This window comes from Brevundimonas sp. NIBR10, from assembly GCF_027912515.1.
In the GTDB taxonomy this organism is placed as follows: domain Bacteria; phylum Pseudomonadota; class Alphaproteobacteria; order Caulobacterales; family Caulobacteraceae; genus Brevundimonas.
This window is the reverse complement of sequence record NZ_CP115464.1, coordinates 3,189,925-3,304,269: the sequence shown is the minus strand read 5'-3', so window position 1 is coordinate 3,304,269 and position 114,345 is coordinate 3,189,925. Positions and strand designations below refer to the sequence as shown.

Here is a 114,345-nt window from a genome sequence, read left to right as displayed (position 1 = left end):
TTCGGTCCAGACGAGCCACCCGGGGTCGCGGGCCACCTCCTATGTCGCCAAGGGTGACGTCGCGGGAGCCGCCGATCTGCCCGACGCCCTGCGTGTCGATCACTGGTACAATCTGTCGGGTGTGGATGTGCTGGGCGGCGGCGATCGGGTGGCGATCGCGGTCATCGGGGATTCGATCACCGACGGCTATGGCGTGGCGGCGAACAGCAATACGCGGTGGACGGACGGTTTCGCTCAGCGGCTTCAGGCCTCGCCCGCGACCGCGCGATTCTCGGTCCTGAATCACGGGCTCGGGGGCAACCGGGTGCTGCTGGATGGGCTGGGGCCGAACGCCCTGGCACGGTTCGAGCGCGATGTTCTGGGCCAGACGGGCGTCGGCTGGTTCATCATCATGGAGGGGGTGAATGACCTCGGCGGCCTGACCCGCGAAAGATCGGCCAGCCCCCAGCAGCACGCCGACCTCGTGCATTCGGTCACCGCCGCCTATGCCCAGATGGTCGAGCGGGCCCGGGCACGGGGCATCGTGGCGATCGGGGCGACGATCACGCCGTTCAGCGGCTCGGACTATTATCGTCCGCCGGCGGAGACCGAGGCCAGCCGGAATGCGCTCAATGCCTGGATACGGACGCCGGGCCATTTCGACGCCGTCATCGATTTCGACGCCGTGATGCGCGATCCGGCCGATCCGAGCCGGTTGCGGCCCGAGGTCGACAACGACGGTCTGCACCCGTCGATCGCCGGGTATCGCGCGATGGCGGACGCGGCCGCCGAAGTCATGTCCAGGATCCAGCAGCCATGAAACGACCGATCGCCCGCTTCATCACGGCCATGGCCGCCCTTGTCGCCGGGGCGGCGCCTCTGACGGCGGCCGCGCAGCAGATCGCCCTGACCTTCGACGATCTGCCGTCACACAGCGCGCTGCCGAAGGGTGAGACGCGGGTGGGTGTGGCCGCTCGGGTGATCGCAGCGCTCGACGAGGCGGACGCTCCGCCGAGCTATGGGTTCATCAACGGGGGATCGGTGGTCGCCGATCCTGAAAGCGGACGCGTGCTGGCGCTGTGGCGGGCGGCGGGGCATCCGCTGGGAAACCACACCTGGACCCATATGCGGCTCGATGATGAGGATCGCGCGCCCTTCAAGGCCGAGGTCGAACTGAACGAGCCCCTTCTGGCGGCTGTGATGGGCGAGGCGGACTGGCGCTGGTTCCGCTATCCGTACCTGTATGAGGGCGGGACGGCTGAGGCGCGTTCGGACGTCAGGCGCTTTCTATCCGGGCGAGGTTATCGCGTGGCCAGCGTCACGCTGAGCTTCGACGACTATGCCTGGAACGAGCCCTATGCCCGTTGTGCCGACAAGGGAGACGCCGAGGCCATCGAGCGGCTGGAGGCCAGCTTTCTGGCGTCCGCGCGCGCCAGCCTGATCCAGGCCCGTGCCCGGTCGAAGGCGGCCCTGGGGCGCGACATCCCCTATGTGCTGCTGATGCATATCGGGGCGTTCGACGCCCGTATGCTGCCGAAGCTGCTCGACCAGTACCGCCGCGACGGGGCGACCTTCGTGACGCTTGAACAGGCGCAGGCCGACCCCTTCTACGCCGGTGACGCGCAGGTGCCGCTTGGGACGGTTCAGCTCGGCTTGCCGTCCTTTGCCGGTGAACCGCGGGGCTCCGTGATTCCGGCCGACCTTGATCGGCTTTGCAGGACGGGTTGAGCCTCAGGCTTCGCCGGCCTTCGCCGCCTTCGATTTCGCAGGCTTTGACCCCAGGCGGGCAGGGGGGGCGTCGGATTGGCGAAGGATCAGGTGATAGGGCATGATCTCGTCGACGGGCTTGGCGGCCTGGCCCGAGCCCTTGCGCCGGATCGCCTCGGCCAGCAGCAGGACCGCGTTTCGCGACATTTCCGAGACCGGCTGGCGGATCGTCGTCAGCTCGGGCCAGACGGTCGTGGCCAGGGCGGTGTCGTCGAAGCCGCACACCGTCAGGTCGCGCGGCACGTCCATCCCGAGACGATGGGCGACCGCGATGGTCGCGGCGGCCATGTCGTCGTTGCTCGCGAAAATGGCCGTCGGGGCGACCGGGAGCGACAACAGGCGATCGGCCGCATCACGACCGGAGTGATAGGTGAAGAACCCCTGGGCCACGAGCTCGGGATCGATGGCGATTCCCTCAGCCGCCAGGGCCGCGACATAGCCCTCGTAGCGCTGGGCGCTGGCCGTCTGGTTGGGATGTCCCCGGATGAACCCGATCCGGCGATGGCCGCGCTCGATGAGGTGGCGGGTCATGGCCTCTGCGGCATGGAAGTCGTCGATACGGACGGCGGACGCGGACACGGGAGGCTCGCCGGTGGCAACCACGACCGTCGGCAATCCCGCCAGTCTCAGACCCTCGACGATGGCGACGGCGTCGCACAGGGGGGGCGGCAGGATCACGCCGTCGACGCCGGCGGCGACCAGCCGGTCGACGGCCCGCAGCTCGGCCTCTTCGGTATCGCATTTCTGGACGACGAGCTGGAAGCCGCTGCGGCTGCACTGATCCAGGCTGCCGAGCAGGAACTCGCTCAGATAGGCCGCGCTGGGGTTTGAATACAGTAGGCCGACGCTGATCGCGCTGGCGCTGGCCAAGTTCCGGGCGGCGGCATTGGGCGCGTATCCCAGCTCGCGGATCGCCTCGCTGACCCGTTCACGGGTGCTCTCGCGGACGTTCTTTTCGCCGTTGATGACGCGGGACACCGTCATCGGCGAAACGCCCGCATGGCGAGCCACATCGGTGATCGTCTGACCGCCGGCGCGGCGCCGCTTCGTCCTCTGATCCAAGCCGGCCTCCCCCTTGGCGATCATGTTTCATAGCCGCGATGAGGGGGGACGGCGAGAGTGGCGGACCGGATGGGTGCCGTCACCGCCGGGGCAGCCCGGAAGATTCGCGGACCAGCAGGGTGTGGGCATGGTCCTGGCGCATGGTCACCGGCGTACCATCCAGCTGGGCGACGACCATGTCCGTGGCCGATGCGGCCATCTCGAAAACGGGCTGCCTGATCGTGGTCAGGCGCGGCCATGTGATTCGCGAGACCTCCGAATCGTCGAAGCCGACGATCGAGACATCCTCGGGGACGGACAGGCCGCGCTCACGGGCCGCCATCAGGGCGCCGACGGCCATGTCGTCGTTCTGGGCCAGGATCGCGGTCATCCCGGCCTTGCGGTCGAACAGCCGGCTCGCGGCCTCGTAACCACTGGCGCGGGTGAACAGTCCGGGCTCGATCATGTGCGGGTCAAGCACGACGCCGGCCGCGTCGAAGGCCTGGCGGTAGCCGGTCAGGCGCGCATTGCTGGAGGCATGGGTGGGATCGCCCATGATCACCGCGATCGAGACATGGCCCAGGCTCAGCAGATGTTCGGCGATCTCACGCCCCGCAGCGACATCGTCGATCAGATTGCTGGGGCCGGCTTCCAGGTTTTGCGTCGGTGCGATCCGCGCGAAGCGAATTCCGGCAGCGGTCAGGTCGGCGAGGATGCGCGGATTATCGGATGCAGGCGGGGCCAGGACCACGCCGTCCAGGGCCGCCGAGCGCAGCAGCCCCACCACTTCGGCGGCGCGATCCTGGACCGACGAGACCGGGATCACGACAAGACGGTAGTGGGCCAGCCGGAGCCGATCCAACACGCCCATCTGCAGTTCGACGACGTAGCTGGGGGAGGGATTCTCGTAGAGAAGGCCGATCAGGTGCGAGCGGCGTCGGACCAGTCCCTGGGCGAAGACATTGGGATGATAGTCGAGTTCCTGGGCCGCCTCGCGCACACGTTCCCTGACCGCAGCGCTGACGTTCGGAGCGTCGTTGAAGACCCGCGACACGGTCTTGATCGACACACCGGCCTTCAAGCCGACATCGACAATGGTCGCGCGCCGTATCTCCTTCACCAATTCTGCCGGTCCTTCTGGCGCTGTTGCCCGTGATTCACGGCTAGCCGCTTGCGCGGGCCGGGTCCAGCGTGGAGCTTGAACCACATTTGGGACACCATTCCGATAGCGCTAACATAATCGCCATTGACAACGTGCGACAACTGGCCGATTTCTAGCCTGCGAGTGGCACAAACGCCGCCGAATAAAACAGACGTCGGCTCAGCCGACGCGGAGGGAAACATGAGGGAAATGACGTTCATAAAGACGCTTGCGCGCTCGAGTTCAGCTCTCGCGCTGATGACCGGCCTGATGCTGCCGGCCGCCGCGATGGCCCAGACCACGCCTGCCGGGCAGCAACCGGACGCGACGGCCCTGGATGAAATCATCGTCACGGGGGTCCGGGCAAGCCTGGATCGGGCGATGGACATCAAGCGCAACTCGTCGGGCGTCGTGGACGCCATTTCCGCCGAAGACATCGGCAAGTTCCCCGACACCAACCTGGCCGAGTCGCTCCAGCGCGTCAGCGGCGTGTCGATCAACCGCGTCAACGGCGAAGGCTCCGAAGTGACGGTTCGCGGCTTCGGCGGCGGCTTCAACCTCGTCACCCTGAACGGCAGGCAGATGCCGACCGCGAACGTCGTCGCCGTCGGCGGCGACCAGAACGTCGACTTCGCGACGGCGACCAGCCGCTCGTTCGACTTCTCCAACATCGCTTCCGAAGCCGTCGGCCGCCTCGAGGTCTACAAGACCGGCCGCGCCGAAATGCCCTCGGGCGGTATCGGTGCCACGATCAACGTCGTGACCCGCCGGCCGCTCGACAACCGCGAATCCGGCCTGCAAGGCAGCTTCGGCGTCAAGGCCGTCGCCGACACCAGCGTCGATCGCGGCGATGAGATCACGCCCGAAGCCTCCGGCCTGCTGAGCTGGACCGACGACAATCAGAAGTTCGGCGTTCAGGTCTTCGGAAGCTACCAGAGCCGCGACAGCGCCGCCGCCAGCGCCACGTCCAACGCCTGGAACATCCGCACCCGCGACGTCTTCCTCGATCCGGCCAACGGCTTCGTCAACGCCCAGACGACGGTCACCAACCGTCCGTCCACGAACCAGCTGATCGCGGTTCCGAACGACAGCCGCTACCACTTCTCGGAATCGACCCGCGAGCGGATCAACGGCCAGGCCGTGTTCCAGTGGCGTCCGATGGACACCCTGACCCTGACGGCCGACGTTCTGTACGCCCAGAACAGCACAACAGAGGCCCGGTCCGACCAGACCAACTGGTTCAACCGTCCCTTCCGCCAGGTGACGTTCGATACCAACCCCGCCGTCGCCACCACGGTCCTGCTCCAGGAGAACATCAACGGCGTCAAGGACACCGGCTTCGAGCAACAGTATCGCGCGACCAAGGACACCATCGAGTCGTTCGGCCTGAACGCGGAATGGGATCTGACGGACAATTTCTCGATCAACATCGACGGTCACATGTCGACGGCCGAGAGCCTGCCCGACGCGCCGAACGGCACGTCGTCGACGCTGATCAGCATGGGTGCCCCGGTCGTGGCCGCTCACTCGGTCGATTACTCGAGCGGCTTCCCGGTCCAGACCATGACCATCAACGATGCGCTGCGCGGCAACAACAACGGCCGCCTCGACATCGGCGATATCGGTTCGCAGATCGCGCGGACCAACGCCTCGCAACAGCGTCAGGAGATCAAGGAACTCCACGCCGTCGGCACCTATGACTTCGGCGGCGGCAGCCGGTTCGACTTCGGCGGGAACTACATCAACTCCGAGATGACGAGCCAGCGTACCCAGACCCAACAGACACTGGGCGACTGGGGCATCACCAACCCGGGCGACGTCAATCGCTTCGCGGCTGGCCTGCTGGAAGAGTTCTGCATCACCTGCCAGTTCGACAGCTTCAATCCCGGTGCCACCGGTGCGTCGCTGGTCGGCTTCCGCGGCAACGCGGTCGACATCTACAACGCTCTGTCGGCGGTCTATGCCCGCGACCGGAGCCCGCTCAACAACACCGTCGAGCCGGGCAATGCGAACTCGATCACCGGTCAGGACTTCAACACCGTTGAAGAAGAGACCTGGGCCGTGTTCGGACAGATGTCCTGGGACGGCGAGATCGGTGCCATGCCGGCGTCGATGACGGCGGGCATCCGCTACGAATCGACGGACGTTCTGTCGACCTCGCTGGTCGCCGTTCCGACCGAGATCCGCTGGACCGCCGACAACGACTTCACCCGTATCGTGGGTGCCCAGGTCCAGCCCATCAGCGGCACGGGCAGCTATGACTACTGGCTGCCGGCCCTGGACTTCTCGATCGAGCCTCGCGAAGACGTCAAGCTGCGCGCATCGTTCGGCCGTACCCTGGCCCGTCCTGACTTCGGCAACCTGTTCGCGGCCAGCACGATCAATGCGCCGGGACGTCCGACGGCGATCGGTGGCGTCGCAACCGGCAACTCGGGCAACCCGAACCTGCAGCCGCTGCTGTCGGACAACATCGACTTCTCGGCGGAGTGGTATTTCGCCCCGTCCAGCTATGTTTCGATCGGCTATTTCGACAAGCAGGTTCGCAACTTCATCGGCCAGGGTCAGTTCACGCGGAACCTGTTCGGCCTGCGTGACCCGTCGTCGGGAGCCGCCGGTTCGCGGTCCGGCACGGCCCGCACGCAGTTGACCACGCTCGGCGCCGACATCTCGGACGTCAACCTGTTCACCTACACAGCGCTTCTGATCCAGAACAACGGCAACGTCGCAGCCGCGACCGCCCAGTTCGAGGCCCAGCGCACCGGTCCGAACCGGTCGCTGAACCAGGCCTTCGTCGACTCGACCCTGGCTGCGGTCGATATCACGGCCGATGCCAACGATCCGCTGTTCCAGGTCTCGGTGGCTCAACCGGTCAACCAGCAGGAAGCCAACATCAACGGCTTCGAGTTCGCCGGTCAGTACTTCCTGGGCGACACCGGCTTCGGCATCGCCGGCTCCTATACGATCGTCAACGGCGACGTGGACATCGATGTCGGCGCCAGCCCCAGCATCGACCAGTTCGCTCTGCTGGGTCTGTCGAACAGCGGCAACGTGACGCTGATCTACGACAAGTACGGTTTCTCCGCCCGCGTCGCCTACAACTGGCGCGATAAGTACCTCAGCGAGACCAACCGCGGCGGTGGCGACAGGAACCCGGTGTTCACCGAACCCTTCGGTACCCTGGACATGAACGTCAGCTACGACGTGAATGAGAACATCGCCATCTCGTTCGAAGGCATCAACCTGACCAGCGAGACGGTGAGAACCCACGGCCGTGACGAGACGAACCTCTGGTTCGCCCAGGAGCTGAAACCGCGCTACCTCCTCGGCGCCCGCATGCGCTTCTGACCCGATCGCATACGGTTCTGGGGCCGCCGCTCGTCGGCGGCCCCTTTTTTTTGGTCGCCCCGTCCGATTGCCACGCGGCGTGGACGCGATCATCCTCCACGGCCGACGAGGGTGCGCCTGTGACGAGTATCGTGCTTCTGAACAATATCGACCACGCCGACCTGCGGGTCCGTGGAGGATACGGGGCCGAGTTCGGCGATGCCGTGAACCAGACACGGGTCTTCCCGGCCGAGTTCGAGGCTTTGCAACGCGAGTATCCGATCCTGTTCCGCCGGGACGCTGCGGGGACCTATTATTCCGTCGTGTTGCTGGGGCTGGAGCGGGACGAGAACCTCTTTCTGGACGGCGAGACATGGCGCGCGCGCTATGTACCGGCCGCCCATCGTCGGGGACCGTTCTCGATCGGCCTGCAGGCCGCGTCGGATGGATCCGGGCGTGAGGCGAAGATCAATGTCGATCTCGATCATCCGCGTTTGAAGGACGGCGCAGGTGACCCCGTATTCCTGCGGCACGGCGGGGCGGCCCCCTGTCTCGACCGGGCCAGCGATGCGCTATCGGTCGTCTATGACGGCCTGGAGCGCGAGGCGTCGATGTTTGCGGCCTTCGAAGCCGCGGGACTGGTCGAGCCGGTCGCCATCGACATCACGGTCGGGGAGGGCGACCGCTACGACCTCGACGGCGTGCATTCCCTTTCGCGGGAGCGTCTGGACCGGCTGGACGGCGCGGCGCTGGAGACCCTCCACCGCGCCGGGTGGCTGGCTGTGGCGATCCAGGCGGTGTCCTCACTCGGCAACATCGAACACCTGATCGCGCTCAAGACGGCCAAAGGCATCCAATGAGTGAAGCCGCCGCAAATGTCGGTCGAGTGACGCGGCGGACCCGGGTCGTGGAGACGGTGCCCGGCTCGATGGTCGATATGGACGGCCTGCTGGCGGCGCAACAGCCTGTGATCCTCAGGGGACTGGCAAGGGACTGGCCGCTGGCCCGGGCCGGCCGTGCAGGGCCGCACGACGCCGTCGCCTATCTGAAGGGTTTCGACGCCGGCCGACCGGTCGTGGGCTACACCGGAGCGCCCGAGATCGGCGGGCGGTACTTCTACCGGGATGATCTCCAGGCGCTGAATTTCGACGCCCAGCGGGTGCCGCTCGGCGCCTATCTGGATTTCGCCCTGACCCTGATCGGAACCGACCGGTCACCGTCGGTCTATGTCGGGTCGACCGATCTGGACACCTATCTGCCGGGGCTCGGTCAGGAGAACCGGCTGGTCTTTCCGGCGTCCGGTGATGACGGGCGCGACCCGCCTGTGGTCAGCATCTGGATGGGCAACCGGACCACGGCGGCGACCCATTTCGACATGTCGAACAATCTGGCGTGCTGCCTGGTGGGACGGCGCCGGTTCACCCTGTTTCCGCCTGATCAGATCGAGAACCTCTACCCCGGTCCGCTCGAGCCGACGCCGGGGGGGCAGGTCGTCAGCCTGGTCGATCCGTCCGCGCCCGATCTGGACCGGTTCCCGCGCTTCGCCCTGGCCGCCGAGGCCGGTGAGGTGGCCGAGCTGGAACCGGGGGATGTGCTCTTCTACCCGGCCCTGTGGTGGCACAATGTCGAGGCGCTGGACGATTTCAACGCCATGATCAATTACTGGTGGAACGCGGCGCCGGCCTTCATGGACACGCCGATGACGACCCTGACGCACGGCCTGCTGAGCCTGCGTGGCCGCCCCGAGGGGGAGAAGGCCGCGTGGAAGTCTCTGTTCGACTTCTACGTCTTCGGTGACCCCGACAAGGCGTCGGGGCACCTGCCTGAGGCCGCGCGCGGCGATCTTGCAGCGCTGGACGAGCGGGCGGCCCGGCGGTTGCGCGCCCGCGTCCTGCAAAAACTCAATCGATAGGAGGGCCGACCATGGACCAGCGAAAGACCCGGGTGGTGATCGCAGGCGGCGGAACGGCCGGCTGGCTGGCCGCCGCCGTCCTGACCCGTCAGCTGGGGCCGCTGATCGACGTGACCCTGGTCGAGTCCGAGGAGATCGGCACGGTCGGCGTCGGTGAATCGACCATTCCCACGGTGCGGTCCTTTCACGCCCTGATGGGGCTGGACGAGCGTGAGTTCATGCGCACGACGGGGGCCACCTTCAAGCTGGGGATCTCGTTCGAGAACTGGAGCCGTGAGGGTTCGCGCTACATCCACTCCTTCGGCGACGTCGGGAAGTCGACTTGGATGGGCGATTTCCAGCATTTCTGGCTCGATGCGCGCAGGCGCGGTCTGGCCGGTGATCTGGGCGAATACTGTTTCGAGCACCAGGCGGCCGACGCCGACAAATTCATGACCGGGCCCGAGGGGCGGCTGAACTATGCCTATCACCTGGACGCCGGGCGCTATGCCCGGTTCCTGCGTGCCCGCAGCGAGTCCGTTGGGCTGAAGCGGGTGGAAGGCCGGATCTCGCGTGTTGAGCGTGACGCCGAGGGCGGTTTGATCGAGGCCCTGGTGCTTGCCGATGGTCAGCGGATCGAGGGCGATCTGTTCCTGGACTGCACGGGCTTCCGCGCCCTGCTGATCGGCGACGCCCTGGGCGTAGGGTTCGAGGACTGGGGCGAGTGGCTGCCCACCAACCGCGCGCTGGCGGTGCAGACGACTTCGACCGGCCCGGCCGTGCCCTATACGCGGGCCATCGCCCATGACGCCGGCTGGCGCTGGCGCATCCCGCTGCAGCACCGTGTCGGCAACGGCCTGGTCTATGCGTCGGATCATCTGTCGGATGACGAGGCCCATGCGCGGCTGCTGGGTTCGCTGGATGGCGAGCGGCTGATCGAGCCGGGGCTGATCCGGTTCAGGACGGGTCGGCGCATGCGCGCCTGGGAGGGCAATTGCATCGCGCTGAGCCTCGCCGCCGGGTTCGTGGAGCCGCTGGAGTCCACCAGCATCCACCTGATCATGACGGGGTTGACCCGGCTGATGCAGCAGTTCCCGTTCGACGGCATCAGTCCGGCTGTGGTCTCGCGCTTCAACGCCCAGTCCCGCGCCGAACTGGAGGGGATTCGCGATTTCATCATCCTGCACTACCACCTGAACGATCGGCCCGAGCCCTTCTGGCTGCGTCAGCGCGAGATGTCGGTGCCGTCGACCCTGGTCGAACGGATCGCGCTGTTCGAGGAAAGCGCCCAGGCCTACCAGTCGCCGGACGACCTGTTTCGGGTCGCATCCTGGATGCAGGTGCTGTTCGGGCAGGAGGTTCGACCACGCGGTCACCATCGGATGGCCGAGCTGATCCCGGACGACCAGTTGACCAAGGCCCTGAGCGACCTGAAGGGCTCCATCGACCGGGCTGTCACGGCGCTGCCCAAGCACCAGGCCTTCGTCGAAAGCTATTGCCGCGAAGAGGTCTGATCCACAGCGGTCGCCGGTTCCCTGACCACCAGCATCAGCAATCCCGCCAGGGCGGTGATCGTGGCGAGGATCAACATCAGGGGGCGAAAGCCACCGGCCGTCACGACGGTCACGGTCAGCCAAGGGCCGAAGATGCTGGGAACGGTGTTGGCGAGGTTCACGAAGCCGAGATCCCGCCCCCGATGGTCCGGGGAGGGCAGAATCCGCATGGCGTAGGTGGTCTGCAGGGCCAGGAAGACACCGCTCGAACAGGCGAACAGCAGGTAGCCCAGAGCAGCCGGCTCCCACCGGGGAAATGCGGCCATGACGGCAAGGCCCACCACGGCGACCGCCGCATTGCCGGCCAGCAGGGACCGCCGCGATCCGGTTCGGTCCGACAGACGGCCCAGAAAGATGGCGAGCGGAACGCTCAGGACCGCAGCTACGCCGGGAAGCCAGGCGATGCGGCCCGCGAGGTCGCGTGATGACAGGTGCGCGTCGCCATGATCGACGCTCTGGAAATAGAAGAGGAAGAAGGCGAACAGGATCAGGCTGGCCATCTGCACCAGCCAGCGGGACGCGGTGACCGTGACGAGGTTTCGCACCCGCCCGACTGTGCGGCTCGACGGCGCGATGGCTTCCGGCTGCTCCGGCGTCGGGGCGCGCAGGAACAGGAAGGGCAGGATCGCCAGCGCGCCAGCCCCGCCGACCAGTGCCAGTTGAAGTCCCTCCGTCAGGCCGGCCGGGGCGGTGACGACGACGGCGGCCAGGGCTCCAAACGGATAGGCCGCGCCGATCAGCCCGCCCAGCAGCCCCTTTTGCGCATCCGGCACCTCGTCTGCGGCCAGGGCGACCAAGGGGGCCAGCAGGATGTTCAGGGCAAGCTGGAAGGCGATCATTGCCGCCGCCAGTTCGATCGCCGAACGGCTGGCCCAGACTGCGGCGAGCGCCAGCAGTGTCAGCACAAGGCCCGCTCCGACCCATCGGCGACGTCCCTTGCCCAGCCGCACGCTGCGATCGCTGAGGTGGCCGACGACGATATTGCTGACGCTGGCCGCCAGCGCACCCCCGACGGTGATCAGGGCCAACAAGGCCAGCTTGTCGTCCGGCCGAATGAGCTCGGCCTTCAGCGGCAGCAAAAGCGTCAGCAGGGGAACATACAGGACAGCCCCGCCGCCATAGGCGAGCGCGTACAGGGCAAGATATCCGGGTGAGCGTCTGGATGACGTCATCAAGGGGCGGTTCCTGAGGCATTGGCGACGAGGCCGCCGGGTGCTTGCCGAGCACAGATTGATCGTGGCGCGGACTTTCGGCCAGCGGGAGGACAAGGTCCGCCCTGGCGACGCCCGGGTCAACAGTGCTCGCCCTAGGCTTGTGATTACTCAGACATTTTTAACCGGACTGGGTGCTTATGGTTAAAAAGGATACGGGCGGAATCCATGGCACTGGGAATTGTCGGCGACGTCACGCCATCACTATGTCGGTTTGCGTTTCTCGATGGCTTCGAGGGCGGCCGGCCGCTGTTCTCAGGCTATGACGAGCGGCCGGTCAGCGGCTTTGCGACCCCGGTGGACGCTCTGGACAGCTTCCTGTCCGCGTCGGGCCGATCGCGACCCGACCGACTGAGCCTGGCCGTCGCCGCACCCGTCGGGTCCGACACCGTCACGATCACCCAGTCCGGCTGGCGGTTCTCGGGGCGCGATTTCGAGACCGTCCTGGGCTTCAGCGGCGTACGCCTGATCAACGATTCGGCGGCGGTGGCTCGCAGCGTCACCCGGCTGGACCGCAGCGACACCCTGTCGATCGGCCGCTTCGCTCCGCCGGTTCAAGGGCTGGAGGTGGGCCGGTATGCGATTGTCAGCCCCGACTTTGGCCTGGGCGTGTCGGCTATCGATATCGACGGCTCGGGCTCGCGCGTCATCGACACCGAGGGCGGCCACCTGGCGTTCGCGCCGTCGAACGAGCTTGAGATCGAGCTGCTGCGGCGGCTGACGATCATTCATGGCCGCGTCTCGTATGAACGGCTCATATCCTGGCCCGGCCTGGCTGCCCTGCATTCAGTGATGGTCGAGATCGAGGGCGGGGTCTGCGAGCCCCTGACCCCGCTGGAGGTGCTGCTTCACGCCCGGACCGGGTCCGATGAAGCCTGCGCGCGGTCGGTGGATCAGTTCCTGGGGATCCTTGGTGACTTCGCGGGTCAGGCCGCCCTGTCGCTCGGTGTGACCCAGGGTGTCTTCCTGACCGGACGATTCGTCCTGGAAGCCCAGGCGATGTTCGAGACCAGTCCCTTCCGGGCTCGCTTCGACGCCAAGGGACGGCTGAGCCCGGTCGCCACTGGCCTGTCGACCTGGGCCCTGGTCAATCCGGCCTGCGCCCTGATCGGGGCTGCGGAACTGCTGGCTGCGCCCGCGCGCCGGGTTCGCGACATGAGCCGAGGTTCAGCGGATACGTCCGCCACCACGACCGGCCTGACCGCGGACATGGCCCAGGCTGCGCTGATCGGCGCGGACGTCGGCCTGATGATCCTGGATGAGTCCCTGCGTCTGGTCGCCATGAACGATCGCCTCTGGACCGGCCTGGGACTGCCGTCGGCGATGCGGTCGCCCGGCCTTCCTGTGTCCAAGATTCTGCACCGCCTGCAATCGCGGGGATGCTGGTCCAAATCGGTCAGGAAGAGTTTCCAGACAGCCATGTCGGCGGGAGAGCCGGCGAGCGCCGAGTGGCGGACGACCGGAGGCCGGGTCTTGCACCCGGTGGCCACCCGGATCGCGGGCGGGTGGGTCGTTACCACCCACGACGTCTCCATCGCCGCGCGCCGCGCACTGGAACTGGAGGTCATCGCCGACCGGCTGCGCGCGGCCAAGATCGAGGCGGAGGCGGCCAACAGCGCAAAATCCTCGTTCCTGGCCATGATGAGCCACGAAATCCGCACCCCGCTGAACGGTGTGCTCGGCATGGTCCAGGCCATGGAGGTTGATCCGCTGTCGTCGGTACAGCGCGAGCGTCTGGACGTCGTTCGTCAGTCCGGGGAAGCCCTGCTGGCGATCCTCAACGACATCCTGGATCTGGCCAAGATCGAGGCCGGCAAGCTGATTCTCGAAGAGATTGATTTCGACCTGGAGGAACTGCTGCGTGGGGCACACGCGGCGTTCACGGCGCTGGCGAACAAGAAGGGCCTGTCCTTCGGTCTGGTCACCGAGCCGCAGGCGCGCGGCGTCTGGCGCGGCGACCCGACAAGGGTTCGCCAGATCGTCTACAACCTGATCTCCAACGCGCTCAAATTCACCGAGGCCGGCGAGGTGCGGGTCAGGGCGGATACGGAGGGCGAGGTCCTTCTTCTGACGGTATCGGACACCGGGATCGGCATGAGCGAGGCGGCTGTGGCCTCACTGTTCGAGAAATTCACCCAGGCCGATGCATCCACGACGCGCCGGTTCGGCGGCACGGGCCTGGGTCTGTCGATCTGCGGTGACCTGGCCAAGCTCATGGGCGGGGCTGTCAGAGTCGAGACGCGTCTGGGAGAGGGGACCGCCTTCACCATTGTCCTGCCCCTTGAACGCGGTTGCGAGCAGCAGCGTGTCGACACGCCACCGCCGTCTGCAGAGGCGACAAGACCCGAGTCGACGCTCAAGGTCCTCGCCGCCGAGGACAACACGGTCAATCAGCTGGTCCTGAAAACGCTCCTGCATCAGCTGGGGGTCGATCTGACGGTCGTCGACGACGGCCGCGCCGCGGTTGAGGCCTGGAGCGACCAGGAATGGGACATCATCCTGATGGACGTACAGATGCCCGTCATGGATGGACCGACGGCGGCTCGCACCATCCGCGGGATGGAGGCCGAGACCGGCCGGACCCGGACACCGATCATCGCTTTGACCGCCAATGTCATGAGCCACCAGACCGAATCGTATCGGGCCGCCGGGATGGACGGATGCGTGGCCAAGCCGTTGCAGATCGCCGCTCTGGTCGAAGCCATCCATTTCGCGTTGACCGCGAACGCCGAACGGGGCGAGGAAAACGCCGTCGCTGCAAGGCATCAGGCCGCCTGACGTGACAACGCTGTCAATTTTGATGCAGCGATCTTTTTTTGGTGATAGCGCTATCTCGATTGGTCCGAATCCGCAGGTCCGGACGTGTTGAACAAGTGGCACCGTGCCGGATGAATCCGGCCAAGGAGCCCGTAAAAAGGGACGAAGCCAATGCGGGCATTCACAACTCTCCTGATGCTGACCTCGGCGCTGTGCGGCCCGGGCGTCGTGCTGGCCCAGACAGCGTCGTCGCCGACCGTCCCGGCGGCATCGACGGCCCATCCGGACCTCTGGCCGAAAGCCGCCTCGCCAGATGCGATGAGCGACCCGGCGACCGAGGCCTTCGTCGCCGACCTGTTGAAGCGGATGACGATCGAGGAAAAGGTCGGCCAGATCATCCAGGCGGACATCGCCTCGATCACGCCCGCGGACCTCGCCACATACCCGCTGGGATCGATTCTGGCGGGAGGAAACTCGGCTCCCGGCGGCAATGACCGGGCCAGCGCCCAGGCCTGGGTCGATCTGGCCCGGGCCTTCAGGGCAGCAGCGGCGGACCGACCCGGTGCGCGCATTCCCCTGATCTATGGGATCGACGCTGTCCACGGGCACAATAACGTCGTCGGCGCGACGATCTTTCCGCACAACATCGGCCTGGGGGCCGCGCGCGATCCCGAACTGATCCGTCGCATAGGCGAGGCCACCGCGCTGGAAGTCGCCGCCACCGGTGCCGACTGGACCTTCGGTCCGACCCTGGCCGTGCCTCGCGACGACCGCTGGGGCCGGACCTATGAAGGCTATGGCGAGACGCCGGAAATCCAGCGCGCCTATGCCGGCCCGATGACCCTGGGCTTGCAGGGCGAACTCTCTGCGGACCATCCGCTGGAGCCGGGGCATATCGCGGGGTCCGCGAAACACTACCTGGCGGACGGCGGCACCCAGGGCGGTACGGATCAGGGCGATTACCAGGGTTCCGAACAGGGTCTGATCGACATCCATCTGGGGGGCTATCCGGCGGCGATCGACGCGGGCGTCCTGTCGGTCATGGCCAGTTTCTCGAGCTGGAACGGCGTCAAGCATTCCGGCAATCCGACCATCCTGCGCGACGTCCTGCATGGACCGCTCGGCTTCGACGGCTTCGTGGTATCCGACTGGAACGCCCACGGCCAGTTGCCGGGCTGCACCAACGAGAGCTGCGCGCTGGCCGTCAACGCCGGGATCGACATGCTGATGGCCCCCGACAGCTGGAAGCCGCTGTATGCCAGTACCCTGGCCCAGGTGCGCTCCGGCGAGATTTCGGCACAGCGTCTGGATGAGGCCGTGACGCGCATCCTGAGAGCCAAGGTCAAGACCGGTCTTTTCCGCAATGAGCGGCCCGTGGAAGGCCGGCTCGAGGTACTGGGATCGCCCGAACACCGCGCGCTGGCTCGCCAGGCCGTCCGTCAGTCCCTGGTCCTGCTCAAGAACGAGGGCTCGGTCCTGCCGATCCGCGCCGGCGCCAGGGTCCTGGTCGCGGGTTCAGCCGACGACATCGGTCAGGCGGCGGGTGGCTGGACCCTGACGTGGCAGGGGACCGGCAACAGCAAGGCCGATTTCCCGAACGGCGAGTCGATCTGGGACGGCATAAAGGCGGCGGTCACCGAGGCCGGCGGCTCGGCTCAGTTGAGCGTCGACGGCGCGTTCACCGACAAGCCCGACGTGGCCATCGTCGTCTTCGGCGAGACCCCCTATGCCGAGTTCCAGGGTGATGTTCCGGATCTGGATTTCCGACCGGAAGGCCCGCTGGAAACCCTGCGCAAGCTGAAGGCCGCCGGCATTCCGACGGTGTCTGTCTTCCTCTCCGGCCGCCCGCTTTGGACGAACCCCGAGATCAACCAGTCGGACGCCTTCGTCGCGGCCTGGCTGCCCGGCAGTGAAGGCGGCGGCGTCGCCGACGTCCTGATCGGTGACGCCCAGGGCAAGGCGCGGCATGACTTCACTGGGAAATTGTCCTTCTCTTGGCCGCGTCTGGCGACCGGCGCGCCGCTGAACGTCGGCGATCCGGGTTACGATCCGCAGTTCGCCTATGGCTATGGCCTGACCTATGCTGCGGCCGGATCGGTTCCGCAGCTGTCCGAAGTCTCGGGCGTGACCGCCAGCGCCTCTAGCGTGGATCGGTACCTGGTCGACGGGAAGCTGGTCGCGCCATGGACTCTGGTTCTCAGCGACGCCGGAGGCGAGGCTCAACTGGCCGTCAGCGCCGATGGCGAGAGCCCGGACAAGCATGTCACCACGGGCGCCGTCGATGATCTCGCTCAGGAAAGCGCACGACAGTTCGTCTTCAACGGAACGGGCCCCGCGTCCGTTTCGATCAAGGGTCCGGCCGTCGATCTGACGCGCCAGACCAATGGCGAGATGGCCTTGTCCTTCCGCTATCGCGTCGATGCTCGTCCGGCCGGGACCGTCAGCCTCGCCATTGGTGGGGGCTCGGTCGATCTGACCCCGACCCTGGCCGCCGCACCCCTGGGCGAGTGGCGGATGATCAAGGTGGAACTGTCGTGTTTGCGGGCTGCCGGAGCCAGGGTGGCCGCCGTCGACACGCCCTTCGCCTTGCGAGCATCGAACGCGGTGACTCTTTCGATCTCCGAGGTCCAGCTCGCAGCGAACGAGAACGACACCGTCTGTCCTGCGGCAGTCGGCGCGCCGGCGGGAACGCCGTAGTTTTCATCATGGCGCTCTGTGTTCGGCGTGGCCTTGCGGGTCACGCCGAACTGCGCGCCCGCGCGGGGTGAGATCCTCGCCCCTGCAGAAACGAAACGTCCTCCTGAACAACGTCCGGAATCGGTTCCGCGCAACAATTGACGTGCATAAGTCTGACAATTGAACCTATAAAAGTTCGTCCGCTGGCGGGGAGGCGATCGTGAGATTTTGTCGAGATCGTCCTGCGATGACAGGCGGGGTCACGCCTGCGTCGGTCGGTCGCGAACAGGAGCGTGCCGGGTTCAACCGTTATGGATCCGTCATCGCCTGGATGACCCTGATCGGCGCATTCGTCCTGGCACCGAACGCGCACGCCCAACTGCCCGGAGCCACCCTTCCATCCTATCAGGACAACGCCAGGCCGGCCGCCGAGCGCGCCGCCGATCTGGTGTCCCGCATGACTTTGGAAGAGAAGGCGTCACAACTTCTGAACGACGCCCCGGCAATTCCCCGCCTTCAGGTGCGTGAGTACAACTGGTGGAATGAAGGCCTGCACGGGGTAGCGGCGGCGGGCTATGCCACCGTATTCCCTCAGGCGATCGGCCTGGCCGCGACGTTCGACATGGCCAGAATTCATACCGTCGCTGACCTGATCGGCGTCGAGTTCCGCGCCAAGCACCTGGCCGAGCGCCATCGTTTCGGCGGGTCCGACTGGTTCGCCGGGCTGACGGTCTGGTCGCCCAACGTCAACATCTTTCGTGATCCCCGCTGGGGCCGCGGTCAGGAGACCTACGGTGAGGATCCCTATCTGAGCGCACGGTTGGGGGTGGCCTTCGTTCGCGGCCTGCAAGGGGAAAAACCGGACTATTACCGAACCATCGCGACACCGAAGCATTTCGCCGTTCATTCCGGGCCGGAGGCCAGTCGCCACCGGGACGACATCCACCCGAGCGCCCGCGATCTCGCCGACACCTATCTACCGGCGTTCCGGGCCACCGTGATCGAAGGCCAGGCCGGGTCGATCATGTGCGCCTATAACGCGGTGGACGGCGTGCCGGCCTGTGCCAGCCGATCCCTGCTGACCGACTACCTGCGCCGCGACTGGAAGTTCGACGGCTATGTCGTTTCCGACTGCGAGGCGGTCGCCGACATCTATCGGCCGGACCATCACGGGTATTCAGCCACGCCGGAAGCGGGCGTGGCCGCAGCCTTCGATGCGGGCATGGACCTGATCTGCGGCGGCCCGGTGGAAGGCGAGCATATCGTTCAGTCGGTCAGGGAGGGGCTGCTGTCTGAGGCGACGATCGACCGGTCGCTGGTGCGCCTGTTCACGGCCAGGGTCAGGCTGGGACAGTTCGACGACGCTGCCCGTGTCTTCCCTTCGATCACGGCCGCCGACTTCGACACGGAGGCGGGGCGGGCGCTGGCTCTCGCGACGGCCGAGGCGGCCATGGTCCTGCTCAAGAACGACGGGTTGCTGCCGCTGGACGAGAACGTCCGCCGGATCGCCGTGATCGGCCCCAATGCCGACAGCCAGGCGGCCCTGGTCGGAAACTACAACGGGGAGCCGTCACAGCCGGTGACCATACTGGACGGCATTCGTCGGCGATTTCCCGACGCGGAGATCACCTTTGCCGAGGGAACGGGCCTGATCGATCCTGCGCTGGTGCCCGTGCCGGACGCGGTCCTGTGCGCCGATGCGGAGTGCCGAACCAGCGGCCTGACACTCGAACGCTTTGCGGATCGCACCTTTGCCACCCCTCCGATCGAGACCATGCCGATCGGAGAGCCCCGGTACCGGTGGTCGGGCGAAATGCAGAGCGGTGCCGTGCGTTTCAGCGGCTTCCTGAAGGCGTCCGAGGATGGCGAGCACGTCTTCCGCTATGACGCCAACGGGGGGTACCGGATCTTCATCGACGACAAGCCCGTCGTCGATGCCTGGGGGGTCGATTGGCGGCCGTCCATCGCGGCGGGCAAGGTTCAGCTGTCGCGTGGCCAGACCTATCGTATCCGCGTCGAGGCTTTCCAGCGCGCCACCGAGGGCAATGAGGGACTGTTGTGGAGCCTTCCCTCCGATCCCGGAGCCGCTGCGGCGACGCAGGCCGCCCGCAATGCGGACGTCGTCATCTTCGTCGCGGGACTGACCTCGCAGCTCGAAGGCGAGGAAATGGCGATCGAGGTCCCGGGCTTCGTGGGCGGCGACCGGACCAGTCTGGACCTGCCTGCGGTCCAGCAGGCGCTGCTGGAGAGGGTCCATTCGACGGGTACGCCGGTCGTCCTGGTTCTGGTCAACGGCAGCGCCCTCAGCGTCAACTGGGCCGACGCCCATGTGCCCGCGATCCTGGAGGCCTGGTATCCGGGTGGTCAGGGCGGCGATGCCGTCGCCCGCATCATCGCCGGGGACGTCAATCCAGCAGGCCGGCTTCCGGTGACCTTCTACAGGTCCGCTGACGATCTGCCGCCCTTCACCGACTACGACATGACAGACCGGACCTATCGCTATTTCGACGGGCCGGTGCTGTACCCCTTCGGGCACGGCCTGTCCTACACCCGGTTTGCCTACAGCGAACCGAAGGTCGCAGCGCGGCGGGTGAGTGCCGACGGCTCGGTCGAAGCCAGCGTCATGGTCGCCAATGCCGGGGGTCGCGCCGGGGACGAGGTCGTCCAGCTTTACCTCAGCCGACCGGACGTCGCGGGAGCGCCGAAGCATTCGCTGGTCGGCTTTCAGCGCATCCATCTGGCGGCCGGAGAGCAGCGCCGGGTCTCCTTCACCATCGACAATCGAAGCCTGTCCACGGTGGACGCGTCGGGGGTCCGACGTGTCGACGCTGGCACGGCCGGCCTCTGGTTCGGCGGTGGCCAACCGGGTCTGCCCGATGTGCCGGGCCAAGCCGCGACTGTCGTCATCACCGGGTCCACGACCCTGCCGAACTGACCCGGCTCCGACGCAACATTGAGAGAGCTTCAGACCATGATCGGGATTTCCATGACCCTGCGTCCTCTTCTGGCGACGACCCTTGCGATCGCCCTGATCGCTCCGACGGCACAGGCCCAGGTGGCAGCCACGTCCCCCATCGCCATCACAATCGACCTCGATACGCCGGGGCCGACCATCAATCGCAACATCTTCGGACAGTTCGCAGAGCATCTGGGAACCGGGATCTACGGCGGGGTCTGGGTCGGCACGGACTCTCCCATTCCCAATGTCCGGGGTATCCGCACGGACGTCGTGCAGGCGCTGCGGGCGATCAAGGCCCCCAACATCCGCTGGCCGGGCGGGTGTTTCGCCGACGAGTATCACTGGCGCGACGGCATCGGTCCGGCGGAGAACCGGGTTGCTCGACTGAACGCCAGCTGGGGCAATGTCATCGAGCCCAACAGCTTCGGCACCCATGAGTTCATGGACTTCGCGGACCAGGTCGGGGCCGAGGTCTTCCTGTCGGTGAACGTCGGCTCCGGCACGGTTCAGGAGGCCGCCGACTGGCTCGAATACCTGACCGCCGACCAGCCGACGACCCTGGCCCAGGAGCGGGCGGCGAACGGTCATCCCGAGCCCTACAAGATCAAATACCTCGGCCTGGGGAACGAGAACTGGGGCTGCGGCGGCGCGATGTCTGCGGATCACTACGTCGAGGAGATGAAGCAGTACGCCCACTATTCGCGCAATCTGAACCCCGCCCAGACCGGGCCCGACGCCATGCAGCGCGTTGCCGTCGGCTGGGACAGCGGCAACGAGGACTATACCGAAACGGTCATGCAGGCCTGGAAGGACAAGGTCTGGAGCTGGGACATCGAGGGCGTCTCTCTGCACGGCTACACCATCCCGAATTCCTGGGAGGCCAAGGGTCCGAGCGTCGGCTTTGGCGAGGACGAATACGCCAAGGCGATCAAGGCGACGCTGAAGATGGAAGGCTGGGTCACCGCCCAGACGGCGATCATGGATCGCTATGATCCGGACAGGAAGGTCGCCCTCTATGTCGATGAATGGGGCCTGTGGGCCGACCCGACCCCGGGCAGCAACCCCGGGTTCCTACAGCAGCAGAACACCATGCGCGACGCCGTCATCGCGGCGTTGAACCTCAATATCTTCATGCGCCATGCCGACCGGGTGCAGGTCGCCAACATCGCCCAGATGGTCAACGTCTTGCAGGCGATGATCCTGACCGATGGGCCGCGGATGGTCCTGACGCCGACCTATCACGTCTATGACCTGTATGTGCCGTTCCAGGACGCGACCCTGGTTCCGCTGAGCCTGGGCGAGGGCGTCTACACCTTCGGTGATATCAGCCTGCCGCGATCGGACGCCGTGGCGGCGCGCGACAAGGACGGCGCGCTGTGGCTGTCGCTGGTCAATGTCGATCCCAACACGCCACTGACGCTGACCCTGAGGCTTCCCGGCGCGACGGGAACCGCACAGGGGCGGTTGCTGACCGCGCCGTCGGTGGACAGCCACAACACGTTCGACAGCCCCGACACCGTCAAGCCGGTCGCCTTCGCAGGACGGGTCTCGAACGGCCAGATGACCTTCGACCTTTCGCCGCGCTCCGTCGCCGTCGTCAAGGTACAGTAGGGCCATGGGGCGGGGGCTGTTCGGCGTGAAACTGCGCTGGTGGATCATCGGCCTGGTCATGCTGGGGGCGATCCTCAACTATCTGTCGCGCAGCACGCTGGGCGTCGCGGCCCCGACCCTGAACACCGAACTGGGCATCACGACCCAGCAGTATTCCTACATCACCAGCGCCTTCCAGCTCGGCATCATGATGCAGCCGCTGTGCGGGTTCGTGCTGGACACCTTGGGCCTGAGGACGGGTTTCGCCCTGTTCGCGACGGCCTGGTCGCTGATCACCATCGCCCATGGGCTGGCCAACAGCTGGCCGATGCTGGCGGGATTGCGGGGCCTGCTCGGTCTGGCTGAGGGCTCGGCCAATCCGGCCGGGATGAAGGCGGTCTCCGAGTGGTTTCCGGCGCGCGAGCGGGGCATGGCGGGCGGGGTGTTCAACATGGGCGCCTCGGTCGGATCGATGCTGGCCCCGCCGCTCGTGGCCTGGGCCATCCTGACCTACAACTGGCAGGCGGCCTTCGTGATCACGGGGGCTCTGGGCCTGGTCTGGGTCGTGCTCTGGCTGGTCTGTTATCGTGCGCCGGAACGTCATCCCGCGCTGTCGGAGGCTGAGCGGGCCGAGATCGTGGAGGGGCGCGAAGCCCATACGCTCAGCGACGGGACCCGGCCGTCGATCCTGCGACTTCTGCGCCAGCGCAATTTCTGGGGCATCGCCCTGCCGCGGTTTCTGGCCGATCCGACCTGGGGGACGCTGGCCTTCTGGGTGCCGCTGTACCTGACGACCGTGCGCGGGTTCGACCTGAAGCAGATCGCCCTGTTCGCCTGGCTGCCCTTCGTGGCGGCCGACCTGGGCTGTCTGTTCGGGCCCAGCGTCGTGCTGTTCCTGCAAAAGCGGGGCGTCAAGCTGATCGACGCCCGCCGGTGGGCCTTTACGGTCGGGGCCGTGCTGATGATCGGCGTGGCCTTCGTCGGCATGGTCGACAGCCCCTATCTGGCCATCCTGCTGCTGTGCCTGGGCGGCTTCGCGCACCAGACCCTGTCGGTGACGGTCATCACCATGTCGTCGGATCTGTTCCGAAGGAACGAGGTCGCCACCGTCACAGGCATGGCCGGGACCATGGGCAATCTGGGGGTTCTGCTGTTCTCGCTGCTGATCGGCGGGCTGGTCATGACGGTGGGATACACCCCCTTCTTCATCGCCCTGGCGGTGCTGGATCTGCTGGGCGCAGTCGTCCTGTGGACCCTGGTGCGTGACCCCGGTGGATCGACGCCGGGGCAGGGGGCGGGGTCGAGCGCGACCCTCGTCGATGCGCGGCCGTGATCCGCAATCCGATCCTGCGGGGGTTCAATCCCGACCCGTCCATCGTCCGGGTCGGCGCCGACTACTATATCGCGACCTCGACCTTCGAGTGGTTCCCGGGGGTGCAGATCCACCATTCGACCGACCTCGTGAACTGGCGATTGATTACGCGACCCCTGCGGCGTCCGAGCCAGCTCAACATGATCGGGGCTCCGGATTCCTGCGGCGTCTGGGCACCTTGCCTGACCCATGCCGACGGTCTGTTCCACCTCGTCTATACGGATGTGAAGCGGTACGGGCGCACCTCGGTCGGTGGCGCTTCGGGGGCGTCGCTGAGGGATTTCCACAACTATCTTGTCACCAGTCCGACGATAGACGGCGACTGGTCCGACCCTGTCCATCTCAATTCCAGCGGCTTCGATCCGTCGCTTTTCCATGACGATGACGGCCGAAAATACCTGATCAACATGCTGTGGGACCACCGTCCCGGCGCGAACCGGTTCGGCGGCATCGTGTTGCAGGAATACGATCCCAGGCTGAAGCGGCTGGTCGGAGAGCGGCAGCTGATCTTCAAGGGGACCGCACTGGGCCTGACCGAGGCCCCGCATCTGTATCGTCGGGACGGCTGGTACTATCTGCTGACCGCCGAGGGGGGCACTGGATGGGGCCATGCGGCGACGCTGGCGCGGTCCCGAAGCCTCGATGGACCCTACGAACTCCATCCCGACGGGCCGATCCTGACCGCGCGCGACCGGCCCGACAGTCCCTTGCAGCGCGCCGGGCATGCCGATCTGGTCGAGGATGCGGAGGGTCGGACCTGGGCGGTCTATCTGTGCGGGCGGCCGTTGCGAAATCGCGGCCGGTGCGTCCTGGGCCGGGAGACGGCGATCCAGCCGATGGTCTGGGGCGAGGACGGCTGGTTGCGGACCGAGGCGGGCGACGCCCTGCCGGTGATCGATGTGGTCACGCCGGGCACAGACGCTCCGGCAACTGATGAGGTCGTCGAAATCACCACCTTCGACGGTCCGGCCTTGCCGCTCGTCTTCCAGTGGCTGCGGTCGCCGTGGCCCGAGGAATTGTTCTCCCTGACTGCGCAGCCCGGTGCGCTGCGCCTGTTCGGCCGGGAAAGTCTCGGCAGCGCCTTCCGGCAGTCGCTGGTGGCGCGCCGTCAGCAAGCCTTCTGCTTCACCGCGATCACAGACATGACCTTCAATCCGGCCCACTATCAGCAGGCGGCGGGGCTGGTCTGCTACTACGGCGCGGCGAAGTTTCACTATCTGCACGTGACCCACGACGAGGCGTCGGGGCGTGTGCTGCAAGTGATGTCGGCCCTGCCGGACCAGGCCCAAGCCGACGCCTTTACCCGCCCCATTGCCATCCCTGACGGCCCGATCGAACTGCGGGTCGATGTCGATGAGGAACGGCTGCGTTTCGCCTGGCGTCAGGGCGACGCCGACTGGTTCTGGCTGCCCGAGGTGTTCGACGCCAGCATCCTTTCCGACGAGGCGGCTCAGCCGGGGACCGCGAACTTCACCGGCGCCTTCGTCGGCATGGCCTGCCAGGACACGTCCGGCACCGGCCTGCACGCCGACTTTCACCATTTCGATTATCGCGAGCGGCCCTTCCGTCCGCGACCCTGACCGACGCACCGCGACCAAACCCCTGGAGATTCCGACCATGACCCTGACATCCAATCGCCGGACCCTGCTGAAGTTTGGGGCCGCCGCATCGACGGGACTGGGGGCGGGGGCGGCGCTCGCGTCGCCCCAGACCGACCGCAAGCTGGGCTATGCGATCATGGGCCTGGGGATGTACGCCGACATCATCCTGCCGCGCTTCGCCGAATGCCGGCACTCGCGCGTGACGGCCCTGGTCAGCGGATCACCGGAGAAGGCGCGGCGCTATGCGGCCCAGTACGGCGTGCCGGAGAGCGGCCTCTATACCTACGACACATTCGACACGATCCGGGACAATCCGGACGTCGACATCGTCTACGTCATCCTGCCAAACGGCATGCACCACGAGTGGACGCTGCGCGCCGCGGCGGCCGGCAAGCACGTCATGTGTGAAAAGCCCATGGCCAATACGGCGGCGGAGGCTGAGGCCATGATCGCGGCCTGTCGTGCCGCCGACCGCAAGCTGATGATCGGCTATCGCAGCCATTTCGAGCCCAACAACCGCGAGGCCATCCGCATGGCCCGTGCCGGTGAACTGGGCAAGCTCAGCGTCATCTCGGCTGAGACCGGCTTCAACATCGGCGACCCGAAGCAGTGGCGGCTGAACCGTGCCCTGGCCGGCGGCGGGTCGATGATGGACATCGGCATCTACAGCCTTCAGGCCGCCCGTTATCTGACCGGCGAGGAACCGATCGCGGTCACGGCGATCGAGTCGACCGACCGGTCCGACATCCGGTTCAAGGAGGTCGAGGACACGATCAACTTCCTGCTGAAATTCCCCTCGGGCGTCGTCGCCAACTGCGTGTCGTCCTATGGCTCAAACCATAATCGCTACCGGGTCGTCGGCAAGGACGGCTGGCTCGATGCGGAGCCGGCCACGGCCTACAACGGCAACCGCCTTCGCCTGCGCAAAGGCGGACAGACGGTCGATCATCCGGCCCCGGCGCTGGCGAACAACCAGTTCGCAGGGATGCTGGACCACCTGTCGCAGTGCGTGATGACCAATGCCGAGCCGATCGTCTCGGGCGAAGAAGGTCTGCGCGACATGCGGATCATCGAGGCGATCTACACCTCGGCGCGTGAGGGGCGGACCGTTACGCTCTGACGTCTCGAACCGGCGCGCGGGCGAGTTGGGGCAGGACGACGAAGACCAGCCCCGCCGCCACCGTCAGACAGGCAGCCGGGAACAGCATGGGCAGGATGTCGCTGCCTGTCGCCTGTTTGATCGCCGGCACGACGGTCTGTGCGACGAAGCCGCCCAGGTTGCCGATCGAGTTGATGGCCGCGATCCCCGCCGCCGCTCCAGCCCCCCGCAGGAAGGTCGGCGGCAGGCTCCAGAACACCGGCTGGGCCGCGAAGATGGCCGGGGCGGCGATGCACAGCAGCGCGAACTTGGCCACGGCCCCCGGTACGACGACGCTCAGCACCAGACAGGCCGCTCCGACCAGCGCCGGCCCGGCAATATGCCAGACACTGTGGCCCACCCGGGCGGCATGACGGGGCAGCAGCCACAGGGCGAACCCGACCAGGATCCAGGGGATGACGTTCAGCATGCCGTTCACGGTGTTCGACACGCCGAACCCCTTCACCACCGTGGGCAGCCAGTAGCTGAGCCCATAGGCCGCCAGGGGGAAGCCGACGTACATGACGGCCAGCAGCAACACACGCCGGTCCAGCATGGCTCGCCACGGCGAGGCATGGCCGGTCTCCCGTGCCGCGTCGTCCTCGGCCTTGAGCACGCCGGCGATCCAGGACTTCTGGTCCGGCTCGAGCCACTTCGCGGTCTGGGGGCCGTTCGGCAGGCGGAACAGAACATAGGGGGCCAGCGCGACCGCCGGGATGCCCGTGGCGATGAAGACCCACTGCCAGCCGGCCAGTCCCCACAGTCCATCCAGATCCAGCAGGGCCCCGCCGATCAGGGCACCGACCGCGTTGGCGACGGCGCTGGCGATCATGAAGGCACCGATCATCCGGCCGCGATGCGACTGCGGATACCACAGGGTCAGGACATAGAGGACGCCCGGAAAGAAACCCGCCTCGGCCGCGCCCAGCAGGAAGCGCAGGATGTAGAACATGGCCGGGCTGTTGGTGAAGCCGAGTGCGATGGTGATCAGGCCCCAGGTCGCCATGATGCGGGTGAACCAGACGCGAGCCCCGACCTTGGCCAGGATCAGGTTGGCGGGGGCCTCGAACAGGAAATAGCCGATGAAGAACAGGGCGGCGCCCAGCCCGTAGACCGCCTCGCTCATGCCCAGGGCGTCGGCCATCTGGAGCTTGGCGTAGGAAACGTTCTGCCGGTCTATGTAGGCGATCAGGTACATCAGGCAGAACAGCGGCATCAGACGGCCCGTGATCCGCCGGAGCGTGGCCTTGCCGAGGGCGTCGGCGTGGGGGTTCGACGTCATTCCTCTGTCCTCCGCGCGCCCTGGTCACCCGGGTGCGTCCTCTGGTTCAATCGCCGCTTTGCCATCGGCCAGCCTTTGGTTTAGGGCTGAAGGCACGCAATTGACAACGTTGTCGGAAGAACAAATCGTGTTGAGACGCATCCTGGTCGCCTTGGCTTGCCTGAGCCTGTCTGTAGTGGGCGCGGCCGTCGCCCAGCCGGCTGAACAGCCGTCCCAGCGGGTCCGCGATCTGCTCGGCCGCATGACGCTGGATGAAAAGATCGGTCAACTGAACCAGGTACCGGGCGGGCGCCAGCGCGCGCTGAACTCACGCCTGGATGCGGCGGCCCTGGACCGCGTCCGGCGCGGTGAGATCGGTTCATTCCTGCACGTGGCGGGTGCCGCCCAGATCCGTGAGCTGCAGCGGGTGGCGGTCGTGGAATCCCGGCTGGGCGTACCCCTGCTGTTCGGCATGGACGTGGTGCATGGCTACAAGACGATGTTCCCCGTGCCCCTGGCCCTGGCCGCCAGCTGGGATCCGGCCCTGGTCGAGCAGACGGCCCGGGTGGCAGCGGTCGAGGCGACGGCCGCCGGGCTGAACTGGACCTTCTCCCCCATGGTCGACATCGCCCGGGACCCCCGCTGGGGCCGGGTCGTCGAGGGGGCAGGGGAGGATCCCTACCTCGGCTCCATCCTGACGACGGCCCAGGTGCGCGGCTATCAGGGTTCATCGCTCGCCGACACGACCTCGATCCTGGCCACCGCCAAGCATTTCGTCGGCTATGGGGCCGCCGTGGGCGGTCGCGACTACGACAGCGCCGACATCACCGATCGCACCCTGCACGAAGTCTATCTGCCGCCCTTCCATGCGGCGGTGCAGGCCGGGGCAGGGTCGATGATGACCGCGTTCAACGACATCGCAGGCGTGCCCCTGACGGCGCATCCGGCGCTGGTGCGGGGGCTGCTGCGCGGGGAGTGGAACTATGACGGCCTGATCGTCAGCGACTGGAACGCCATCCCCGAACTGCTCAATCACGGCGTTGCCGCAACGCCTCGCGAAGCCGGTGCGGCGGCCCTGCGCGGCGGCGTCGACATGGACATGGCGGGCAACCTCTATTCCGCAGAACTGAAGGGCGCGATCGAGGCCGACCCGGCCCTGCTGCCGATGCTGGACGAGGCGGTCATCGCCGTGCTGACCGCCAAGGAACGGCTGGGCCTGTTCGATACGCCGTATGGCCGCGCCGATCCTGCGCGCGAGGCGGCCGCCATGCTGACGCCCGAGCATCGCGCGCTCGCCCGTGAGGCCGCGCGGCGCTCGATCGTGCTGCTCAAGAACGACGGCGACCTGTTGCCGATCGTCGCCTCCGCGCGTCGGATCGCCGTGATCGGCGCCCTGGCCGAGGACGCCAACTCGTCGCTGGGCAGCTGGCGCGCCCAAGGCAAGGTCGAGGACGTTCGGCCGCTGATCCCCGCCCTGCGCGAGGCCCTGCCACAGGCCACGATAACCTATGCTCAGGGCTATCGACCGGAGGCGGCGCAGGCGATCGCCGTGACCGCTTCCGGCGAGGGTGCCCAGGCTGTGCATGAGGTCTCGGACGCAGAGGCCCTGGCCGCGGCGGTCGAGGCGGCGCGCGCCTCCGACCTGGTCCTGCTGGTGGTGGGCGAACATTTCGACCGGTCGGGCGAGGCACGCAGCTATACCGACATCGGCCTCAGCGCCGCCCAGGATGCGCTGGCGGCTGCCGTGCTCGACACGGGCAAGCCGGTCGTCGTGATCCTGATGAACGGCCGACCCCTGGCGATCCCCGAACTGGCCGAGCGCGCGCCGGCGATCCTGGAGACCTGGTTCCTCGGCGTCGAAAGCGGGCCGGCCATCGCCGATGTCCTGACCGGCCGCGTATCGCCGGGCGGCCGTCTGCCAATCAGTTTCCCGCGCGCCAACGGGGCCGCGCCCCTGACCTACGCCCATCTGCCGACCGGTCGTCCGGCCGCCGAGGATCTGGTGCGCGACACGGCCCGGTATCGCGACCAGCCGATCACCCCCCTGTTCGCTTTTGGCCACGGCCTCAGCTACGCCCGGTTCCAGTACAGCGACCTGCTGCTCAGCCAGACCGAGGTCGCGGCCGATGGCCAGATCGAGGTCGGCGTGACGGTCCGCAACACCTCTGCCATTCCGGCCGATGAAGTGGTCCAGCTCTATGTCCGTGACCCGGTCGCCGCCGTGTCACGGCCGGTGCAGGAACTGCGAGGCTTTCGCCGTGTGGCCCTTGTACCCGGTCAGGCGAAGCGGGTGCGGTTCACCCTGACGCCAGCACAACTCGCCTATTGGGACGGCACGGTCGATGGGGGGCGCTGGCGCATCCAGGCGGGCGACATCCAGGTGATGGTGGGCGCATCGTCGGCCGATATCCGCGAACGGACCACCTTCACCATCACATCCGACGGTGTCAGCGCCATCCCGGCCACCGCCATCCCGACCCAGTCCGCCGAGGAGCCCCGACCTTGAGCCTCTCCCGCCGCCTGGTTATCGCCGGGGCCGCCGCCCTTTCCGCCACCGCCTGCCGGAGCGTCGCCATGCCCGAGGCCGACACCGCCTATCCGACCGTCGGCCGCATCGTTCGCGACGACCCCGCCCTCGACCGGCTGATCGCGCCGGACGCCACGATCGAGAAACTGGCCGAGGGCTATACCTGGTCCGAGGGTCCGGTCTGGATCGCCGACGGCGGCTATCTGCTGTTCAGCGACGTGCCCCGGAACAGGATTCACCGCTGGTCGCCGGCGGATGGGGCCTCGGTCTTCATGGATCCGTCGGGCTTCGACGGCGCCGACGCCTCGGGCTACCGCGAGCCGGGCTCGAACGGCCTGATCGAGGGTCCGGCGGGATCGATCCTGATGGCCGACCATGGCAACCGGGCGATCGCCCGGGTCGCACTGGCCAGCAAGACCAAGACGCTCCTGGCCACCCACTACAACGGCAAGCGGTTCAACTCGCCCAACGATCTGGTCCAGGCCAGCACCGGCGCGATCTTCTTCACCGATCCGCCCTATGGGCTTGAGGGAATGAACGCCTCGCCGCTGAAGGAGCAGCCTCACAACGGCGTCTATCGGCTCGACCCGGACGGCGCGGTGACCCTGCTGGAGGACGGCCTGACCTTTCCAAACGGGATCGCCCTGTCGTCGGACGAACGCACCCTCTACGTCCCTGTTTCCGATCCCGAGCGGGCCGTGGTCATGGCCTATGATCTGAGCGCGGCTGGCACGCTGTCCAACGGCCGGGTGCTCAGGGATTTCACCGCCATGGTCGGTGACGCCCATCCCGGCCTGCCTGACGGTCTGGCCATCGATGCCTCGGGACATCTGTTCGTCACTGGCCCCGGCGGCGTCCATGTGCTGACGCCCGACGGCCGTTCCCTGGGTCGCATCGAAACGGGCAGCGCCACCGCCAACTGCAAGTTTGGGGGCGACGGCCGGACGCTTTACATCACTGCGGGTTCCAGCCTGGTGCGGGTCAGGACGCTGACCCGCGGCTCGCGCTAGGCCGGCATCAGTTCGAGGGGGTCGGTGCCGCCGGCGCGGGCATCGCGGCCCTGACGGGCGTCAGGGTGCAGCCTCCGCCGATCGGCGCGGCGATGGCGCAAGGGATGACCCGGTCGATGACCTCGTCCTTGACGTGGAAGATGAAGCCGTCCGACCCGGCGCAACGCGCTTCGTAGAAGGCGCCATTGGCATTGGCCCCCATGAAGCGGCCCCCGTCGACCTGGCACGCAGCGGCATCGGTCCCGACCAGCCGCGCCTTCATGGTGGCGAACTGTTCTTCAGGCGTCGTGCTGGCGCAGCGTGATCCGGCGCTGACGATGATCCAGCACTCGGTCTTTTCCCAGCCTGTGTCGGTCCGCTTCAGTCGATAGCCGTCCAGACCCGCGCACCCGATCTCATAGACCGTCTGGCCGTTGGCGGTGCCGACCGGCCCGGCGGAATCGACCTGACACTGGATTCCGGCCTCCCGGGCATAGGCGGCAAGCACCGCCATGCCGTTCTGGTTCGCGGGCATCGTGCAGACGAAGGTGGTTTCGTTTCCCGGGCCGGCGACGTTCTGGGTCGCGGACTGGGCGGCGACGATACAGCTGACGGCCTGCGGCGGGGTCGACGCGATCAGCAGATACCCCGGTCCGGTCTGGCACGTCGCCTCATAGATGCTGGCGCTTTCGGACGTCTTGCCCAGCAGTTTCGCCTCCGTCACCTGGCAGGTCGCGCCGGCCCCCGTCACCGCCGCCTGAGCGTTGGCCAGGCTCTGGGCCGGCGGCTCGCGGCGCGCCTGGGCGTTCAGCCGCTGCATGTTGCGCAGGACCTCCCGCTCGGCCTCCATGATGTAGCCCGCGTTCAGTTCATTGGGCGGAATGCCGTTCTCGATCTGCGCCAGCGCCGGACCAGCCGCCGAAAGGACGAGGGTCGCCATGATCGGTGTGACGAGAAATGCGACGAGGCGAGAGAGGGTCATCACGTCATCCAGTACGGCAATCTGAAAAGTCTGACATGACCGTGAGGGCCATGACAACGTAGGTCAAGCTGTGCCGCGCACTCATTCCGGGCGACGGCGCTTATCCCGGCGAGCCTTAGAGCCGGCGGACGGCGGCCTGGGATTTGGCCGCGCGGACCAGCGGATTTCTGAGCGGCAGCGTGAACGGTGCCGCCTCGATCTCGAACACATCGCCCACCTGGGTGCGCACACCTTCCGAGAAGGAGAGGGTGGCGGTCCCGAAGAAATGCACGTGGACGTCTCCGGGACGACGGAACAGGTCGTATTTGAAGTGATGGTGCTCGAGGTTGGTCAGGCTGTGGGACATGTTGTCCTCACCCGACAGGAACGGCCGTTCCCACAGCACCTTGTCGTCGCGCAGGATCCGGCTGGTCCCGCGTAGATCCGTCGGCGGGGTTCCGACGAGCAGTTCCGGTCCCAGAGCGGCCGGGCGCAGTTTGGAATGGGCCAGCCACAGGTAATTGTGGCGCTCGGTCACATGGTCGCTGAACTCGTTGGCGAGGCAGACGCCCAGCCGCCACGGGGTCCCGTCCGGTCCGATCAGATAGATGCCGGCCAGTTCCGGCTCCTCGCCGCCGTCCTGGGCGAAGGCGGGCATGGTCAGAGGCTGTCCGGGACCGACCAACTGCGACCCGTCGCCCTTGTAGAACCATTCCGGCTGCTGGCCGACCGCGCCGGGGGCAGGCTTGCCGCCCTTCAACCCTTCCAGGAACATCCGCATCGAATCGGTCTGGTGGTCGGCGGCGGCGGCGGCCCGGTGCATCTGGTCGCGACCCTCAGCCGAGCCGAGGTGGGTCAGGCCGGTGCCGGTCAGGCTCAGGTGGGCCGGGTCATCGTGATCGATGGGGGCCAGCAGGCGGCCGGCCTCCAGCGCCACGTTCAGATCGACGACATCCCCCAGGCCGCGGCGGTCGATGACGGTGGCCAGATCGGCACCGGACGTGATGGCGTCCCAGGCCAGGGCGCGTACAGTTTCGGCACCCCTGATGAAGCGGGCGTCGGGCCCATCGGCGGCGATGACCTGCCGGCGGCCATCATCGGCCCGGTGCTGGAGAAGGCGCATGGAGCGGAGCCTCAGTCGGCGGTCGTGAGGCGATAGACCATCACGTGTCTGTAGGGCCGATCCGGATCGACACGGGCCGGTACGAAGGCCGGAACGTTCGGGGCATTGGGAAATTTCTGGGGTTCCAGCGCAAGGCCGTCGCCCATCCGGTAGAGATGCCCGCCCTTGCCGACGAGGGTCCCGTCGAGGAAATTGCCGGAATAGACTTGGACCCCGGGGTCGGTGGTCAACACCTCCAGCACCCGTCCGCTGTGTGGATCTTCGAGACGGGCCGCGAGTAGCGGCTGGTCCGTCAGGCCCTTGTCGAGGGCGAAGTTGTGATCATAGCCGCGCCCCAGGCGGATCTGCTCGTCGCGCGCGTCACGCAGGCCCTCGCCGATGATCCGTGGCGTGCGGAAATCGAACACCGTGCCGGCGACCGGCCGCAGTTCGCCGGTCGGAATCAGCGCCGCATCCACAGGCGTATAGGCCGCCGCCGGGATGGTCAGCCGGTGTCCCTCGATCCCCCCCGGCGCACCTTCGCCTGCCAGGTTGAAGATCGCGTGGTTGGTCATGTTGACGATGGTCGGTGCCGAGGTCGTCGCGCCAAACGCGATGGTCAGGGCGCCGGTGTCGTCGAGGCTGTAGGTCACGGTCGCGTCGAGCCGCCCCGGATAGCCGGCGTCTCCGTCCGGGCTGGTATGGGACAGCACGACCTGCGCCCGGGGACCGCTCTCGACCGAGACCACCCGCCAGACCACCTTGTCGAAGGCCTTGCCTCCGCCGTGCAGGGAGTTGGTCGTGTCGTTCAGCGGGAGCTGATAGGTCCGGCCATCAAGGGTGAACCGTCCGCCCGCGATACGGTTGGCATAGCGCCCCACCGTGACGCCGAAATAATTCGGATGGGTCTCGTAGTCCGAGGCGTTGTCATAGCCGAGCACGACGTCTGCGACGCGGCCGGCGCGATCGGGACCGCTCATCGACTGGAGGGTCGCGCCATAGGTCAGGATACGGGCAGAGACCCCGTGATCGTTGCTCAGCACGATGGCCTCGACGGCGGTTCCGTCCGCAAGGACACCCGCCGCCTCACGCCGCGCCTCGGCAGCCGACACTCCGCTCCAGGACGCCAGCCAGACCAGTGCCGTCATTGCCAATCCGGCTCTAACCATCGTTCGTCCCCAAGCTTTTTGCGCCGCGCTTGACGCCCGGCCTTGGCCCGCACAATAGTCTGACAAATGAGACGAGAGCAAGCGGCGCCGGACCCACCCGAGATGTCTGCTGCAGGGGAAACGAAGACGATGGCAGGACCGGTATCGGGCTTGACGGCCCAGGCTCAACCCGGCGCGACGGGGGGACCCGGGGCGCGCGCCGTTCTGTCGTTGCTGGCCACCCTGTTCTTCATGTGGGGGTTCATCACCGTCATCAACAACACCCTGCTGCCCCATCTGCGCAGTGTGTTCGTGCTGGACTACACCCGGACGACCCTGATCGAATCGGTCTGGTTTATTGCCTATTTCGTGGCCTCGATCCCGTCGGCCAAGCTGATCGAGCGGATCGGCTACAAGCGGTCGATCGTCACCGGCCTGGCCGTGATGGCGGTCGGCGCCCTGATGATGGTCCCTGCGGCACGACTGGCCTCATACGCTCTGGTCCTGACCGCCCTGTTCGTCATCGCCAGCGGCATCACCCTGCTTCAGGTCGCGGCCAACCCCTATGTCACGGTGATCGGACCGCCGGAGACGGGCTCGTCGCGACTGAACCTTGTCCAGGCTTTCAACTCCCTGGGCACGACGCTCGCGCCGCTGTTCGCGGGGTATCTGATCCTGGGGCGTTCCAGCGGCGGTACGGCCCAGGGCGAGGTCGTGCTGACCGCAGCCGAGCGTTATGCCGACGCCCAGTCGGTCATCCTGCCTTATATCATTGTGGCGGTGGTGCTGGCCCTGCTGGCCGTGGTCATCGCCCGTTTTCCCCTGCCGACCATCAATGCCTCGGGTCGTCGCGCCAGCGCCGCGGATCGCAAGGGCCTGTCCCTGTGGAAGCACCGCAACCTGGTCTGGGGCGTGCCGGCCATCTTCATCTATCTGATCGCCGAGATCGGCGTGGCCAACCTGTTCATCAACTTCGTGTCCCAGCCGGACATCGCCGCCATCAGCCAGGAGCAAGCCTCACGTTATCTGGCCATCCTGTGGGGCGGGATGATGGTGGGTCGGTTCTTCGGCAGCTGGCTGACGCACCGTTTCCCGGCCGACAAGGTCCTGGCCGTCTTCGCCGTCGGCGCCTTCGTGGTCATGGGGGTTGCGACCTTTGCCAGCGGACCTCTGGCGATGTGGGCGCTGATCTCTGTCGGCCTGTTCCACTCGATCATGTTCCCGACCATCTTCACCCTGGGCATCAAGGGTCTGGGGCCGTTGACCGAGGAGGGGTCCGGTCTGCTGATCATGGCCATCGCCGGCGGGGCCCTGGTCGTGGTGCAGGGGTGGCTGGCCGACCGCTACGGCCTGCAGCTGTCCTTCCTGCTGACCATGGTCTGCGAGCTGTACATCCTGTTCTACGCTTTGTGGGGCTCGCGCCCGACCCACGCCTTGCCGACGTCCGACGTCAGCGCCTGATCCGGTGACGGTCTCCAGCGCGCACCGGTGCCCGATCAACATCTCAACAGGACACGCCAAGTGAAACTTCGTCCCATCGCGGCCTTGGCTCTGCTGGCGGCTCTCGGCCTGTCGGCCGCGCCCGCCCTGGCCCAGACCTCGCCCGTCACCCCCGCCGAGGCCCCGGCCGAGCCCAACGCCATTCCACTGAACACCGGCGGGGTCGATGGACAGTCCTCACCCGAAACCTGGTTCAACCAGTGGGGCGATATCTTCACGCGCAACGTCACGGTCGCCACCCTGACCCCGGTCCTGCCGGCGGCCGGCAAGGCCAACGGCGCCGCCGTGGTCGTGGCACCCGGCGGCGGCCTGCGCTGGCTGTCGATGAACAACGAGGGCTGGGAGGTCGCCCAGGCCCTGGCCGACCGGGGCATCGCCGCCTTCGTCCTGAAATACCGGCTGCAGCCCACGCCCGCAGATCTGGCCGAGTTCGAGCGGAACATGAACGGCATGTTCGCCGAAGGCGAACGCCGGCCGCCGCGCCCGACGGTCGATGCCATGTCGTCCCGGCCCGGCGGGCCCTTCGCCAATCCGGTCGCCGACGCAGAGGCCGCCTTCGCCTTGATCCGCACCCGCGCCGGGGAATGGGGCGTCGACCCCGAGCGCATCGGCATGGTCGGCTTCTCGGCCGGCGCCGGCACGACCATGGCCACGACCCTGGCGGGGGGAGCGGCCAGGCCGGCCTTCATCGCACCGATCTATGGGGCCATGGACCCGGTCGAGGTGCCCGCCGACGCGCCGCCCATGTTCGTGGCTCTGGCGATCGATGACCCGCTGTTCGGCAACCGCGGCATCGGCCTGGTCGAGTCCTGGCACCGGGCCGGCAGGCCGGTCGAACTGCACCTCTATCAGAACGGCGGCCACGGTTTCGGCCTGGGCAACGAAGGCCGCACCAGCCTGGGCTGGTTCGACGTCTTCATGCGCTGGCTGGACGTCAACGGCTGGCTCCAGGCCAAGACCTGAACACGCCAGAAACGAACTTAGCGAAAGAGAGTGGTCATGGGCGCAGTCTATCCGGATCTGGCGGGCCAGACGGTCATCGTCACCGGCGGAGCCGCAGGGATCGGCGAAGCGATCGTCCGGGCCTTCGCACGCCAGGGCTCCCGCGTCGCCTTCATCGACATCGATCAGGCCCGAGGATCAGCACTGGAGGCCGAGATCAACGGAAGCGGGAAGGGCGATGCGGCCTTCTTCCCATGCGACCTGACCGATATCCCGGCGCTGAAGGCGACCATCGACGCCGTCCGCAGCCGCTTCGGGCCGATCGAGGCCCTGATCAACAACGCCGCCCACGACGAACGGCACGCGACGCTCGAGGTCACCGAGGCCTATTGGGACGGTCGCATCGCGGTCAATCTGAAGCACCAGTTCTTCGCGGCCCAGGCCGTCCTGCCGGACATGGTCGCCAACGGACGCGGGTCGATTCTCAACCTGGGTTCGACCTCCTGGATGATCGGTCAGGGCGGCATGGCGGCCTATACGGCGTCCAAGTCGGCGGTGCTGGGGCTGACGCGATCGCTGGCCCGGGACTTTGGCCAGCATGGCGTGCGGGTCAACGCCCTGGCTCCCGGCTGGATCATGACCGAGCGCCAGCTCGAGAAATGGGTGACGCCGGACTCCGAGCGGGAACTCTACGAGCGGCAATGCCTGAAGCGCCGGCTCGTCCCCGAGGACATCGCGCGCGTCGTGGTGTTTCTCACGTCCTCGGAGGCCTCGGCGATCACGAACCAGCAGTATGTCGTCGACGGCGGCTGGACGTAATCACGGTCGCCGACGTCGGAGTGGTCGTGACCGGGGGGGCGGCCTGGAATGATCGAAGACGAACGATGGTGGGTGATGTTGGGTTCGAACCAACGACCCGCTGATTAAGAGTCAGCTGCTCTACCAACTGAGCTAATCACCCGTACCATCTCGCGCCCCTTCGCCTTGGTGAGCGTCGGGGAGGGGCGGACATACCGGGGGAAGACGCGTCGCGCAACCCCGGATTTGCGAACGACTTTCGCAAATGGGCCTGGCGCGCTGTAAGGTCACGGGGGAATCAGCGGGAGAGGCTCATCCATGGCGTTCTGGAACCGGCGCACGTCGATCGATGCGATGCATGAACCGCATGACGAGGCCACGCATGGGCCGCGCCTCAAGGCGACGCTGAGCTGGCCGCACCTGCTGGCGCTGGGCGTCGGGGCCATCGTAGGGACCGGCATCCTGACCCTGATCGGGGTCGGAGCCGGACTGGCGGGGCCGGCGGTGCTGGTGTCGTTCGGGCTGGCGGGACTGGTCTGTGCCTGTGCGGCCCTGGCCTATGCCGAACTGTCGACCATGATGCCGGCGGCGGGCAGCGCCTATGTCTATTCCTATGCGGTGCTGGGCGAGTTGTTCGCCTGGATCGTGGGGTGGAGCCTGATCCTTGAGTATTCGCTGGTCGTGTCGGCGGTGGCCGTGGGCTGGTCGGGTTATGCGGTCGGCTTCCTGAACGGGCTCGATATCGGCGGGGTCAGCCTGGCTCTGCCGGCGGCCCTGACCATGGGGCCGCACGCGGGCGGGATCATCAACCTCCCGGCGGTCTTCATCATCGGTGTGGTGACCGGACTGTTGCTGCTGGGCACGCGCGAGAGCGCGAACGTGAATGTGGCCCTGGTGGTCATCAAGATCGTCGCCCTGATCGTCTTCGTGGTGCTGGCCCTGCCGTCGTTCGACGCGGCCAACTTCACCCCCTTCATGCCCGAGGGCTTCGGGGCACCGTTCGTCAAGACGGGGGTCATGGCGGCGGCGGCCATCATCTTCTTCGCCTTCTACGGCTTCGACGCCATCTCGACGGCGGCGGAAGAGACCAAGAAGCCCGAGCGCGATCTGGCCATCGGCATCGTCGGCTCGATGCTGATCTGCACGGCCCTGTATATGGTGGTGGCGGCCGCAGCGATCGGGGCCCGGCCGGTGGCGTCCTTCGCGGCCAGCCCCGAACCCCTGGCCCTGATCCTGCGCGACCTGGGGCAGGGGACGGCGGCGAAGTGGATCGGCGTGTCGGCGGTGGTCGCCCTGCCGACCGTCCTGTTGGCCTTCCTGTTCGGCCAGAGCCGCATCTTCCTGGGCATGGCGCGTGACGGCCTGCTGCCGGTGCGGCTGGCGCAGATATCGACGCGGGGCGTTCCGGCGCTGGTGACGGTGTTCACGGCGGTGGTGGTGGCGATCCTGGCCGGGCTGTTGCCGCTGGACGAGCTGGCATCGCTGGCCAATGCGGGGACGCTGGCGGCCTTCTGTGCCGTGGGGGTCTGTCTGGTGGTGCTGCGGCTGCGCGATCCGTCGCGGAAGCGGCTGTTCAAGGCCCCGCTGTGGCCCGTGGTGGCGGCGATTACCGTCGTCGGCTGCGTGGTGTTCTTCCTGAGCCTCAAGCCGAGCACCCAGCTGGGCTTCTTCGCCTGGAATGCGGTCGGGCTGGTGATCTATCTCATCTGGTCGTCGAAGAACGCGCGACTGGCCAAAGCGCCTGCAAGCCAGCCCTGATGGCGCAGCGGGACCTGTCCGGCGCGGTGGACTTCGGTGTGCTCGATCGCATGACCGGGGGTGACGATGCGATCGCCGAAGAGGTGCTGGGCCTGTTCGCCGAACAGGCGGCCATGTGGTCGGCCATGCTGGAGCCGAAGACGGACGGCTGGCGTGACGCCGTCCACACGATCCGGGGTGCGGCGGCGGGGATCGGGGCGGGGCCACTGGCCGCGATCTGCGCGGACGCCGAAATCGCGGATCAGGCGCTGGCCGCGCCCGCTTTGGACCGGGTCAGGACGGCGCTCGACAAGGCCCTGGCGGACGTCGCGGCCTGGCGGCACGAGCTGATGTTGCGGTCGCTGCGGTCCTAGCTGCGCGTCCGGTCGTAGACGCCGAACTCGTGGGCGATGCAGCGGTCGATCAGGGTGCGCCAGACGGGTTCGGCGATGTCGGGCGACAGGTGGTGGGCCTCGGCGGCGGCCAGAACCTTTGAAACAACGTCCTCGATGCGGGCGTCGTCGTGGACGGCGTCGCGGTCGGGCTTGATGCGGGCGGCGGCGTCCATGTAGCGCTGACGTTCGGCGATCAGAGCGACCAACGCGCGATCCAGGGCGTCGACCCCCTGGCGCACCTCCACCATCGTCGTGCATTCGGACGGATCCAGACGCGGATCGACGGCGACGAGGGCGGGCTTGTGCATAGCGGGGGAACTAGCGCGGGCAGGGCGCCCCGCCAAGGCCCGATGCCTGCGACCTATCCGACGAACGCCCGTTCCAGCACATAGTCGCCGGGTTCGGCGTTCGACCCCTCTTTCAGGCCGTAGGATTCCAGCAGTTCGCCGGTCTCCTTGATCATGGCCATGGAGCCGCACAGCATGACGCGGTCGGTGTTGGGCGAGAACCCGATGGGCAGGCCCAGGTCGGCGAAGACGTCACCGGACTTGATGCGGTCGGTGATGCGGCCCGGCGTCTCGAACCGTTCGCGGGTGACGGTCGGATAATAGACCAACTGCGCCTTCGCCTCGTCGCCGATCAGGGGATCGTCATGGATCTCGCGGCTGAAGAAGTCGCGGTAGGCGAGGTCGGCGACGTTGCGCACCGTGTGACAGACGATGACCTGACCGAAACGGGAATAGGTGTCCGGATCGCGCGCCACGGCCAGCCAGGGAGCCAGGCCCGTGCCAGTGCCGATCAGCCACAGCCGCTCGCCGCCGGTCAGGGCGTCCAGAACCAGGGTCCCCGTCGGCTTCTTGCCCATCAGGACTGTGTCGCCGGCCTGGATCTTTTGCAGGCGGCTGGTCAGGGGGCCGTCGGCGACCTTGATCGAGAAGAACTCCAGTTCCTCGGCCCAGCCGGGGCTGGCGATCGAATAGGCGCGCAGTACCGGCTTTCCACCGTCCTCGCCCGGCAGGCCGATCATGACGAACTCGCCCGAGCGAAAGCGGAAATCCTCCGGCCGTTCGACGGCGAAGGAGAACAGGCTGTCGGTCCAGTGCTTGACCCATTTCACCGTCAGCCCGTGGAAGGGGCTGGGCTTAGGCGGCGTCACGGCTGCGGGGGAGAGGAGGGCGTCGGTCATCCCGGTCTGTTTAAGGACTGTGGCGCGGGTCCGAAAGGCGCGCCGCCGTCGCATCGGGCCGGTCTGGCCGAAAAAATCTCGGTGACGGCGATAGATTGGCTCGCTAGCTATTGGGAATGCGCACAGTTCTCCTTGCTTCGACGCTGCTTCTGGCGGCCGGTTCCGCGATGGCCCAGACCACTCCAGACCCATCGATCCTCGCGCCCGAGCGGGTGTTCGCCAACCCCAGCCTGAACGGTCCGGTGGCCCAGGGGGTCAGCCTGTCGCCGGACGGCCAGCTGGTCGCCTTCCTGAGGGCGCGCGAGGACGACGTCTCCGTGCTGGATCTGTGGGCCGCGCCGACGGGGGCGGGCGAGCCGTTCAAGCTGATCGACGCCCGGGCGCTCGTTCCCGACGCCGGCGAGCTGTCGGAGGCCGAGAAGGCGCGGCGCGAGCGGATGCGGATTTCTCAGCGTGGCGTGGTCGAATACAGCTGGGACGAACAGGGACGTTTCATCCTGGCCCCGCTGGAAGGCGACATCTATCTGGCGTCGCGCGCCGACCAGAGCGTGCGCCGCCTGACGACGACGGCAGCCGACGAGATCGATGCCAAGGTGTCGCCGAAGGGCAACTTCGTCTCCTATGTCCGCGACCAGGATCTGGTGATCCAGGATCTGGCCACCAACACAGAGACCCCGGTCACCACCGACGGCGATGGCTTGATCACCTGGGCGACCGCCGAGTTCATCGCCCAGGAGGAGATGGATCGCGACACCGGCTACTGGTGGAGCCCGGACGAGACCTACATCGCCCTGCAACGCACCGACGAGAGCACGGTCGATATCGTACCCCGGCTCGATATCTCGGGCGGTGGCGCGCGGACGGTGGAGCAGCGCTATCCCCGCGCCGGACGGCCCAATGCGGTGGTCGAACTCTATGTCCAGAACCGGGCGGCGGGGACACGAGTCAAGGTCGATCTGGGTGCGAACGCCGACATCTATCTGGCGCGCGTCAACTGGTCCCAGGATGGCAAGACCCTGTATGTCCAGCGCCAGTCGCGGGATCAAAAGACGCTGGATCTGCTCAGCGTCGACCCGGCGACCGGCGCCTCGACGGTGATCGCGACCCAGATCTCGACCGCCTGGGTTCCGCTGACCAATGATTTCAAGGCGCTGAAGGACGGCACCTTCATCTGGTCTTCGGAAGAGAGCGGCTGGCGGCATCTGTATCGCCATGCGCGCGACGGCCGCCGGCTAGGGGCGATCACCTCGGGCGCGTACCCGATCAAGGGGCTGAACGGCGTCAATGAGGCGACCGGGGAGGTCTTCTTTACCGCCTCGATGAAGGACAGCCAGGAACAGCCGATCGAGCAGCAGATGTTCCGCACCACGCTGGACGGCGGGACGCCGGTCGCGGTGACCCCCGCCGGTGGCTGGTGGGGCGTGTCGATGAACCGGACCGCGACCGCCTATGTCGGCAACTACACGGACCTTGAAACCCCGCCACAGTCGGGCCTGTATCAGGCGGACGGGACCTTCGTGCGCTGGATCGAACAGAACAGGCTGGACGAGCGCCACCCGATGTTCCCCTATCTGGCGCGGCGACAGGCCCCGACCTTCGGCACGCTTCAGAGTCAGGGCGAGACCCTGGTCTGGCAGATGACCACGCCGCCGGACTTCGATCCGTCCAAGACCTATCCGGTCGTGATGCAGGTCTATGGCGGGCCGTCGGGTGGCGGGGTCAAGGTCGGCTGGCAGCCGGCGACCAACCAGTTGCTGACCGAGGCGGGATACATCGTCTTCCGCCTCGATAACCGGGGCGAGGGCGACCGGTCGGCGGCGTTCAAACAGGCGCTGTATCTGAAGATGGGCCAGCCCGAGGTGGAGGATCAGCTCTTGGCCGCCGACTATCTGCGCAGCCTGCCCTATGTCGACAAGGACCGGATCGCGGTCATGGGCTGGAGCTATGGCGGGTTCATGGGCCTGATGATGGGCACCGAGCCGAAGATGGGCCTGGCCGCCATCCTGGCCGGGGCCCCGCCGACGGAATGGAGCCTGTACGACACCCACTATACCGAGCGGTTCATGTCCACGCCTGAAGGGAACGTGGAAGGCTATGCGGCGTCCGACGTGATTCCCCGTCTGCCCAACCTGACGGGTCGGCTGCTGCTGATGCACGGGATGGCGGACGACAATGTGATCCTGGAGAACTCGACCCGCGTCATCGACGCGCTCCAGGCCCGATCGACGCCGTTCGAGCTGATGCTGTGGCCGGGTCAGAGGCACGGGGTGCGCGGCAACGAACGCCAGTTGGCCCAGTGGCGGATCTATCTCGACTTCCTCGATCGCACGATCGGGACGAGATCGCATACCCCATAATCCGCTCATCCTCCCTTGATTTCGTCATGGCCCGGCTTGACCGGGCCACCCAGCGGCGCCGAAGGCGACCTGTTCAGGCATGAGGTTGCAAATCCCATGCGCGACAGGTTCGCGCTCCTACGTGCCGCTGGGTCCCCCGGTCTGCGCCGCGAAGGCGCGGCTTGCCGGAGCATGACGAAAGAAGGAAGGTGCCTGCCTCCTCCCGCCGCCCGGAAGTCCGCCGATGAAGACCGTCCTCCTGTCCGCATTTGCGGTCGCCGCCCTATCCTTGTCGGCTTGCGCTACGCCGAACGATGACGGCAGTTGGACGATGCCAGGCGACAACGGCGGACGCATCTATCAGCCCCCGACCGCCGCGGCCGTCGTTGACGGCCAGTTCCCGGCCCGCTCTGCCATCGAAGGTTCGGTCGCGCTGATCTTGAGTGCGGACACGGCCTTCGACCCACCGTTAAACGCTGTGATTGCGATCGCACCGGCCGCCCTCGCTGAACAGCCGATCGATATTCCGACCGGGGCGCTAGTCGGCCTGCCGGTACTTCTCAAGGACAATATCGAGACCGCCGATATGCCGACCACGGCCGGTTCGCTTGCACTGGCCGCCAACGCGCCCGGTCGGGACGCGCCACTCGTGACGCGCCTGCGGACGGCCGGGGCGGTGGTCCTCGGCAAGACCAACCTGTCCGAGTGGGCCAATATCCGATCGACGCGGTCGATCAGCGGCTGGAGCGCGGTCGGGGGTCTGACGTCCAATCCCTATGACCCGGCCCGCACCGCCTGTGGCTCCTCATCAGGCAGCGCGGTAGCGGTCGCCGTGGGTCTGGCCCCCGTGGCCATCGGGACCGAGACCAACGGCTCGATCACCTGCCCGGCCTCGGTCAACGGGGTGGTCGGGTTCAAGCCGACCGTGGGTCTGGTCAGCCGCACCCATATCGTGCCGATCAGCCATTCCCAGGACACGGCCGGGCCGATCGCCACGACCGTCGAGGACGCCGCCATCGTCATGACCGCCATCGCCGGTTCCGACCCGCTGGACGCCGCCACCGCCGAGGCCGATGCGCGCAAGGTCGATTATCGCGCGGCGCTGGACGCGAACAGCCTGTCCGGCACCCGGATCGGGGTGCTTCGCTATGCCACCAACTATTCGGCCGACACGATGGCGGCGTTCGAGACCTCGCTGCAGGCGATGCGAGACGCCGGTGCCGTGCTGGTGGACATCACCACCGCCCCCGACCTGCGCACCATCGGCGGGGAATCGTTCAAGGTGCTGATGTTCGAGCTGAAAGCTGACCTGAACGCCTATCTGGCCTCGACCGACCCGGTCCAGGTGCCGACCCGGACCCTGGCCGACCTGATCGCCTTCAACGCCGCCACCCCGGCCGAGACCGTCCTGTTCGGTCAGGAACTGTTCGAGCAGGCGCAAGCCAAGGGCGACCTGACGACCCAGGAATACATCGACGCCCGCGCCACCTCGTTTCGTCTGGCCGGACCCGAGGGCATCGACAGGATGATGGCCGACAATGACGTGGTCGCCCTGATCGCACCCACGACGTCACGCGCCTGGACCAACGACCGCGAGGACGATGACAATGCGCAGGGGTCCACATCGACCATCGCGGCGGTGGCGGGCTATCCGCACCTGACCGTGCCCATGGGCTTCGATCGCGGCATGCCGGTCGGCATCAGCTTCATCGGCGGCAAGTGGGACGACGCGACCATCCTGTCGCTGGGCTACGCCTTCGAGCAGAAGACCCACGCGCGGCGGCCGCCGAACTGACTGGCGTCTCCGTTTGCCGGATACGGCGGGGTTACGCCCGGTAGGCGCTGACCTTGGCTTCCAGCGTTTCGGCCAGGATGCGGCCGGTGGGGTGGTCGTCGGTCTGGATTTCGTCGCGGACCACTGCGCGTATGGCGTCGATGTGGGCGTCGAGCAGGGCCTGGGGGGCCTCGGCGCGCTTGCCGGGTTCGTCCAGCAGCTTGCACAGGGATCCGGCCAGACGGGTGACCAGCGGATACTGGTAGGTGCTGCCCAGACCCTTCAGGTCATGGGCGCGGAAATAGAGCTCCTCGGCCGTCTCGGCGTTCAGGCCCCTGGCGCGGATGGCGGCCTGGGCAGCGTCCAGCTTGGTGATCTCGTCCTGGAGCCACTGGCCGAATTGGGAAGACATGGCCTTCAGGGCCGCCTCGGCCTTGGCGATGGCGTTGGCGTCGATGCCGCCGAACCCGCCGCCGACCTTGAGGCGAAGCGTGTTGGGGGGGCGGATGACCTGGGCCGGGTTGCTCACGAAGAAAGCTCCTGAAACGAACCCCCTGATCCTGCACGGGGGCCGTTAAGGAACGGTGAGTCGCGACTTCAGGCCGTGAACTGCTCGGCCAGGACCCGTTCCTCGAACGATCGGCCGGCGTCGAACAGCATGACCAGGTCGATGTCGCGGCGTTCGCGGACCTCGACCCTGGCGACCCGGCGGACTTCAAGGCCGTCGGCGACGGCGCTGACCGGCCGTTTGTCGGCTTCCAGCACCTCGAAACAGACCCGCGCCTCATGCGGCAACAGAGCACCGCGCCAGCGGCGGGGGCGAAAGGCGCTGATCGGGGTGAGTGCCAGGACGCGGGCGTCCAGCGGAATGATCGGGCCGTGGGCAGACAGGTTGTAGGCAGTCGAACCGGCCGGGGTGGCGACCATGCAGCCGTCGCAGGTCAGCTCGTCCAGCCTCACCTTGCCGTCGATGGAGATGCGGATCTTGGCGCTCTGGCGGGTCTGCCGCAGCAGGGAGACCTCGTTGATGGCCAGACCGGAATGGACCTGACCGGCTTCGGTTGTGGCGTCCATCTGGAGCGGATGGATGACGGCGCGGCCGGCCTCGGCAATGCGGGCGGGCAGATCATCCTCGTCGTAGTCGTTCATCAGAAACCCGACCGAGCCCCGGTTCATGCCATAGACCGGCGTGCGGCGACTGAGATCGGCGTGGAGCGTCTCCAGCATGAAGCCGTCGCCGCCCAAGGCGACGATGACGTCGGCCTGATCGACATCGACCGAACCGTAGCGGGCGATCAGCCGTTCGCGAGCCTGCTGCGCCTCGGGCCGATCGCTGGCGACGAAGGCGAGGGTGGTCGAGGCGGTCATCGGGACGGCGAGGGGGGCTGGGCGTTCACGGCGTTAGGCAAAGCCGAGGCCGGGGCCGGTGTCAAACCGTATCCGCCGGCCGTATCAGCCGGTCATGTCCCGGAAGGCCTTGGCGGCGGCAGACGGAGACAGGGTCACGGCAGTCCAGGACGCGCCCTGCGCCTCGCCCGGCGAACCTCGCGTCAGCTTGCGGATGTCTTCCAGGATGGCGGAGAATACCGCCCGGTCGATGCCTACGGCGGTGCAGGCCAGGAACAGGGCCTCGGGCGTCGGGCGCATGACGGCGGCGCGCACCTGGGTGATCGTGAAACCGCCCAGCGCCGCCAGACCGTGCTCAAACAGGGTGAGGCGCTTTTCGCGAACTGCGCGGATCAGGAAGCCGGCGCGGAGTTGCCCGGCGGACTGAAGCTTGTCGATCAGACGCCGCTCCATCTCCTCGCGTTCGGACAGTGTCGTGACCGGGACGGGGTCGCGCAGGTTCGATACCGCGCCGTCGATGGCGTGGGACAGGGCGGTGTCATCGACGCGGAACCGTTCGCCGATGGCTTGGCGCAGGGCGACGCCGACCAGGCTGTAGAGCTCGCGAGCCAGGGTCTCGTTAAGGCGCGGGTGGCGGGTCAGCGGCGCGCGCAGGGCGGCGATGCGCCGCGACTGCTCGATCAGGCGATGCAGGCCCGTTTCGCTGATCTCGGCCGTCCGGTTGGAGGCGAGCGCGGTCATGGTGGACGGTTCGGCCGCGTCGATGATGGCATCGGCGACGCGGCCGCTGAGGGCGGGGCGGCGGGCGACCTCGATCTGGTGCTCGATGGTGGCCTCGACCAGGATGCGCAGCAGATCCTGATCACGAAGCAGGGGGCTGGAGGCGATGATCGGGCGTGCGATCTCGATCTCGTCGAGCGCCAGCATATTGACGAGGGCCAGCGGTGCCCAGTCGGCGCCGGCCAGGCTTTCGGCCAGTGATTTGCGGATGTCATGCTCGGCCTGACGGGCCAGGGTCATGAAGATCTCGGTCAAGACCGGCGAGGCTTCGGCACCGGTCGGCGTGGCGTCGCAAAGGGCGGCGATCCCGAGTAGCAGGCGCTGACGGTCGTCGGTGGTGCGGCTTTTCGCCAGGGCCAGAAGTTCGGACGGAGGAACGCTGACCTGGGGAGCCGGGCGGAAGGATTGCAGGGCGGCGACGGCTGTCACGGGCGGGCTCCGGTCGAACTCGTGCGAGTCGTGCGTTCACTGTGCGGTTCCGGACATGAAAACTCGGTTAACAAAGCCTCAACCATGCCGCGTCGCTTGACGAGGGGAGCGTGCGAGGCAACGGTGAGCGACGCCCGTCAGAGGCGACCGAGGAGGTTTGAACATGGCCGATGGAGCCGCCCACACGCTGAAGTCCCGGGTTTCCGCTGAGGAATGGCAGGCCCGTGTCGAGCTGGCTGCCCTCTACCGGCTGGTCGCCCTGCATGGTTGGGACGACATGATCTTCACCCACGTCTCGGCGCGCGTTCCGGGGCCCGAACACCATTTCCTGATCAACCCCTACGGCTGGTATTTCGAGGAGATGACGGCGTCCTGCCTGGTCAAGGTCGATCTGGACGGCAACATCGTTCAGGAAACCCAGAGCTTCATCAATCCGGCCGGATTTACGATCCATTCAGCCATACACGGCGCGCGCGACGACGCGCATTTCGTGATCCACCTGCACACGGTGGCCGGGGTCGGGGTGGCGGCGCAGCAGGACGGCCTGCTGCCGATCGGCCAGAATGCCTGCCTCTTGCAGCATCAGGTCGCCTATCACGGCTATGAGGGGCTGGCGTTGAACCACGACGAGCGCGAGCGGCTGGTCGCGGACCTGGGCGACAAGCCGCTGATGCTGCTGCGCAACCACGGGACGCTGGCGGTCGGACAGACGGCGGCGGCGGCGTGGATCGGGATGTTCTTCCTGGAGCGTGCCTGCGCCCAGCAGGTGGCGGCGCTGTCAGGGGGGCGCGAGCATGTGCTGATCGCGCCGGACGCGGCCCAGGCGGAGACGAAGGAGCAGGGCAGGGGGATCGGCTTCATCTCCTCTCTCGCATGGCCCGGCGCGTTGCGGATGCTGGATCGGAAATCCCCGGGCTACGACGCTTGAAGTATCGCGCCGCGCTCCTGATCGGTGCGGCGCTGTCGATTCCCCCGACTGCGACCCTGGCCGGGGCGTGGACTCAGCCGAAGGGCAAGGCCCAGGTCATCGTCAAGGCAGAACGGATGGTCGCCGATGAGGCTTTCGATCCTGACGGCGAGCGGGCTCCCCTGACGGTCGAACGCCGTGACCGGTCCCTGGGTGTCTTCGCCGAATACGGACTGACCGATCGGCTGACGGTCCAGATCAAGGGCGACTGGCAGGACGGCGAGGACCAGTTCGTCGACTATCAGGGACGAGGGCCGCTGGAGGTCGCGCTGATCTGGCAGGCGTGGCGCGACGACCGGACGGCGGTCAGCGTGCAGGCGGGCTATTCCTCGGCGGGTGACGGCCGCAACGCGGGCTATGCCGCGCCGGGTGTCGGCGAGGACGACTGGGAGGTCCGGACCTCCGTCGGGCGATCCTTCGGCGGGGCGAAGAACGGCCCCTTTCGCTTCGACCGCAGTTTCGTGGAAGTCCAGGCCGCGCGACGATTCCGGGACGGCCTGCCCAACGAGATCCGCGCCGACGCCACGATCGGTGCCCATATCGGCGAGCGGTGGCTGATCCTGGGGCAGGCCTATGCGGGTGCCGTGGACCACGATGGCGCGCGCTGGCTTTCGCTGGAAGCCTCGGTGGTTCGTCATGTCGGTCCCTGGAGCCTGCAGGCCGGATGGCGGGAAACCGCAGCGGGGCGTGAGACGCCCCTGGGCCGGGGCCTGGTCGTGGCGGTGTGGCGACGCTTCTGATCTGAACTTGCGACGTTTTGGCTCGACGGAATACGCAACCCTCGCCGTTACACAGACTTGAGTTGCCACGACCGCGACAGGCGCTATGCCGACGCCCAGTTGTTCGGAGAGTCTACCGCGTGATCAAACGCCACTTTTTCCTCGTCGCCGCCGCGTGCCTGATCGGGCTGATGGTTCTTGCCGTGATCCTGCGCGTCGCCTTTGCCGCCGATGAGGGCGAGAAGAAGGGCGGTCCGGGAGGAGGTGGCGGCGGCGCGCGCGGTCAACAAGTTTCAGAAGCGACTGTGGCGGCACGGTCGTTCAGCGATACGATCCGGGTGCTGGGTGCCGCGCGGGGCAAGAAGTCGGTCAACATCACCTCGTCCACCACCGAACTGATCACCGCCGTCCTGTTTACCGACGGCCAGCGGGTGGGGGCGGGGGCACCTCTGGTCCAGCTTCAGGCGCGGGAAGAAGACGCCGGCATCATCGAGGCTCGTGCCCAGGTGACCCAGGCCGAGCGGGAGTACGAACGCTATCGCGTCCTTGCCGAGCGGGGCGTTGCGCCTCGGGTCACGGCGGAACAGGCACAGACGGCGCTGGAGACGGCGCGGGCCTCGCTGAATGCCGCCGAGGCGCGGCGCGGCGACCGGGTGATCCGTGCGCCGTTCGCCGGTGTGCTGGGCCTGTCGACGGTGACCGCTGGTACGCTGATCAACCCCGGCGCGGTGATCACGACGTTGGACGACACCTCGACCATCCGCGTCGATTTCCCCGTGCCGGAGCGGTATCTGGGCGTTCTGCGGGCCGGCCTGCCGCTGACGGCGACGGCGGACGCCTATGGCGGCGAAAGTTTCTCAGGCCGGATCGCCCTGGTCGATAGCCGGATCAACGAGACGACGCGGGCGGTGACGGCGCGGGCCGAGTTCCCCAATCCGGGCGGCCGAATTCGTCCCGGAATGCTGATGCGCGTCGCCGTGGCACAGGGTCAGCGCGAGAGCGCGGCGGTGCCCGAGTCCGCCATCCAGTACGAAGGTGAGGGTGCCTTCGTCTATCGCATCACGCCCGGCGAGCGCGGCTCCACGGCCCAGCGGGTCGAGGTCGAAACCGGAGCTGTCGAGGGAGGCTTCGTCGAAATCGTCTCCGGCCTGGCGGTCGGCGACAAGGTGGTGGGCTCGGGCCTGAACCGTATCCAGCCCAATGCGCCGGTCCAGGTGGCGGGTGCGGGCGGTGCGCGAGGCGGGCAACGTCCGGCCGGTGGTGCTGTGGCTGCCGGGGGCGCGCGCCCATGATGCTGTCAGATGTCGCGGTCCGGCGGCCGGTCTTCGCCGCCGTCGCCGCCATCGTGCTGTGCGTGATCGGGGCGGCCGCCTTCTTCTTCCTGCCGGTGCGCGAACTGCCCGACGTCGATCCGCCCGTGGTGTCGGTCTCGACCAGCTATGCCGGGGCCTCGGCCGAGGTGATCGAGAACCGGATTACCGAGCCGGTGGAACAGCAGATCGCCGGCATCCAGGGTGTGGACCGGATCACCTCATCCAGCCGAGACGGCCGGTCGAACGTGACCATCGAGTTCTCGCTGGATCGCAATATCGACGACGCCGCCAACGACGTGCGCGACCGGGTCGCCCGCGTGGTCGGCCGCCTTCCCGAACAGGCCAATCCGCCCGAGGTGTCGAAGGCGGACAGCGACGCCTCACCGATCATGATTCTGTTCCTGCGCTCGCCGACGATGAGCCGGTTGGAGCTGACGGATTACGCCGACCGATATCTGCTCGACCGCCTGGCGACCGTGCCCGGCGTGGCCCAGGCCCAGATTTTCGGCGAGCAGCGCTATGCGATGCGTATCTGGCTGAACGCCGGGGCCATGGCGGCGCGGGGGATCACGGTGACCCAGGTCGAAAACGCCCTGAACGCCCAGAACGTCGAACTGCCCGCAGGGGCGCTGGAATCGACGGACAAGGACTATACCGTCCGGGTGGCGCGGACATACGCCCGGGCCGAAGACTTCGCCCAACTGCCGATCGGCACGGCCGGATCGGGCCCGGCTGTCTCGGCAGCCAGCGCGACGACCCAGCCCTCGGCCTCGGGCGCGACCACGGCCTTGCAGGCGCAGGGACGCTATGTAACCCGTCTGGGCGACATCGCCCGGGTCGAGGAGGCGGCTGCGGAACCGCGTCGTCTGTTCCGCGGCAATGGCTTGGATCAGGTCGGGCTGGGTATCACGCGTCAGGCCCAGTCCAACGACCTGGCCATTTCCGAGGGCGTGACCAAGCTGCTGGACGAAATCCGGCCGACACTGCCGCCGGGAACCCAACTGGTGGTCGGCGTGGACAACTCGGTCTTCACGTCCCACGCCATCGACGAGGTCTGGATCACGATCGGTATCTCGATGGTGCTGGTGGCCCTCGTGAACTTCATCTTCCTGGGCAGTTTCCGCGCGGCGCTGATTCCGTCGATCGTGGCACCGATCTGCCTGCTGGCGACCTTTATCGTCCTGGCACCGCTGGGGTTCTCGCTGAACCTTCTGACCCTGCTGGCTCTGGTGCTGGCGATCGGGCTCGTGGTCGATGACGCCATCGTGGTGACCGAGAATATCCAGCGGCGGCTGGATCTGGGCGAGCCACCGCTGGTCGCGGCCGAGAGGGGTGCCCGCCAGGTGTTCTTCGCGGTCGTGGCGACGACGGTGGTGCTTCTGGCGGTGTTTGCGCCGCTGCTGTTCCTGCCTGGCTATGTCGGTCGGCTGTTCGTCGAGCTGGCGGCTGCGATCGCGGCGGCCGTGGCCTTCTCGGCCTTCCTGGCGCTGAGCCTCTCGCCCATGCTGGCGTCCAAGATCCTCAAGCCTGCGGCCAACAACGGCTGGCTGGCCCATCGGGTCGATCGGGCGATGGACGGATTGAAGAACTCCTATGCCAACTCGCTTGGCATGATGGTCGGCAGTCGGCTCGCCGTAATCGGGGTCGGTGTGATGATCCTGCTGGTCGCCGGGGGCGCGACCGCCATGTTCCTGACTCTGCCCAGCGAGTTGGTGCCGGGCGAGGATCGTGGTCGAGTCCAGATCCGCGTCGCCGGCCCGGAAGGCGCAGGCTATGACTACACCAGGAAGATCATGTTGGGGATCGAGCCGATCCTGGCTGAATACAAGGCTAACGGCGAGGTCGAGGCCTATCAGATCGGTGCGCCCGGTTTCGGTGGCGGCAGCTTTAACTCAGGCAACGGCACCCTCGTGCTCAAGGACTGGTCCGAACGCACCCGCTCGGCCGACGAGATCGCCCAGGAGCTGAACGGCAAGCTGCGGGGCCAGACGGGTGCCCAGGTCAACGCCTCTGTTCCCGGTGCCTTCCAGCGGGGTGGTGGCGGTGGCGGCGGCAACAGCGTCGAGATGATCGTCACCGGGGCCGAGTACGAGGACGTCTATCGCTGGCTCCAGCCCGTGCTGGCCGCGTCACTGGAGAACCCCGGATTCTCACGACCCCGCCTGAACTATGAACCCAATGCGCCGCGGCTGCTGGTCGATGTCGATCCGGAGAAGGCGGCAGGGCTGGGCGTGTCTTCGCAGGAGATCGGGCGGACGCTCGAGACCATGTTCGGGTCGCGCCGGGCCACCACCTATATCAAGGGCGGTCAGGAATACGACGTCATCCTCCAGACCGAGCGGGCCAACCGTGCCGGTGTCGGTGATCTGGAGACCCTCTATGTCTCGACGGGCGGCGGGGTGCTGGTGCCTCTGTCGTCCGTGGTCACAACCGCCACCTCGGGCGATACGCCGGATCGGCGCCGGCTGGATCGTCAGCGCGCCATCACGCTGTCGGCAGACCTGACCCCCGGCACGACCATCGCGGACGCCGTCGCCTTCCTTAATGCCGAGGTGGCGAAACAGCCGCGGGGGCTGGTCAACATCCAGTGGGGTGGGGCGGCGCGGGATCAGGCGGAGGCCGGCGGGGCAGTGGGCTTTGCGTTTGCCCTTGCGCTGCTGCTGGTCTTCCTGGTGCTGGCGGCCCAGTTCGAGAGCTGGATCACACCGGCGGTCATCATGCTGACCGTGCCTCTGGCGGCGGCGGGCGGGCTGTTCGGCCTGTTCATGGCCGGGTCGAGCCTGAACATCTATTCGCAGATCGGGTTGATCATCCTGATCGGGGTGGCGGCCAAGAACGGCATCCTGATCGTGGAATTCGCCAACCAGCTTCGTGATCAGGGCCGGTCGATCCGCGAGGCGATTATCGAGAGTTCGTCGCTGCGCCTGCGGCCGATCATCATGACCTCGATCGCGACGGCCTTCGGTGCCCTGCCGCTGGTGCTGTGGCAGGGGGCGGGGGCGGGCAGCCGCCAGACCATCGGGGTAGTCATCTTCGCCGGTGCCCTGTTTGCGACCCTGCTGACGCTGTTCGTCGTGCCGGTGATCTACGGCGCTCTGGCCCGGTTCACCAAATCGCCGGAATGGACGGCCCGGAAGATCGAGGAATGGGAAGCCGAGGAAACCACGGCTCACGACGCCCTGCCGGCCCCGGCGGAGTAGCGTTTGGGTGGTTAGTGGCGAGTGGTTAGTGGCTGTTGATCAGCCGGGGGCGGCGAGGTCTGGCAAACACGTCGACATCAGACTCCCAATCACCAGCCACCAGCCACTTACCGCCCTCAGCGCGGCGCTCCCTCGACGCTGATGTACGCCACGACATCGCGGCGATCGGTGGCATCCGGCAAGCCGGGGAAGCTCATCTTGTTACCGGCCAGGAAGGTGCGCGGGTTCTCGAGCCAGTGCTCGATCTTGTCACCGTCCCAGGTGAAGCCTGCCGACTTCAGGGCCGGCGAATAGTTGAAGCCGGCGTGGGTTCCGGCCACGCGACCGATGACCCCGTTCAGATTGGGTCCGGTCATGTTTGATCCGCCCGGAACGAGGGTGTGGCAGGAGCGGCAGCGAGCAAATACGGCCCGGCCGTTGTCCAGATCGGCCTGGGCATAGGGAGCAGGCAGGGCGGCGAGCAGGGTCGCCTTCTCGGCGTCGGTCAGGGCCGGGACCGTGGCCACGGGCGTGTCGGCCGGTGCCGACGCAGGAGCAGAAGTCTCGCCAGAGCCACAGGCTGTCAGCAAGCCGAGGGCCGCGATCGACAGGGCCAGTTTCTGCATCATCGTCTCCATACCGTTCCGGCGGTGATAGCCGAACGGCGCGCGTCCCTGCAACGCGGCGGATCGGCTCTGGACGGCAGGCTATCGCACCTGATAATCACCCGCAGGAAGGCGGCGAGGCTTCGGCGGGTCGCATACGGATCAGTTGAATGAATAACGTCATCAAGCTGAGCGAGGCCCGCGTAGGCCAGCGCGGCGTCATCACCGAAGTCGGCACACACTGTCACCATCAGGCCGAGGACGTCGAGCTGGAGCGGCGGCTGCTGGAACTCGGCTTTGTCGAGGGTGCGCAGGTCGAGCTGATCCATGAGGGCCTGTTCGGGCGCGATCCGATCGCAATCAAGGTCGATGACATGCGGGTGGCCCTCAGGCGCCGTGAGGCCGCCAGCCTGACCGTTGACTTTGGCGCAGACGCCGCCGCGGAAGCCGCCGAATAATGGATATCGCCCTTCGCGCCGCCAGAGTGGCCCTGGTCGGCAATCCGAACTCGGGCAAGACCGCCCTGTTCAACGCCCTGACCGGCGCCCACCAGAAGGTCGCCAACTACGCCGGCGTCACGGTCGAGCGGAAGGAGGGCTTCATCCGCTCGGCATCCGGGCGTTCGCTGTCGGTGCTGGACCTGCCCGGCACCTATTCCCTGCGCGCGAGGAGCCCCGATGAGGAGGTGACGCGCGATGCCGTCCTCGGTCGGCTGGCCGGGGAGCCCGCGCCCGACGTCTTGGTCTGTGTCGCCGACGCGACCAATCTGCGGCTCGTGCTGCGGCTGGCGCTGGAACTGCGTCAGGTCGGGCGGCCGATGGTGCTGGCGCTGAACATGTACGACATCGCCCAGCGGCAGGGTCTGAGGATCGACCTCGACCGGCTGAAGGCCGAGCTGGGCCTGCCGATCGTGACGACGGTGGCGACGCGTCGACGCGGGATCGACGATCTGGTCTCGCAGGTTGAAGAGTTGGCCCTGTCGTCGGCAGTGAATGCGATCGAGTGCGAGGGGTCGTGGCGCGCGCCAGACGCTTCGGAAATCCGGTCCGCCCACCGCGAGGCCGAGCGGATCATGAAGGCCTGCGTCCGGCCACCCGAGCGGCCCGACACCCTGACCGGCAAGATCGACGGCGTGCTGCTGCATCCCGTCGGCGGGTTGGTGATCCTGGCGGCCCTGCTGTTCGTGATGTTCCAGGCGGTATTCGCGTGGGCCACCCCGGCCATGGACGCGATCGAGGCGGGCTTTGGCCTGTTAGGCGCGGGCGTGTCGGCGGTGGTGCCCGACACCGGCGCGGTCTGGCCGCTGGTCCAGAGCCTGATCGTCGACGGCCTGATCGCGGGCGTGGGCGGCGTGCTGGTCTTCCTGCCGCAGATCATCATCCTGTTCGCCTTCATCATCCTGCTCGAAGACTTCGGCTACATGGCCCGTGCGGCCTTTCTGATGGACCGCATCATGGGCGGGGCGGGGCTGCACGGGCGGGCCTTCATCCCCCTGTTGTCCAGCTTCGCCTGCGCCATTCCGGGCGTCATGGCGGCCAGGGTGATCGACGCCAAGCGCGACCGTCTGACCACCATCATGGTGGCGCCCCTGATGACCTGTTCGGCGCGCATCCCGGTCTACACCCTGATCATCGGGGCCTTCATCCCGCAGCAGACGGTGTGGGGGTTCGTGAACCTGCAGGGCCTGGTGATGTTCGGCCTCTACGCCGCCGGCATCGTCTCGGCGCTGGCGGTCTCGTTCGTGATCCGCAAGGTGTTCTGGAGGGGGGCGGTCGAGCCCTTCATGATGGAGCTGCCGAGCTACAAGTGGCCGGACCCGAAGAATGTGCTGTTCAATCTGTGGCTCCGGGCCAGGATCTTCATGGAGCGTGCGGCGCGGATCATCCTGCCGCTGATGGTCATCGTCTGGGCCCTGGCCACCTTCCCCTATCCGCCGGAAGGCGCGACCCAGCCGGCCATCGACTATTCGTTCGCCGGGATGATCGGCCATGCCCTGGAGCCGATCTTCGCACCCATCGGCTTCAACTGGCAGATGGTCATCGCCCTGGTGCCGGGCATGGCCGCACGTGAGGTTGCGGTTGCGGCCCTAGGCACCGTCTATGCGGTCAGCGATGCGGAGGCCGCAGGCAGCCTGTTGGGGGCGACCCTGGCGGCGCAGTGGTCGCTGGCCACCGGGCTGTCCTTCCTGGCCTGGTATGTGTTCGCGCCCCAGTGCGTGGCGACGCTCGGCGTGGTCAAGCGCGAGCTGAACAGCTGGAAATGGATGTGGGTCATGGTCGTCTACATGTTCGCCCTGGCCTATCTGGCGTCGCTGGTGACCTATCGCGTCGCGGTCGCCCTTGGCGGAGGCGTGGTCGGCGGCTAAGGCCGGTCCATGCCGCAACCGGTCGTCATCGCCATCCTGATGGGCCTGCTGGGTGCCGTCGTCGGCAGTTTCCTGGCGGCCGTCAGCGTGCGTTTGCCGCGCGAGGAAGGCGTCGTTTTCGGCCGGTCACGCTGCATGAGCTGTGAGCGAACCCTGGCCCCGGCGCATCTGGTTCCGGTGTTGAGCTGGATTTGGCTCAAGGGAAAATGCGGCTGGTGCAGGGCGGCGATCTCGCCGCGTTATATCCTGATCGAGCTGGCGGCCTCAGCGATCGGTGTCTGGGCTGCGCTCGCCGGGGGCGACTGGGTCTTCGTCGCGGCGACGGCCCTGCTGGGCTGGCAGTTGCTGTTGATCGCGATCATCGACGCCGAGAATTTCTGGCTTCCGGACATCCTGACCTGGCCGTTGGCGGTCACGGGCCTGATCGCGGCTGCGGCACTGGGGCAAGCTATTCCCTGGGCACAGATCATAGGGGCGGTCGGCGGCTTTGGGTCGCTGTGGCTGCTGGCCTGGGCCTACAAGCGAATGCGCGGCCGCGACGGGCTGGGCGGCGGTGATCCCTTTCTGTTCGGCGCGGCCGGGGCCTGGGTCGGATGGATGGGATTGCCCAGCGTCCTGCTGTGGGCCTGCGCGGCCGGCTTTGCGATCGTCGTCGCGAGGCTGATCGTCCGGCGGGCCGTCAGCGGGAGCGACCGGCTGCCGTTCGGGACCCTGCTGGCGGTCGGGATATGGCTGACCTGGCTCTACGGCCCGATCGGCGTCTAGATGTCGGTCGCGGTCCAGCCCTGGGTCGGAGAACCTTTGCGCGGATAGCTACGGATCGTGATCCGCTCGCGTTCACCCTCGCGCCGTTCGACCACCAGCCGCGCGACCTGGGCATCGTCATGGAACAGATAGCCCTTGATGGCGTCCAGCAAGGCCTTGGCGAGGTTGTCGAGGTCCAGCACGGGCGGATCGCCGACATGCTCCATCGTGATCTCGACCACATAGTCGCCCCAGGACGGTCGCGACGACCATTCCTTCCTCATGAACTCATAGACCAGCGGCTTGTAGTATTTGGCCTGGGTGGTCAGGCCATCGATGGTGATCTCCACCGCCTCGCCGACCTCGCGCGCCCTGACCTTGCCGGTTCCGATCCAGGCGGCCTCCGCGCCTTGCGACTTCATCGTTGAGCCGGGGGGCGAGGTCCGACGATGAAGCCGTCGCTGCCCATCTCGCACCACTCCGAATAGCCGCCCGTGGCATAGACCTGACGAAACGCGACGGGATCGTCCAGCTTCTCGGCCGTCGCGGGGTCGGAGTGAATGCCCTGTACGGTCTCCATCCCGGCCACGACCTGCCCGAAGGCCGCGAAGCCCTGGCCGTCCGGATTGCGGGCACCGCCGAAATCTAGCGACGGCGAATCCTTGACCACGATGAAGAAGCTGGAGGTCGCCGTGTCCGGCCCGTCCCGCGCCATCGAGATCGTTCCGGCGGTATGCGACAGGCCGGTATCGCGCGTCCGCTCCAGCGGAATGCCGCCGAAGCCCGGATCGTCAGGTCCGTGGGAGGAGGCGGCCTGGATCACGTCGATCGGGTTCGGATTGGTGTCGGTCTCGCTGACCACGGTGCGAAAGAAGCCGCCGCGCGGGTAATGGCCGCGCTGGACGTAGCGCAGGAAGTTGCAGGTCGTGACGGGGGCGTTGATCGCGTCCAGCGAGACGGTGATGCTGCCGTACTCGGTCCTGAGGGTCACGCGCGGCTGATAGAAGACGGGGAAGCTCTGAACCGCCACGGCCCCAGCCAACATCAGACCTGTGATCGACATCGCCTCGCCTTGCTCCCTGCCGCTCAGGTGCTACACCGCCGCGCATCCCTCCGCCACGCCTTCAGGCCATCGATTCATGACGACGCACCGCACAGAAACCGACACCTTCGGCCCGATCGAGGTCGCTGCCGACCGATACTGGGGTGCCCAGGCGCAGCGGTCGCTGGGCAATTTCAAGATCGGCTGGGAAAAGCAGCCCCTGCCGATCGTGCGGGCGCTGGGCATCGTCAAGCGCGCCGCCGCCGAGACCAACATGGCGCTGGGTCGGTTGGACCCCACCATCGGCAACGCCATCGTGCGCGCCGCCGACGAGGTGATCGAGGGCAAGCTGGACGACCACTTCCCTCTGGTCGTCTGGCAGACCGGCTCGGGCACCCAGTCCAACATGAACGCCAACGAGGTCATCAGTAACCGCGCCATCGAGATGCTGGGCGGGGAGATGGGCTCCAAGAAGCCGGTCCACCCCAACGACCACGTCAACATGAGCCAGTCGTCCAACGACACCTATCCCACGGCGATGCACGTCGCCTGCGCCGAGGAGGTGACGCACCGTCTGCTGCCCGCCCTGCAACAGCTCCGCAACGCCCTGAACGACAAGGCCGAGGCCTGGAAATCGATCATCAAGATCGGCCGGACGCATACGCAGGACGCCACGCCCCTGACGCTCGGTCAGGAATTTTCGGGCTACGTTCAGCAGGTGACCAAGGGCATCGAGCGGATCGAGGCGACCCTGCCTGACCTGATGCAGCTGGCCCAGGGCGGCACGGCCGTCGGCACCGGCCTGAACGCGCCGATCGGGTTCGCGGAAGGCGTGTCGGACCGCATCGCCGCCATCACCGGCCTGAAGTTCACGACGGCTCCGAACAAGTTCGAGGCGCTGGCCGCCCACGATGCCATGGTGTTCAGCCACGGGGCCATCAACACGGTCGCCGCGTCCCTGTTCAAAATCGCCAACGACATCCGCTTCCTGGGCTCCGGTCCCCGTTCGGGCCTGGGCGAACTGGCCCTGCCGGAGAACGAGCCGGGTTCATCGATCATGCCGGGCAAGGTCAATCCGACCCAGTGCGAAGCCCTGACCCAGGTCTGCGTCCAGGTGTTCGGTAACAACGCCGCACTGACGTTCGCGGGCTCGCAGGGGCATTTCGAGCTGAACGTCTTCAACCCGGTGATGGCCTATAATTTCCTGCAGTCGGTGCGGCTGGTGGCCGATGCGGCGGTCAGCTTCACCGAGAACTGCGTCGTCGGCATCGAGCCCCGCATCGACAATATCGAGCGCGGCCTGAACAACTCCCTGATGCTGGTCACGGCCCTGAACGGCAAGCTGGGCTACGACGCCTGCGCCAAGATCGCCAAGACCGCGCACAAGAACGGCACCACCCTGCGCCAGGAAGCCGTCGGCGGTGGCTACCTGACGGACGCGGAGTTCGACGAAGCCGTGCGACCGGAGAAGATGATCTCGCCGGGGTGAGTTTGGCAGTGCGGGCGTTTGCGGTTAGCCTCGTTGCCATGGGCAAGGTCGAACTGAACATCGGGATCGATCCGGAGCTGGTCGAGCAGGCCAAGCGCCTTGGAATTTCGATTGCCGGGATGGACGAGCGTGCGCTGAGACTTCACCTGCAGAAGGTCGATCCCGCAGGGGCCGAGGGAAGGGCGAAGCGCTGGGCCGAGGAAAATGCAGAGGCGATCAAGGATCACAACCGCCGCATCGCCGAGCGTGGCGTGCTGTCCGACTATCTCCGGACGTGGTGAGTGCGGCAGTTCGACGTCTATGAGAATCCGTCAGCGGAGGCGCGCCGGTTCGCACCCTACGTCATTGTCGTGTCGTCCCACTTGATCGTCGGTTTCGATGACGCGGTCGTGGCTCCACTGGTCAATGACAGCGCCGTGGTCGTTCCAGGGCTTGAACTTCCTGTCACGTTTGACGACCAACGGCTCGTCGTCGTTCTCACCGAACTGGCCGGCATTCAGGGGCGCTCCTTGAAGAGACGTGTCGGCTCTCCTCGCTCACGAGGACGACATCCGTCGGGCCCTCGACCGGCTTTTCACAGGCTTCTGATCAAGGCTTGTCCCGGATCGTCGCGCCGACGGGGGCCAGCGCCAGCTTGGCCAGTTCCAGGTCCTTCAGCGCGAAGGGGATGCCGATGACGGTGATGGCCTCGGCGAACGCGATGATCAGGTGCGACAGGGCGATGTACCAGCCGGCGAAGATGAACCAGATGACGTTCAGGCCGACGCCGAAGCAACCGATGTCCTTGCCCGCCGGCTCACCAGCCCAGACGACTTCGCGACCGAACGGCCAGAAGGAATAGCTGGCGATCCGCCATGCGGCGAAGCTCCACGGCAGGCCGACGACGGTCAGGGCCAGGATTGCGCCGCCCAGCAGCCACAGCAGGCCGCTGATCCAGCCTCCGAAAAAGAGCCACAACAGGTTGAGGATCAGGCGGATCAAGGCGGTCGTCTCCACGGCGCCGATGCGGCGTCGGCATCAAGATAGGGGCGGTGTGGCTTCGGTGACAGCGGTTCTGCGTGAATTCGCCGTAAGCCCTGTGGCGGATCAGCGTCCGGTGACCAGCTTGACGACGATATGGGCCGTCGTGTCGAGGATGGTCTCGGCGGGCGTATCGCCCCGTCGTAGCAGGTCGAAACCCGCCGCCATCGACTCGACCAGGTTGGCGACCTCGTAGGAGGTCAGGCGCGGGTCCAGCCCCTTGTCGTGATAACCGGTGGCATGAGCCTGGGCGATGCGGCGCTCGAAGGCGAGGTGGGAGCGACGCAGGCGTTTCACGCGGGTCTCGACGAAGCCCGGCTCACCCTTGTCGGCCAGCATGTGCTCGATGCGCAGGACGGGACCGTGTTCGCGCCAGAACATAAGCACATCGACCACATAGGCGCGGGCGGCGGTGAAGGCCCGATCGCCCGACCAGTCACTGTCGAGGTAACGCGCCAGGGGCTGGAACTCGGCCCCCGCGATCTCGCACAGGGCCAGAACCGGCTCCTCCACCGTCTTGAAATAGGTGTAGAAGTTGGATGGAGAAACACCGGCGGCGGCGGCGACGTCGGCGACCCGGATCTCTCCCAGATGACGGCCGTCCAGCAATGAACGGGTGGCGTCGAGGATCGCCTGGCGCGTCCGGCCGCCCCGCGCGCCGATGCGGTGGCCCAGTTTGTTGGTCGTGCTGGCGGGCATGGGGGAGCTTTGCCGGAGACGTCAGAATGGTTTCGCCACACCCGGACCAAGCCGTCAACGACAGACGCCCGCTGGATTGACGCATTTCTTTGGGGAAACAAGAAATGGTGCCGGCTGCAGGAATCGAACCCGCGACATCCAGTTTACAAAACTGGCGCTCTACCAACTGAGCTAAGCCGGCCCACGGTCGCCCTTTTGGGCGTCGGATCGCGGCCTTATGCTGGCACAATCGGTCGCGGGCAAGCACATTGCCGCGCATGAAGCTGTCCTTCCCCTATCTCGCGCCGATCCTGATGCTGGTCGCCTCCAACGTCTTCATGACGGCGGCCTGGTACGGCCATCTGAAGTTTGGGTCCAGGCCGCTGTGGATCGTGGTGATCGTCAGCTGGGGCATCGCTCTGTTCGAGTACTGCCTGGCGGTGCCGGCCAACCGGATCGGCCATCAGGTCTATTCGACGGCTGAGCTGAAGACGATGCAGGAGGTGATCACCCTGATCGTGTTCGCGGTCTTCTCCGTGACCTTCCTGGGCGAGAAGCTCACGCTGAACCACGCCGTGGGGTTCGCCCTGATCATCGGCGGGGCCTGGTTCATCTTCCGGGGCCCGCTCTAGTCGAGAGCGGCAGCGATCCGTTCCGCCAGCGATCTCAACACGTCGGCGTCGGCCATGGGAGCGTGGCCGTGGCCCTTGAGCGGGCGATCGGCCCAGCGCGGGATGATGTGGAAATGCAGGTGGAACACGGTCTGGCCGCCGGCCTCGCCGTTGAACTGCATGATGCTGAAGCCCTCGGGCGACAGGGCCTTCGCCACGGCGCGGGCGGTGCGCTGGGTTGCGGCGGCCAACGTCGCCAGCACCTCGGGCTCGACCTCCAGCAGGTTTCGGGCCCGCGAGGTCTTGGAGATCACCAGAACATGACCCTCGGATTGCGGAAAGACATCCATGAAGGCGAGGACGTCGTCGTCCTCCCAGACCTTCACGGCGGGAATCTCGCCCTTGAGGATGCGGGCGAAGATGTTTGCGGGGTCGTAGGCGCCGGTCAGGCTCATCGCGCGTTCTCCTGTATGAGCCGTCTCTAGCAACGGCGCGGCGCGGGGACTATCCGTGTCGCGAACCAGGAGTTCCACCATGACCGATACCCCGTCCGAAGCCGATCTGAATGCGCTGGACATCACCGACGCCGAGGCCGCCGTGGTCAACAGCATCGCCCAGCCCCTGGTGCCCGGTGCCGCGCCGGACGCCAACGACGACCTGGTCCAGATCGAATCGACGAGCGACGGCGTCGTCTTCGTCACCATCAACCGGCCGCAGAAGAAGAATGCCTTCGACGCCGCCACCATCGCGGCCCTGCATGAGGCGTTCGAGACGCTGCATGGGGCGGACCATGTACGGGTCGTCTTCCTGCGCGGGGCGGGGGGGACCTTCAGCGCCGGGGCCGACCTGTCCTGGATGCGCGCCGCCGCCGACTGGTCCGAGAGCGACAACCGCGACGACGCCATGGGTCTGGCCCGGATGCTTAAAAGCCTTCACGACGTCCCGGCCCTGACGGTCGCCATCGTCGAGGGTGCGGCCATGGGGGGCGGAGCCGGGATGGTCTGCGCCTGCGACATGGCGGTGGCCGTCGAGGGGGCCCGGTTCGCCTTCTCCGAGGTCAAGCTGGGTCTGATCCCCGCGACCATCGCCCCCTATGTGGTCGAGGCAGTGGGGGCGCGGCGGGCGCGGGCGCTGTTCCTTACGGGAAACACCTTTGATGCCGGCTATGCCGCCCATCTGGGGCTGATCGACATGGTCCTGCCCGACGAGGCGGCGATCGACAGCTTCGTGACCATGCTGACCGACAGTCTGGGCGGCAGCGCGCCGGGAGCCATGGGCGACGCCAAGCGGCTGGTGCATCATGTGGCGGGGCATCGGCTGGATACCGGCCTGATGGAAGACACCGCCAGGCGGATCGCCCGTGCCCGTGTGTCCGCCGAGGGCCAGGAAGGCGTCCGCGCCTTCCTCGACAAGCGCAAGCCCGTCTGGGCGACCTGATCCGACGCGGCCAAGCGCACGGGCGGCTTGAGACGTTCGGCGGAGGGGATTAGGTCTGCGCCATGCGCCAGACCTTCGACGAAACCACCGATCCGTCCTTTGGGGCGAAACACCTCCCGCTCGTGCGCGCGCGATTGCTGGAGCAGGGGCTGGACGGCCTGCTGGTCCCGCATGAGGACGAGCATCAGAACGAATATCTGCCCGAGGCCAACGACCGTCTGGCTTGGCTGACGGGGTTCACCGGCTCGGCGGGGGCCGCCGTGGTGATGACGGATCGGGCGGCGGTGTTCGCGGACGGTCGCTATACCGTTCAGGTGCGTGCGCAGGTCGATGCGGATCAGTTCGAGATCCTCGACCTCGTCGAGGGCGGGGTGCCGGCCTATCTGGAGCGGGCGCCCAAGGGGGCGGTGATCGGTTATGACGCCCGGCTGCATAGCCCGGATGCGCTGGAGACCCTGGAGCGCGCGGTCGCGAAGGCCGGCGCGGCGCTGAGGCCGGTCGATGTCAATCCCCTGGACGCCGCCTGGGCCGAGGCCCGTCCGGCCCAGCCGCAGGCCCCGATCGTGCCGCACGAGGACCGATACTCAGGCGAAAGCCATTCCTCCAAGCGCGAACGGATCGGCCGCGCCGTGGCCGAGGTCGGAGCGGACGCGGCGGTCCTGACCGCAGCGCCGTCGATTGCCTGGCTGTTCAACGTCAGGGGCGGGGACGTGATCCGTTCGCCCCTGCCCATGGGTCAGGCCATCCTAAACGCCGATGGAACCGCGGACCTGTTCGTCGATCCCGCCAAGGTGACCAATGAGTTGCCCGGCTGGCTGGGGGACGCCGTCACCCTGAAGCCGAGCGAGGCTCTGGAAGCGGCGCTGGACGCGCTGGCGGGCAAGACGGTGCTGATCGATCCGGTCCAATCCTCTGCCTGGTATTTCGACCGGCTGGAAAGGGCGGGGGCCAGGATCGTGCGCGCCATGGACCCGTGCGCCGTGCCGCGCGCGGCCAAGAACCCCGTCGAGATCGAGGGGACGCGTCGGGCCCACATCCGTGACGGTGCCGCCCTGACCCGGTTCCTGCACTGGGTCGATACGGTGGCGCAGGACACCCTGCCCAGCGAGCGCGAGATCGTCGGCGTGCTGGAGGGTTTCCGCGAGGCCACGGGGGCTCTGAAGGACCTGTCTTTCGACACCATCGCCGGGGCCGGGCCCAACGGCGCCCTGCCGCACTACAAGCCCGTGGGCGACAAAATCCGGCGGATCGAGAAGGGGTCGCTCCTGCTGGTCGACGGCGGCGGTCAGTATCTGGACGGCACCACCGACGTGACCCGGACCGTGGCGATCGGCGAGCCGACCGCCGACCAGCGGCGGATGTTCACCCTGGTCCTCAAGGGCCATATCGCCATGGCGACGATCCGCTTCCCGGCGGGGACGACGGGGCATCAGCTGGACGCCATCGCGCGCCAGCCGATGTGGATGGCCGGGCTCGATTACGACCATGGCACGGGCCACGGCGTCGGGTCCTACCTCGGCGTCCACGAAGGGCCGCAGCGGATCGCCAAGGCGGTCAACACCCAGCCGCTGCTGACCGGGATGATCCTGTCCAACGAGCCGGGCTACTATCGCGAAGGGCACTGGGGCATCCGGATCGAGACGCTGCAGGTCGTCACGGCGCCCGAGCCCATACCGAGCGGCGAGCGGCCGATGCATGGGTTCGAGCAACTGACGTTCGCGCCGCTGGACCGCAAACTGATCGACGTCGAGATGCTGACGACGGCCGAGCGGGCCTATGTCGACGCCTACCATGCCGAAGCCCTGGCCAAGGTCGGGCCGCTGCTGGCAGAGGGGATGCAGGCGGATGCGGCGGCATTGGCGTGGCTGAAAGCGGCCTGCGCGCCGCTTTGAGGGAGTTGGGCCATGTGGTAGAAGCGGTTCTACCATGCTGAACATCAAGAACCCCGAGACCCACAGGCTGGCCAAGGAACTGGCGGCCCGACGCGGCGAAAGCCTGACGGGTGTAGTGACTTACGCCCTGCGCGAGCAGTTGGCGCGCGAGCCGGAGCCGGTAAAGAAGAAGGCGACGATGGAAGAGTTGTTGGCCCTCGTGGATGAAATTCGGAAAGCGGCACCCCCCGAGTTCTTCGAGACGGAAGACCCCACTGCGGAATTCTACGACCCCGAAACGGGCTTGCCGATTTGATCGTCGACACGTCCGCGCTGGTCGCGATTATCAATTCCGAGCCCGAAGCCGAGCGGTTCCTGTCCATCCTGATCCGCGAGCCAAGGGTACGCTTGTCGGCTGTGACCTATTTCGAGTTCGGCATGGTGGTCGACAACTGGCGGGACGAACCCACATCGTTGAAGGTTGATCGATTGTTGTCGGGGGTCGAAGCCGAGATCGTGGAGGTGGATGCCGATACAGCCCGGCTTGCCCGCGCCGCCTACAGGCGGTTCGGCAAGAAGAACCATCCGGCAAAGCTGAACTTCGGCGACTGCTTCGCCTACGCCCTCGCCAAACAGACCGGTGAGCCCCTGCTGTTCAAGGGTGATGACTTCGCACAGACGGATATCGTTTCGGCGGTCTGACCTTGCGGATCGACGGGGCGGTGCCGACCTTCAGGTTTCAGCTCAGCCTCAGGAGTACGCCCATGAAGACCCGTCGTCTCGGACCGAATGGTCCCGAAGTGTCTGCCATCGGCCTGGGCTGCATGGGAATGGCGTCCTTCTACGGGACCCCGTCGGACGAGGCGCAGGCGACGGCCGTGATTCACCGCGCTCTGGACCTGGGCATTACCCTGTTCGACACGGCCGAGATGTACGGCCCCCACACCAATGAAATCCAGGTCGGCAAGGCGCTGGCTGACCGACGCGACAGGGCCTTCGTCGCGACGAAATTCGGCATCGGTTACAACGCCGATCGCACGGCGCTGAAGGTGGACGGCTCGCCCGCCAACGCCCGCCGATCGATCGAAGGCAGCCTGACCCGCCTCGGCATGGATCATGTCGATCTCTACTATCTGCACCGCGTCGATGCCGACACGCCGATCGAGGAGACGGTCGGGGCGATGGCCGAGCTGGTCACCGAGGGCAAGGTCCGGTTCCTGGGCCTGTCGGAGGCCGCGCCCGACACCATCCGCCGGGCCCACGCCACCCATCCGATCACGGCGCTTCAGACCGAATACTCCCTGTGGAGCCGCGAGCCCGAGGGCGACATCCTGACGACGGTGCGTGAACTCGGTATCGGCTTCGTCCCCTACAGCCCGCTGGGCCGTGGCTTCCTGTCGGGTGAGATCCGGTCGATCGATGACCTGGAAGAGGGCGACTTCCGCCGTTCCAACCCCCGCTTCATGGGCGAGAATTTCCAGAAGAACCTCGACCTCGTCGAGGCGGTCAAGGCCATCGCCCACGACCGGGGCATCACGGCGGCGCAACTGGCCCTGGCGTGGGTGCTGGCGCAAGGTGACGACCTGGTCCCCATCCCGGGTACCCGGCGGATCGCGACGCTGGAGGACAATGCGGCGGCGGCAGACGTCGTCCTGACGCCCGAAGACCTGGCCGAGATCGAAGCGGTCTTCCCCCGCGATGCGGCATCGGGTCATCGCTATGCCGAGGCGGCGCGTTCAGCGCTTAACCGCTGAGGGGTGAGGGGGCTCCTACGCCCCTCAGGCCGTACCAACTCGACCGACGACCGCCTCATCAAATGTATAGGAATATAATCAGAGCGGCTACTTAAAACCGAGCCTTTCGGCCTCCACTTCGCCAGAGGGTCTTTGACAATGCGACGAGGCGAGCCATCAGGGCCGGCCGTCCCAATTTCACATAATCTGGAGCCGATGCAGATGGCCCGATCTGCTAACGCATTGATTTGTAGACGAACTGGATCGACTTGCATCAGCGCAATGTCACGTTCGTTTCTGTCACCGTGACATTTCCTGTTCCTTCCGGCCTCCGGACGCAGACCAGGCTTGATCGCTTTCGACGCAAATCCTGTCTCCATTCAAACGAGGGGACATGAATCAGGAAATGAGCGCCAGCCATTCGTCCTCGGTCAGCACGGCGACCCCGTGCTTCTGGGCATCGGCCAGTTTGGAGCCTGCGCCGGGGCCAGCGACGACATAGTCGGTCTTCTTCGACACCGACCCCGACACCTTGGCCCCCAGGCTTTCGGCGCGGGCCTTGGCCTCGTCGCGGGTGAAGCGTTCGAGCGAGCCGGTGAAGACCACGGTCTTGCCCGCAACCGGGCTGTCGGTCTTCGGCCGTTCGGCATCCACGATCAGAGCGAGTTCGGCGATCAGGGCATCGACGACCGCGCGGTTGTGAGCCTCGTGGAAGAAGTCGGCGATGGCGCGCGCCGCGACGGGGCCCACGCCGGCGATGCCGGCGATCTCGCCGAGCGTCATGGACGGGCCGTCCTCCCGGGCGATCCGTGCCAGCTCGCGGATGCCGGCCCAATCGCTTGCCAACGGGGCCAGGGCGCGCCGGGCCGGGGCGGCGATGCCGGGGAAGGCGAGGGCCAGCTTCTGGTCGATCGGGGCTTCCGGCCAGGGATCGGCAGGCGACAGTTCGGCAGCGGCCATGACGGACAGGGTGCGGGGTGAGACGCCGTGGCCCTCGGCCAGCAGGGTCCATTCGGGCGAGGGCAGGCCGGAGGCGGCGTCCAGTCCTGCCGCATGGAAGCTGGCCCAGTCGCCGAAATGCCGCGCCAGCAGCAGCGAGGTCTGATCCCCGATATCGCGGATACCCAAGGCGAAGATCAGCCGCTCCAGCGCGATGTTGCGCCGCGCGTCGATGCCCGCGATCAGGTTCCGTACGCTGGTCTCGCCATAGCCGTCCTCGGCGCGAAGCTGGTCCAGTTTTTCGGTGTCCCGGGCCAGGCGGAAGATGTCGGCGGGCTCGTTGATCCAGCCGCGATCATGGAAGGCGATCAACTGTTTCTCGCCGAGGCCCTCGATGTCGAAGGCGCGGCGGGAAACGAAATGCTTCAGGCGTTCGATCAATTGAGCATTGCAGATCAGGCCCCCGGTGCAGCGTCGGCGCACATCATCGCCCTCACGCACGGCCTCCGAGCCACAGACGGGGCAGTGGGTCGGGAAGACGTAAGGCGCGGCGTCGGTTGGGCGTTTCTCGAGCACCACGGAGACGATCTGGGGGATGACGTCGCCGGCGCGTTGCAGGACGACGGTGTCGCCGAGCCGTACGTCCTTCCTCGCGATCTCGTCCTCGTTGTGCAGGGTGGCGTTCCTGACCACGACGCCGCCGACGGTCACGGGGGCCAGGCGCGCTACGGGGGTCAGGGAGCCGGTGCGGCCGACCTGGATGTCGATCCCCTCCAGCACAGTGGTCGCCTGTTGCGCCGGGAATTTGTGGGCGATGGCCCAGCGGGGGCTGCGCGAGACGAAGCCGAGCCGCTCCTGCCAGTCCAGCCGATCCACCTTGTAGACCACCCCGTCGATGTCATAGCCGAGGCCGGCGCGGTCGGTCTCCAGACCGCGATAGATATCCATGAGACCCGCTGTGTCCTCGACCCGGACCGAGCGCGGATTGACCTTGAAGCCCCAGGATTTCAGCGCGTTCAGCGCCCCTTCCTGCGTCTCGGCGAAGGGCGCAGAAACCTGGCCCCAGGCGTAGGCGAAGAAGGCGAGGGGGCGGGCCGCCGTGACCGTCGGATCGATCTGGCGCAGCGACCCGGCGGCGAAGTTCCGGGGGTTGGCATAGGTCCGCGAGCCCGCCGCCTCGGCTGCGGCATTGAAGGCGGCGAAGGCGTCATTGGGGGCATAGACCTCGCCCCGCACCTCGATCAGGTCCGGCCAGCCGGTGCCGGACAGCCGATGCGGGATGTCGGAAATGGTCTTAAGATTGGCCGTTATATCCTCGCCGGCCCGGCCGTCGCCGCGCGTCGCCCCCTGGACCAGGACGCCCTTCTCATAGCGGATGTTGGCGGACAGACCGTCGATCTTGGGCTCTGCGACGAAGGCGACCGGATCTGCGGCGGGCAGTTTCAGGAAGCGCTGGATCCGGGCCACGAAGTCGGCGACGTCGCCCTCGTCGAAGGCGTTGTCGAGCGACAGCATGGGGACGCCGTGTCGGACTTCCGAGAACTGCGCGGACACAGGCGCGCCGACCTTCAGCGACGGCGAATCCTCGCGGACCATGGCCGGAAACCGCGTCTCGATGGCCAGGTTGCGGGCCTTGAGCGCATCGTATTCGGCGTCGGTGATCTCGGGTGCGGCTTCGGCATAGAGGGCGTCGGCCTCGGCCATGGCGGTCGCCAGACGGGCCAGTTCGTCGCGCGCCTGGGGCTCGGTCAGGTCTTCTACGGGTGTCTCGGCCATGGGAATCGCAAACGCTGGAGTCGGTCCTCGGTTTAGCATCGGAGCGGACCATGACACGATCTTAAGCTGACGCGGTCGCAGCGGCGGATTATGCATCCGGCCTGTATCCAGGAGTCGCCATGTCCCGCTCGAACACCGCCGCGATCGCGGGCCTCACCCTGGCGGCGCTGCTGGGACTGTCTGCCTGCGATACGGTCGGCCTTTTGCCGGAAGCGGCCCCGGCTCCGGCCGCCGCCGCCGCGCCGCCGCTACAGCCGGTCCCCGAGCAACTGCTGGCGGACGTTCGCATCCTTTCGGCCGATGACATGGAGGGGCGTGATACCGGCTCGCCCGGCGGTGAGCGGGCGCGGGCCTATATCGTGTCGCGGCTGGAGGCGATCGGGATCGCGGCCCCGCCCATGGGCCGGTTGCAGCCGTTCGCGGCCGAGGTCCCTACCCGGACGGGTCCGAAACGGTATGCGGGGACCAATATCCTCGGCCTCATCCCCGGGACGCGCGTGCCCGACCGCTATATCGTCATCAGCGCCCATTATGACCACGTCGGGACCCGGGACGGTCTGATCTACAACGGGGCGGACGACAATGCGTCGGGCGTAGCCACCATGCTGGAGATCGCCACCCGGCTGAAGGCCCAACCGCCCGAGCACAGCGTCATCATCGTGGCCTTCGACGGCGAGGAGCGCGGGCTGATCGGCGCCAAGCATTTCGTCCAGGCCCCGCCGGTGCCCCTGACCTCCATCGCCTTGAACCTGAATTTCGACATGACCGCCCGCGCCGAAGCTGACGGCCATCTCTGGGTCACCGGGACCTGGCAGCACCCGACGCTGCGTCCGATGCTGGAGTCAGTCACGGCGGTCGGCCCCGTCTCCCTGGCCTTCGGCAAGGACACGCCTCAGGATACGGGCGCGAACAACTGGGTCGAGGCGTCTGACCATGGTGCCTTCTTCAAGGCCGGTATCCCGTTCCTGTATCTGGGCGTCGACTACCACCCCGACTATCACCGGCCGTCCGACGATTTCGAGCGGATCACCCCGTCGGTGTTCGCCAGCGCGACCGAGGTGGCGGTATCGGCGTTCCGGGCGCTGGACCGGGCGATGGACCGCTGATCGCGGCCGATTTTCAGTCGCAAAGATAGCTCTTGCGTCAAGCTTGGCTTGGTCGTCATCGTCTCCACCCGATCAGGATTGACGAAACGACCATGACAACCGCGACCCCCGATACGTTCGACCTTCAGCGCATCCAGAAAATCCGCAAATGGGTGCTGGGCGTGGCCTTGCTGGCCGCGGTCGGCCTGGCGATGTTCAGCACGACCTGGTGGGGCGAGGGCGCGGTTCATAGCGGCGTGGAGGCGTTCGGTCTCGGTGCCATCGTCTTCAGCATCGTCGGCCGTGCCTGGTGCTCGCTCTACATCGGTGGGCGCAAGAAGGCCGAGATCGTGTCGACGGGGCCTTACTCCCTCAGCCGGAACCCGCTGTATGTGTTCAGCTATGCGGGCGCGTTCGGTGTCGGCGCCCAGACGGGAAGCCTGACCATCGCGGCCCTGTTCGTCGTCATCGCGGTGGTGGTGTTCCGCATGACCATCGCCAAGGAGGAGGCCTGGCTGTCGGCCGAGTTCGGCGAGACCTACAAATCATACATGGCACGGACACCGCGTTGCGGGCCGGACTTCTCGAAGTGGCGGGACGAGGACGAACTGAACATACGCCCCCGATTCTTCCTGACCACCCTGCGCGACGGGCTGGTCTTCCTGGCGGCGATCCCGGTGTTCGAGGGGATCGAGCTGGCGCAGCGTGCCGGGTGGTTGCCGATCCTGCTTCGGCTGCCCTGAACCGACGGGCGATGTGAAAAGGGCGACCCGTGAGGGCCGCCCCGGTTCACGTCAGTTGACGGTCGCCTTGATGATCTTGCCCGGGTTCCGGGCGGCTCGCCCTTTGGCAGGGCGTCGACATGGTCCATACCCTCGATCACTTCGCCCCAGACGGTGTACTGGCGATCCAGGAAGGTCGCGTCGTCCAGGCAGATGAAGAACTGCGAGTTGGCGGTGTCGGGCTGCGACGTGCGGGCCATCGAGCAGACGCCGCGCACGTGGCGCTCGGCCGAGAACTCGGCCTTCAGGTTGGGCTTCTTGGAGCCCGAGGTGCCGGTGCCGGTCGGGTCGCCGCCCTGGGCCATGAAGCCGGCGATGACGCGGTGGAAGACCACGCCGTCATAGAAGCCTTCGCCGGCCAGTTCGGTGATGCGGGCCACGTGGCCGGGTGCCAGGTCGGGCCGCAGCTTGATGACAACGTCGCCGGTGTCGAGGGTGAGGGTCAGGGTCTGGTCGGCCAACGGCGCGCTCCTTTTGTCGATTGTGGCGGGGGTCATAGCCCGTGACGTCGCCTACGGCTATGTGGGAAGCATGACTGACGACGAAAAGCCCCCCGTGACGGATTCAGAGCCCGCCCGGCGCAAGATGGTACGCCCGCCCAGCGGCGGGACCGCCGCCGGCCGCGGCATGGGCACCCAGATGAAGACGGCCGACAAGAAGTCGATGTCCTCGATCCAGTGGATCAAGCGCCAGCTGGCCGATCCCTGGTCCGAGAAGGCCCGCGCCGAGGGCTATCGCAGCCGCGCCGCCTTTAAATTCTCGGAGATCGACGACCGGTTCCGGCTGGTCAAGAAGGGCTGTCGCGTCATCGACCTAGGGGCCGCGCCGGGCGGCTGGGTCCAGGTCTGCGTCAATCGAGGTGCGGCCAATGTGGTCGGTGTGGACCTGTTGCCGATCGAGCCTATTCCGGGCTCGATCCTGATCCAGGCCGATTTCACCGATCCTGGCGTGGACCAACAGTTGCTGGACGCGTTGGGGGGCAGCCCGACCTGGTGCTGTCCGACATGGCCCACAACACGGTCGGCCATCGCCAGACGGATCACCTGAAGATCATCGCCCTGATCGAAATCGCCTCGGACTTCGCCATCCGCACGCTGAAGCCCGGCGGGCATTTCGTGACCAAGAATTTCCAGGGCGGCGATGCGGGCCGCGTCCTGGCCGAACTGCGCGAGGCCTTCCATGAGGTCAAATACGTGAAACCGGCCGCGAGCCGGAAAGGGTCGTCGGAGGTCTATCTGGTGGCGCTGAACCGGCGGTAGATCAGGCGATTACATACGCGCGCGCCGCCTTGCGCGCCTCTAGCCGGGCCCAGATCCGGTCGTGCAGGGTGAAGAAGACGGTCTGGACGAGGGGTTCGACGAGGCCGATCGCTAGGGCCAGACGCCAGTTCTGGGTCAGGGCCATCGCCACACTGACGGCGACGACGAAATGCATGACGCCGTAGGTCACGGTCTTCAACGCGACCTGTTTCAGGGAGCGAGGCAGGCCGTGCGAATGGCCATGGGGGCCGTGCAGCCGCGACTGTTCGTTCCGGTCCATCACGTCGAGGCGTGCGGAGACGGCCTCGGCACCTTCTTCGGCCATCGACAGACGCGCCCGCCGTTCGATCCGGTGCCAGATCCGATCGTGTATCGTATAGGCAAACGTCTGGAAGATCGGCTCGACGACACCGACGGCCAGGGCCATTCTCCAATCGCGCGTGATCGCGAATGCCACAAGGACCGCCACGATCAGGTGCATGACGCCGTAGCTCGCGACCTTGAGCGCGAGCCGGCGGATAGACTGGGCGATCATCTGGACCATGACTGGCAAATGAGAATGGGTCGCATGTGTTGCAAGGCGTGCGTCGATCTTTCGACGATGGCCTTCTTCAGTCCGGGCCCGGCGCTGCGGAGGTTGACTTCGCAACCGCGAAAGAGGATAGGCGGCCCGCAAAACGGAGACTCCCATGGAGATTCGCGAAGGCCTTACCTTCGACGATGTTTTGCTCGAACCCGGCCCGTCCGAGACACTGCCCGCAGATGCGGATGTGTCCACACGGCTGACGCGCGACATCCGGCTGAACATCCCGCTGACCTCGTCGGCGATGGACACAGTGACCGAAAGCCGGCTGGCGATCGCCATGGCCCAGGCCGGCGGTCTGGGCATCATCCACCGCAACATGAGCGCCGAACAGCAGGCCGATCAGGTCCGCGAGGTCAAACGCTACGAAAGCGGCATGGTCATCAACCCGGTGACCATCTCGCCGGACACGACTCTGGGCGAGGTCTGGGACATCGTCGCCCGGCGCAAATTCAGCGGCTTTCCGGTGGTCGATCCGCAGACCGGGCGTCTGGTCGGCATCCTGACCAACCGCGACATGCGGTTCGACACCGACCGGAACCGTCGGGCGTCTGAGCTGATGACGACCGGCGATCTTATCACTGTGCGTGAAGGCGCCGGGCGGGACGAGGCGAGGGCGCTGCTTCGCGACAAGAAGATCGAACGGGTCATCGTTGTCGACGAGGACTATCGCGCCACCGGCCTGATCACGATGAAGGACATCGAGAAGGCCCAGGCCCACCCGCACGCCGCCAAGGACGAGCAGGGACGTCTGCTGGTCGGCGCGGCTTCCACGGTCGGCGACGCGGGCTATGAGCGGGCCATGGCGCTCGCGGACGCCGGTTGCGACGTGGTCGTCATCGACACCGCCCACGGTCATTCGGTCCAGGTGGCGCGGGTCGTCGAGCGGATCAAGCGCGAGAACAACCGGCTCCAGATCATCGCCGGAAACGTGGCCACATACGACGCCACGCGCGCCCTGATCGACGCCGGTGCCGATGCAGTGAAGGTCGGGATCGGGCCGGGCAGCATCTGCACCACCCGCATCGTCGCCGGCGTCGGCGTGCCGCAACTGACCGCCATCATCGACTCGGTGCGGGCGGCCAAGGATTCCGGCGTTCCGGTCATCGCCGACGGCGGGATCAAATACTCGGGCGACCTGGCCAAGGCGATCGCGGCGGGTGCCTCGGTCGCCATGATGGGCTCGATGTTCGCGGGCACGGACGAGAGCCCCGGCGAGGTGTTCCTGTACCAGGGTCGGTCCTACAAGAGCTATCGCGGCATGGGCTCGGTCGGGGCGATGGGCGCGGGTTCCGCCGATCGCTACTTCCAGAAGGAAGTGGAGGACACCCAGAAGCTGGTGCCCGAGGGCATCGAGGGCCAGACCCCCTACAAGGGACCGATCGCGCCGGTGCTGCACCAGATGATCGGGGGCCTGCGCGCCGCCATGGGCTATGTCGGCGCGCCCGATATCGCCGAGTTCCAGGCGCGGGCGAAGTTCGTGCGCATCACGGGGGCGGGCCTTCGCGAAAGCCATGTCCACGACGTGATGATCACCCGCGAAGCGCCGAACTATCGGCAGGGATAGACGATGTTCAACATGACGCCCGAACTGACCTATGCCGCCCTGACCATTCTGCTGGCGGTGGTGCAGATATTCCTGCCCGCGACAGGTCGGACGCTGCAGCATGGGCCGAAGTGGAATGCCGGGCCGCGCGATGAAGACGTGCCGGCGTCGAATGTCGTCACAGGGCGGCTGGAACGCGCCCAGGCCAACCTCTACGAGACGCTGCCGCTGTTCCTCGGGGCGGTCCTGATCGCCCATGTCTCGGGCGAGGACGGATTTCTGACGTACTGGGGCGCTACGCTCTATTTCTGGGCTCGCGTGCTCTATGTCCCGTTGTACGCCTTCGGCGTTACGGGCTTGCGCAGCCTGGTCTTCCTCGTATCGCTCGCCGGTCTGTTGATGATCGTCGCCGCCCTTTTCCTTTGAAAGCCTAAGTGACCCCAGCCGCTCGTCTCGCCGCCGCCGCCTCCGTCCTGGATTCCATCGCCCAGGGCCGCCAACCGGCCGAGGCCGTGCTCAAGGCCTGGGGAACTGCCAATCGCTATGCGGGGTCCAAGGACCGCCGGGCCATCGCCGATCAGGTCTACAAGGTGCTGCGCGCGCGGGGCCGACTGGTCTGGGCCATGGGGGGGCGCGAGGACGGGCGGGCCCTCGTCATCGGCGCTCTTAGCTTGATCGACGGGTTGACAATCGAGGAGATCGAGGCGCTGCATTCCGGTGATGGATACGGCCCCAAGCCCCTGTCCAAGCAGGAGCGGTCGCGCATCAGCCTGACCGGGGACGAGGTGCCCGGCTGGATCGCGGCGGGCCTGCCCGAGTTCGTCATGGAGGACTTCAAGTCCAGCTTCGGCGACCGATGGGCCGAAGAGGCCGCCGGGCTGATGCTGCCGCGCGCGCCGATCGACCTGCGGGTCAATGCAGCCAAGGCGACGGTGGCCGAGGTCGAGGCGGAACTGCGCGAGGCGGGGCTGAACCCGGCGCGCACGCCCTGGTCGGCCTGGGGCCTGCGCCTGTCGGCCGAGCCGCCGCCGAACGTCCAGGCGCTGGCGGCCTTCAAGGACGGTCGGATCGAAATTCAGGACGAGGGCAGCCAGATCGTCTGCGCCCTGGCCGTAGCTCAGCCCGGGATGACCGTCGTGGATTATTGCGCCGGGGGCGGGGGCAAGACCCTGGGCCTCGCCATGGGCATGGCAGGGGAGGGCAGTGACCGCCGCCCGGTCGAGCCTGCCGAGCCCGAAAAGGTCTGGACGCCGACCGGCTGGGTCGAAGCGCCGAAGGGATCGCGCGCGACGCCGACGCCGGTCGGGATCGATGGGCGGTTGATCGCCTGTGACGTGGTGCAGAAGCGGCTCGACAACATCAAGCCCCGGCTGCAACGCGCGGGCGTGTCGGCGGAACTGCTGCAACTCGGGCCCAATGGCGGCGGGGTCGAGGACCTCGTGGAACAGGCCGACGTGGTGTTCGTCGATGCCCCCTGCACCGGCACGGGCACTTGGCGGCGCAAACCCGAGGACGCCTGGCGGTTGAAGCCCGAAGACGTCGCCCGGATGCACACCCTCCAGATGGCGATCGTCGCGCGGGCGGCCAAGCTGGTGAAACCGGGCGGACGGCTGGTCTATGTGACCTGTTCGATGCTGAGGCAGGAGAACGAGGCGACCATGGATGCCTTCGAGGAGGACCATCCCGGGTTCGCGCCGGTGCCGATGGCTGAGGCGGTCGGGTCGCCGCACTTGACCGACGGGGGTCGCAACCGGCTGGTCGAACTGGCCGAGGGCGGGCACCGGCTGCGGCTCTCGCCGGCGACGACGGGCACCGACGGCTTCTTCACCGCCGTTTATGAGCGGCGGGCGTGAGCGGCGCGGCGTTTGAACTGAAGGCCTTCGGGCCCATCTCCGCGCTGTGCGTGATGGCGGCCGAGGCGGAATACGGCCCAGCGCTCCGTGCACGGATCAAACCGCTGATCACCGGCGTAGGACCCGTCGAGGCGGCAGTCGAAACGACGGCGGCCCTCGCCGAACTTGCCCGCACGGACACCCTGCCGGACCTGGTGATCTCGCTGGGATCGGCCGGTTCGCAGACCCTGGATCATGGTCGCATCTACTGGATCGACGAGGTGGCCTATCGCGACATGGATGCGACCGTGCTCGGTTTTGCGCCCGGCGTGACGCCGTTCCTGGACCTGCCCGCCAGCCTGACCTTGGCCAGCGGGCCGCAGGGCCAGCCCTACGCGCGGCTGGCGACCGGGGGCAGCGTGGTCTCTGGCGAGGCCTATGACGCTATCGATGCCGACATGGTGGACATGGAGACCTATGCCGTGGTCCGCGCCGCCGCCCGGTTCGGCCTGCCCGTGATCGGCCTGCGCGGCGTGTCGGACGGCAAGGCCGATCTGACCGGGCTGTCCGACTGGACCGACACCCTGCATGTGATCGACGAAGGTCTCGCCGAGGCGCTGGACCTGCTGGAACACGAACTTACCCGGCTGACCGCCGAGCCCACCGACGCCTGACTGGAGCCCCCATGACCGATCACCAGAAGGTTCTCATCGTCGATTTTGGCAGCCAGGTGACGCAGCTGATCGCGCGGCGTCTGCGCGAGGCGAGCGTCTATTGCGAGATTCATCCTTATGCGAAGGCGGAGGTCGCGCTGGCGGCGATGACGCCGGCAGCGATCATCCTGTCGGGTGGTCCGGAGAGCGTGCACGAAGAGGGCAGCCCACGCGCGCCCCAGGCCGTGTTCGAGGCCGGGGTGCCCGTGCTGGGCATCTGCTACGGCGAGATGACGATGTGCGAACAGTTGGGCGGCAAGGTCGAGGGCGGCCACACCCGCGAGTTCGGCCGCGCGGAGATCACCGTCGCCAAATCCTCCCCACTGCTGGCCGGTCTGGCCGATGTCGGCGAGGACGAGACCGTCTGGATGAGCCACGGCGACAAGATCGTCGCCATCCCCGAGGGCTTCGACGTCGTCGCCACCTCGGCCGGCAGTCCCTACGCCGTCATCGCCGATGAGACCCGCCGGTTCTACGGCGTCCAGTTCCACCCCGAGGTGATGCACACCCCGCGCGGCGCGACGATGCTCAAGAACTTCACCCACGGCATCGCCGGGCTGAAGGGCGACTGGACGATGGCTGCCTATCGCGACGAGAAGATCGCCCAGATCCGCGAACAGGTCGGGTCGGCCAAAGTCATTTGCGGCCTGTCCGGCGGGGTCGATTCATCGGTGGCGGCGGTGCTGATCCATGAGGCCATCGGCGACCAGTTGACCTGCGTGTTCGTCGACACCGGCCTGCTGCGCAAGGACGAGGCGAAACAGGTCACGACCCTGTTCCGCGAGCACTACAACATCCCCCTCATCCACGTTGATGCGTCGAAGGAATTTCTCGGCGAACTGGCGGGCCAGTCGGACCCCGAGACCAAGCGCAAGACCATCGGCCGGGTCTTCATCGAGATCTTCGACCGCGAGGCCAACAAGATCGAGGGCGCCGAGTTCCTGGCCCAGGGCACCCTCTATCCCGACGTGATCGAGAGCGTGTCCTCTTCGAGTGGCAAGGCCCACGTCATCAAGAGCCACCACAACGTGGGCGGCCTGCCCGACTATATGAAGCTGAAGCTGGTCGAGCCGTTGCGCGAGCTGTTCAAGGATGAAGTTAGGGCTCTGGGCCGCGAGCTGGGCCTGACCGATGCCTTCGTCGGCCGCCACCCGTTCCCCGGACCAGGCCTGGCCATCCGCATACCGGGCGAGATCACGCCCGAAGCCGTCGAGACCCTGCAACAGGCCGACGCCATCTACCTCGACGAAATCCGCAAGGCCGGTCTCTACGACAGCATCTGGCAGGCCTTCGCCGTGCTGTTGCCGGTCAAGACCGTCGGGGTCATGGGCGACGCCCGGACCTATGAGAAGGTCCTGGCCCTGCGCGCCGTGTCATCCACCGACGGCATGACCGCGGACTTCTTCGAGTTTCCATGGGACGTCCTCGGCAAATGCGCGACTCGGATTGTCAACGAGGTCCGAGGCGTGAACCGCGTGGTCTATGACGTAACGTCCAAGCCGCCCGGCACGATCGAGTGGGAATAGGCGACCCGGCACGGTAACTGCCGCAAGCGCGACGGACCGCATCGTTCGGTGACGCCCACCGGGTCGTCGATTTTATGCGGGCGTTATGCGCCGCGCCCAGACTCGCATGGCCCCGTTATGTGGGTTCATGGTCCACCGACCTCCTGATTTTCCGGAGGCGCCACATGGCCGATCTTTTGTTTCTGGCGCTGGGCGGCGGGGCGTTCGTCGTCTTTGCCGTGCTCGCCGCAGCGTTAAAGAGGGTGTGACGATGATCGCCATCCTCTGGGGTGTCGGCGCAGTCGTCGTCGCCGTCTACATGATCGCGGCGCTCGTGCGCCCCGAGCGGTTCTGAAGGAGCCGCCGCCATGACCTTGCAAGGCTGGGGCGAGATCGCCCTCACACTGTCTCTTTCCGTCCTGATCGGCTGGCCGATCGGGATCTATCTGTCGCGCGTCTGGAACGGCGAGCGCACCTGGCTCGACCCCGTCCTGAAGCCCGTCGAAGGCGTCTTCTACAGGTGCGCCGGCGTCGATCCGAACCGCAGCCAGGGCTGGACCGGCTATGCCGCCGCCCTGATCGCCTTCAACGCGGCGGGCTTCTTCCTTCTGTTCGCCATCCTGAGGCTTCAGGCCTTCCTGCCGCTGAACCCCCAAGGGTTCGCGGGGCTCTCGCCGCACCTGGCCTTCAACACCGCCGTCAGCTTCGTGACCAACACCAACTGGCAGTCCTATGGTGGTGAAAGCACCACCTCGACCTTCAGCCAGATGGTCGGCTTCACGACCCAGAACTTTCTGTCCGCCGCCACCGGCGCGACCATCGCCGCCGCCCTGGCCCGAGCCTTTGTGGCCAGCCGGGGTGAGGGGGTCGGCAATTTCTGGGCCGACGTGACCCGGACGACCCTCTATCTGCTGCTGCCCCTTTCGATCGTTCTGGCGCTGGTTCTGGCCGGCCTCGGCGTGGTGCAGAGCCTGGCGGCGTCGGCGACGGCGACCGGTCTGGAAGGCGGGTCGCAGACCCTTTCCCTGTTCCCGGCCGCCAGCCAGGAGGCCATCAAGCAGTTGGGCATCAACGGCGGGGGCGTGTTCAACGCCAACTCGGCCCATCCGTTCGAGAACCCCTCGCCCCTCACCAACCTCATCGAGGCGGTCGCGATCAACGTGCTCGGCTGGGCCGCCTTCTTCGCCTTTGGCCGCTGCGTCCTGGCCAAGAAGGACGTTCGCGCCCTGGTCGCCGCCGGCTTCATCCTGCTCAGCGTCTGCACGGCCGGCATCTATGTCGCCGAAAGCCAGCCCGCCCCGGCCCTCGTCGCCGCCGGGATCGAGAAACCGGTCAACCTGGAAGGCAAGGAGACCCGCTTCGGCCTGCCGTCCTCGGTCGCCTGGGCCGGTCCGACCACCGGCGCGTCGAACGGATCGGTCAACTCCATGCACGGCTCCTATATGCCGCTGTCGGGCGGGCTGATGATGTTCCTGATGCAGCTGGGCGAGATCCTGCCCGGCGGGATCGGGTCGGGGATCGCGATCATGGTCGTCATGGCCATGCTGGCGGTGTTCGTCGCCGGTCTGATGGTCGGTCGCACCCCCGAATACCTCGGCAAGAAGATCGAGGCGCGCGAGATCCAGTACGCCATGATCGCGGTCCTGGTCCTGCCCCTGGCCATCCTGGGCTTCACCGCCATCGCCGCCGTCTTCCCGACCGCCATGGAGGGGCTGCTGAACCACGGACCGCACGGCCTGTCGGAGATGCTGTACGCCTACACCTCGGCGGCGGCGAACAACGGCTCGGCGTTCGCCGGTCTGACCGCCAACGCCCCCTGGTGGAACACCACGCTCGGCATCGGGATGCTGCTCGGCCGGTTCGTGCCCGCCGTGGCGGTCCTGGCCATCGCCGGCAGCCTGGTCGTCAAGCCCAAGCTGGCCCCCTCGACCGGCACACTGCCGACCGACAGCGCCCAGTTCATCGGCCTGCTGATCGGCGTCATCCTCATCCTGGGCGGGTTGCAGTTCTTCCCGGCCCTCGCCCTCGGACCCATCGTCGAGCATTTCCAGATGCTCGCCGGCGCGGCCCAGTGATCCGCTTTGTGATCCCTTCGGACACCTGAAATGACATTCGCCAACCCTGAAGCCACCCCGCCCGTCGCTACCTCGGCTCCCTCGCTGGGCGGCGGCCTGACCGGCGCCATGCTGGGCCGCGCGCTCGGCGACGCCTTCGTCAAGCTGAACCCCCGTCACCTGCTCAAGAACCCGGTCATCTTCACGACCTGGATCGTGGCCCTGCTGTCGACCGTGTCGGCGGCCGGGGCCATCGCCTCGGGCCAGTCGGCGGGCTTCGCCATCCAGCTGGCCATCTGGCTCTGGGCCACGGTCCTGTTCGCCAATGTCGCCGAAAGCGTCGCCGAAGGGCGGGGCAAGGCGGCGGCCGACAGCCTTCGCGCCACCCGCGTCACGACCAAGGCCAAGCTGATCGTCGATCCCAAGACCGGCACGGTCGTCCCGACCCCGGCGGGCGAGCTTCAGGTCGGCCAGATCGTCCTGGTCGAGGCGGGCGACGTCATCCCCTCGGACGGCGAGATCATCGAGGGTGTCGCCTCGGTCAACGAGGCCGCCATCACCGGCGAGAGCGCCCCCGTGATCCGCGAGTCGGGCGGCGACCGTTCGGCCGTTACCGGCGGCACTACCGTGGTCTCCGACTGGATCAAGGTGCGCATCACCTCGGCTCCCGGCTCGACCTTCCTCGACCGCATGATCGCCATGGTCGAGGGCGCGAACCGTCGCAAGACGCCGAACGAACTGGCCCTGAGCGTGCTGCTGGCCGGCCTGACGCTGGTGTTCCTGATCGCCGTCGTGACCCTGCTGGGCCTGGGCGCCTATTCGGGGGTGGAACTGGATCCGATCGTGCTGGGTGCCCTGTTCATCACCCTGATCCCCACGACCATCGGGGGACTGCTGTCCGCCGTCGGCATCGCCGGCATGGACCGGTTGCTGAAAGTGAACGTCCTGGCCACCTCGGGCCGTGCGGTGGAGGCGGCAGGCGACGTCGACACCCTGCTGCTCGACAAGACCGGCACCATCACCTTCGGCAACCGCATGGCCACCGAGGTCATCCCCGTCTCTGGCGTCCGTCCCGAGGTCGCCCTGCGCGCCGCCGTCACCGCCTCCCTGGCCGATGAGACGCCCGAAGGCCGCTCGATCGTCGAACTGGGCCGCAACGCCGGGATCATGGTGGAGCAGCCTGCGGGTTCGACCGCCATCGCGTTCACGGCCACCACCCGCCAGTCTGGTCTGGATGTGGGCAAGGACAGCTGGCGCAAGGGCGCGGTCGATGCAGTGCTGAAGTCCCTGGGTGCCGAAACCACGGCACCGGCTGAGTTCACGGCCGCCGTGGACCGTATCGCCCGCTCCGGCGGTACGCCTCTGGCCGTCACCGAGAACGGCCGCCTCGTGGGCGTCATCCACCTGAAGGACGTGGTCAAGCCAGGCGTCAAGGCGCGCTTCGCCGAGCTTCGCACCATGGGCCTGCGCACCGTGATGATCACCGGTGACAACCCGGTCACGGCGGCCGCTATCGCCTCGGAGGCCGGGGTCGACGACTATCTCGCCGAGGCGACGCCCGAGGACAAGATGCGCCTCATCAAGGCCGAACAGGCCAAGGGGCGTCTGGTCGCCATGTGCGGCGACGGCGCCAACGACGCCCCGGCCCTTGCGCAAGCCGACGTCGGCGTGGCCATGCAGACCGGCGCCCAGGCCGCACGCGAAGCCGGCAACATGGTCGATCTCGACAGCGACCCCACCAAGGTCATCGAGATCGTCGAGGTCGGGAAACAACTGCTCATCACCCGCGGTGCTCTGACCACCTTCTCGATCGCCAACGACGTGGCCAAGTATTTCGCCATCATCCCTGCGATGTTCGTGGTCGCGCTGCCGGCGCTCGGCGCGCTGAATGTGATGCAACTCGGAAGCCCCGAGAGCGCCATTCTGTCCGCGGTGATCTTCAATGCCCTGGTCATCGTGGCCCTGATCCCGCTGGCCCTGCGCGGCGTCAAATATCGCGCCATCGGGGCGGGGGCGCTGCTGAGCCGAAACCTGCTGATCTATGGTCTCGGCGGACTTATCGCGCCCTTCGTCGGCATCAAGGCCATCGACCTGGTCATCACCGGCCTGGGTCTGGCGTGAGCATGGCCGTCATGTCCCGCAAGTCCCAGTTCAAGGCCTCCGGCAAGAACGACGTCTGGTTCGCCGTCTTCTTCATCGCCACCATCGCCATCGTCGGTCTGCTGGCCCAGGCCCGCGACACCCACGCCCCCGGTCGACCCGAACCGGTCCCGGCTTCTGCTCTCAAGGAATAGTTCATGCGTCTCTCCCTCCGTCCCGCCGTCCTGGCCCTGATCGCCGCCTCGACCGCCATCGCCCTGCCGGCCGTGGCCCAGGACACCGGTCCCCAGTGGTCCTTCAACGTCGCGGCCGCTTCTGATTACGTCTTCCGCGGCGTCAGCCAGACCGAGGAAGACCCGGCCATCTCCGGCGGCGTCGACGTCACCGTCGGATCCTTCTACGCCGGAACCTGGGCCTCCAACGTGGCCTTTCCCGGAGACGGCGACACCAATGCCGAGATCGACCTCTATGGCGGCATTCGTCCCGAGGTCGCCGGCTGGAACCTCGACCTCGGCGTGGTGGGCTATCTCTACACCAGCCAACCAAACGCCGACCTCGGCGTGGTGGGCTATCTCTACACCAGCCAACCAAACGGCGCCGACTATGACTACGTCGAGCTGAAGGCCGCCGCGTCGCGCGCCGTCGGTCCGGCCACGGTCGGGGCCGCCGTCTACTACTCCCCCGACTTCTTCGGGGCCGCCGAGGACGAGGCCACCTATGTCGAGGCCAATGCCGCGATCAGCACCGCCGACAGGTGGACGATCTCGGGTGCCGTAGGTCGTCAGTTCGTCTCGTCGGCCTTCGACTACACGACGTGGAACCTGGGGGTCGCCTATCAGCTGACGTCCAACCTGGCGGTCGACGTCCGCTATCACGACACCGACGAACACGACTTCGGCGACATCTACGGCAGCCGCGCCGTGGCCTCGCTGAAGGCCACCTTCTAGGAGCGACCACGATGGTCAACCAAATCCGCCCCGCCCTCGTGATGATCGCCCTCTTCACCCTGCTGCTGGGGCTGGCCTATCCGCTGGCGATCACCGGCGCGGCCCAGCTGGCCTTCCCCAGCCAGGCCGACGGCAGTCTGGTGCGCGGACCGGACGGCACCGTTCAGGGCTCATCCCTGATCGGCCAGCCCTTCGCCGAGGCGCGCTATCTGCACCCCCGTCCGTCTGCGGCCGGCGACGGCTATAACGCGGCCGGGTCGTCGGGCTCCAACCTCGGCCCGCTGAACCCCGACCTGATCGAACGGGTCAAGACCGACGCCGTCGCCCTGCGCGCCGAAGCCCCCGGTCAGGCCATCCCCGCCGATGCGGTGACGACGTCCGCTTCGGGGCTCGACCCGGACATTTCTCCGGCCTATGCCGCTCTCCAGGCCCCGCGCGTCGCGGCGGCCCGGGGTCTGACGACGGCACAGGTGCAGGGCGTGATCGACCGCAATACCAAGGGCCCTCTGCTCGGCTTCATCGGCCAGCCCAGCGTCAACGTCCTGATGACCAACCGCGCGCTCGACGCCCTGGCGCAGCCTCCGGCAGCCTGATTTTGGCAGACCCCGACACGCCCGACGCACCCCGGCCGGCTCCGCGAAAGCGGGGCCGGCTGAAGGTTTTCCTGGGCATGTCCCCGGGCGTCGGCAAGACCTACGAGATGCTGCGCGCTGCCCGTCGGCGTCAGGCCGAGACCGGCGACGTCCTGGTCGGGGTCGTCGAGACCCATGGCCGCAAGGAGACCGAGAGCCTTCTGCGCGGGCTCGATGTGCTGGCCCGCAATCCGATCGACTACAAGGGCCGGGCCCTGATGGAGTTCGACATCGACGGGGCGATCGCGCGTCGGCCCGGCCTGCTGCTGGTCGATGAGTACGCCCATTCCAACGTCCCCGGCTCGCGCCATCCCAAACGCTGGCAGGACGTTGAGGAGATCCTGAAAGCCGGGATCGACGTCTGGACCACGCTGAACGTCCAGCATCTGGAGAGCCTGTCCGACGTCGTGCTGCGCATCACGGGTGCTCGCCAGCGCGAGACGGTTCCTGACAGCGCCCTGTCCAAGGCGGACGACATCGAGGTCGTGGACATCACGCCCGATGAGCTGCGCAAGCGGCTGGAGGATGGCAAGGTCTATGTGCCCGAAACGGCGCGGTTGGCCTCGGAGAATTTCTTCAAGGTCGAGAACCTGACGGCGCTGCGCGAACTGGCGCTGCGGCGGGCGGCCCAGACCGTCGATGACCAGTTGCTCGTCCATCTGCGGGAAAAGGGCGTGCCGGGGCCCTGGGCCGCGGGCGCTCGCATTCTGGTCCTGATCGGCGGGGACGGCATGGCGGCTTCGCTGGTCCGTGCCGGTCGGCGCCTCTCGGACATGATGATGGACGCCCCCTGGACCGTCGCGACGGTCGATCAGGGTACGATCACGGGCGAGCGGGCCGCTCGCCTCAGCGAGGCCCTGAAGCTGGCCGAGCAACTGGGCGCGCGGACCATCACCCTCAGTGGTGACGACGTCGTCCGGGCAGTGATGGACTATGTCGGGCGCAACCACGTCACCCAGATCGTGATCGGCAAAGGCCGGACCAGCCGCCTGCGAGACCTGATCGGCCGGTCCCTGGCGGCAGAACTGCTGCGATCGGCCAGTGGCGTCGCCATCCATATCATCACCGACGAGAAGGATGCTGCTGCGGCCCCGACGACGCGACCGGTTCGCGTGCCGGTGCGATGGTTCGGCTATGCCGTCGGCCTCGGGTTCGTGGCGCTGGCAACCCTCACGGCCTACAGCCTCGACGCGGCCTTCGAGCGGGTCGATCTGGGGGTCATCTATCTGGCCGCCGTGGTCGCGGCCGGTGCCCTGTACGGGCTCAGACCTGCGCTGACCGCCGCGACAGCGGCCTTCCTGATCTACAACTTCCTGTTTCTCCAGCCGCGATACAGCTTCATCATCGGGTCGCCGACGGATGTCCTGACCCTGGTGGTGTTCTGGGGCGTCGCCCTGCTGACCGGCGCGCTCGCAGGGCGGGTCCGGGAACAGGCCAAGCGGACGCAGAGACGGGCCGTCGCGGTCTCGGCGCTTCTGGGGGCCAGCCAGGCGCTCGCGGGGGCGGACGGCCGAGCGGCGACGGCGCGCGTGCTGGCTGAACAGGCCTCCCATGCCGCCGGGGCCAAGGCGGTCGTCCTGTTGCCGCAGGGAGATGACCTCGTGATCGCGGCCGGGGCACCCGACACTCCGGACCTGGGGGCATCCGCCATGGCCTCCGCGCGGTGGGCCTGGGAGCACGGGGAGGCCGCCGGTCATGGGACGGGGACGCTTCCGCAGGCGAGTTGGACGTTCTGGCCACTGCAGGGGATTCAAGGGCGCTCCGGTGTGGCGGGGATCGAGGCTGCCGCCCTCGCGTCAGGGTCCGACGAGGAACGCCTGACCCTGGCCCTTCTGGACCAGGGCGCCGTCGCCATCGAGCGCGCCGACCTCGCCGGTCAGGCGGTCGAGACCGAGACCCTTCGGCGCGCCGACCGGTTCCGCACGGCCTTGATGAACTCGGTCAGCCACGATCTGAGGACGCCGCTGTCGACCGTGCTGGGCTCTGCGACGACCCTGATCGACTACGGTGAGGGTTTGACGCCGGCGGTGCGGGCCGACCTCCTGCTCAGCATCCGTGAAGAGGCCGAGCGGTTGAACCGTTATGTCGGCGACCTGCTGGACATGACCCGGCTGGAGGGCGGGGCGCTCAAGGTGCGGGCCGAATGGACCGATGCGCGCGATATTCTCAATGCGGCGGCCGAGCGGGTGTCCAGACGTCTCGAGAACCGCAGGATGACCCGGGACTTCCCTGCGGACCTGTCGCTCGTCAGGGTCGACGAAGGACTTCTCGAACAGGCCCTGGTCAATGTGCTGGAGAATGCCATCGCCTATAGTCCCGACGGATCGACCATCGAGATCGCCGCCTACGAGGATCGCAACGCCGTTGTGATCAGCGTAGAGGACGAGGGGATGGGTATCCCGACCGCAGAGCTTGAAAGGGTCTTCGACAAGTTCCGGCGGATGGAAGAATCGAGCGACCGGTCCAAGGGCGTCGGCCTGGGCCTGGCCATCGCCAAGGGCTTCGTGGAGGCCATGAACGGCCGGATCGCGGCGGCCAGCCCGATCCATGAGGGGGACAATGGGGTGACGTCGGGGACGCGTATCCTGATCAGCCTTCCCAAGGCCATCGCCACCCATCGCGAGCTGCTGTGATGTCGGCCGTCCGCCCGCAGATCCTGGTCATCGATGATGAACCCCAGATCCACCGCTTCCTGACACCGGCGCTCGACGCTGCCGGCTATGACGCGAAGCGCGCGGACAATGGACAGGAGGGCCTGCGGGGGATCGCTCTGTGGAACCCGGACGCGGTCGTTCTCGATCTCGGCCTGCCAGACATGGACGGCAAGGAGGTGCTCAGGCGGGCGCGGGAATTCTATGCCGGGCCGATCATCATCCTGTCGGCCAGGGACCGCGAGGCCGAGAAGATCGCGGCGCTGGACCTCGGGGCCAACGACTATGTCGAGAAACCGTTCGGGGTCGGGGAGCTGCTGGCCCGGCTGCGGGCGGGCCTGCGTCAGGGTGCGTTGCGGCCTGCGGCGACGGGCGTCGTCACGGCCGGTCAGGTCACCATCGATCTGGATCGTCGTCTGGTCATGAAGGGCGAGGAGCGGCTCAAGCTTCGGCCCAAGGAGTATGACGTCCTGGCCTATCTGGCGCGGAGCGTGGGCAAGGTGGTGAGCCACACCGACCTGCTGACCGCGGTCTGGGGGGCCGCCCATGCCGACGACATCCAGTACCTGCGCGTCGTCATCGGCCAATTGCGGCACAAGATCGAACCCGATCCGGCGGTGCCCACGATCGTCCTGACCGAGGCCGGGATCGGCTATCGGTTCGAGGGGTAGTTTCACGCTTGGTGTCCGTGGGTGGTGAAGGTCTTTGTTCGACCGGTCATCGGCGCTATATCCGGCCACGGTATGTTTGGCGGGCTCCGTCAGAAGCGTCCTGGTTTTCAATGTGATTCAATCTCCTGACCACGGTTCAGGAGATCGAGTGGAGTAGGGCGATGGCCGGTCCGGCGGACGAACTGAAGATGGCGCGCACGATCCTGGGGTGGGATCACGAGCAACTGGGGCGCGCCCTGCGTCTGGCCGGGACGCCCGAGAAGCGGACGGCGCGGGTGCGCGAGATGGAGATGGGCAAGCGCGACATCTCGGGCCCGGTCCAGGTCGCGATCGAGGCCCTGATGAGCGGGTGGCGGCCCAACGGCTGGACCGACGCCCCTCCGGCCGATCAGGCGTAGCGGGCGATTTCCAGATCGGCGGTCTCGACCTCCGGCTTGATGCCCGAGATCAGGTCGGCGAGCACCCGGCCCGAGCCGCAGGCCATGGTCCAGCCCAGGGTGCCGTGACCGGTCGAGAGCCACAGGCCCTTGTATTTCGTCCGTCCGATCACCGGCGTGCCGTCGGGCGTCATGGGCCGCAGGCCGGTCCAGTATTTCGCCGCGCCGACGTCGCCGGCTCCCGGAAACAGGGTGGTCAGGGAGTGCTCGAGCGTCGCCTGCTGATGGGGCGGCAGGTCGTGGCTGTAGCCGCCCAGTTCGGCCATGCCCCCGACCCGGATACGGTCGCCGAGACGGGTGATGGCGATCTTGTAGGTCTCGTCCATTACGGTCGAGACGGGTGCGCCGGGTTCGTCGGCGATCGGCACGGTGATCGAATAGCCCTTCACCGGATAGACCGGCAGGCCGAGGCCCAGCGGCTTCAGCATCCGGGTCGAATAGCTGCCCAGGGCCACGACATAGGCGTCGGCAGTCAGATCGCCCTTGTCGGTGCGGACGGCGGTGACCTCATTGGCCTGGGTCGCGATCCATTCGACGGTCTCGTTGAAGCGGAAGACGACGCCCAGTTCGGCGGCCATCTCGGCGAGGCGGGTGGTGAAGATGTGGCAATCGCCGGTCTCGTCATTGGGCAGGCGCAGGCCGCCGACGATAGTGGCCTCTGATCGGGCCAGACCGGGCTCGGCGGCGATGCAGCCGGCTTTGTCCAGCACCTCGCAGGGGACGCCCTCGTGGTTCAGGACCTTGACGTCCTTGGCCGAGTCCTCGAGCTGGCGCTCGGTGCGAAACAGCTGGAGCGTGCCCTGGGCCCGGCCGTCATAGGCGATGCCGGTCTCGGCGCGCAGGGCCATAAGCTGGTCGCGGCTGTATTCGGCCAGACGCACCATCCGCTCCTTGTTGCGGACGTAACGGGACGGCGTGCAGTTCCTCAGCATGGCCAGGCCCCACTGGATCATGGCCGGATCGACGCGGGGCCGCAGGATCAGCGGCGCGTACTTCATCAGAAGCCAGCGTGGGGCCTTGCGCGGGATCGAGGGCGCGGCCCAGGGCGAGGAATAGCCGGGCGACACCTGGCCCGCGTTGGCGAAGCTGGTCTCCAGCGCCGGTCCCGGCTGACGTTCGACGACCGTGACCTCATGCCCGGCCCTGGCCAGGTAGTAGGCGGTCGTGACCCCGATGACACCGGCGCCGAGAACCAGAACTTTCAAGATCGGAAACTCCAAACACAACGACCGGACCAGCATACCGAATTTCAGGGCGATAAAATCCCCCAATTTCGCACGATCGTGCGCGAACCGTTCGGTCATTCCCGGCAGGGGCCGTGCCCTGGCCAGCCGGAGGCGCTGTCCGCCCTGGCTGCGGCGTAAGCGTCGTCCAGCCGTCGAAAAAACCCTGCCAGACGTGACCGCGCCAAAAGTCATTCTGAAGCAATTTCAACTTACTGCGAAAAGCGCGGATCCAAAACCCTGCCAGATTATCGGAAATCTCCGTCCCTTTTCGAAGGGGGCTTGCCACTGATTTGTCAAAGACCCCCAAGCGTCACTACACGCTTCTTGGCCGAAATATAGGAAGATAAACCTGATCGACAAGGGGGCGGAACGGATGCGCATAAACACGTGCGCCTGACCCTACGTCAGCCCGCAATGGCTGCTATCATGTATCCAAGAGGAAACGCGGGGACACGCGATGGCTGATCTTGAGACGTTCCGGGCCGAGACACGGGCCTGGCTTGAGGCGAACTGCCCGGCGGAGTGCCGAGGGCCGCTGGACAGCGACGAGGACCGGGTCTGGGGCGGGCGCAACGCCGTGTTCAAGACCCCGCACCACAAGACGTGGATGGAGGTCATGGGCGCGCGGGGATGGACCGCGCCGGAATGGCCGACCGAGTACGGCGGCGGGGGGCTGAGCCGCGAGGAGGCCAAGGTGCTGGCCTCCGAGATGCGGCGGATCGACGCCCAGATGCCGTTGTCCAGCTTCGGCGTCTGGATGCTGGGCCCGGCCCTGCTGCAGTTCGGGACCGAGGACCAGAAGAAACGGTTCCTGCCCGAGATCGTGCGCGGCGAAATCCGCTGGTGCCAGGGCTATTCGGAGCCGGGGGCGGGGTCGGATCTCGCGGGCGTTCAGACGCGCGCGGAGGATCGGGGCGACCACTGGATCGTCAACGGTCAGAAGGTCTGGACCTCCTATGCCGACAAGGCGGACTGGATTTTCTGTCTGGTGCGAACCGATCCGGAGGCGCCCAAGCATCTGGGGATTTCGTTCGTCCTGTTCGACATGGCGACGCCGGGGGTTTCGACCCGGCCGATCACCCTGATCTCGGGCAAGTCGCCCTTCTGCGAGACCTTCTTCGACGACGTGCGGGTGGAGAAGGCGAACCTCGTCGGGACGCTGAACCGGGGCTGGGACGTGGCCAAGGCGCTGCTGGCGCACGAGCGGACCATGATCGGCGGCATGGGCATGATCGGGGGCAGTCGGCCGATGGGCCAGGTGGCGACCGACAGCGTCGGCGCCGATTCGGACGGTCGTCTGGACGATACGATGCTACGGGCACGGATCGCCGATCTGGAGATCGATCTGGCGGCCTTCCAGCTGTCGATGGAGCGGGTCGGGGATCAGGTGAAGGCCAGACAGGTCTCGCCCGCCATCGCCTCCATGCTGAAATACTATGGGTCGGAGTTGAACAAGCGTCGCCACGAACTGGCAATGGCGGCGGGGGGATCGGATGCGCTGGAATGGGAAAGCGAGCGGTCGCACCACGGCGGGGCGGCCCGCGACTGGCTGCGGACCAAGGCCAACTCGATTGAGGGCGGCACCAGCGAGATCCAGCTGAACATCATCGCCAAACACATGCTGCAACTGCCCGGGGCGTGAGCCTTGTCCAGTGACCCCTACTGCAAGGTCTATCTGACCGGGCCGAAACGCGAGGCGAGCCGGACGGCGATGCAGGCGGCCCTGATCACGGCCGTGGGCGGGCGTTTCGAGAACCGCACATTGCGGACAGACGGCCTGTTGATCGACCTGATCACCAACACGGATGGACGCGGCGAGACCGACTTCATCGGTTGGCCGTTCTATCTGGAGATCACCGCCGAGGCTGGCCACGCAGACGCGGAACCGTTTGTCGCCTCGATTCGCCGTCTGCTGGGCGGGCTGCGCGGACAGGCGATCCAGGTCGTCCCCAGTTGCGACTTCGAAGATCAACTCCAGGAATTCTCATGCCGCTGATCCTCACCGACGAACAGACGATGCTGAAGGAGGCCGCGGACGGCTTCCTGAACGAGCACGCGCCGATCGCCCACCTGCGAAAGCTGCGTGACGACCACGACGCGGACGGGGTCTCGCGCGACCTGTGGCGGTCCTTCGGCGAGATGGGGTTCGCGGGCGTGATCATTCCCGAGGCGCATGGCGGCTCCGGGCTGGGTGCGGTCGAGGCGGGCGTGCTGGCCGAGGCGCTGGGCCGGACCCTGACGCCATCGCCGTTCATGGGGTCGGGCGTGCTGTCGGCGAAGGTCCTGATCGACGGCGGATCGGCCGCGCAGCAGGCGGCCTGGCTGCCGCGCATCGCCGGCGGCGAGGCGATCCTGTCGCTGGCCGTGGACGAGGGTGCCAAGCATCGGCCATCGGCCATCGCCACCTCGGCCGAACGGTCGGGCAACGGGTTCAGGCTGAACGGGGCCAAGGGGTTCGTGCTGGACGGCCATATTGCGGATGCCCTGATCGTGGCGGCGCGAACCGACGGGGGCCTGACCCTGTTCCTGGTCGATCCGAAGACGGCAGGGGTCGAGATCGAACGCACCGTCATGGTCGATGCTCACAATGCGGCGCGAGTGACCCTGACCGATGTTCAGGTAGACGCCGATGCGGTGATCGGCGCGGTCGATGCGGGCGAGGGGTTGCTGGAGGGCGCTTTGAACCTGGGCCGTGCCTGTGCGGCGGCGTCCCTGACCGGGGCAGGGGATCAGGCGTTCCAGCTGACGCTCGAGTATCTGCGCACGCGCAAGCAGTTCGGCAGGCTGATCGGCGAGTTCCAGGCCCTTCAGCACCGGGCGGCGCATCTGTTCACCGAGATCGAACTGGCGCGGGCGGCGGTGCTGGGCGCGTTGCAGCGTCTGGACGCGGGGCGCGACGACGCGGGCCTCGCCGTCTCGGTGGCCAAGGCCAAGGCGGGTCGCGTCGCCGAACTGGCCGTTCAGGAGGCGGTGCAGATGCACGGCGGCGTCGGCATGACCGACGCTTTTGACGTCGGCCTGTTCATGAAGCGGGTGCGGGTGCTGAACGAACTGCTGGGCGACGCCGGTTTCCACACCGAGCGGCTGGCCCGCGCTCAGGGCTACTGAGGCCATCAAGCCAAAACGCGCATCGGTCGATAGCTGCATTGGCTTGGACCCGCATCAAAGACGGGAATACCGTTCGATCAGGGCGCGACGACAGCGCCGGGCGGCACGGCCGTCTTTGAGCGAGGAATTCCATGTCCAGAATGACGCCCGCGGAAATGGCCGCGACCATCGGCGGCGGTTTGCTGTCGTTTCCGGTCACCCATTTCGACGCCGAGCAGCAGTTCGTCGAGAAGGACTATCGCGAGCACTGCGCCTGGATGCTGGAGTATGAGCTGGCCGGGCTGTTCGCCGCCGGCGGCACCGGCGAGTTCTTCTCCCTGACCCCCGAAGAGGTCGGCAAGGTGGTCAAGGCCGCCGTCGAGGAAACTGCGGGCAAGACCCCGGTGATCGCCGGTGCCGGATACGGCACCGCCATGGCCGTCGATTTGGCCAGATCCGCCGAGGCCAACGGTGCCGACGGCATCCTGTTGCTGCCCAACTATCTGATGGTGCCTGGCCAGGAAGGTCTGGCGGCGCACGTGGAGGCCGTCTGCAAGGCGACGTCGCTGGGCGTCATCGTCTACAACCGTGATAACGCCGTACTGCAGCCTGAGACGCTGGAAAAGCTGTGCGAGCGCAATGCGAACCTGGTCGGATTCAAGGACGGCGTCGGCGACATCGAGCTGATGATGCAGGTCTATGCGCGGATGGGCGATCGCCTGACCTATGTCGGCGGCCTTCCGACCGCCGAGACCTTTGCGCCAGCCTATCTGGAGATGGGGGTCACGACCTATTCGTCGGCGATCTTCAACTTCGTGCCGGAGTTCGCGCTGGACTTCTACAAGGCCGTCCGGGCCCGCGACCATGCGACCATCATGGCGGGCCTGCGCGATTTCGTGCTGCCGTACATTGCGCTGCGGAACAAGGGTCGGGGCTACGCCGTATCGATCGTCAAGGCCGGGATGACCGCCATCGGCCGCACCGCCGGTCCGGTCCGCACGCCGCTGATCGACCTCAAGCCCGCCGAACTCGCCGAGCTGTCGGCGCTGATCGCCCGCGTGCAACCCGCCGCGCCCAAACTGGCGGCGAACGGATAGGGTCGGTGCCCTGTCCGTTCGGGTCCGCAGGGCCTAGAACCCATCGCCTGGGAGAGAGGCGATGAACATGTTCGAGCTGAGCCAGTTGCGGTGCTTCGTCGCCGTCGCCGAGGAACTGCATTTCGGGCGGGCCGCCCAGCGCCTCAACATGACCCAGCCGCCGCTGAGCCGGCAGGTGCAGTTGCTGGAGCGTATCCTGGGCGTCGTCCTGCTGGACCGGACCAGCCGGTCGGTGCGGCTGACGCCGGCCGGGCGGTCGTTCCTGATCGAGGCCAAGCGGATTCTCAGGCTGGCCGAAAGTGCGGCCCTGGCCACGCGGCGGATCGCCAGCGGCGATGCGGGCCGGGTCGCGGTCGGGTTCACGGCGGCATCCGGCTATTCCTTCCTGCCCAATCTGGTCGATCTGGCGCGGACCCGGTTGCCCAATGTCGATCTGACGCTGCGGGAGCTGGTGTCGGGCGAACAGGTCGAGGCCCTGCTGACCGGGCGGATCGACCTGGGTCTGGTGCGGCCGCCCCTGACCCGGCCCGAGTTCGACAAGGTGAGGGTGCTGACCGAGCCCCTGGTCGCTGCACTGCCCAGCGGCGATCCTCGTCTGGACAAGGATCGCATCAGCCTGGCCGATTTCGATGCCCAGCCGATGATCATGTATGCGCCCGAAGGGGCCGGCTATTTCCACGCCATGCTGACGGCCATGTTCGACGAGGCCGGGGTCTCGCCCCAGTATGTCCAGCATATGGCGCAGATCCACTCGATCCTGGCCCTGGTCCACGCCCGCATCGGGGCGGCGGTGGTGCCCGAGGCGGCGACCAAGCTGCATTTCGAGGGGGTCGAGTTCCGGCCTCTGGACACCACGCCGGAACGCCCGGTCGAACTGTTCGTCGCCTGGCGTCGCGACAATGACAACCCCAGCCTGAAGCCGCTCCTCGACCTGATCGAGGCGCAGGCCAGGGCCACGCCCTAGCAAGGACCCTCCGCCATGCAGACCCGTCGCACCGTGATCGCCACCGCAGCCATGACCGGGGGCCTGATGGCGACGGGCGGTGCGGCCTGGGCCGATCCGGCTCAGCCTGTGGCGACGACGCGGCAAGGGCGCGTGCGGGGATACGTCGATCAGGGGATCAAGGTCTTCAAGGGCGTGCGCTATGGGGCGGACACAGCGCTACGGCGGTTCCAGCCGGGGGTGGCACCTGAATCGTGGAGCGACGTCCGCGAAGCCACGGCCTATGGCGCGGCCAGCCCACAGAAGTCGGATGAGGCCAATCAGTCCGAAGACTGTCTGTTCCTGAACGTCTGGACGCCCGAGCTTCGCGACGCGGCGAAGCGACCGGTGATGGTCTATGTCCACGGCGGGGCCCACGCCAACGGATCGGGGTCGAGCCCGCTCTATGACGGGGTGGCCCTGTGTCGGCGCGGCGATGTGGTCGTCGTGACCCTGAACCACCGGCTGAATATGTTCGGATACAATGGTCTGGGCCAGCTGCTGTCGCCGGTCGGGGGCGGGGTCTATGCGAAGTCGGGCAGTGTCGGGAACCTGGACCTGATGCTGGCCCTGCGATGGGTAAGGGACAATATCGCCGAGTTCGGCGGCGATGCCGACAACGTCACCGTCTTCGGCCAGTCGGGTGGTGGGGCCAAGCTGGTGACGCTGATGGCCATGCCCTCGGCAGCCGGTCTGTTCCACAAGGTCATCACCATGAGCGGCCAGCACGTGACCGCCATGGGCCCGCAACACGCCGAACTGAGGATGCGGGCCTTTCTCGATCACCTCGACCTGACACCGGACCGCGCGGCGGAGCTGGCCACAGTGCCCATGGGCAGGCTGGTCGAGGCCCTGTCGATGGACGACCCGATCGAGAAGGGCGGCATCTATTTCTGGTCGGTGATGGACCACGACACCCTGCCCAGACATCCCTTCGTGCCGGATGCACCGAGGGAGAGTGCGCACATCCCCATGATCGTCGGCAATACCCACGACGAGGCGCGGGCCTTTACCGCGTCGGACGAGCGCAACTTCAGCCTGACCTGGGACACGGTGGCGGCCAAGCTGGCGCCCGAGTTCGTGGTCGATCTGAACGCCCAGTATGTCGTCGATTGGTACCGGCGGCAGTTCCCGTCGATGTCGCCGGTGGACGTATTCTTCGCTGCCGCCACCTGTGGCCGGTCGCGGCCGGGGCATCTGATCCAGGCCGAGGAGAGGGCGAAGATCGGGGACCGGACCTGGATGTACCAGCTGAACTTCGGATCGCCGGTGGAGCCGAGGCTGGGTGCCTATCACTCGTTCGACATCGCCCTGGCCTTCGACAATTGCCACCAGCCGACGTCGAAGACGGGGACCGGACCGGAAGCGCTCAGGGTGGCCAATGCGATGAGCGAGACTTTCATCGCCTTCGCCCGGACCGGCGACCCGAACAATGCGGCGATCCCGGCCTGGAATCCCTATTCGCTGCCGGAGCGGGCCACGATGATCTTCGATGTCGAGAGCCGGAGCGAGAACGATCCCCGTGCCGCTGAACGTTGCCTGTTCCAGACCGCGCCCTTCCTCAAGCAGGGAACCTGACCCAACTTGACCTGACGTGATCTTGGCACGGTGGTCGGGGAGGGCTAGGGCTGTCTCAAATCACTGTCTTAGGGAGACGACCATGGCCGACCTGGCTCAGGTTACCGAACACATCCGCAGCGCCGTCGGCGACAACTCCGGTCTGGGCAAGACCGTCAAGATCGACATGGGCGACACCGGCAAGATCTACATCGACGGTGCCTCGGTTCCGAACACGGTGACCAATGACGACAAGCCCGCCGACACCACCGTGACCGTGTCCTGGGACGACTTCATCGCCATGTCCGAAGGCAAGCTGGACGGCATGATGGCCTTCATGCAGGGCAAGCTGAAGATCGCCGGCGACATGATGATCGCCCAGAAGCTGATCCCGCTGCTGAAGCGTTGATGCCGGTCTGAAAAGACAACGACGACACGGCGCGGCTCCGAAAGAGGGCCGCGCCGTTTTCATATCCGTCTCGGGAGGACGACCATGGATTTCAAGCACAGCGATCTCGGCCTGCACTGGCAGGAGCGGCTCAAGCGGTTCATGGACGACAAGGTGCTGCCGCGCTCGGCCGAATACTGGGCCGAGGTCCATGAGGATCACACGCGCCAGCCGCCCGTCATGGAAGAGATGAAGGCCCAGGCGCGCGAGGCGGGACTGTGGAACATGTTCCTGCCGGGCGAGCACGGGGCGGGGCTGACCAATGTCGAATACGCGCCCCTGGCCGAGATCATGGGTCACGCCCTGTGGTCGGCCGAGGTGTTCAACTGCGCCGCACCCGACACCGGCAACATGGAAGTCCTGCATATGTACGGCAACGCCGAGCAGCAGGAGCGGTGGCTGAAGCCCCTGATGGCCGGCACGATCCGTTCGGCCTTCCTGATGACCGAGCCCGCGGTCGCTTCGTCGGATGCGACCAACATCCAGACCTCGATCGTGCGCGATGGCGACGAGTATGTGATCAACGGCCGCAAATGGTGGTCGACCAACATGGGCCATCCGAACGTCAGGATCGCCATCGTCATGGGCAAGACCGACACGGGGGCGGCGACCCATGCGCAGCAGTCGCAGATCCTGGTGCCGACCGACACGCCGGGCTTCCGCGTCGAACGTATGCTGAGCGTTTTTGGCTATGACGAACGGCCGATCGGCCACGCCGAGGTGGTGCTGGAGAACGTCCGGGTGCCGGTCTCGAACCTGATCGCGGGCGAGGGCAGGGGGTTCGAGATCGCGCAGGGGCGGCTGGGGCCCGGCCGCATTCACCATTGCATGCGGACGATTGGTGCGGCGGAGAAGGCCCTGGCCCTGATGTGCGGACGGTTGCTGAACCGCACCGCGTTCAGAAAGCAGATCGCCGAACATTCGGTCTGGGAACAGCGGGTCGGCGAGGCGCGGACCAATATCGAGATGTGCCGCCTGATGGTACTGAAGGCCGCCTGGATGATCGATCAGGCAGGGGCCAAGAACGCCAAGTCTGAAATCTCGCAGATCAAGGTCGCGGCACCCAAGATGGCGCTGCAGATCATCGACGACGCGATCCAGGCCTTCGGTGGGGCGGGTGTGTCGGCCGATACGCCGCTGGCCGAGCTCTACGCCCAGGTCCGGACGCTGCGTTTCGCCGATGGGCCGGACGAGGTTCACAACCGGACCATCGCGCGGCTCGAATATGCCAAGCACGGCGGGCGTCCGGTTCGGTAGTTTCGACGTACCTGACTTCGGAACGAAATTCGTCGTGCGGCTTTCCGCTGCGGGTCGAATGGATCACGAAGGCGTTGGGGGACTGTGCCGATGAACGACCACACCCGCATCGCCGTGCGTCAGCACGACGACGTCGCCCTGTACCGACGCGTGCGGGATGCCATGCCCGCGCTGGCGGCAGGCCTGTCGTCTGAAGACCTTTCGGCCCAGGCCATGCCGGATGCCAGCCCCGGCAAATGGCATCTGGCGCACACCAGCTGGTTCTTCGAGGCCATGATCCTGGCGGCCGACGAGGGCTATGAGCCTGTCGATCCGCGTTTCCAGCAGATCTTCAACTCCTACTATGAGGCGCTCGGCGAACGGGTTGCGCGGCATGAGCGGGGGTTGATGACCCGGCCATCGCTTGAGGACGTGCTGGCGTATCGTGCGGAAATCGATCGCCGGATGGTCGATCGGTTGGGACGCGGCCTGACCTCGGCGGCGGATCGGTATCTGTTCGTGCTTGGTTTGCATCACGATCAGCAGCATCAGGAGCTGTTCCTGATGGACATCCTGGCCCTGATGGCCCGGTCCCCGCTGGATCCGGCGGCCTACGCGGTCGAGCCGCGGGCCTTACCGGTCGAGCCCGCGCGAGGCGGCTTCGAGACCTTCACGGGTGGGATGGCCACTCTGGGCCATGACGGGCCGGGGTTCGCCTTTGACAACGAAGGGCCTGCCCATCCGGTCTGGTTGCAGCCGTTCGCGCTGGCGCGCGACCTGGTGACCAACAGGGAATGGATCGCCTTCATCGACGACGGCGGATACCGGCGGCCCGAGCTGTGGCTGTCGGACGGCTGGGCGACGGTGAAGGCCGAGGGCTGGACGGCACCGCTGTATTGGCGGGATGATCCCGAGGGCTGTACCACGATGTCGCTGACGGGCCGCGTTCCTGTCGATCCTGACGCGCCCGTCCGCCATGTCAGCGCCTATGAGGCCGACGCCTTTGCGACCTGGGCCGGCAAGCGCCTGCCGACCGAGGCGGAATGGGAGTATGCGGCGACGACGCGGCCCGACGCTTTCGACAACCTGTTCGGCGAGGTCTGGCAGCATACGTCCAGCGCCTATCTGCCCTATCCCGGCTTTCGCCCAACCGCAGGGACGGCGGCGGAGTACAACGGGAAATTCATGGCCAATCAGAGCGTTCTGAGGGGCTCCTCGTTCGCGACACCCGATGGCCATGGCCGCGCGACCTACCGCAACTTCTTCTATCCGCATCAAAGATGGGCGTTCATGGGACTGAGACTGGCCGAGGATGTTTCCTCGGAAGAGCGGGACCTCGGTGACGACGCCGTCACCCGAGAGTTCCGAACCGAACTGCTGGCCGGCCTGGCGAAGCCGCAGAAGGCCGTGTCGCCTAAATGGTTCTATGACGCGGAGGGGTCGCGGCTGTTCGAGGAGATCACGCGCCTTCCGGAATACTATCCGACGCGTCAGGAAGCCGCACTCCTGCGAGAACTGGCGCCGTCCCTGACGGCGCGGTTCGGCGACCGGGCGGTGCTGGTCGAGTTCGGATCCGGGGCTAGCGAGAAGACGCGCATCCTGCTCGATGCCGCACCCAATCTTGCCGCCTATGTGCCGATCGACATCAGTCCTGACGCGCTGGAACAGGCGGTCGAGGGTATATCTGCCGCCTATCCTTCGTTGCGGGTCGAGCCGGTCGTCGGCGATTTCCTGAACCTGCCGGCCCTGCCGGAGTTGGGGCTCGGGCGAAGGGTCGGGTTCTTTCCGGGATCGACGATCGGCAACCTGGATCGCGAAGACGCCGTCCGCTTCCTGAGCGTGGCGCGGGAGCGTCTGGACGCCGGAGCCCTGTTCATCCTCGGGGTCGATCTGGTCAAGGATCCGGGGACACTGGTCGCCGCCTATGACGATGCGCAAGGGGTGACGGCGGCGTTCAACAAGAACCTGCTGGTCCGTGCCAATCGGGAGCTCGACGCGGATTTCGATCTGTCGGCCTTCGAGCACCTGGCGCTGTGGAACCCGGTCGACGCCCGGATGGAGATGCATCTGCGCTCGACGCGCGACCAGAGGGTCAGGATCGGTGCAGCCACCGTCGATTTCGTTGAGGGCGAGACGATCCACACCGAAAGCTCGCGCAAGTATCGTGAGGCCACGGTGCGTGCACTCGCCGAGGCCGCAGGGTGGTCGGTAGCCGCGTTCGAGGTCGGCCCCGAGCCCTCGGTCGCCATCGTCGTCCTCGAGGCCTGACGGGATACGAAAAGGGCGGCGGATCCTGCGATCCGCCGCCCCGTTCTGTCGGTCCTGAAGCGGCTATTCTGCCTGACCTTCGACCTCGTCTTCAGGTCGGCGTGTCCCGTGAGAGGCTTCGCCGCCCTTGCGGCCGGCCTGTGCGGCCAGACCACGGTCCTGTGAGAAGCTGCGCTTCTCGCTGGGGACGCTGGCTCCGCCCTTGCGAGCGATCTCACGTTGACGCTCGGGATCCATCGAGGCGAAGCCTCGCTTGGACACACCCGACGGACGGTTGGGCTGACCTTCGGCCATTGGGTTGTTCCTTCCTGAGTAAGCTACGGCTTGGCTTCAAAACCCCGGGGGTGGGGCAAGGTTCCGAGGGTGCGTCGCTTTCGTGTCACGGTCGAAATGATCCGGATCAGGACATCGGCTGGCCGAAATCGCCTTCGCCGCCGCCGGGATCGAAGGGCGGGATTTCGTCCGGGCTGCCGGCCGGCTCGACCTCGGGCTGAAAATCGGGGGCCGGTTGTTCTTCGGGACGGGGTTCCGGTTCGTTGGGGGACATGGCGCGCTCCTTGGTGAGCCAGACCAACGCGCTGCTGATCAGGATGTTCAGGTCGAACGGAACCGGCCGCCCGAAGGACTGTTCAGTCGGCCAGCCCCTCAACCCAGGATGACGCCATGACCGACCCTTACGCCACCGCCGCGACTGCCGACGACATCATCGAGGATGACACCGAGTCCGCCCGCCTGGACCGTCAGGCCTCGGATTTTCTGGCGAATGCCGATCGTCGCGATTCCGAGACGCGATCCTTCGCCCAGACGACCTCGATCCGCCAGGCCGTTCGCGAAGACCTGAGCCAGACGCGCGAGTGGGCGCGTAGCCGGGCAGCTTCGACCCGCGAAGCCATCGTGGATGAGCCGATCAAGGTCGCCCTCTATGCCGTCGGGGCCGGTGTCCTGATCGGGCTTCTGCTGCGTCGCTGAAGGCTCAGGACGGTCCCGTCGCGGGCCGGGCGATCGGCGTCGACCGCATCGCCCGGTCCGAGACATAGGGGTTGGTCTGGCGCTCGGCCCCGAACGTCGAGATGGGCCCGTGTCCCGGCACGAAGGTGACCCCGTCGCCCAGAGCCCACAGCTTGTGCGTGATCGAGTGAAGCAGGGCGTTGTGGTCGCTTTTGGGAAAGTCCGTCCGGCCGATCGAGCCCTGAAAGATCACGTCCCCCACCTGGGCAAAGCCGCTTTCGCGGTTGAAGAAGACGACGTGGCCGGGTGTGTGGCCGGGCGTGTGGACTACGTCCCACGTCGTTTCGCCCAGGGTCACCGTGTCGCCGTCCGTCAGCCAGCGATCCGATGTGAAGGTGCGCGCGTCCGGCAATCCGTACATCTGACCCTGGCGGGGAATCCCTTCGATCCAGAACAGATCGTCCTCATGCGGGCCGATGATCGGGACGCCGGTCTTTTCCTTCATTTCCGCCGCCCCGCCCGCGTGATCGAGGTGGCCGTGGGTGATCCAGATCTGGTCGAGGGTCAGACCGCGCCGCGCGATTTCACCGAGAACCTGATCCACAGCTCCGCCCGGATCGATCACCGCTGCCTTGTTCGTCTTTGCGCACCAGACCGTCGTGCAGTTCTGTTGCAGCGGGGTGACGGGCGTCACGAAGACGCCGATGGGCAGGGCAGATTGGGTCATCCGGCACAGATAGCGACGATCCGCCCCTTGCGAAACCATCGCCGCGTTGACCTTTGGGGCCCATCTCGACATAAGGGCGGCCTTCGAGGCGCCGCTTCCTGAATGGAGCGGCCCTTTCTGCTTTTCCACCCCGCGCGCGCAGCCCTCGAGAGGTCGCCGCGCCACAGAGCGTCAGAATCCCGGCCATGCAAGTCGTCGAAAAAACCACCGAAGGTCTCAGCCGCGTCATCGGCGTGACCATCCCCGCGGCCGAGCTGAACGCCAAGCTGGACGCCAAGGTCAAGGAAGTCGCGCCGCAGATGAAGCTGAAGGGCTTCCGTCCCGGCAAGGTGCCCGTCACCTACGTCAAGAAGACCTTCGGCCGTGACTTCATGGGCGAGATCATCAACGCCGAGCTGAACGAGACCAGCCAGAAGGCGCTGGAAGAGATCAATCTGCGTCCTGCCGCCCCGGCCGAGATGAAGCTGTTGTCCGACATGGACAAGGTCATCAAGGGCGAGGAGGACCTGTCCTACGAGATGGCCCTGGAAGTCATGCCCGACTTCACGCCGGTCGATCCCAAGACGCTCAAGCTGGCCCGCCCGACCTATGAGGCGTCCGACGCCGATCTGGACGAGGCCCTGACCGAACTGGCCGGACAGGCCAAGAACTACGAAGACAAGAAGGGCAAGACCGTGAAGGCCGCCGACGGCGATCAACTGACCATCGACTTCCTGGGCAAGCTGGACGGCGAGCCCTTCGAGGGCGGCGCGGCCGAGGATGCCGACCTGGTGATCGGCTCCAACCGTTTCATCCCGGGCTTCGAAGAGCAGCTCAAGGGTGCCAAGGTCGGCGAAGAGAAGACCATCGAGGTCACCTTCCCCGCCGACTATCAGGCCGCCAACCTGGCCGGAAAGCTGGCCACCTTCGACGTCAAGGTGAAGGCCATCAAGGCCGAGGCCCCCGCCGTCGTGGACGAGGACTTCGCCAAGCGGATCGGCCTGGAATCGCTGGACAAGCTCAAGGAGCTGCTGCGCGACAACCTGAACCAGCAATACGCCGGCGCCGCCCGCTTCAAGCTGAAGCGCGCCCTGCTGGACCAGCTGGACGAGGCCCACAGCTTCGACCTGCCGCCCAAGATGGTCGAGGCCGAGTTCGACGGCATCTGGAAACAGGTCGAGGCCGACAAGGCCAAGGGTGACCTGCCCGAGGAAGACGCCGCCAAGTCCGACGAGGACCTGAAGGCCGAATACCGCAAGATCGCCGAGCGCCGCGTGCGCCTGGGCCTGGTCCTGGCCGAGATCGGCCGCGCCAACAACATCGGCGTCACCGATCAGGAACTGAACAACGCCATCATGGCCGAGGCCCGCAACTATCCGGGTCAGGAGAAGATGGTGCTGGACTTCTATCGCCAGAACCCCAACGCCGCCGCCCAGATGCGCGCCCCGATCTATGAGGAAAAGGTCGTCGACCTGATTTTCAACCAGGCGGAAACCACCGACACGCCGATCACCAAGGAAGAGCTGCTCAAGGACGAAGACGAGGGCTGATCCCTTCGGTCAGCTTCCGTGGGTCGCGCAGGCGATCCCGAGCATGCATGATGGCCCCCGGCGTTCCGCGCCGGGGGCTTTTTCATGCGCATCTGGGGGATGCTGATCGCCGTGGTGCTGGGGCTTGTGGCTCCGGCATTCGCGGCTGCGGCGCAGGACGCCGGGAGCCTGCGGGCGACAGAGGCGACCACGCCGGAGATGCTAGCGCTCGATGCCCGGGCATCGACGGCGATCGAGGCCCAGGACTGGGTCGAGGTTGAGGCCACCCTTCGCCTGCTGCTGCCGCTGGAGCTGGTCGCCTACGGACCCGATGATCCGCGCGTGTCGGCGAGCCACTCGTGGATGGCGACAGCGATCCGGCTTCAGGGCAGGCCCATCGCCGACTATGAGGGCCATCTGCGCGAACGTCTGCGGATCGCAGAGGCGCATCTGGCCGATCGTGACAGCCTGGGGGCCGCGCGGGCACAGCTTGCCTATGCGCTGGCTGAGACGGATCGACCGGCCGAAGCCGTTCCGCTGTTCGAGGGCGCGATCGAGATTCTGTCCGCGCGATCGCCAGTGGATGCCGATCTGCTGACGGTGCGCAACAGTCTGGCCGACGCATTGTCGGCCACAGATCGCAAGCCCGAGGCCTTGGTCCAGCTCCGGGCGGTGCTGGATGCCGTGAAGGACGGGGACGATGCGTCGATCAGGGCCGCCGCTGCCAACCGTCTGGCGGTCAGGCTGTACGAGCTATCGCGCTATGCCGAGGCCGAGCCGGTCTATCGGGTGGAGCTGGATGCGCGCACGGCGGCCGGCGGTGCGGATGCGCCGCACGCCGCGACGGCCGCCTACTGGCTGGCGGAAACGCTGAAGCGGCTGGAGCGCGAGGCCGAGACCGAGCCGTTGCTGGCGCGAATTCTGGAAATGGAAGGCGAGGCGAGCGGGCCCCAACGCCTGTTGACCGACGATCAGGTGGCCCGGTCGGCCGTGAACCTGGGTATCCTGCGCCATCGCGCCGGGCGCATTGCCGAGGCCGAGGCCCCGTTCAGGACCGCGGTCGCCTTGCGTCGTCGCGAGCCGGTCACGCCGTCACTGCTGTTTCCGCCCGTGTCCTGGCTGGGTCTGACCCTTCGCAACCTCGACCGCCCGGCCGAGGCCGAACCGGTCCTGGTCGAGGCCGTGCGGTTGGCCGGGGTGGTTCATGGCGAGAATGATCCTGCGGTCGCGGTCCAGCTGTTCAACCTAGGCTCGACCTATATGGACCAGTACAAATACATCGACGGGCTGCGCATCCTGCGCCGCGCCGTCACGATCGACGATGCCGTCGATGCCCCCAATATTCGCACCATCGAACTGCTGGGTACGGCCCTGAACCGGACCGGTCTCTATCAGGAGGCCGAGACGGTGCGCCGTCGCGCGCTGGGCATGCGTCTGGCCGAGGAGCCCGCCAATCCGGTGGCGACAGGCCGCGCCCGACTGAATCTGGCCGGCACCTTGTATGCCCAGGAACGCTACATCGAGGCCGAGGCAATCCAGCAGCAGGCGCTGCGGGATGCAGACAATGCCAGGGTCAGGGCCGACGGCCTGACCGACCTGGCCATGACCACCCACAACCTGGGTCGAACGGCGGCCGCAGAAGACCTGTTTCGCGACGCGCTGGCGGCCACGGAGCAGGCCTATGGGGCCAGTGATCCCGCGACCGCAGGGGCCATGCTGAGGCTGGGGCAAACCCTGGGGGCGAGGGGGGACTGGGCGCGGGCCGATCCCCTGTTGGCACGCGCTGCGGAGATCGCCACGGCGTCGAACGACCGCATCCTGCTGGCAAACGCGCATCTGGCCCTGGGGGCCGCCTTCAGCGACAGCGGCCGGTCGGATCGGGCCATGGAGCATCTGGCCCTGGCCCTGCGTATCCGTCGCGAGCTGTTCGGGGGGGGGCATCCCGATACGGTCAATGTCGTAAGACGGCTGGCGCTCGAAATGGTCGAGCGGGGCCAGTATGCCGAGGCCGAACGCTATCTGCGCTCGTTGGTCGAGGTCCGCGAGCGGGGGTTTGGCCCGAACCACCCCCAGACGGCCGACGCTCTTCAGGAACTGGCCCTGGCCATCTTCATGCAGGACCGTTTCGAGGAGGCGATTCCGCTGATGCGGCGCGCCCTGGCGATCATGGAGACTGACGACGATCCCCGAAGCCGGATAAGATTCGGCACCAACCTGGGCGTCACCATGATCCGGGCCGAGCAGCCCGACCAGGCGCTGGTCGTCCTGCGCGCCGCCGCCCGGTTGCTGCTGGAGCGTGTGGGCGGGCAGGCGACGGGTCAGGACGGGCGATCCGACCTGAATGGCCTGCGTTATCTGTTTCGCAACTCCGTCCGTGCGGCATGGGATGCGTCCATGCCGCTTGAAACCGGGCCTCTGTGACGCGATATCCAAGACCAAGCCAGACGCGTGCTGATTCGGGCGCGCCATAATCATCGAGAAGGCCAGAATGCGCGATCCGATCGACTACATCTCGAACAACCTCGTTCCCATGGTGGTGGAGCAATCCAGCCGGGGCGAGCGGGCCTTCGACATCTTCTCGCGCCTGTTGCGTGAGCGGATCATCTTCCTGACGGGTCCGTTCGAGGACGGCATGGCGTCGCTGATCTGCGCCCAGCTGCTGTTCCTGGAATCGGAGAACCCCAAGAAGGAAATCTCCATGTATATCAACAGCCCGGGCGGTCAGGTGACCTCGGCGCTCGCGATCTACGACACCATGCAGTACATTAAGTCGCCGGTCTCGACGGTGGTCATGGGGATGGCGGCCTCTGCCGGCTCGCTGATCCTGACCGCCGGTGAGGCGGGCCAGCGTATCGCCCTGCCGAACGCTCGCATCATGGTTCACCAGCCGTCCGGCGGGTTCCGTGGCCAGGCGTCGGACATCGAACTGCACGCCGCCGACATCCGCTACACCAAGCGTCGCCTCAACGAGATCTACGTCCACCACACCGGCAGGACGTACGAGGAGGTCGAGAAGACGCTGGACCGCGACCACTTCATGGACGCCGAATCGGCCAAGGCCTGGGGCATCGTCGATCACGTCTACGACAAGCGCACCGAAGCCGAGGCGGACGGCATCAAGACCGTCTGACCTCGCTTCAATGACGAGGAAAGGGCGCGCCGGGATCGGCGCGCCCTTTTCATTTGTGATAACAGGACATCATGCAGCACACCCGCGATCTCAAAGGCGTCGTCCATGTCGATGGCGACGACTATGCCTGGGAAGTCCGTCGCCAGCCCCAGCGCACCACCGGCAACGAATGGCAGGGCATCGGTATCGCCCTGCGCCAGGTGGACGCCCAGCGCGAGGCTATCGTCCAGTTCCCCATGGCGATGCGGTCCAACGGCGCCCCGAACTTCGAGCGTCAGCGGATCAACGTCGAGGCCGTGAAGAACGCCGTCGCCTCGGCCATCGCGGCGGGGTGGGATCCCACCTCGCGCGGCAAGGTGGTCGTGTTCGACGTGGACGCGGACGGCAACTGAGCCTTACGGCCGCCCTCTGAACACGCGAAACCCGGGCGTTTCGGCCATGGCCAGCATCTCGGTGTCGCCGGATGTGTCGCCATAGGCGGCCAGAACTCTGACATCGTCGCCATAGGCCGCCTTCAAGCGCCGCACCTTTTCCTCGCCACGACAGTTCTCGCCTGTGAAGGCACCGGTCACGCGACCGGCCTTATCGAACGTCAGCGATGTGCCCAGCAGGGCCTCCGCACCCAGTTTGCGGGCGAAGGGCGCGACGGTTTCCTCGGGCGATGCGGTGACGATGACCCGGTGCGCACCCTTTGCGCCCCACTCGTTCCAGCAGCTCAGGGCGTCCGGCCGCATGAACCGGCTCCAGACATCCTGGGCAAACGTTTCCGCCTCGGCCGCCAGGGTCGCGCGGTCAACGCCGCCCAGAAACTCGCGTACTGACGCGGCCTTGATCCGCCCCCGGTCGCGGTCCCGCGCATAGGTCGCCACCGCTGGGGCCAGCCTGACCAGTCCCATCGCCCAGCCACGACGTCCGGCCCGCCAGCGCAGGAAGGCGGTGAAGCTGTCGCGAATCGTCAGGGTGCCGTCGAAATCGAAGGCGACGATGGGTCGGCCTTCCGTGACGCTCTGGCGATCGGACCCTTGCGTCCCCATGTCACTCATCCGCCGCAGTCCCCGTCGACATTGAACATCCCCCCGATCATCACGAACTGCTCAACCGGGCGGGGTTGTGACGAACGGCCGGATGGTTGATTGTCATTTTTTGAATATCTTCGCGTCCATAGTGGTGGAATCAACGCGAAGGAAGCGTGTCGGTAGCAGCCGTTTTTAACGGAGCCGCAACCCCACGAGATTGAGAAGGGTCCATGACCAAAGCCGCCGGAACCGACGCCAAGAGCACTCTGTACTGCTCATTTTGCGGCAAGAGCCAGCATGAAGTCCGCAAGCTGATTGCGGGCCCGACCGTCTTCATCTGCGATGAATGCGTCGAGCTGTGCATGGATATCATCCGCGAAGAGCACAAGATCGGCTTCAAGAAGTCGACCGACGGCGTCCCGACGCCCAAGGAAATCCGCGAGGTCCTCGACGACTATGTGATCGGCCAGGGCCACGCCAAGAAGGTACTCTCGGTCGCAGTCCACAACCATTACAAGCGCCTGAACCACGCGACCAAGAACAACGACGTCGAGCTGGCCAAGTCCAACATCATGCTGATCGGGCCGACGGGCTCGGGCAAGACGCTGCTGGCCCAGACGCTGGCCCGCATCATCGACGTGCCCTTCACCATGGCCGATGCCACTACCCTGACCGAAGCCGGTTATGTGGGTGAGGACGTCGAGAACATCATCCTGAAGCTGCTCCAGGCCTCCGACTACAACGTCGAGCGGGCCCAGCGCGGCATCGTCTACATCGACGAAATCGACAAGATTTCGCGCAAGTCCGACAACCCCTCGATCACTCGCGACGTCTCGGGCGAGGGCGTGCAGCAGGCCCTGCTCAAGATCATGGAAGGAACCGTCGCCTCCGTGCCGCCTCAGGGTGGCCGCAAGCATCCGCAGCAGGAGTTCCTGCAGGTCGACACCGCCAACATCCTGTTCATCGTCGGCGGTGCCTTCGCCGGGCTGGAGAAGGTGATCTCGGCGCGCGGGGCAGGGGCCTCGATCGGCTTCGGCGCCAAGGTGTCGAACGTCGATGAACGTCGCACGGGCGACATCCTGAAGGGCGTCGAGCCCGACGACCTGATGCGTTTCGGCCTGATCCCCGAGTTCATCGGTCGTCTGCCCGTTCTGGCGACGCTAGAAGATCTGGACGAAACGGCCCTGGTCACCATCCTGACCGAGCCCAAGAACGCCCTGATCAAACAGTACAAGCGCCTTTTCGAGATGGAGAACGTCGGCCTGACTTTCACCGACGACGCCCTGAACGCCGTCGCCAAGAAGGCGATCACGAGGAAGACCGGTGCCCGTGGCCTGCGTTCGATCCTGGAAGGCATCCTGCTCGAGACCATGTTCGAGCTGCCGACCTTCGAGGGCGTCGAGGAAGTCGTCGTCAACGCCGAGGTCATCGACGGCAAGGCCCAGCCCCTGCTGATCTATGCCGAGAAGAAAAAGACGGCCGACGGCGCGGCGTAAGGCCCACGCGTCAGCCTGAACGATCAAGGGCGCATCCTCGCGGGTGCGCCCTTTTCATTGGAGTGTCCGATGTCCCCCGACCACGAAACCGATGATGATTCAGGCGGCTATGACGCCGACGACTGGTCACGGCTGGCCGCCTTCACCGGCAAGGTGGCGACGCTGGACGACGTTCAGGCTAGGCGGGCCGTGTTCGCGCTCGACGATAGTGAGCGGCCGTGGCCGATCGACATGGACCTGCCTCAGCCGGTGATCTGGTGGGAAGAAGACGGGGAACAGGCCGCCGTCGCCGTCCAGGCCGAAAACCACACCAGTCCCGACGGCGAGGAGATGGAGGTGCTGGGTCTGATCCTGCCCGATGGATCGGCGGCCGTGGCCCTGCTGGAAGACGTCGATCTGGTCGACGACACGGACCCGACCTGGCGGGCCCTGGTCGACGCGGCCGTGGACATGAGCGCCGCCGACGATCCGGACTGATCCGGCCGCTCAGAGGTCCAGCGGCCTCAACGGCGTGTCGGCGCGCAGATAGAGCGGATGCTTGGTGCTGCCATCCGCGTTCTGACCGAAGCACCACAGGGGAATACCGTCCGCGCGCAGGGCCTCGATCAGGGCAAGGCCCGCCGGTGCCAGCGCCTTGTTGAGCTTGCCGTGGCACAGCACGACCCGGTCAGCCTTCGCCGCCGCCGCCCGGATCGCCGGCAGGTTCTCAGCCGAGGAGGCGACGACACCGGGAGCCAGCAGCATCTTCGGATCGGTGGCGCGATAGTCGCCGACATTGGCCTTGACCATGGCGTCGAAGCCCTCGCGCCGGGCGAAGGTCCATTCGCGAGCGCAGGTCGGATCGTTGACGGTGGCGTCGGCCGTCGAGGGGTTCATGCCGATGAACAGGATGTAGCGGTCGGGAAAGGTCTCGCCGATCCATCGCCGCATCAGCTGCCGATAGCGACCGTCCGCGCTGAAGGTCGCGTCACCCCTGACCCCCGCCATCAGCGCCAGCCGGACCTTGCCACCGGGGTCGTGGAGGTCGGCGCTCACCGGTCGGGCCTGTCGATGTAGACGCGCACCGCCTCGTAGTTCGGCAGGACGGCATGAGCCCCCGCCTCGACCAGACTCTCGCCGTGCCCGTCGCGGACATGGCCGCCCGCCAGCAGGCCTATGACGGTCATCCCCGCCGCCACACCGGCCTGGACGCCCGCCACGCTGTCTTCGATGACGAGGGTCCGGTCGGAGTCGCAGCCCATTTCGCGGGCGGCGTGCAGGAATAGGTCAGGCTCGGGCTTCCCGCGTGTCACATGGACCGCGCCGCTGTAGATCGGCCCCGCGTGTTCCAGCGGCACGCCCATGGTCGCCAGGCCGAGCGCGATCCAATCCGGCGGGCTCGAAGACGCGACACATCGGGGCAGCGTGAGGTTGGCCATGAAGGCGGTCGCCCCGGACACCGGTTGCAGCGTCGTCGCCGCCCGCTCGTGGCACAGCCGCGTCCACTCGCCGAGCGTGGTTTCCGGACAGGATCGCCCCAGCCGAGCCTCGATGTCCGGCCGACAGTCCAGCCAGCGCCGCCCCATGTAGGACGCCAGCGCCTCGTCAAGCGTCGTTGGCAGGCCGATGCCGGTCAGGACCTCGGCCATAGCCTGGTTATTGAGCAACTCGCTGTCGGCGATGACGCCGTCGTAGTCGAGGATGACGAGGTCGAAACGGCTCACGCCCGCTCCGCGACCTTGGCTGCGTCCCACAGCCCGTCCATTTCGGCCAGGTTCGACTGGTCCGGCGTGCGGCCATTGCGGGCCAGTTCGGCCTCGATGAAGCTGAAGCGGCGGACGAATTTGGCGTTGGTGGCGCGCAGGGCGTCCTCGGGCTCGACACCCAGCTTGCGGGCCAGGTTGGCGACGACGAACAACAGGTCGCCCATTTCCTCGCGAGCCTTGTCCAGGTCACCCGCGGCGATCTCGACACGCAGTTCGGCGACCTCCTCATGCAGCTTGTCGAAGACCTCGTCGGTCGAGGGCCAGTCAAAACCGACGCGGGCGGCGCGTTTGGTCAGCTTGGCCGCGCGGGCCAGGGCGGGCAGGCCGACGGGCACGTCGTCGAGCACGCCATGCTGGGCCTTCGACGCCCGCTCGGCGGCCTTGATGTCTTCCCAGCGGGCCTTCTGTTCCACCGCGTCACCCTTGGCCTTCTCATCGGCGAAAACGTGCGGATGACGCCGCACCAGCTTGTCGGACATGGCGTTCGCCACATCGTCGAAGTCGAACAGGCACGCTTCCTCGGCCATGCGGGCGTGGAACACCGCCTGGAATAGCAGGTCGCCCAGCTCGGACTTCAGCTCGACCATGTCGCCGCGCTCTATCGCGTCGGCGACCTCATAGGCCTCCTCGATCGTGTAGGGGGCGATGGTGGCGAAGGTCTGGGCCACGTCCCAGGGGCAGCCGCCCTCCGGATCGCGCAGTCTGGCCATGATGCCGCGCAGGCGGTCGATCGGGGTCATGCGGCAGCCGCGTCCCGGGCTTCGAGCGCCTTGCGGATCTCGTCATGGCGGGCCGGGGTCAGGGGATAGTTGCGCAGCAGCAGGGCCGCACTCGCCAGAAGCAGGCCGGGCACCAGGATGAACAGGATCTGCAGCGTCAGCAGGGACATGGCGCTGTTGCCCCCGGCCGGTGGGATGGCCTTGAAGCCCACGACCTGCAGGACCAGGTAGGGGATCAGGGCGACGACGTGGCCGATCTTGGTCGTCGCCGACAGGATGGAGAACATCAGGCCCGTGCGGTCCACGCCGGTCTCCAGCCGCACCTCATCACCCACGTCCGCCATCATGGCTCGCAGCAGGAACAGACCGGCCGCGTAAGGCAGGCCGGCGATGAACATGGCCACGGCCGTCACCGCAAAGTTGCCGCCCGGAACCAGGGTCGCGCCGATGTAGAAGACGGCGAACACCAGGCTGGCCACCGCCAGGGCCTTGTCCTTGCCGATCCGCGTCGCCAGCCAGGCCCAGAAGGGGGCTCCGACCAGTCCCGCCACGAAATACAGCAGCATGAACAGCGACGCCTCGGTGTGGTCGTAGCCCTTGATCTGGCCGAAGAAGAAAAACAGCAGCGAACCGGTGATGCCCGGCGCGACGCCCAGCACCAGGTCCGCGAACAGCAGCTTGCGCACCGACCCGCGCTTGAACAGGGCGATGTAGGCGCTGGGGCCTCCGTGCGGCGCGGCCCCGGCGTTGACGGGCTCCGGCACCGCGAACATGGCCAGGCCGATGGTGACGGGCAGGGCGATCAGGATGGCCCAACCCATGATCCGCACCCCGTCGGCATAGGTCCCGATGCCCAGCTGGATCACCACGGTCGGCAGGATCAGGATCAGGATCACGCCGATGATGTTGAACACCTGCCACCAGCCATAGACGCGGCTGCGCTGGTCATACTGAGGGGCCAGTACAGAGGCCCAGCCGAGCTGACCCAGGGTTCCGATCGAGAAGCCGAGGTAGAGGACCAGCAGCCAGGCGAACAGATAGATGGGCCCGGCACCCGGCTGGACGACGACGAACATCATGAAGGCCGACAACATCAGGATGGGGGTCGAAATCGCCATCCACGGTCGGTAACGCCCGAACCGCGTCCGGGTCTGGTCCATGCCCCAGCCGATGAAGGGGTCGAAGACAATGTCGATCAGCCGCACGATCATGAACACCGCCGCCACGACGCCCAGCTCCAGCCCGACATGGGTCGCGTAGAACTCGGGCAGGGTGACGGGCAGGGCGACGCCGAACGCGGCCAGAGGCAGGCAGGGCCCGGAAAAGGCCGCCAGCACGGCGTTGGAGCGGCGGGCTTCGGTCGAGGACATCGCGCGGATCCGGTCGGCCGGCCGGGTGAATCGGCCAAGCCTGCTTATCGCAGCTTTGCAGGCCGTCGCGCAGTGGGTTTTCCGCTTGCGGGGCATGAGATCGTCAGGCTTGCTCAGGCGATGACGGTTCGGACCCTGTTCGCCATTCTGCTTGTCGGTCTCGGCCTGTTCGGCGGGGCGGCACGGGCTCAGACGTGCGACCGGTCGGGTGAGGCCTGGTCGGGCCAGGCCTTCGCCAACGCCGTGTCGGTCTATTCGCTGGAGTGGGCCCCGTTCGGTCAGGCGGAGATGGGGTGGGGGGCCTATGTGCCGCTGCTTCAGCATGAGCTGCGCACCGACTGCGGCCCCACGACGCCGGATTTCGCTGCGGCCCTGGCCCAGTGGCAGGGGAGGTATGCCCTGACCGCGACCGGGGTGTTCGATCAGGCGACGTTCGGGGTGCTCAAGGGCGTGTTGCAGGAGCGACGGCCATTCGTGATGGCCCGGACCCGCGACGAATGCCCCGATCCGCCTCCTTTGCCTGAGCTCGGATATCTGTCGGCCGAGGAGGAGCACGCCGATCGACTGACCCGGCTGCTGCGGCGCGACACCCTGGCCGCCTATCGCGATATGGTCGCTGCGGCCCGGCGCGACGTGGCGGAGACGCGAGCCAATCCCGAGCTGTTGCAGATCTTTTCCGGCTTCCGCGATCCGGAGGCCGATGCAGCACGGTGCGCCGAGCAGCGCAACTGTGACGGGGTTCGCCGCGCTGTCTGTTCCCCGCATCGGACGGGGGCGGCGGTCGATCTGTTCGTCGGTCAACTGGAAGGGTTCGAGGTCGACTCGACGGCACCGGCGGCGCGGCTGGCCCTGACGCGGGGCGCGACCTATCGCTGGCTGGTCGCGAACGCCGGGCGGTTCGGGTTCGTGCCCTACCTTTACGAGCCGTGGCATTGGGAGTTCGTCGGCAGGCCGGGCGGGTGATGCGGGCGCTGACAGTGGGCGAGAAGCAACTGGCGCGGTCGGCGCTGGGTGATGCGGTGAGGCTCGACACGGTTCGGCTGATCGGCAGCCCCTGGCCGTTCGACCGGGTCTTCGTGCCGGGGATGGTGGCGGGGCGAGAGTGGATCGTCTGGCCGGCACGTGGTCTGCCCGACGACATTGCGGTGGCGCCGATGGCGGTGCAGGCGACGCTGATCCATGAGCTGGTCCACGTCTGGCAGGCTCAGGCCGGGATGAATCTGCTGATCGCCAAGCTGAAGGCCGGCGACGGACCGGCAGCCTATGGCTATGTCGCCGACGACAGTTG

At 66.9% G+C, this 114,345-nt stretch carries 100 protein-coding genes, 2 tRNA genes and 2 pseudogenes (2 of these 104 cut by a window edge); 72 read left to right on the top strand and 32 right to left on the bottom strand.

The genetic code is table 11. From position 1 onward, the window contains the following. On the top strand, positions 1–799 hold the 3' portion of the coding sequence (locus tag O5K39_RS16155; protein WP_271144623.1) for an SGNH/GDSL hydrolase family protein. Its footprint begins 473 nt before the window's first position; 799 of the gene's 1,272 nt are visible here — the last part of the coding sequence; its start codon lies off the left edge, out of view; it ends in the stop codon at positions 797–799. Further along, positions 796–1,707: a polysaccharide deacetylase family protein gene (locus tag O5K39_RS16150; RefSeq protein WP_271144622.1), complete on the top strand. Its 912-nt coding sequence runs from the start codon at positions 796–798 to the stop codon at positions 1,705–1,707. The genes O5K39_RS16155 and O5K39_RS16150 overlap by 4 nt, the downstream gene beginning before the upstream one ends. A gap of 3 nt (positions 1,708–1,710) precedes the next feature. On the opposite strand, the gene O5K39_RS16145 is transcribed toward O5K39_RS16150, so the two are convergent. Both O5K39_RS16145 and O5K39_RS16140 read right to left on the bottom strand, forming a co-directional pair. Further along, the gene (locus tag O5K39_RS16145) at positions 1,711–2,808 is read right to left on the bottom strand and encodes a LacI family DNA-binding transcriptional regulator (RefSeq protein WP_271144621.1); all 1,098 of its coding nucleotides are present in this window, start codon (positions 2,806–2,808) and stop codon (positions 1,711–1,713) included. A 79-nt stretch (positions 2,809–2,887) separates the two neighbouring features. Next, positions 2,888–3,907, bottom strand: a complete 1,020-nt coding sequence (locus O5K39_RS16140) for a LacI family DNA-binding transcriptional regulator (protein ID WP_271147180.1) — start codon at positions 3,905–3,907, stop codon at positions 2,888–2,890. Between the two features lie 309 nt (positions 3,908–4,216). Here O5K39_RS16140 and O5K39_RS16135 point away from each other — a divergent pair, with 309 nt between their 5' ends. The 4 genes from O5K39_RS16135 (at position 4,217) to O5K39_RS16120 (ending at position 10,657) form a co-directional block, all read left to right on the top strand. After that, positions 4,217–7,273, top strand: a complete 3,057-nt coding sequence (locus O5K39_RS16135) for a TonB-dependent receptor (RefSeq protein WP_271147179.1) — start codon at positions 4,217–4,219, stop codon at positions 7,271–7,273. A 119-nt stretch (positions 7,274–7,392) separates the two neighbouring features. Beyond that, positions 7,393–8,112, top strand: a complete 720-nt coding sequence (locus tag O5K39_RS16130) for a SapC family protein (protein ID WP_271144620.1) — start codon at positions 7,393–7,395, stop codon at positions 8,110–8,112. Continuing rightward, the gene (locus O5K39_RS16125) at positions 8,109–9,164 is read left to right on the top strand and encodes a cupin-like domain-containing protein (protein ID WP_271144619.1); all 1,056 of its coding nucleotides are present in this window, start codon (positions 8,109–8,111) and stop codon (positions 9,162–9,164) included. Before O5K39_RS16130 ends, O5K39_RS16125 begins: the two co-directional genes overlap by 4 nt. Positions 9,165–9,175: 11 nt before the next feature. Next, the gene (locus O5K39_RS16120) at positions 9,176–10,657 is read left to right on the top strand and encodes a tryptophan halogenase family protein (protein WP_271144618.1); all 1,482 of its coding nucleotides are present in this window, start codon (positions 9,176–9,178) and stop codon (positions 10,655–10,657) included. On the opposite strand, the gene O5K39_RS16115 is transcribed toward O5K39_RS16120, so the two are convergent. Further along, a complete protein-coding gene (locus O5K39_RS16115) occupies positions 10,636–11,868 on the bottom strand; it encodes an MFS transporter (RefSeq protein WP_271144617.1) in 1,233 nt (410 codons plus the stop codon). The two genes, O5K39_RS16120 and O5K39_RS16115, sit on opposite strands and share 22 nt — an antisense overlap. A gap of 207 nt (positions 11,869–12,075) precedes the next feature. Between O5K39_RS16115 and O5K39_RS16110 the strand changes: the two genes are divergently transcribed. From O5K39_RS16110 to O5K39_RS16080, 7 genes are all read left to right on the top strand, one after another. Further along, positions 12,076–14,685, top strand: a complete 2,610-nt coding sequence (locus tag O5K39_RS16110) for a glucokinase (RefSeq protein ID WP_271144616.1) — start codon at positions 12,076–12,078, stop codon at positions 14,683–14,685. Positions 14,686–14,835: 150 nt separating this feature from the next. Next, positions 14,836–17,361, top strand: a complete 2,526-nt coding sequence (locus O5K39_RS16105; RefSeq protein ID WP_271144615.1) for a glycoside hydrolase family 3 N-terminal domain-containing protein — start codon at positions 14,836–14,838, stop codon at positions 17,359–17,361. Positions 17,362–17,587: 226 nt separating this feature from the next. Further along, positions 17,588–20,275, top strand: a complete 2,688-nt coding sequence (locus O5K39_RS16100; protein ID WP_271144614.1) for a glycoside hydrolase family 3 protein — start codon at positions 17,588–17,590, stop codon at positions 20,273–20,275. A gap of 36 nt (positions 20,276–20,311) precedes the next feature. Continuing rightward, complete coding sequence (locus tag O5K39_RS16095) at positions 20,312–21,910, top strand: alpha-L-arabinofuranosidase C-terminal domain-containing protein (RefSeq protein WP_271144613.1); 1,599 nt, start codon at positions 20,312–20,314, stop codon at positions 21,908–21,910. Positions 21,911–21,914: 4 nt separating this feature from the next. Next, positions 21,915–23,222, top strand: a complete 1,308-nt coding sequence (locus O5K39_RS16090) for an MFS transporter (RefSeq protein WP_271144612.1) — start codon at positions 21,915–21,917, stop codon at positions 23,220–23,222. Beyond that, positions 23,219–24,841: a glycoside hydrolase family 43 protein gene (locus tag O5K39_RS16085; RefSeq protein WP_271144611.1), complete on the top strand. Its 1,623-nt coding sequence runs from the start codon at positions 23,219–23,221 to the stop codon at positions 24,839–24,841. The genes O5K39_RS16090 and O5K39_RS16085 overlap by 4 nt, the downstream gene beginning before the upstream one ends. Positions 24,842–24,878: 37 nt before the next feature. After that, on the top strand, positions 24,879–25,982 hold the full coding sequence (locus tag O5K39_RS16080; protein ID WP_271144610.1) for a Gfo/Idh/MocA family oxidoreductase: 1,104 nt from the start codon (positions 24,879–24,881) through the stop codon (positions 25,980–25,982). Here O5K39_RS16080 and O5K39_RS16075 read toward each other — a convergent pair. Continuing rightward, positions 25,972–27,282, bottom strand: a complete 1,311-nt coding sequence (locus tag O5K39_RS16075) for an MFS transporter (RefSeq protein WP_271144609.1) — start codon at positions 27,280–27,282, stop codon at positions 25,972–25,974. The genes O5K39_RS16080 and O5K39_RS16075 overlap by 11 nt on opposite strands. A 127-nt stretch (positions 27,283–27,409) precedes the next feature. On the opposite strand from O5K39_RS16075, the gene bglX reads away from it, so the two are divergent. Both bglX and O5K39_RS16065 read left to right on the top strand, forming a co-directional pair. Next, the gene (gene bglX, locus O5K39_RS16070) at positions 27,410–29,767 is read left to right on the top strand and encodes a beta-glucosidase BglX (protein ID WP_271144608.1); all 2,358 of its coding nucleotides are present in this window, start codon (positions 27,410–27,412) and stop codon (positions 29,765–29,767) included. After that, complete coding sequence (locus O5K39_RS16065; protein ID WP_271144607.1) at positions 29,764–30,798, top strand: SMP-30/gluconolactonase/LRE family protein; 1,035 nt, start codon at positions 29,764–29,766, stop codon at positions 30,796–30,798. Before bglX ends, O5K39_RS16065 begins: the two co-directional genes overlap by 4 nt. A 7-nt stretch (positions 30,799–30,805) precedes the next feature. On the opposite strand, the gene O5K39_RS16060 is transcribed toward O5K39_RS16065, so the two are convergent. From O5K39_RS16060 to O5K39_RS16050, 3 genes are all read right to left on the bottom strand, one after another. Continuing rightward, positions 30,806–31,759, bottom strand: a complete 954-nt coding sequence (locus O5K39_RS16060; protein WP_271144606.1) for a hypothetical protein — start codon at positions 31,757–31,759, stop codon at positions 30,806–30,808. Between the two features lie 115 nt (positions 31,760–31,874). After that, positions 31,875–32,861 carry an AraD1 family protein gene (gene araD1, locus O5K39_RS16055; protein WP_271144605.1) on the bottom strand — a complete coding sequence of 329 codons (987 nt, stop codon included), beginning with the start codon at positions 32,859–32,861 and terminating at the stop codon, positions 31,875–31,877. Positions 32,862–32,872: 11 nt separating this feature from the next. After that, positions 32,873–33,988 (bottom strand): aldose epimerase family protein, encoded by a 1,116-nt coding sequence (locus O5K39_RS16050; RefSeq protein ID WP_271144604.1) that lies wholly within the window; start codon positions 33,986–33,988, stop codon positions 32,873–32,875. Positions 33,989–34,138: 150 nt separating this feature from the next. Here O5K39_RS16050 and O5K39_RS16045 point away from each other — a divergent pair, with 150 nt between their 5' ends. From O5K39_RS16045 to O5K39_RS16035, 3 genes are read left to right on the top strand one after another with little or no spacing between them, the layout of a single operon-like run. Continuing rightward, positions 34,139–35,449, top strand: a complete 1,311-nt coding sequence (locus O5K39_RS16045; RefSeq protein ID WP_271144603.1) for a sugar MFS transporter — start codon at positions 34,139–34,141, stop codon at positions 35,447–35,449. Positions 35,450–35,509: 60 nt separating this feature from the next. After that, the gene (locus O5K39_RS16040) at positions 35,510–36,451 is read left to right on the top strand and encodes an alpha/beta hydrolase (protein WP_271144602.1); all 942 of its coding nucleotides are present in this window, start codon (positions 35,510–35,512) and stop codon (positions 36,449–36,451) included. Between the two features lie 36 nt (positions 36,452–36,487). Then, complete coding sequence (locus O5K39_RS16035) at positions 36,488–37,249, top strand: SDR family oxidoreductase (protein WP_271144601.1); 762 nt, start codon at positions 36,488–36,490, stop codon at positions 37,247–37,249. Positions 37,250–37,315: 66 nt separating this feature from the next. Here the strand turns inward: O5K39_RS16035 and O5K39_RS16030 are convergent. Further along, positions 37,316–37,391 (bottom strand) — tRNA-Lys (locus O5K39_RS16030). 155 nt (positions 37,392–37,546) lie between these two features. Here O5K39_RS16030 and O5K39_RS16025 point away from each other — a divergent pair. Both O5K39_RS16025 and O5K39_RS16020 read left to right on the top strand, forming a co-directional pair. After that, a complete protein-coding gene (locus tag O5K39_RS16025; RefSeq protein WP_271144600.1) occupies positions 37,547–38,986 on the top strand; it encodes an amino acid permease in 1,440 nt (479 codons plus the stop codon). Then, complete coding sequence (locus O5K39_RS16020) at positions 38,986–39,339, top strand: Hpt domain-containing protein (protein WP_271144599.1); 354 nt, start codon at positions 38,986–38,988, stop codon at positions 39,337–39,339. Before O5K39_RS16025 ends, O5K39_RS16020 begins: the two co-directional genes overlap by 1 nt. Here O5K39_RS16020 and O5K39_RS16015 read toward each other — a convergent pair. Next, positions 39,336–39,668: a chorismate mutase gene (locus O5K39_RS16015; protein WP_271144598.1), complete on the bottom strand. Its 333-nt coding sequence runs from the start codon at positions 39,666–39,668 to the stop codon at positions 39,336–39,338. The two genes, O5K39_RS16020 and O5K39_RS16015, sit on opposite strands and share 4 nt — an antisense overlap. 53 nt (positions 39,669–39,721) lie before the next feature. Continuing rightward, positions 39,722–40,546 (bottom strand): ferredoxin--NADP reductase, encoded by an 825-nt coding sequence (locus O5K39_RS16010; protein WP_271144597.1) that lies wholly within the window; start codon positions 40,544–40,546, stop codon positions 39,722–39,724. Positions 40,547–40,662: 116 nt separating this feature from the next. Here O5K39_RS16010 and O5K39_RS16005 point away from each other — a divergent pair, with 116 nt between their 5' ends. Then, positions 40,663–42,903: a S9 family peptidase gene (locus O5K39_RS16005; RefSeq protein ID WP_271144596.1), complete on the top strand. Its 2,241-nt coding sequence runs from the start codon at positions 40,663–40,665 to the stop codon at positions 42,901–42,903. A 223-nt stretch (positions 42,904–43,126) separates the two neighbouring features. Further along, a complete protein-coding gene (locus O5K39_RS16000) occupies positions 43,127–44,677 on the top strand; it encodes an amidase (RefSeq protein WP_271144595.1) in 1,551 nt (516 codons plus the stop codon). Between the two features lie 31 nt (positions 44,678–44,708). On the opposite strand, the gene O5K39_RS15995 is transcribed toward O5K39_RS16000, so the two are convergent. The 3 genes from O5K39_RS15995 to O5K39_RS15985 form a co-directional block, all read right to left on the bottom strand. Continuing rightward, positions 44,709–45,185, bottom strand: a complete 477-nt coding sequence (locus O5K39_RS15995) for an Hpt domain-containing protein (protein WP_271144594.1) — start codon at positions 45,183–45,185, stop codon at positions 44,709–44,711. Between the two features lie 68 nt (positions 45,186–45,253). Further along, positions 45,254–46,024 (bottom strand): NAD kinase, encoded by a 771-nt coding sequence (locus tag O5K39_RS15990; RefSeq protein WP_271144593.1) that lies wholly within the window; start codon positions 46,022–46,024, stop codon positions 45,254–45,256. 84 nt (positions 46,025–46,108) lie between these two features. Further along, on the bottom strand, positions 46,109–47,212 hold the full coding sequence (locus O5K39_RS15985; protein WP_271144592.1) for a DUF2336 domain-containing protein: 1,104 nt from the start codon (positions 47,210–47,212) through the stop codon (positions 46,109–46,111). Positions 47,213–47,375: 163 nt separating this feature from the next. Between O5K39_RS15985 and O5K39_RS15980 the strand changes: the two genes are divergently transcribed. The 4 genes from O5K39_RS15980 (at position 47,376) to O5K39_RS15965 (ending at position 53,411) form a co-directional block, all read left to right on the top strand. Then, a complete protein-coding gene (locus O5K39_RS15980) occupies positions 47,376–48,140 on the top strand; it encodes a class II aldolase/adducin family protein (RefSeq protein ID WP_271144591.1) in 765 nt (254 codons plus the stop codon). Continuing rightward, positions 48,137–48,919: a hypothetical protein gene (locus tag O5K39_RS15975; protein WP_271144590.1), complete on the top strand. Its 783-nt coding sequence runs from the start codon at positions 48,137–48,139 to the stop codon at positions 48,917–48,919. The genes O5K39_RS15980 and O5K39_RS15975 overlap by 4 nt, the downstream gene beginning before the upstream one ends. Positions 48,920–49,038: 119 nt before the next feature. Next, the gene (locus O5K39_RS15970; protein ID WP_271144589.1) at positions 49,039–50,190 is read left to right on the top strand and encodes an efflux RND transporter periplasmic adaptor subunit; all 1,152 of its coding nucleotides are present in this window, start codon (positions 49,039–49,041) and stop codon (positions 50,188–50,190) included. Beyond that, positions 50,190–53,411 carry an efflux RND transporter permease subunit gene (locus O5K39_RS15965; protein ID WP_271147178.1) on the top strand — a complete coding sequence of 1,074 codons (3,222 nt, stop codon included), beginning with the start codon at positions 50,190–50,192 and terminating at the stop codon, positions 53,409–53,411. The genes O5K39_RS15970 and O5K39_RS15965 overlap by 1 nt, the downstream gene beginning before the upstream one ends. Positions 53,412–53,527: 116 nt before the next feature. Here the strand turns inward: O5K39_RS15965 and O5K39_RS15960 are convergent, their stop codons facing one another. Next, complete coding sequence (locus O5K39_RS15960) at positions 53,528–54,019, bottom strand: cytochrome c family protein (RefSeq protein ID WP_348637113.1); 492 nt, start codon at positions 54,017–54,019, stop codon at positions 53,528–53,530. Positions 54,020–54,165: 146 nt separating this feature from the next. On the opposite strand from O5K39_RS15960, the gene O5K39_RS15955 reads away from it, so the two are divergent. From O5K39_RS15955 to O5K39_RS15945, 3 genes are read left to right on the top strand one after another with little or no spacing between them, the layout of a single operon-like run. After that, positions 54,166–54,453 carry a FeoA family protein gene (locus O5K39_RS15955; RefSeq protein ID WP_271144588.1) on the top strand — a complete coding sequence of 96 codons (288 nt, stop codon included), beginning with the start codon at positions 54,166–54,168 and terminating at the stop codon, positions 54,451–54,453. Beyond that, the gene (locus tag O5K39_RS15950; protein WP_271144587.1) at positions 54,453–56,360 is read left to right on the top strand and encodes a ferrous iron transporter B; all 1,908 of its coding nucleotides are present in this window, start codon (positions 54,453–54,455) and stop codon (positions 56,358–56,360) included. Before O5K39_RS15955 ends, O5K39_RS15950 begins: the two co-directional genes overlap by 1 nt. Before the next feature lie 9 nt (positions 56,361–56,369). Beyond that, complete coding sequence (locus tag O5K39_RS15945; RefSeq protein WP_271144586.1) at positions 56,370–57,125, top strand: A24 family peptidase; 756 nt, start codon at positions 56,370–56,372, stop codon at positions 57,123–57,125. On the opposite strand, the gene O5K39_RS15940 is transcribed toward O5K39_RS15945, so the two are convergent. Both O5K39_RS15940 and O5K39_RS15935 read right to left on the bottom strand, forming a co-directional pair. Beyond that, positions 57,122–57,526 (bottom strand): RusA family crossover junction endodeoxyribonuclease, encoded by a 405-nt coding sequence (locus tag O5K39_RS15940; RefSeq protein WP_271144585.1) that lies wholly within the window; start codon positions 57,524–57,526, stop codon positions 57,122–57,124. The genes O5K39_RS15945 and O5K39_RS15940 overlap by 4 nt on opposite strands. Beyond that, the gene (locus O5K39_RS15935) at positions 57,523–58,167 is read right to left on the bottom strand and encodes a peptidylprolyl isomerase (RefSeq protein ID WP_271144584.1); all 645 of its coding nucleotides are present in this window, start codon (positions 58,165–58,167) and stop codon (positions 57,523–57,525) included. Before O5K39_RS15935 ends, O5K39_RS15940 begins: the two co-directional genes overlap by 4 nt. Positions 58,168–58,243: 76 nt before the next feature. Between O5K39_RS15935 and fumC the strand changes: the two genes are divergently transcribed. Together fumC and O5K39_RS15925 are read left to right on the top strand one after the other, a co-directional pair. Continuing rightward, positions 58,244–59,635: a class II fumarate hydratase gene (gene fumC, locus O5K39_RS15930; protein ID WP_271144583.1), complete on the top strand. Its 1,392-nt coding sequence runs from the start codon at positions 58,244–58,246 to the stop codon at positions 59,633–59,635. A 38-nt stretch (positions 59,636–59,673) separates the two neighbouring features. Continuing rightward, positions 59,674–59,916, top strand: a complete 243-nt coding sequence (locus O5K39_RS15925; protein WP_271144582.1) for a type II toxin-antitoxin system CcdA family antitoxin — start codon at positions 59,674–59,676, stop codon at positions 59,914–59,916. A 307-nt stretch (positions 59,917–60,223) separates the two neighbouring features. Here O5K39_RS15925 and O5K39_RS15920 read toward each other — a convergent pair whose 3' ends face one another. From O5K39_RS15920 to O5K39_RS15910, 3 genes are all read right to left on the bottom strand, one after another. After that, the gene (locus O5K39_RS15920; RefSeq protein WP_271144581.1) at positions 60,224–60,616 is read right to left on the bottom strand and encodes a YccF domain-containing protein; all 393 of its coding nucleotides are present in this window, start codon (positions 60,614–60,616) and stop codon (positions 60,224–60,226) included. 105 nt (positions 60,617–60,721) lie between these two features. Continuing rightward, positions 60,722–61,354 carry a TetR family transcriptional regulator gene (locus tag O5K39_RS15915; protein WP_271144580.1) on the bottom strand — a complete coding sequence of 211 codons (633 nt, stop codon included), beginning with the start codon at positions 61,352–61,354 and terminating at the stop codon, positions 60,722–60,724. 105 nt (positions 61,355–61,459) lie between these two features. Beyond that, positions 61,460–61,535 (bottom strand) — tRNA-Thr (locus O5K39_RS15910). 76 nt (positions 61,536–61,611) lie between these two features. Here O5K39_RS15910 and O5K39_RS15905 point away from each other — a divergent pair. Beyond that, positions 61,612–61,965 (top strand): DMT family protein, encoded by a 354-nt coding sequence (locus tag O5K39_RS15905; RefSeq protein WP_271144579.1) that lies wholly within the window; start codon positions 61,612–61,614, stop codon positions 61,963–61,965. Here the strand turns inward: O5K39_RS15905 and O5K39_RS15900 are convergent. After that, positions 61,962–62,399, bottom strand: a complete 438-nt coding sequence (locus tag O5K39_RS15900; RefSeq protein WP_271144578.1) for an HIT family protein — start codon at positions 62,397–62,399, stop codon at positions 61,962–61,964. The two genes, O5K39_RS15905 and O5K39_RS15900, sit on opposite strands and share 4 nt — an antisense overlap. A 79-nt stretch (positions 62,400–62,478) precedes the next feature. Between O5K39_RS15900 and O5K39_RS15895 the strand changes: the two genes are divergently transcribed. The 5 genes from O5K39_RS15895 to O5K39_RS15875 all read left to right on the top strand — a co-directional run bounded on the left by O5K39_RS15895 (position 62,479) and on the right by O5K39_RS15875 (position 67,006). Next, the gene (locus tag O5K39_RS15895; protein ID WP_271144577.1) at positions 62,479–63,381 is read left to right on the top strand and encodes an enoyl-CoA hydratase-related protein; all 903 of its coding nucleotides are present in this window, start codon (positions 62,479–62,481) and stop codon (positions 63,379–63,381) included. A gap of 62 nt (positions 63,382–63,443) precedes the next feature. Then, on the top strand, positions 63,444–65,273 hold the full coding sequence (locus O5K39_RS15890; protein WP_271144576.1) for an aminopeptidase P family protein: 1,830 nt from the start codon (positions 63,444–63,446) through the stop codon (positions 65,271–65,273). 34 nt (positions 65,274–65,307) lie between these two features. After that, positions 65,308–65,568 carry a type II toxin-antitoxin system VapB family antitoxin gene (locus O5K39_RS15885; protein ID WP_271144575.1) on the top strand — a complete coding sequence of 87 codons (261 nt, stop codon included), beginning with the start codon at positions 65,308–65,310 and terminating at the stop codon, positions 65,566–65,568. Next, positions 65,565–65,954: a type II toxin-antitoxin system VapC family toxin gene (locus O5K39_RS15880; protein ID WP_271144574.1), complete on the top strand. Its 390-nt coding sequence runs from the start codon at positions 65,565–65,567 to the stop codon at positions 65,952–65,954. The genes O5K39_RS15885 and O5K39_RS15880 overlap by 4 nt, the downstream gene beginning before the upstream one ends. 62 nt (positions 65,955–66,016) lie before the next feature. After that, positions 66,017–67,006 carry an aldo/keto reductase gene (locus tag O5K39_RS15875; RefSeq protein WP_271144573.1) on the top strand — a complete coding sequence of 330 codons (990 nt, stop codon included), beginning with the start codon at positions 66,017–66,019 and terminating at the stop codon, positions 67,004–67,006. Between the two features lie 378 nt (positions 67,007–67,384). Here the strand turns inward: O5K39_RS15875 and ligA are convergent, their stop codons facing one another. Then, positions 67,385–69,700 (bottom strand): NAD-dependent DNA ligase LigA, encoded by a 2,316-nt coding sequence (ligA, locus tag O5K39_RS15870; protein ID WP_271144572.1) that lies wholly within the window; start codon positions 69,698–69,700, stop codon positions 67,385–67,387. 119 nt (positions 69,701–69,819) lie between these two features. Between ligA and O5K39_RS15865 the strand changes: the two genes are divergently transcribed. Both O5K39_RS15865 and O5K39_RS15860 read left to right on the top strand, forming a co-directional pair. Beyond that, positions 69,820–70,806 carry a M20/M25/M40 family metallo-hydrolase gene (locus O5K39_RS15865; RefSeq protein WP_271144571.1) on the top strand — a complete coding sequence of 329 codons (987 nt, stop codon included), beginning with the start codon at positions 69,820–69,822 and terminating at the stop codon, positions 70,804–70,806. A gap of 92 nt (positions 70,807–70,898) precedes the next feature. Then, a complete protein-coding gene (locus O5K39_RS15860; protein WP_271144570.1) occupies positions 70,899–71,528 on the top strand; it encodes an isoprenylcysteine carboxylmethyltransferase family protein in 630 nt (209 codons plus the stop codon). Positions 71,529–71,617: 89 nt separating this feature from the next. On the opposite strand, the pseudogene O5K39_RS15855 reads toward O5K39_RS15860, so the two are convergent. After that, positions 71,618–72,064: pseudogene (locus tag O5K39_RS15855) on the bottom strand (peptidylprolyl isomerase); the annotation flags it as partial. Here O5K39_RS15855 and O5K39_RS15850 point away from each other — a divergent pair. Then, positions 71,979–72,764: pseudogene (locus O5K39_RS15850) on the top strand (RlmE family RNA methyltransferase). The pseudogenes O5K39_RS15855 and O5K39_RS15850 overlap by 86 nt on opposite strands. Before the next feature lie 63 nt (positions 72,765–72,827). On the opposite strand, the gene O5K39_RS15845 reads toward O5K39_RS15850, so the two are convergent. After that, positions 72,828–73,370: a DUF2061 domain-containing protein gene (locus O5K39_RS15845; RefSeq protein ID WP_271144569.1), complete on the bottom strand. Its 543-nt coding sequence runs from the start codon at positions 73,368–73,370 to the stop codon at positions 72,828–72,830. A 145-nt stretch (positions 73,371–73,515) separates the two neighbouring features. Here O5K39_RS15845 and guaB point away from each other — a divergent pair, with 145 nt between their 5' ends. The 14 genes from guaB to O5K39_RS15775 all read left to right on the top strand — a co-directional run bounded on the left by guaB (position 73,516) and on the right by O5K39_RS15775 (position 88,458). Further along, positions 73,516–74,976, top strand: a complete 1,461-nt coding sequence (gene guaB / locus O5K39_RS15840) for an IMP dehydrogenase (protein ID WP_271144568.1) — start codon at positions 73,516–73,518, stop codon at positions 74,974–74,976. Between the two features lie 3 nt (positions 74,977–74,979). After that, positions 74,980–75,381 (top strand): MAPEG family protein, encoded by a 402-nt coding sequence (locus O5K39_RS15835; protein ID WP_271144567.1) that lies wholly within the window; start codon positions 74,980–74,982, stop codon positions 75,379–75,381. A gap of 8 nt (positions 75,382–75,389) precedes the next feature. Continuing rightward, entirely contained in the window at positions 75,390–76,808 is a 1,419-nt protein-coding gene (locus O5K39_RS15830; protein WP_271144566.1) for an RsmB/NOP family class I SAM-dependent RNA methyltransferase, read from the top strand. Beyond that, entirely contained in the window at positions 76,805–77,461 is a 657-nt protein-coding gene (locus O5K39_RS15825; protein WP_271144565.1) for a 5'-methylthioadenosine/S-adenosylhomocysteine nucleosidase, read from the top strand. The genes O5K39_RS15830 and O5K39_RS15825 overlap by 4 nt, the downstream gene beginning before the upstream one ends. 11 nt (positions 77,462–77,472) lie before the next feature. After that, positions 77,473–79,026 carry a glutamine-hydrolyzing GMP synthase gene (guaA, locus tag O5K39_RS15820; protein ID WP_271144564.1) on the top strand — a complete coding sequence of 518 codons (1,554 nt, stop codon included), beginning with the start codon at positions 77,473–77,475 and terminating at the stop codon, positions 79,024–79,026. A 250-nt stretch (positions 79,027–79,276) separates the two neighbouring features. Continuing rightward, positions 79,277–79,360 carry a potassium-transporting ATPase subunit F gene (locus O5K39_RS15815; RefSeq protein ID WP_348637134.1) on the top strand — a complete coding sequence of 28 codons (84 nt, stop codon included), beginning with the start codon at positions 79,277–79,279 and terminating at the stop codon, positions 79,358–79,360. Positions 79,361–79,373: 13 nt separating this feature from the next. Further along, complete coding sequence (kdpA, locus tag O5K39_RS15810; RefSeq protein ID WP_271144562.1) at positions 79,374–81,080, top strand: potassium-transporting ATPase subunit KdpA; 1,707 nt, start codon at positions 79,374–79,376, stop codon at positions 81,078–81,080. Between the two features lie 30 nt (positions 81,081–81,110). Further along, positions 81,111–83,180 carry a potassium-transporting ATPase subunit KdpB gene (gene kdpB, locus O5K39_RS15805; protein ID WP_271144561.1) on the top strand — a complete coding sequence of 690 codons (2,070 nt, stop codon included), beginning with the start codon at positions 81,111–81,113 and terminating at the stop codon, positions 83,178–83,180. A gap of 2 nt (positions 83,181–83,182) precedes the next feature. Then, positions 83,183–83,353: a hypothetical protein gene (locus tag O5K39_RS15800; RefSeq protein ID WP_271144560.1), complete on the top strand. Its 171-nt coding sequence runs from the start codon at positions 83,183–83,185 to the stop codon at positions 83,351–83,353. Positions 83,354–83,356: 3 nt separating this feature from the next. After that, entirely contained in the window at positions 83,357–84,106 is a 750-nt protein-coding gene (locus O5K39_RS15795; protein WP_271144559.1) for a TorF family putative porin, read from the top strand. Positions 84,107–84,117: 11 nt separating this feature from the next. After that, entirely contained in the window at positions 84,118–84,699 is a 582-nt protein-coding gene (kdpC, locus tag O5K39_RS15790) for a potassium-transporting ATPase subunit KdpC (protein ID WP_271144558.1), read from the top strand. 2 nt (positions 84,700–84,701) lie between these two features. After that, a complete protein-coding gene (locus O5K39_RS15785; RefSeq protein ID WP_271144557.1) occupies positions 84,702–87,371 on the top strand; it encodes a sensor histidine kinase KdpD in 2,670 nt (889 codons plus the stop codon). After that, positions 87,371–88,060: a response regulator gene (locus O5K39_RS15780; protein WP_271144556.1), complete on the top strand. Its 690-nt coding sequence runs from the start codon at positions 87,371–87,373 to the stop codon at positions 88,058–88,060. Before O5K39_RS15785 ends, O5K39_RS15780 begins: the two co-directional genes overlap by 1 nt. A gap of 161 nt (positions 88,061–88,221) precedes the next feature. Then, on the top strand, positions 88,222–88,458 hold the full coding sequence (locus O5K39_RS15775) for a hypothetical protein (protein WP_271144555.1): 237 nt from the start codon (positions 88,222–88,224) through the stop codon (positions 88,456–88,458). Here O5K39_RS15775 and O5K39_RS15770 read toward each other — a convergent pair. Further along, a complete protein-coding gene (locus tag O5K39_RS15770) occupies positions 88,449–89,801 on the bottom strand; it encodes a D-amino acid dehydrogenase (protein ID WP_271144554.1) in 1,353 nt (450 codons plus the stop codon). The genes O5K39_RS15775 and O5K39_RS15770 overlap by 10 nt on opposite strands. Before the next feature lie 379 nt (positions 89,802–90,180). Here O5K39_RS15770 and O5K39_RS15765 point away from each other — a divergent pair, with 379 nt between their 5' ends. From O5K39_RS15765 to egtB, 9 genes are all read left to right on the top strand, one after another. Continuing rightward, complete coding sequence (locus tag O5K39_RS15765; protein WP_271144553.1) at positions 90,181–91,365, top strand: acyl-CoA dehydrogenase family protein; 1,185 nt, start codon at positions 90,181–90,183, stop codon at positions 91,363–91,365. A 3-nt stretch (positions 91,366–91,368) separates the two neighbouring features. After that, positions 91,369–91,719: a hypothetical protein gene (locus tag O5K39_RS15760; protein ID WP_271144552.1), complete on the top strand. Its 351-nt coding sequence runs from the start codon at positions 91,369–91,371 to the stop codon at positions 91,717–91,719. Continuing rightward, the gene (locus O5K39_RS15755) at positions 91,710–92,831 is read left to right on the top strand and encodes an acyl-CoA dehydrogenase family protein (RefSeq protein WP_271144551.1); all 1,122 of its coding nucleotides are present in this window, start codon (positions 91,710–91,712) and stop codon (positions 92,829–92,831) included. Before O5K39_RS15760 ends, O5K39_RS15755 begins: the two co-directional genes overlap by 10 nt. Before the next feature lie 140 nt (positions 92,832–92,971). Next, positions 92,972–93,907, top strand: a complete 936-nt coding sequence (gene kdgD, locus O5K39_RS15750) for a 5-dehydro-4-deoxyglucarate dehydratase (RefSeq protein WP_271144550.1) — start codon at positions 92,972–92,974, stop codon at positions 93,905–93,907. A gap of 61 nt (positions 93,908–93,968) precedes the next feature. Beyond that, positions 93,969–94,871 (top strand): LysR substrate-binding domain-containing protein, encoded by a 903-nt coding sequence (locus O5K39_RS15745; protein WP_271144549.1) that lies wholly within the window; start codon positions 93,969–93,971, stop codon positions 94,869–94,871. A 15-nt stretch (positions 94,872–94,886) separates the two neighbouring features. After that, a complete protein-coding gene (locus O5K39_RS15740; protein WP_271144548.1) occupies positions 94,887–96,467 on the top strand; it encodes a carboxylesterase/lipase family protein in 1,581 nt (526 codons plus the stop codon). A gap of 82 nt (positions 96,468–96,549) precedes the next feature. After that, positions 96,550–96,855, top strand: a complete 306-nt coding sequence (locus O5K39_RS15735; protein ID WP_271144547.1) for an SCP2 sterol-binding domain-containing protein — start codon at positions 96,550–96,552, stop codon at positions 96,853–96,855. Positions 96,856–96,939: 84 nt separating this feature from the next. After that, entirely contained in the window at positions 96,940–98,151 is a 1,212-nt protein-coding gene (locus O5K39_RS15730; RefSeq protein ID WP_271144546.1) for an acyl-CoA dehydrogenase family protein, read from the top strand. Between the two features lie 90 nt (positions 98,152–98,241). After that, positions 98,242–100,398 carry an ergothioneine biosynthesis protein EgtB gene (gene egtB, locus O5K39_RS15725; RefSeq protein WP_271144545.1) on the top strand — a complete coding sequence of 719 codons (2,157 nt, stop codon included), beginning with the start codon at positions 98,242–98,244 and terminating at the stop codon, positions 100,396–100,398. A 63-nt stretch (positions 100,399–100,461) separates the two neighbouring features. On the opposite strand, the gene O5K39_RS15720 is transcribed toward egtB, so the two are convergent. Both O5K39_RS15720 and O5K39_RS15715 read right to left on the bottom strand, forming a co-directional pair. Further along, on the bottom strand, positions 100,462–100,692 hold the full coding sequence (locus tag O5K39_RS15720) for a general stress protein (RefSeq protein ID WP_271144544.1): 231 nt from the start codon (positions 100,690–100,692) through the stop codon (positions 100,462–100,464). A 106-nt stretch (positions 100,693–100,798) separates the two neighbouring features. Continuing rightward, a complete protein-coding gene (locus O5K39_RS15715; protein ID WP_271144543.1) occupies positions 100,799–100,945 on the bottom strand; it encodes a hypothetical protein in 147 nt (48 codons plus the stop codon). Between the two features lie 116 nt (positions 100,946–101,061). Here O5K39_RS15715 and O5K39_RS15710 point away from each other — a divergent pair, with 116 nt between their 5' ends. Continuing rightward, positions 101,062–101,367: a hypothetical protein gene (locus tag O5K39_RS15710; RefSeq protein ID WP_271144542.1), complete on the top strand. Its 306-nt coding sequence runs from the start codon at positions 101,062–101,064 to the stop codon at positions 101,365–101,367. A 4-nt stretch (positions 101,368–101,371) separates the two neighbouring features. Here the strand turns inward: O5K39_RS15710 and O5K39_RS15705 are convergent, their stop codons facing one another. Continuing rightward, on the bottom strand, positions 101,372–102,073 hold the full coding sequence (locus O5K39_RS15705) for an MBL fold metallo-hydrolase (RefSeq protein ID WP_271147176.1): 702 nt from the start codon (positions 102,071–102,073) through the stop codon (positions 101,372–101,374). 185 nt (positions 102,074–102,258) lie between these two features. Here O5K39_RS15705 and tig point away from each other — a divergent pair, with 185 nt between their 5' ends. The 4 genes from tig to O5K39_RS15685 all read left to right on the top strand — a co-directional run bounded on the left by tig (position 102,259) and on the right by O5K39_RS15685 (position 107,103). Further along, positions 102,259–103,602, top strand: coding sequence for a trigger factor (gene tig, locus O5K39_RS15700; protein ID WP_271144541.1), 1,344 nt, complete (start codon positions 102,259–102,261; stop codon positions 103,600–103,602). Between the two features lie 84 nt (positions 103,603–103,686). Beyond that, complete coding sequence (locus O5K39_RS15695) at positions 103,687–106,002, top strand: tetratricopeptide repeat protein (RefSeq protein ID WP_271144540.1); 2,316 nt, start codon at positions 103,687–103,689, stop codon at positions 106,000–106,002. Positions 106,003–106,069: 67 nt separating this feature from the next. Next, positions 106,070–106,711 (top strand): ATP-dependent Clp protease proteolytic subunit, encoded by a 642-nt coding sequence (locus tag O5K39_RS15690; protein ID WP_271144539.1) that lies wholly within the window; start codon positions 106,070–106,072, stop codon positions 106,709–106,711. Between the two features lie 71 nt (positions 106,712–106,782). Next, entirely contained in the window at positions 106,783–107,103 is a 321-nt protein-coding gene (locus tag O5K39_RS15685) for a hypothetical protein (protein WP_271144538.1), read from the top strand. Between the two features lie 3 nt (positions 107,104–107,106). Here O5K39_RS15685 and O5K39_RS15680 read toward each other — a convergent pair whose 3' ends face one another. Then, the gene (locus tag O5K39_RS15680) at positions 107,107–107,754 is read right to left on the bottom strand and encodes an HAD-IB family hydrolase (protein ID WP_271144537.1); all 648 of its coding nucleotides are present in this window, start codon (positions 107,752–107,754) and stop codon (positions 107,107–107,109) included. A 203-nt stretch (positions 107,755–107,957) separates the two neighbouring features. Between O5K39_RS15680 and clpX the strand changes: the two genes are divergently transcribed. Together clpX and O5K39_RS15670 are read left to right on the top strand one after the other, a co-directional pair. Next, positions 107,958–109,223 carry an ATP-dependent Clp protease ATP-binding subunit ClpX gene (gene clpX, locus O5K39_RS15675; protein WP_271144536.1) on the top strand — a complete coding sequence of 422 codons (1,266 nt, stop codon included), beginning with the start codon at positions 107,958–107,960 and terminating at the stop codon, positions 109,221–109,223. A 69-nt stretch (positions 109,224–109,292) separates the two neighbouring features. Further along, a complete protein-coding gene (locus tag O5K39_RS15670; protein ID WP_271144535.1) occupies positions 109,293–109,700 on the top strand; it encodes a hypothetical protein in 408 nt (135 codons plus the stop codon). Between the two features lie 9 nt (positions 109,701–109,709). Here the strand turns inward: O5K39_RS15670 and O5K39_RS15665 are convergent, their stop codons facing one another. The 4 genes from O5K39_RS15665 to O5K39_RS15650 are packed head-to-tail and all read right to left on the bottom strand — an operon-like array spanning position 109,710 to position 113,057. Then, positions 109,710–110,258, bottom strand: a complete 549-nt coding sequence (locus O5K39_RS15665; RefSeq protein WP_271144534.1) for a DUF1643 domain-containing protein — start codon at positions 110,256–110,258, stop codon at positions 109,710–109,712. Next, the gene (locus O5K39_RS15660) at positions 110,255–110,926 is read right to left on the bottom strand and encodes an HAD-IA family hydrolase (protein WP_271144533.1); all 672 of its coding nucleotides are present in this window, start codon (positions 110,924–110,926) and stop codon (positions 110,255–110,257) included. The genes O5K39_RS15665 and O5K39_RS15660 overlap by 4 nt, the downstream gene beginning before the upstream one ends. Further along, positions 110,923–111,708, bottom strand: a complete 786-nt coding sequence (gene mazG / locus O5K39_RS15655) for a nucleoside triphosphate pyrophosphohydrolase (protein ID WP_271144532.1) — start codon at positions 111,706–111,708, stop codon at positions 110,923–110,925. Before mazG ends, O5K39_RS15660 begins: the two co-directional genes overlap by 4 nt. Continuing rightward, positions 111,705–113,057 (bottom strand): MFS transporter, encoded by a 1,353-nt coding sequence (locus tag O5K39_RS15650; protein WP_271144531.1) that lies wholly within the window; start codon positions 113,055–113,057, stop codon positions 111,705–111,707. Before O5K39_RS15650 ends, mazG begins: the two co-directional genes overlap by 4 nt. Positions 113,058–113,177: 120 nt before the next feature. On the opposite strand from O5K39_RS15650, the gene O5K39_RS15645 reads away from it, so the two are divergent. Both O5K39_RS15645 and O5K39_RS15640 read left to right on the top strand, forming a co-directional pair. Continuing rightward, positions 113,178–114,020, top strand: a complete 843-nt coding sequence (locus tag O5K39_RS15645; RefSeq protein ID WP_271144530.1) for a D-alanyl-D-alanine carboxypeptidase family protein — start codon at positions 113,178–113,180, stop codon at positions 114,018–114,020. Next, positions 114,020–114,345: the 5' portion of a hypothetical protein gene (locus tag O5K39_RS15640; RefSeq protein ID WP_271144529.1), read on the top strand. It continues 160 nt past the right edge of the window; the window shows 326 of its 486 coding nt (coding positions 1–326); it begins with the start codon at positions 114,020–114,022; its stop codon lies off the right edge, out of view. The genes O5K39_RS15645 and O5K39_RS15640 overlap by 1 nt, the downstream gene beginning before the upstream one ends.

Coding starts and splice junctions, on each gene's coding strand:
- O5K39_RS15690 (WP_271144539.1), top strand. CDS start 106,070: ATGCGCGATCCGATCGACTACATCTCGAACAACCTCGTTCCCATGGTG.
- O5K39_RS16105 (WP_271144615.1), top strand. CDS start 14,836: ATGCGGGCATTCACAACTCTCCTGATGCTGACCTCGGCGCTGTGCGGC.
- guaA (WP_271144564.1), top strand. CDS start 77,473: ATGACCGATCACCAGAAGGTTCTCATCGTCGATTTTGGCAGCCAGGTG.
- clpX (WP_271144536.1), top strand. CDS start 107,958: ATGACCAAAGCCGCCGGAACCGACGCCAAGAGCACTCTGTACTGCTCA.
- O5K39_RS16095 (WP_271144613.1), top strand. CDS start 20,312: ATGATCGGGATTTCCATGACCCTGCGTCCTCTTCTGGCGACGACCCTT.
- O5K39_RS15925 (WP_271144582.1), top strand. CDS start 59,674: ATGGGCAAGGTCGAACTGAACATCGGGATCGATCCGGAGCTGGTCGAG.
- O5K39_RS15800 (WP_271144560.1), top strand. CDS start 83,183: ATGGCCGTCATGTCCCGCAAGTCCCAGTTCAAGGCCTCCGGCAAGAAC.
- O5K39_RS16025 (WP_271144600.1), top strand. CDS start 37,547: ATGGCGTTCTGGAACCGGCGCACGTCGATCGATGCGATGCATGAACCG.
- O5K39_RS15980 (WP_271144591.1), top strand. CDS start 47,376: ATGGCCGATGGAGCCGCCCACACGCTGAAGTCCCGGGTTTCCGCTGAG.
- O5K39_RS15935 (WP_271144584.1), bottom strand. CDS start 58,167: ATGTCGATCACAGGTCTGATGTTGGCTGGGGCCGTGGCGGTTCAGAGC.
- O5K39_RS15960 (WP_348637113.1), bottom strand. CDS start 54,019: ATGATGCAGAAACTGGCCCTGTCGATCGCGGCCCTCGGCTTGCTGACA.
- O5K39_RS15735 (WP_271144547.1), top strand. CDS start 96,550: ATGGCCGACCTGGCTCAGGTTACCGAACACATCCGCAGCGCCGTCGGC.
- O5K39_RS15720 (WP_271144544.1), bottom strand. CDS start 100,692: ATGGCCGAAGGTCAGCCCAACCGTCCGTCGGGTGTGTCCAAGCGAGGC.
- O5K39_RS15715 (WP_271144543.1), bottom strand. CDS start 100,945: ATGTCCCCCAACGAACCGGAACCCCGTCCCGAAGAACAACCGGCCCCC.
- O5K39_RS15745 (WP_271144549.1), top strand. CDS start 93,969: ATGAACATGTTCGAGCTGAGCCAGTTGCGGTGCTTCGTCGCCGTCGCC.
- O5K39_RS15905 (WP_271144579.1), top strand. CDS start 61,612: ATGAAGCTGTCCTTCCCCTATCTCGCGCCGATCCTGATGCTGGTCGCC.
- O5K39_RS16110 (WP_271144616.1), top strand. CDS start 12,076: ATGGCACTGGGAATTGTCGGCGACGTCACGCCATCACTATGTCGGTTT.
- O5K39_RS15775 (WP_271144555.1), top strand. CDS start 88,222: ATGGCCGGTCCGGCGGACGAACTGAAGATGGCGCGCACGATCCTGGGG.
- O5K39_RS15680 (WP_271144537.1), bottom strand. CDS start 107,754: ATGAGTGACATGGGGACGCAAGGGTCCGATCGCCAGAGCGTCACGGAA.
- O5K39_RS15755 (WP_271144551.1), top strand. CDS start 91,710: ATGCCGCTGATCCTCACCGACGAACAGACGATGCTGAAGGAGGCCGCG.
- O5K39_RS16125 (WP_271144619.1), top strand. CDS start 8,109: ATGAGTGAAGCCGCCGCAAATGTCGGTCGAGTGACGCGGCGGACCCGG.
- O5K39_RS16150 (WP_271144622.1), top strand. CDS start 796: ATGAAACGACCGATCGCCCGCTTCATCACGGCCATGGCCGCCCTTGTC.
- O5K39_RS15860 (WP_271144570.1), top strand. CDS start 70,899: ATGACAACCGCGACCCCCGATACGTTCGACCTTCAGCGCATCCAGAAA.
- O5K39_RS15845 (WP_271144569.1), bottom strand. CDS start 73,370: ATGGTCCAGATGATCGCCCAGTCTATCCGCCGGCTCGCGCTCAAGGTC.
- O5K39_RS15875 (WP_271144573.1), top strand. CDS start 66,017: ATGAAGACCCGTCGTCTCGGACCGAATGGTCCCGAAGTGTCTGCCATC.
- O5K39_RS15710 (WP_271144542.1), top strand. CDS start 101,062: ATGACCGACCCTTACGCCACCGCCGCGACTGCCGACGACATCATCGAG.
- O5K39_RS16075 (WP_271144609.1), bottom strand. CDS start 27,282: ATGACGTCGAACCCCCACGCCGACGCCCTCGGCAAGGCCACGCTCCGG.
- O5K39_RS16115 (WP_271144617.1), bottom strand. CDS start 11,868: ATGACGTCATCCAGACGCTCACCCGGATATCTTGCCCTGTACGCGCTC.
- O5K39_RS15645 (WP_271144530.1), top strand. CDS start 113,178: ATGACGGTTCGGACCCTGTTCGCCATTCTGCTTGTCGGTCTCGGCCTG.
- O5K39_RS15695 (WP_271144540.1), top strand. CDS start 103,687: ATGCGCATCTGGGGGATGCTGATCGCCGTGGTGCTGGGGCTTGTGGCT.
- kdpC (WP_271144558.1), top strand. CDS start 84,118: ATGGTCAACCAAATCCGCCCCGCCCTCGTGATGATCGCCCTCTTCACC.
- O5K39_RS16020 (WP_271144599.1), top strand. CDS start 38,986: ATGGCGCAGCGGGACCTGTCCGGCGCGGTGGACTTCGGTGTGCTCGAT.
- O5K39_RS16010 (WP_271144597.1), bottom strand. CDS start 40,546: ATGACCGACGCCCTCCTCTCCCCCGCAGCCGTGACGCCGCCTAAGCCC.
- fumC (WP_271144583.1), top strand. CDS start 58,244: ATGACGACGCACCGCACAGAAACCGACACCTTCGGCCCGATCGAGGTC.
- O5K39_RS15895 (WP_271144577.1), top strand. CDS start 62,479: ATGACCGATACCCCGTCCGAAGCCGATCTGAATGCGCTGGACATCACC.
- O5K39_RS15915 (WP_271144580.1), bottom strand. CDS start 61,354: ATGCCCGCCAGCACGACCAACAAACTGGGCCACCGCATCGGCGCGCGG.
- tig (WP_271144541.1), top strand. CDS start 102,259: ATGCAAGTCGTCGAAAAAACCACCGAAGGTCTCAGCCGCGTCATCGGC.
- O5K39_RS16015 (WP_271144598.1), bottom strand. CDS start 39,668: ATGCACAAGCCCGCCCTCGTCGCCGTCGATCCGCGTCTGGATCCGTCC.
- O5K39_RS15835 (WP_271144567.1), top strand. CDS start 74,980: ATGTTCAACATGACGCCCGAACTGACCTATGCCGCCCTGACCATTCTG.
- O5K39_RS15815 (WP_348637134.1), top strand. CDS start 79,277: ATGATCGCCATCCTCTGGGGTGTCGGCGCAGTCGTCGTCGCCGTCTAC.
- O5K39_RS16050 (WP_271144604.1), bottom strand. CDS start 33,988: ATGACGGCACTGGTCTGGCTGGCGTCCTGGAGCGGAGTGTCGGCTGCC.
- O5K39_RS15865 (WP_271144571.1), top strand. CDS start 69,820: ATGTCCCGCTCGAACACCGCCGCGATCGCGGGCCTCACCCTGGCGGCG.
- kdgD (WP_271144550.1), top strand. CDS start 92,972: ATGACGCCCGCGGAAATGGCCGCGACCATCGGCGGCGGTTTGCTGTCG.
- O5K39_RS16090 (WP_271144612.1), top strand. CDS start 21,915: ATGGGGCGGGGGCTGTTCGGCGTGAAACTGCGCTGGTGGATCATCGGC.
- O5K39_RS15670 (WP_271144535.1), top strand. CDS start 109,293: ATGTCCCCCGACCACGAAACCGATGATGATTCAGGCGGCTATGACGCC.
- O5K39_RS16120 (WP_271144618.1), top strand. CDS start 9,176: ATGGACCAGCGAAAGACCCGGGTGGTGATCGCAGGCGGCGGAACGGCC.
- O5K39_RS15705 (WP_271147176.1), bottom strand. CDS start 102,073: ATGACCCAATCTGCCCTGCCCATCGGCGTCTTCGTGACGCCCGTCACC.
- O5K39_RS15885 (WP_271144575.1), top strand. CDS start 65,308: ATGCTGAACATCAAGAACCCCGAGACCCACAGGCTGGCCAAGGAACTG.
- O5K39_RS16080 (WP_271144610.1), top strand. CDS start 24,879: ATGACCCTGACATCCAATCGCCGGACCCTGCTGAAGTTTGGGGCCGCC.
- egtB (WP_271144545.1), top strand. CDS start 98,242: ATGAACGACCACACCCGCATCGCCGTGCGTCAGCACGACGACGTCGCC.
- O5K39_RS15685 (WP_271144538.1), top strand. CDS start 106,783: ATGCAGCACACCCGCGATCTCAAAGGCGTCGTCCATGTCGATGGCGAC.
- O5K39_RS15740 (WP_271144548.1), top strand. CDS start 94,887: ATGCAGACCCGTCGCACCGTGATCGCCACCGCAGCCATGACCGGGGGC.
- O5K39_RS15950 (WP_271144587.1), top strand. CDS start 54,453: ATGGATATCGCCCTTCGCGCCGCCAGAGTGGCCCTGGTCGGCAATCCG.
- O5K39_RS16135 (WP_271147179.1), top strand. CDS start 4,217: ATGGCCCAGACCACGCCTGCCGGGCAGCAACCGGACGCGACGGCCCTG.
- araD1 (WP_271144605.1), bottom strand. CDS start 32,861: ATGCGCCTTCTCCAGCACCGGGCCGATGATGGCCGCCGGCAGGTCATC.
- O5K39_RS16060 (WP_271144606.1), bottom strand. CDS start 31,759: ATGACCCTCTCTCGCCTCGTCGCATTTCTCGTCACACCGATCATGGCG.
- guaB (WP_271144568.1), top strand. CDS start 73,516: ATGGAGATTCGCGAAGGCCTTACCTTCGACGATGTTTTGCTCGAACCC.
- O5K39_RS15795 (WP_271144559.1), top strand. CDS start 83,357: ATGCGTCTCTCCCTCCGTCCCGCCGTCCTGGCCCTGATCGCCGCCTCG.
- O5K39_RS16000 (WP_271144595.1), top strand. CDS start 43,127: ATGAAGACCGTCCTCCTGTCCGCATTTGCGGTCGCCGCCCTATCCTTG.
- O5K39_RS16035 (WP_271144601.1), top strand. CDS start 36,488: ATGGGCGCAGTCTATCCGGATCTGGCGGGCCAGACGGTCATCGTCACC.
- O5K39_RS15780 (WP_271144556.1), top strand. CDS start 87,371: ATGTCGGCCGTCCGCCCGCAGATCCTGGTCATCGATGATGAACCCCAG.
- O5K39_RS16005 (WP_271144596.1), top strand. CDS start 40,663: ATGCGCACAGTTCTCCTTGCTTCGACGCTGCTTCTGGCGGCCGGTTCC.
- O5K39_RS15940 (WP_271144585.1), bottom strand. CDS start 57,526: ATGAAGTCGCAAGGCGCGGAGGCCGCCTGGATCGGAACCGGCAAGGTC.
- O5K39_RS15890 (WP_271144576.1), top strand. CDS start 63,444: ATGCGCCAGACCTTCGACGAAACCACCGATCCGTCCTTTGGGGCGAAA.
- kdpA (WP_271144562.1), top strand. CDS start 79,374: ATGACCTTGCAAGGCTGGGGCGAGATCGCCCTCACACTGTCTCTTTCC.
- O5K39_RS15770 (WP_271144554.1), bottom strand. CDS start 89,801: ATGACCGAACGGTTCGCGCACGATCGTGCGAAATTGGGGGATTTTATC.
- O5K39_RS15900 (WP_271144578.1), bottom strand. CDS start 62,399: ATGAGCCTGACCGGCGCCTACGACCCCGCAAACATCTTCGCCCGCATC.
- ligA (WP_271144572.1), bottom strand. CDS start 69,700: ATGGCCGAGACACCCGTAGAAGACCTGACCGAGCCCCAGGCGCGCGAC.
- O5K39_RS15945 (WP_271144586.1), top strand. CDS start 56,370: ATGCCGCAACCGGTCGTCATCGCCATCCTGATGGGCCTGCTGGGTGCC.
- O5K39_RS16045 (WP_271144603.1), top strand. CDS start 34,139: ATGGCAGGACCGGTATCGGGCTTGACGGCCCAGGCTCAACCCGGCGCG.
- O5K39_RS15990 (WP_271144593.1), bottom strand. CDS start 46,024: ATGACCGCCTCGACCACCCTCGCCTTCGTCGCCAGCGATCGGCCCGAG.
- O5K39_RS16100 (WP_271144614.1), top strand. CDS start 17,588: ATGACAGGCGGGGTCACGCCTGCGTCGGTCGGTCGCGAACAGGAGCGT.
- O5K39_RS15765 (WP_271144553.1), top strand. CDS start 90,181: ATGGCTGATCTTGAGACGTTCCGGGCCGAGACACGGGCCTGGCTTGAG.
- O5K39_RS15955 (WP_271144588.1), top strand. CDS start 54,166: ATGAATAACGTCATCAAGCTGAGCGAGGCCCGCGTAGGCCAGCGCGGC.
- O5K39_RS15730 (WP_271144546.1), top strand. CDS start 96,940: ATGGATTTCAAGCACAGCGATCTCGGCCTGCACTGGCAGGAGCGGCTC.
- kdpB (WP_271144561.1), top strand. CDS start 81,111: ATGACATTCGCCAACCCTGAAGCCACCCCGCCCGTCGCTACCTCGGCT.
- O5K39_RS15650 (WP_271144531.1), bottom strand. CDS start 113,057: ATGTCCTCGACCGAAGCCCGCCGCTCCAACGCCGTGCTGGCGGCCTTT.
- O5K39_RS15965 (WP_271147178.1), top strand. CDS start 50,190: ATGCTGTCAGATGTCGCGGTCCGGCGGCCGGTCTTCGCCGCCGTCGCC.
- mazG (WP_271144532.1), bottom strand. CDS start 111,708: ATGACCCCGATCGACCGCCTGCGCGGCATCATGGCCAGACTGCGCGAT.